Origin of the sequence: Roseateles sp. PN1, from assembly GCF_038419725.1 — a bacterium.
In the GTDB taxonomy this organism is placed as follows: domain Bacteria; phylum Pseudomonadota; class Gammaproteobacteria; order Burkholderiales; family Burkholderiaceae_C; genus Paucibacter_A.
On the sequence record NZ_JBCARA010000015.1, the window covers coordinates 1 to 107,093 of the forward strand.

General features: G+C 63.1%; 96 protein-coding genes. 29 read left to right on the forward strand and 67 right to left on the reverse strand.

Translation table 11 applies throughout. From position 1 onward, the window contains the following. On the reverse strand, positions 1–1,334 hold a 1,334-nt coding region (locus tag AABB87_RS19805), incomplete at its 3' end, for a hypothetical protein (RefSeq protein ID WP_341973013.1). A gap of 283 nt (positions 1,335–1,617) precedes the next feature. Here AABB87_RS19805 and AABB87_RS19810 point away from each other — a divergent pair. After that, positions 1,618–2,253, forward strand: coding sequence for a response regulator transcription factor (locus AABB87_RS19810; RefSeq protein WP_341973014.1), 636 nt, complete (start codon positions 1,618–1,620; stop codon positions 2,251–2,253). On the opposite strand, the gene AABB87_RS19815 is transcribed toward AABB87_RS19810, so the two are convergent. The 3 genes from AABB87_RS19815 to AABB87_RS19825 all read right to left on the reverse strand — a co-directional run bounded on the left by AABB87_RS19815 (position 2,231) and on the right by AABB87_RS19825 (position 7,190). Next, positions 2,231–4,060, reverse strand: coding sequence for an ATP-binding response regulator (locus AABB87_RS19815; protein ID WP_341973015.1), 1,830 nt, complete (start codon positions 4,058–4,060; stop codon positions 2,231–2,233). The genes AABB87_RS19810 and AABB87_RS19815 overlap by 23 nt on opposite strands. 423 nt (positions 4,061–4,483) lie before the next feature. Continuing rightward, positions 4,484–6,010 (reverse strand): IS3 family transposase, encoded by a 1,527-nt coding sequence (locus tag AABB87_RS19820; RefSeq protein ID WP_341973016.1) that lies wholly within the window; start codon positions 6,008–6,010, stop codon positions 4,484–4,486. A gap of 181 nt (positions 6,011–6,191) precedes the next feature. Continuing rightward, positions 6,192–7,190 carry a GGDEF domain-containing protein gene (locus tag AABB87_RS19825; protein WP_341973017.1) on the reverse strand — a complete coding sequence of 333 codons (999 nt, stop codon included), beginning with the start codon at positions 7,188–7,190 and terminating at the stop codon, positions 6,192–6,194. Positions 7,191–7,918: 728 nt separating this feature from the next. Here AABB87_RS19825 and AABB87_RS19830 point away from each other — a divergent pair. Further along, complete coding sequence (locus AABB87_RS19830) at positions 7,919–8,143, forward strand: hypothetical protein (protein ID WP_341973018.1); 225 nt, start codon at positions 7,919–7,921, stop codon at positions 8,141–8,143. Between the two features lie 212 nt (positions 8,144–8,355). Here AABB87_RS19830 and AABB87_RS19835 read toward each other — a convergent pair whose 3' ends face one another. Then, positions 8,356–9,885, reverse strand: a complete 1,530-nt coding sequence (locus tag AABB87_RS19835; protein ID WP_341973019.1) for a sensor histidine kinase — start codon at positions 9,883–9,885, stop codon at positions 8,356–8,358. 84 nt (positions 9,886–9,969) lie between these two features. Then, positions 9,970–10,731, reverse strand: a complete 762-nt coding sequence (locus AABB87_RS19840) for a response regulator transcription factor (protein WP_341973020.1) — start codon at positions 10,729–10,731, stop codon at positions 9,970–9,972. Positions 10,732–10,975: 244 nt separating this feature from the next. Between AABB87_RS19840 and AABB87_RS19845 the strand changes: the two genes are divergently transcribed. The 12 genes from AABB87_RS19845 (at position 10,976) to AABB87_RS19900 (ending at position 23,740) form a co-directional block, all read left to right on the forward strand. Next, positions 10,976–11,779: a spondin domain-containing protein gene (locus AABB87_RS19845; RefSeq protein WP_341973022.1), complete on the forward strand. Its 804-nt coding sequence runs from the start codon at positions 10,976–10,978 to the stop codon at positions 11,777–11,779. A gap of 805 nt (positions 11,780–12,584) precedes the next feature. Continuing rightward, the gene (locus AABB87_RS19850) at positions 12,585–14,540 is read left to right on the forward strand and encodes a type IV pili methyl-accepting chemotaxis transducer N-terminal domain-containing protein (RefSeq protein WP_341973023.1); all 1,956 of its coding nucleotides are present in this window, start codon (positions 12,585–12,587) and stop codon (positions 14,538–14,540) included. Further along, complete coding sequence (locus AABB87_RS19855; protein ID WP_341973024.1) at positions 14,537–15,208, forward strand: response regulator transcription factor; 672 nt, start codon at positions 14,537–14,539, stop codon at positions 15,206–15,208. Before AABB87_RS19850 ends, AABB87_RS19855 begins: the two co-directional genes overlap by 4 nt. A 206-nt stretch (positions 15,209–15,414) precedes the next feature. Next, the gene (locus AABB87_RS19860; protein ID WP_341973025.1) at positions 15,415–16,974 is read left to right on the forward strand and encodes a methyl-accepting chemotaxis protein; all 1,560 of its coding nucleotides are present in this window, start codon (positions 15,415–15,417) and stop codon (positions 16,972–16,974) included. A 39-nt stretch (positions 16,975–17,013) separates the two neighbouring features. Next, a complete protein-coding gene (locus AABB87_RS19865) occupies positions 17,014–17,421 on the forward strand; it encodes a bacteriohemerythrin (RefSeq protein ID WP_341973026.1) in 408 nt (135 codons plus the stop codon). Between the two features lie 110 nt (positions 17,422–17,531). After that, positions 17,532–17,828, forward strand: coding sequence for a DUF2249 domain-containing protein (locus tag AABB87_RS19870; RefSeq protein ID WP_341973027.1), 297 nt, complete (start codon positions 17,532–17,534; stop codon positions 17,826–17,828). A 24-nt stretch (positions 17,829–17,852) separates the two neighbouring features. Next, the gene (locus AABB87_RS19875; RefSeq protein ID WP_341973028.1) at positions 17,853–19,073 is read left to right on the forward strand and encodes an NnrS family protein; all 1,221 of its coding nucleotides are present in this window, start codon (positions 17,853–17,855) and stop codon (positions 19,071–19,073) included. Positions 19,074–19,176: 103 nt separating this feature from the next. Then, complete coding sequence (locus AABB87_RS19880; protein WP_341973029.1) at positions 19,177–19,674, forward strand: RrF2 family transcriptional regulator; 498 nt, start codon at positions 19,177–19,179, stop codon at positions 19,672–19,674. Beyond that, positions 19,661–21,085, forward strand: coding sequence for a cytochrome c oxidase accessory protein CcoG (gene ccoG, locus AABB87_RS19885; protein ID WP_341973030.1), 1,425 nt, complete (start codon positions 19,661–19,663; stop codon positions 21,083–21,085). Before AABB87_RS19880 ends, ccoG begins: the two co-directional genes overlap by 14 nt. A gap of 14 nt (positions 21,086–21,099) precedes the next feature. After that, on the forward strand, positions 21,100–22,293 hold the full coding sequence (locus AABB87_RS19890; protein WP_341973031.1) for an NnrS family protein: 1,194 nt from the start codon (positions 21,100–21,102) through the stop codon (positions 22,291–22,293). Beyond that, entirely contained in the window at positions 22,290–22,622 is a 333-nt protein-coding gene (locus AABB87_RS19895; RefSeq protein ID WP_341973032.1) for a metal-sulfur cluster assembly factor, read from the forward strand. Before AABB87_RS19890 ends, AABB87_RS19895 begins: the two co-directional genes overlap by 4 nt. Next, positions 22,619–23,740, forward strand: coding sequence for a hypothetical protein (locus AABB87_RS19900; protein ID WP_341973033.1), 1,122 nt, complete (start codon positions 22,619–22,621; stop codon positions 23,738–23,740). Before AABB87_RS19895 ends, AABB87_RS19900 begins: the two co-directional genes overlap by 4 nt. Here the strand turns inward: AABB87_RS19900 and AABB87_RS19905 are convergent. Then, positions 23,698–24,456 (reverse strand): Crp/Fnr family transcriptional regulator, encoded by a 759-nt coding sequence (locus tag AABB87_RS19905; protein WP_341973034.1) that lies wholly within the window; start codon positions 24,454–24,456, stop codon positions 23,698–23,700. The two genes, AABB87_RS19900 and AABB87_RS19905, sit on opposite strands and share 43 nt — an antisense overlap. Positions 24,457–24,961: 505 nt before the next feature. Between AABB87_RS19905 and AABB87_RS19910 the strand changes: the two genes are divergently transcribed. Together AABB87_RS19910 and AABB87_RS19915 are read left to right on the forward strand one after the other, a co-directional pair. After that, the gene (locus tag AABB87_RS19910) at positions 24,962–26,725 is read left to right on the forward strand and encodes a cytochrome D1 domain-containing protein (protein ID WP_341973035.1); all 1,764 of its coding nucleotides are present in this window, start codon (positions 24,962–24,964) and stop codon (positions 26,723–26,725) included. A 60-nt stretch (positions 26,726–26,785) separates the two neighbouring features. After that, positions 26,786–27,097, forward strand: coding sequence for a c-type cytochrome (locus tag AABB87_RS19915; RefSeq protein WP_341973036.1), 312 nt, complete (start codon positions 26,786–26,788; stop codon positions 27,095–27,097). 79 nt (positions 27,098–27,176) lie between these two features. Here AABB87_RS19915 and mobB read toward each other — a convergent pair whose 3' ends face one another. Further along, positions 27,177–27,698 carry a molybdopterin-guanine dinucleotide biosynthesis protein B gene (gene mobB / locus AABB87_RS19920; protein WP_445944890.1) on the reverse strand — a complete coding sequence of 174 codons (522 nt, stop codon included), beginning with the start codon at positions 27,696–27,698 and terminating at the stop codon, positions 27,177–27,179. A 71-nt stretch (positions 27,699–27,769) separates the two neighbouring features. Here mobB and napF point away from each other — a divergent pair, with 71 nt between their 5' ends. Then, entirely contained in the window at positions 27,770–28,243 is a 474-nt protein-coding gene (gene napF / locus AABB87_RS19925; protein ID WP_341973038.1) for a ferredoxin-type protein NapF, read from the forward strand. Here napF and AABB87_RS19930 read toward each other — a convergent pair. The 22 genes from AABB87_RS19930 to AABB87_RS20035 form a co-directional block, all read right to left on the reverse strand. Continuing rightward, complete coding sequence (locus AABB87_RS19930; RefSeq protein WP_445944891.1) at positions 28,226–28,852, reverse strand: NapC/NirT family cytochrome c; 627 nt, start codon at positions 28,850–28,852, stop codon at positions 28,226–28,228. The genes napF and AABB87_RS19930 overlap by 18 nt on opposite strands. A gap of 10 nt (positions 28,853–28,862) precedes the next feature. Continuing rightward, a complete protein-coding gene (locus AABB87_RS19935) occupies positions 28,863–29,330 on the reverse strand; it encodes a nitrate reductase cytochrome c-type subunit (protein ID WP_341973039.1) in 468 nt (155 codons plus the stop codon). A gap of 2 nt (positions 29,331–29,332) precedes the next feature. Beyond that, positions 29,333–30,199: a quinol dehydrogenase ferredoxin subunit NapH gene (napH, locus tag AABB87_RS19940; RefSeq protein ID WP_341973040.1), complete on the reverse strand. Its 867-nt coding sequence runs from the start codon at positions 30,197–30,199 to the stop codon at positions 29,333–29,335. Then, positions 30,196–30,993 (reverse strand): ferredoxin-type protein NapG, encoded by a 798-nt coding sequence (gene napG, locus AABB87_RS19945; RefSeq protein ID WP_341973041.1) that lies wholly within the window; start codon positions 30,991–30,993, stop codon positions 30,196–30,198. The genes napH and napG overlap by 4 nt, the downstream gene beginning before the upstream one ends. Before the next feature lie 30 nt (positions 30,994–31,023). Then, a complete protein-coding gene (napA, locus tag AABB87_RS19950; protein ID WP_341973042.1) occupies positions 31,024–33,570 on the reverse strand; it encodes a nitrate reductase catalytic subunit NapA in 2,547 nt (848 codons plus the stop codon). A gap of 104 nt (positions 33,571–33,674) precedes the next feature. After that, positions 33,675–33,986, reverse strand: a complete 312-nt coding sequence (locus AABB87_RS19955) for a chaperone NapD (RefSeq protein WP_341973043.1) — start codon at positions 33,984–33,986, stop codon at positions 33,675–33,677. Between the two features lie 13 nt (positions 33,987–33,999). Then, positions 34,000–34,797: a tetratricopeptide repeat protein gene (locus AABB87_RS19960; RefSeq protein WP_341973044.1), complete on the reverse strand. Its 798-nt coding sequence runs from the start codon at positions 34,795–34,797 to the stop codon at positions 34,000–34,002. After that, positions 34,794–35,216, reverse strand: a complete 423-nt coding sequence (locus AABB87_RS19965; RefSeq protein WP_341973045.1) for a cytochrome c-type biogenesis protein — start codon at positions 35,214–35,216, stop codon at positions 34,794–34,796. Before AABB87_RS19965 ends, AABB87_RS19960 begins: the two co-directional genes overlap by 4 nt. 32 nt (positions 35,217–35,248) lie before the next feature. Further along, complete coding sequence (locus AABB87_RS19970) at positions 35,249–35,773, reverse strand: DsbE family thiol:disulfide interchange protein (protein WP_341973046.1); 525 nt, start codon at positions 35,771–35,773, stop codon at positions 35,249–35,251. Further along, the gene (locus AABB87_RS19975) at positions 35,770–37,731 is read right to left on the reverse strand and encodes a heme lyase CcmF/NrfE family subunit (protein ID WP_341973047.1); all 1,962 of its coding nucleotides are present in this window, start codon (positions 37,729–37,731) and stop codon (positions 35,770–35,772) included. The genes AABB87_RS19970 and AABB87_RS19975 overlap by 4 nt, the downstream gene beginning before the upstream one ends. Continuing rightward, entirely contained in the window at positions 37,728–38,186 is a 459-nt protein-coding gene (gene ccmE, locus AABB87_RS19980; protein ID WP_341973121.1) for a cytochrome c maturation protein CcmE, read from the reverse strand. The genes AABB87_RS19975 and ccmE overlap by 4 nt, the downstream gene beginning before the upstream one ends. Beyond that, positions 38,186–38,350 (reverse strand): heme exporter protein CcmD, encoded by a 165-nt coding sequence (ccmD, locus tag AABB87_RS19985; protein ID WP_341973048.1) that lies wholly within the window; start codon positions 38,348–38,350, stop codon positions 38,186–38,188. Before ccmD ends, ccmE begins: the two co-directional genes overlap by 1 nt. Then, complete coding sequence (gene ccmC / locus AABB87_RS19990; protein ID WP_341973049.1) at positions 38,347–39,099, reverse strand: heme ABC transporter permease CcmC; 753 nt, start codon at positions 39,097–39,099, stop codon at positions 38,347–38,349. Before ccmC ends, ccmD begins: the two co-directional genes overlap by 4 nt. Positions 39,100–39,128: 29 nt before the next feature. Continuing rightward, positions 39,129–39,797, reverse strand: coding sequence for a heme exporter protein CcmB (ccmB, locus tag AABB87_RS19995; RefSeq protein WP_341973050.1), 669 nt, complete (start codon positions 39,795–39,797; stop codon positions 39,129–39,131). Next, a complete protein-coding gene (gene ccmA, locus AABB87_RS20000) occupies positions 39,794–40,420 on the reverse strand; it encodes a heme ABC exporter ATP-binding protein CcmA (protein WP_341973051.1) in 627 nt (208 codons plus the stop codon). The genes ccmB and ccmA overlap by 4 nt, the downstream gene beginning before the upstream one ends. 256 nt (positions 40,421–40,676) lie before the next feature. Then, the gene (locus AABB87_RS20005) at positions 40,677–42,284 is read right to left on the reverse strand and encodes a cytochrome D1 domain-containing protein (RefSeq protein WP_445944893.1); all 1,608 of its coding nucleotides are present in this window, start codon (positions 42,282–42,284) and stop codon (positions 40,677–40,679) included. A gap of 2 nt (positions 42,285–42,286) precedes the next feature. Further along, a complete protein-coding gene (gene nirJ, locus AABB87_RS20010) occupies positions 42,287–43,666 on the reverse strand; it encodes a heme d1 biosynthesis radical SAM protein NirJ (RefSeq protein WP_341973054.1) in 1,380 nt (459 codons plus the stop codon). 25 nt (positions 43,667–43,691) lie between these two features. Continuing rightward, the gene (gene ahbB / locus AABB87_RS20015) at positions 43,692–44,219 is read right to left on the reverse strand and encodes a siroheme decarboxylase subunit beta (RefSeq protein WP_445944892.1); all 528 of its coding nucleotides are present in this window, start codon (positions 44,217–44,219) and stop codon (positions 43,692–43,694) included. Next, entirely contained in the window at positions 44,212–44,790 is a 579-nt protein-coding gene (locus tag AABB87_RS20020; protein ID WP_341973056.1) for an Lrp/AsnC family transcriptional regulator, read from the reverse strand. Before AABB87_RS20020 ends, ahbB (AABB87_RS20015) begins: the two co-directional genes overlap by 8 nt. Then, the gene (gene ahbB, locus AABB87_RS20025) at positions 44,783–45,844 is read right to left on the reverse strand and encodes a siroheme decarboxylase subunit beta (RefSeq protein ID WP_341973058.1); all 1,062 of its coding nucleotides are present in this window, start codon (positions 45,842–45,844) and stop codon (positions 44,783–44,785) included. The genes AABB87_RS20020 and ahbB (AABB87_RS20025) overlap by 8 nt, the downstream gene beginning before the upstream one ends. Before the next feature lie 5 nt (positions 45,845–45,849). Next, positions 45,850–47,091 (reverse strand): cytochrome D1 domain-containing protein, encoded by a 1,242-nt coding sequence (locus tag AABB87_RS20030; RefSeq protein ID WP_445944894.1) that lies wholly within the window; start codon positions 47,089–47,091, stop codon positions 45,850–45,852. Between the two features lie 23 nt (positions 47,092–47,114). Beyond that, entirely contained in the window at positions 47,115–47,513 is a 399-nt protein-coding gene (locus tag AABB87_RS20035; RefSeq protein WP_341973060.1) for a c-type cytochrome, read from the reverse strand. Positions 47,514–47,636: 123 nt separating this feature from the next. Here AABB87_RS20035 and cobA point away from each other — a divergent pair, with 123 nt between their 5' ends. After that, complete coding sequence (cobA, locus tag AABB87_RS20040; protein ID WP_341973062.1) at positions 47,637–48,539, forward strand: uroporphyrinogen-III C-methyltransferase; 903 nt, start codon at positions 47,637–47,639, stop codon at positions 48,537–48,539. On the opposite strand, the gene AABB87_RS20045 is transcribed toward cobA, so the two are convergent. The 15 genes from AABB87_RS20045 to nosZ form a co-directional block, all read right to left on the reverse strand. Then, positions 48,524–49,237, reverse strand: coding sequence for a Crp/Fnr family transcriptional regulator (locus AABB87_RS20045; protein ID WP_058719682.1), 714 nt, complete (start codon positions 49,235–49,237; stop codon positions 48,524–48,526). The two genes, cobA and AABB87_RS20045, sit on opposite strands and share 16 nt — an antisense overlap. A gap of 169 nt (positions 49,238–49,406) precedes the next feature. After that, positions 49,407–50,105: a Crp/Fnr family transcriptional regulator gene (locus tag AABB87_RS20050; protein WP_058719683.1), complete on the reverse strand. Its 699-nt coding sequence runs from the start codon at positions 50,103–50,105 to the stop codon at positions 49,407–49,409. Positions 50,106–50,254: 149 nt separating this feature from the next. After that, on the reverse strand, positions 50,255–52,135 hold the full coding sequence (locus AABB87_RS20055) for a nitric oxide reductase activation protein NorD (RefSeq protein ID WP_341973064.1): 1,881 nt from the start codon (positions 52,133–52,135) through the stop codon (positions 50,255–50,257). Positions 52,136–52,137: 2 nt separating this feature from the next. Continuing rightward, positions 52,138–53,220 (reverse strand): 4Fe-4S binding protein, encoded by a 1,083-nt coding sequence (locus AABB87_RS20060; RefSeq protein WP_341973066.1) that lies wholly within the window; start codon positions 53,218–53,220, stop codon positions 52,138–52,140. Continuing rightward, positions 53,213–54,031, reverse strand: a complete 819-nt coding sequence (locus AABB87_RS20065; RefSeq protein ID WP_341973068.1) for a CbbQ/NirQ/NorQ/GpvN family protein — start codon at positions 54,029–54,031, stop codon at positions 53,213–53,215. The genes AABB87_RS20060 and AABB87_RS20065 overlap by 8 nt, the downstream gene beginning before the upstream one ends. Next, positions 54,031–55,455 carry a cbb3-type cytochrome c oxidase subunit I gene (locus AABB87_RS20070; protein WP_058719686.1) on the reverse strand — a complete coding sequence of 475 codons (1,425 nt, stop codon included), beginning with the start codon at positions 55,453–55,455 and terminating at the stop codon, positions 54,031–54,033. The genes AABB87_RS20065 and AABB87_RS20070 overlap by 1 nt, the downstream gene beginning before the upstream one ends. Positions 55,456–55,467: 12 nt before the next feature. Next, positions 55,468–55,893, reverse strand: a complete 426-nt coding sequence (locus AABB87_RS20075; protein ID WP_058719687.1) for a c-type cytochrome — start codon at positions 55,891–55,893, stop codon at positions 55,468–55,470. A 35-nt stretch (positions 55,894–55,928) separates the two neighbouring features. Further along, positions 55,929–56,063, reverse strand: coding sequence for a hypothetical protein (locus tag AABB87_RS20080; protein ID WP_341973071.1), 135 nt, complete (start codon positions 56,061–56,063; stop codon positions 55,929–55,931). Further along, positions 56,060–56,698, reverse strand: coding sequence for a nitrous oxide reductase accessory protein NosL (locus AABB87_RS20085; RefSeq protein ID WP_341973072.1), 639 nt, complete (start codon positions 56,696–56,698; stop codon positions 56,060–56,062). The genes AABB87_RS20080 and AABB87_RS20085 overlap by 4 nt, the downstream gene beginning before the upstream one ends. 12 nt (positions 56,699–56,710) lie before the next feature. After that, positions 56,711–57,256: a nitrous oxide reductase accessory protein NosL gene (locus tag AABB87_RS20090; RefSeq protein WP_341973074.1), complete on the reverse strand. Its 546-nt coding sequence runs from the start codon at positions 57,254–57,256 to the stop codon at positions 56,711–56,713. Beyond that, positions 57,253–58,065 (reverse strand): ABC transporter permease, encoded by an 813-nt coding sequence (locus AABB87_RS20095; protein ID WP_058719689.1) that lies wholly within the window; start codon positions 58,063–58,065, stop codon positions 57,253–57,255. The genes AABB87_RS20090 and AABB87_RS20095 overlap by 4 nt, the downstream gene beginning before the upstream one ends. 2 nt (positions 58,066–58,067) lie before the next feature. Next, positions 58,068–59,084: an ABC transporter ATP-binding protein gene (locus AABB87_RS20100; protein WP_341973075.1), complete on the reverse strand. Its 1,017-nt coding sequence runs from the start codon at positions 59,082–59,084 to the stop codon at positions 58,068–58,070. Continuing rightward, on the reverse strand, positions 59,059–60,345 hold the full coding sequence (locus AABB87_RS20105; protein WP_341973076.1) for a nitrous oxide reductase family maturation protein NosD: 1,287 nt from the start codon (positions 60,343–60,345) through the stop codon (positions 59,059–59,061). Before AABB87_RS20105 ends, AABB87_RS20100 begins: the two co-directional genes overlap by 26 nt. Beyond that, positions 60,342–62,984, reverse strand: a complete 2,643-nt coding sequence (locus AABB87_RS20110; RefSeq protein WP_341973077.1) for a 4Fe-4S binding protein — start codon at positions 62,982–62,984, stop codon at positions 60,342–60,344. Before AABB87_RS20110 ends, AABB87_RS20105 begins: the two co-directional genes overlap by 4 nt. A 103-nt stretch (positions 62,985–63,087) precedes the next feature. Beyond that, positions 63,088–65,016, reverse strand: a complete 1,929-nt coding sequence (gene nosZ, locus AABB87_RS20115; protein WP_341973079.1) for a TAT-dependent nitrous-oxide reductase — start codon at positions 65,014–65,016, stop codon at positions 63,088–63,090. Between the two features lie 589 nt (positions 65,017–65,605). On the opposite strand from nosZ, the gene AABB87_RS20120 reads away from it, so the two are divergent. Continuing rightward, a complete protein-coding gene (locus AABB87_RS20120) occupies positions 65,606–66,028 on the forward strand; it encodes a c-type cytochrome (RefSeq protein WP_341973080.1) in 423 nt (140 codons plus the stop codon). Positions 66,029–66,046: 18 nt separating this feature from the next. Beyond that, positions 66,047–67,084, forward strand: coding sequence for an FAD:protein FMN transferase (locus AABB87_RS20125; protein ID WP_341973124.1), 1,038 nt, complete (start codon positions 66,047–66,049; stop codon positions 67,082–67,084). A gap of 724 nt (positions 67,085–67,808) precedes the next feature. Here AABB87_RS20125 and AABB87_RS20130 read toward each other — a convergent pair. From AABB87_RS20130 to AABB87_RS20155, 6 genes are all read right to left on the reverse strand, one after another. Beyond that, complete coding sequence (locus tag AABB87_RS20130; RefSeq protein WP_341973082.1) at positions 67,809–69,458, reverse strand: FadD3 family acyl-CoA ligase; 1,650 nt, start codon at positions 69,456–69,458, stop codon at positions 67,809–67,811. An 8-nt stretch (positions 69,459–69,466) separates the two neighbouring features. Then, positions 69,467–70,537: a ferredoxin--NADP reductase gene (locus tag AABB87_RS20135; protein WP_341973083.1), complete on the reverse strand. Its 1,071-nt coding sequence runs from the start codon at positions 70,535–70,537 to the stop codon at positions 69,467–69,469. A gap of 2 nt (positions 70,538–70,539) precedes the next feature. Further along, positions 70,540–71,304, reverse strand: coding sequence for an SDR family oxidoreductase (locus tag AABB87_RS20140; RefSeq protein WP_341973084.1), 765 nt, complete (start codon positions 71,302–71,304; stop codon positions 70,540–70,542). A gap of 23 nt (positions 71,305–71,327) precedes the next feature. After that, on the reverse strand, positions 71,328–73,016 hold the full coding sequence (locus AABB87_RS20145) for an FAD-binding protein (protein ID WP_341973085.1): 1,689 nt from the start codon (positions 73,014–73,016) through the stop codon (positions 71,328–71,330). 4 nt (positions 73,017–73,020) lie between these two features. Next, positions 73,021–74,742 (reverse strand): FAD-binding protein, encoded by a 1,722-nt coding sequence (locus AABB87_RS20150; RefSeq protein WP_341973087.1) that lies wholly within the window; start codon positions 74,740–74,742, stop codon positions 73,021–73,023. Positions 74,743–74,869: 127 nt separating this feature from the next. After that, on the reverse strand, positions 74,870–76,066 hold the full coding sequence (locus tag AABB87_RS20155) for an acyl-CoA dehydrogenase family protein (protein WP_341973088.1): 1,197 nt from the start codon (positions 76,064–76,066) through the stop codon (positions 74,870–74,872). Positions 76,067–76,304: 238 nt separating this feature from the next. On the opposite strand from AABB87_RS20155, the gene AABB87_RS20160 reads away from it, so the two are divergent. The 6 genes from AABB87_RS20160 (at position 76,305) to AABB87_RS20185 (ending at position 82,582) form a co-directional block, all read left to right on the forward strand. After that, entirely contained in the window at positions 76,305–77,273 is a 969-nt protein-coding gene (locus tag AABB87_RS20160) for a flavin reductase (protein ID WP_341973089.1), read from the forward strand. Between the two features lie 149 nt (positions 77,274–77,422). Then, positions 77,423–78,280, forward strand: coding sequence for an alpha/beta fold hydrolase (locus AABB87_RS20165; protein WP_341973090.1), 858 nt, complete (start codon positions 77,423–77,425; stop codon positions 78,278–78,280). Position 78,281: 1 nt separating this feature from the next. After that, the gene (locus AABB87_RS20170; protein WP_341973091.1) at positions 78,282–79,073 is read left to right on the forward strand and encodes a fumarylacetoacetate hydrolase family protein; all 792 of its coding nucleotides are present in this window, start codon (positions 78,282–78,284) and stop codon (positions 79,071–79,073) included. A gap of 5 nt (positions 79,074–79,078) precedes the next feature. After that, positions 79,079–80,020 carry an acetaldehyde dehydrogenase (acetylating) gene (locus tag AABB87_RS20175; protein WP_341973092.1) on the forward strand — a complete coding sequence of 314 codons (942 nt, stop codon included), beginning with the start codon at positions 79,079–79,081 and terminating at the stop codon, positions 80,018–80,020. Positions 80,021–80,033: 13 nt separating this feature from the next. After that, positions 80,034–81,083: a 4-hydroxy-2-oxovalerate aldolase gene (gene dmpG, locus AABB87_RS20180; RefSeq protein ID WP_341973093.1), complete on the forward strand. Its 1,050-nt coding sequence runs from the start codon at positions 80,034–80,036 to the stop codon at positions 81,081–81,083. A gap of 53 nt (positions 81,084–81,136) precedes the next feature. Next, the gene (locus AABB87_RS20185) at positions 81,137–82,582 is read left to right on the forward strand and encodes an aldehyde dehydrogenase family protein (protein WP_341973094.1); all 1,446 of its coding nucleotides are present in this window, start codon (positions 81,137–81,139) and stop codon (positions 82,580–82,582) included. 51 nt (positions 82,583–82,633) lie between these two features. Here the strand turns inward: AABB87_RS20185 and AABB87_RS20190 are convergent, their stop codons facing one another. From AABB87_RS20190 to AABB87_RS20200, 3 genes are read right to left on the reverse strand one after another with little or no spacing between them, the layout of a single operon-like run. Continuing rightward, the gene (locus tag AABB87_RS20190; protein WP_341973095.1) at positions 82,634–83,836 is read right to left on the reverse strand and encodes an MFS transporter; all 1,203 of its coding nucleotides are present in this window, start codon (positions 83,834–83,836) and stop codon (positions 82,634–82,636) included. A gap of 13 nt (positions 83,837–83,849) precedes the next feature. Then, entirely contained in the window at positions 83,850–84,797 is a 948-nt protein-coding gene (locus AABB87_RS20195) for a bifunctional OB-fold nucleic acid binding domain-containing protein/MaoC family dehydratase (protein WP_341973096.1), read from the reverse strand. Then, on the reverse strand, positions 84,794–86,011 hold the full coding sequence (locus AABB87_RS20200) for a thiolase family protein (RefSeq protein ID WP_341973098.1): 1,218 nt from the start codon (positions 86,009–86,011) through the stop codon (positions 84,794–84,796). Before AABB87_RS20200 ends, AABB87_RS20195 begins: the two co-directional genes overlap by 4 nt. 232 nt (positions 86,012–86,243) lie before the next feature. On the opposite strand from AABB87_RS20200, the gene AABB87_RS20205 reads away from it, so the two are divergent. Continuing rightward, positions 86,244–87,248, forward strand: a complete 1,005-nt coding sequence (locus AABB87_RS20205; RefSeq protein WP_341973099.1) for a WD40/YVTN/BNR-like repeat-containing protein — start codon at positions 86,244–86,246, stop codon at positions 87,246–87,248. Then, positions 87,245–89,650, forward strand: coding sequence for an efflux RND transporter permease subunit (locus tag AABB87_RS20210; RefSeq protein ID WP_341973100.1), 2,406 nt, complete (start codon positions 87,245–87,247; stop codon positions 89,648–89,650). Before AABB87_RS20205 ends, AABB87_RS20210 begins: the two co-directional genes overlap by 4 nt. 239 nt (positions 89,651–89,889) lie before the next feature. On the opposite strand, the gene AABB87_RS20215 is transcribed toward AABB87_RS20210, so the two are convergent. Then, a complete protein-coding gene (locus tag AABB87_RS20215; RefSeq protein WP_341973101.1) occupies positions 89,890–91,626 on the reverse strand; it encodes a glycerophosphodiester phosphodiesterase family protein in 1,737 nt (578 codons plus the stop codon). A gap of 1,015 nt (positions 91,627–92,641) precedes the next feature. Between AABB87_RS20215 and AABB87_RS20220 the strand changes: the two genes are divergently transcribed. Next, entirely contained in the window at positions 92,642–93,778 is a 1,137-nt protein-coding gene (locus tag AABB87_RS20220) for an agmatine deiminase family protein (RefSeq protein ID WP_341973103.1), read from the forward strand. Between the two features lie 9 nt (positions 93,779–93,787). Here AABB87_RS20220 and AABB87_RS20225 read toward each other — a convergent pair whose 3' ends face one another. The 12 genes from AABB87_RS20225 to AABB87_RS20280 all read right to left on the reverse strand — a co-directional run. After that, positions 93,788–94,525 (reverse strand): substrate-binding periplasmic protein, encoded by a 738-nt coding sequence (locus AABB87_RS20225; protein ID WP_341973105.1) that lies wholly within the window; start codon positions 94,523–94,525, stop codon positions 93,788–93,790. A gap of 48 nt (positions 94,526–94,573) precedes the next feature. After that, positions 94,574–95,902 carry an NAD(P)/FAD-dependent oxidoreductase gene (locus AABB87_RS20230; RefSeq protein ID WP_341973106.1) on the reverse strand — a complete coding sequence of 443 codons (1,329 nt, stop codon included), beginning with the start codon at positions 95,900–95,902 and terminating at the stop codon, positions 94,574–94,576. Next, a complete protein-coding gene (locus AABB87_RS20235; protein WP_341973107.1) occupies positions 95,895–97,394 on the reverse strand; it encodes an aldehyde dehydrogenase in 1,500 nt (499 codons plus the stop codon). Before AABB87_RS20235 ends, AABB87_RS20230 begins: the two co-directional genes overlap by 8 nt. A gap of 27 nt (positions 97,395–97,421) precedes the next feature. Next, on the reverse strand, positions 97,422–98,303 hold the full coding sequence (locus AABB87_RS20240) for an ABC transporter permease (protein ID WP_341973108.1): 882 nt from the start codon (positions 98,301–98,303) through the stop codon (positions 97,422–97,424). Continuing rightward, entirely contained in the window at positions 98,300–99,247 is a 948-nt protein-coding gene (locus AABB87_RS20245; RefSeq protein WP_341973109.1) for an ABC transporter permease subunit, read from the reverse strand. The genes AABB87_RS20240 and AABB87_RS20245 overlap by 4 nt, the downstream gene beginning before the upstream one ends. Then, positions 99,244–100,374 (reverse strand): ABC transporter ATP-binding protein, encoded by a 1,131-nt coding sequence (locus tag AABB87_RS20250; RefSeq protein ID WP_341973110.1) that lies wholly within the window; start codon positions 100,372–100,374, stop codon positions 99,244–99,246. Before AABB87_RS20250 ends, AABB87_RS20245 begins: the two co-directional genes overlap by 4 nt. Positions 100,375–100,390: 16 nt before the next feature. Then, on the reverse strand, positions 100,391–101,758 hold the full coding sequence (locus AABB87_RS20255; RefSeq protein WP_341973111.1) for a glutamine synthetase family protein: 1,368 nt from the start codon (positions 101,756–101,758) through the stop codon (positions 100,391–100,393). Positions 101,759–101,812: 54 nt separating this feature from the next. Further along, entirely contained in the window at positions 101,813–102,592 is a 780-nt protein-coding gene (locus tag AABB87_RS20260) for a gamma-glutamyl-gamma-aminobutyrate hydrolase family protein (RefSeq protein WP_341973125.1), read from the reverse strand. 9 nt (positions 102,593–102,601) lie between these two features. Then, complete coding sequence (locus tag AABB87_RS20265; protein ID WP_341973112.1) at positions 102,602–103,999, reverse strand: DUF3138 family protein; 1,398 nt, start codon at positions 103,997–103,999, stop codon at positions 102,602–102,604. 131 nt (positions 104,000–104,130) lie between these two features. Continuing rightward, positions 104,131–105,252 (reverse strand): polyamine ABC transporter substrate-binding protein, encoded by a 1,122-nt coding sequence (locus AABB87_RS20270; protein WP_341973114.1) that lies wholly within the window; start codon positions 105,250–105,252, stop codon positions 104,131–104,133. Positions 105,253–105,354: 102 nt separating this feature from the next. Then, positions 105,355–106,284: an N-carbamoylputrescine amidase gene (aguB, locus tag AABB87_RS20275; protein WP_341973115.1), complete on the reverse strand. Its 930-nt coding sequence runs from the start codon at positions 106,282–106,284 to the stop codon at positions 105,355–105,357. 20 nt (positions 106,285–106,304) lie between these two features. Continuing rightward, positions 106,305–107,093: agmatine deiminase family protein (locus tag AABB87_RS20280; RefSeq protein WP_341973117.1), on the reverse strand; the 789-nt coding region annotated here is incomplete at its 5' end.

Consider the following 107,093-nt stretch of genomic DNA (forward strand, 5'->3'; position numbering starts at 1 on the left):
ACAACGCCCAGATCACCGATCACCAGTTGCCCGACATCGACAACGCCGCCGCCCAGAACATCCAGCCGACCGGCACCGACGGAGCCCACAGTGAGGGTGTTGGTAACGCTCAATAGCGCGCCGCTGCCCCCCACCGCAGCCACGAAGCTGGAGTCTCCTGCCTGCCCCATCGTCATCCAATCCGACACTTGAACCTTGGCCCCGTTGGAGACGTTCAAGAGGCCTGCATTGCCGCTGACGCGCTGGGCTTTCAAGGTGGACCCAAGTCCTGTCGCTTCCAGCACGCCAAAGCCGCCAGTACCGTTTTCTCCTATGAAAAGATTGTTGATGTCGGCAGTCGCGCCCTTGCTGACCTGCATCAGCCCGTTGCCTTTGGTGCCCAGATAGAAGCCTATGCCTACCTTGAACAGCGTGCCTGTGTCCTTCACCGTGACGCTGGAGTTCACATTGGGCACGAAGCCGGGACCCATATTGCCTGTGGCAGTGAAGGTGCCACCGCCCGAAACGATCACATCGCTGTTGTTGTACAACACGCCGACAGTGCTGAAGCTCGATTTGGTGCCGTCCACCGTCAGCTTTGCAGTTCCGGTTCTTCCCATATTCACGGTCTGGCTGGAGGCGCTGGCGCCGGAGTCGATCAGCAAGGTGCCGGTGCCGACGTCGCCCAGGCTCAGATCTGTGCCGACGGCCAAGCTGCTGTCCGAGCCGCGCACATTGATGGTGCCGCTGCTGGATGGGAAGCCGCCGCCGAGGGCGAGGGAGCCCCCGGTGCTGTAAGTGCTGGCGGAATTGATCGTCAGGCTGACGTTCGAATTGGGGTCGTCGCCGATCGAGGTGGAGTCGAGACTCTTGTAGACGACCTTGTTGGACAGAGTCAGATCACGCTGCTGGTCCATGCCACCTGTGATGGTCATGCCGGCGGTGCCGCCGTCCCAGGTCTGGTTCGCGCTGATGACGAAGCCCGCTGCGTTGCCCCAATCGAACACCTGCTTATTGCTGCTTCTGTTGACGATGCCGTTGGTGAGCCCGATGTTGTTGCCCACGCCCTGCAGCGTGTAGGCACTCGCACCGGTCTCAAAGGAAATCTGGTTGTAGACGCGGTAGCCCAGGTCATTGACGACGACCAACCAGTTCGTATTGCCAAAGTGGAGGATGTCCCCTTCCGCCGGCTGGACGTTCTGGCCCTGCCAATTGCTGTTGAAGCTCATGCGGCTAGACCCCGCAGGATCACCGGCTGCTTTGTTGCCGCCAACCCAGACCAAGTCTCTGGCTTCGGCGAGACCCGTGCTGCACAGGGCGGCGATGGCCAAGCACAGCGGCAATGGGCGCGGCAAGTCGGTGGCCCTGGTTGAATGACGAAGGTGCAATGTTGGCTTGTTCATGTCGACTCCCTGGATAGAAACTGCTTGATTGGTGGCACGCGTGCCTGTGCCAATACCTGTGCTCTTGCGCGTGGTGGAGTGGCTCGGGCGCTGCGTTGAATGGGCAGGGTCTGCCTGCTTGGCTTCAACGAGCGCAAGTTTCAAATCTCGCAACTGCTCGCACAATCGGACCTTGGACCCAAGACTTGGTCTCGGGACCTACTCAGCCCCTGCGTCGGCTGCTAGAGTGAGCCGCATGAAACTCTTGCTCGTCGATGACCACCCCCTGGTGCGTGCCGGTGTCGTCGCCGCGTTGCAAAGCCTGGGGGCGCCGGAGCTGATCCTGGAGGCCAACGACGGAATCGCCGCCATGGACTGCCTGGCCAAGAACCCTGATGTGGACGCCGTGCTGCTGGACCTGCGTATGGCCGGCATGGCCGGCATGGCCTTGCTGGAGCAGCTCAAACGCCACCATCCGCTGCTGCCCAGCTTGGTGCTGTCGTCGTCGGAGGACCCTGCCGATGTGCGCCGCGTGCTCAAAGCCGGCGCACGTGGCTATTGCCCCAAGTCCGCCAGCCCAGCCACCTTGCTGGCGGCGCTAACGCTGGTGCTGGGCGGTGAGATCTATGTGCCGCCGCTGATGGCCATGGCGCCTGACGCCGGCCCGGCCGAGCCCAGCCTGGACGGCTTGACGCCACGCCAACGCGAAGTCTTGCAAGAGCTGTGCAACAGCAAATCCAACAAGGAAATTGCGCGCGAGTTGGGCATGGAGGAGAAGACCGTCAAGGGCCATGTATCGGCCATCTTCAAAGCTCTGGGTGTGGTGCACCGCCTGCAGGCCGTGGAGGCAGCCCGAGCGGCCGGCATGGTCAGTCAGACGATGTCGTACTGATCGCGATAGGCGTGTGAATAGGCCGCAAGGCCTGGGTAACTGCCGTGCGCAACTGCACTTGCGTGAGCGGCTTTTGCAGCAAGGTCAGCCCCTGGTCCAGCGCCTCCTCTGTGCGTGCAGTACTGGTGTCACCGCTGAGCAGCACGGCCGGGATATCGCTGTTGAACAGTTCGCGGAGCCGGGCAATCGCGCCGCTGCCGGTGTCGCCGCCGCCCAGGCGGTAGTCGCACAGCAGCAAGCGCGGCACAGCGCTCACGTCCATCAGCTGCGGCATCAACTCGTCCACATTGGAGGCGCCGATGACGCCCAGGCCCCAGGCCGACAGCAGGGTGCTCATGGCCTGCCGAATCTCGGCGCTTTCATCCAGCACGATGACCAACTCCCCGCCTAGCTGGGGCTGCGCGAGCGGGCTTGGCGGTGCAGCCGACCCCTCGTCGTGCGGCGCCAGCATGAGCGTGAACAAGCTTCCCCGGCCCGGCCGAGAGCGCAAGCGCAGCCTTAAGCCCAGCAGGCCAGACAAGCGATGAACAATCGCCAGCCCCAGGCCGAGGCCTTGACCCGACTCATGCAGTTGCACGAATTCATCAAACACCTCGGCGCGGCGCGCCCGGGCAATGCCCACCCCGCTGTCTGCGACCAGAAGTTCAATGCGGCCATGCCGCTGCCGGGCCCGTAGCAGCACGCCGCCCTGCGCGGTGTAACGCAGCGCATTGGAGAGCAGATTGCGCAGCACCCGTTCCAGCAAAGCTGGGTCGCTGCGCACCGTCAGCGCCGCCTGCGACGCCTTTGACGCCGGTGAGGCCTGTGCCCCTTCAGAAGGTGGAAGATCGCAAACAAAGCGCAGTCCCTTGGCCTGCGCTTGCAGGCTGTGGTCAGCCGACATACGGGTCAGCAGCGCGCGCAAATCCACCGTCTGCCACTGCGGTTGCAGCTGCTCGGCGTCCAGCTTGGAAATGTCCAACAAGGCGTTGAACATGGCCCCCATGGCATCAACGGCACTGCTCACATGCTGCAATATCTGCGCTGACTGCGCCGGATTAGAGTTTTGCTTCAGCGCTCCGACAAACAGCGAGAGCGCATGCACGGGCTGACGCAGATCATGGCTGGCAGCGGCCAAGAAGCGGCTGCGCGATTGGCTCAGTTTGACGGCCAAGTCCTTCTCCTGCTTCAAGCTTTCGCTCAGATGAGCGAGCTGATGAGCTTGGCGCAACGAGTCCCACAGCAGGCGCCGCAGGGAAACGGCAAAGTGAATGTAGAGCGTGGCGCCGAGTAGCAGCACGGCCAAGACGGCCCACGTGTCAATCGCGCCGTGCACCAGCACGGCCAACAACAGCCCCAGCAAGACCGGCCCCACCATGGCGAAATAGGCCGGCAAATAGGCGTGCAGCGAATGCAACGCAGCCGAACTGATGCCTATCATCCAAGCCCATAGCAACATGCGCTGTGCGTCGCTGCCACCAAGCCAAAAGATATGAATCGCCAGCAGCCACAGCAAACCGTTGATCCCTGAGGTGCGCGTCACCCGGCGCAGCCAGAGCGGCGCATTGCTGATCGTCAGCGGGGTGCGCAACCAGCGCAGGCCCAGCCAGAGGTGAAAGGCCATATTGACGAACTGCAAGCCTAGCCAGCAGGCCACCCAAGCCGGCGGCGCTGCCTTGTGCAGGCTGCCCGCAACCAACAGCGCCAGTACGAAATTGCCTACGGTCAGGCTCAGATCATTGCTGCGCAAGCGCTGCGCCACGTCCATTCGGACCAGGGCCTGCAGGCGCGTCTCTTCATCGATCGATATTGAGGTGGGTGTGGGCATGGGCTCGGCGCGGATTGTGCACGCTGGGCCCAAAAACCGCGACAACTGTGATGGAGCGGGCACCAAACCCTGGGAGGGCAATGTCGGATTTGACAGACTCGCAGGCAATAGGAAGAACGCCCCTTCCCTAACGAGCCCAAGATGCCGCCGTGGAAATGTCGAGCAAGCACTTCATCTGCGATGTGCATCCGCAATGAATGTTGTGGCGGTTGAAGGACTGCAGTTGGGCCGTGCGCCGTGCGCAGGGAGTGACAGCCTTAGGGCCATCAACTGTTTAGTGAATGCCGAGTGCGAATGTTCTTGGTGGGCAAATTGCCGGCGGATTCAAATGTCCGGAGGGTGCCCGTAGCAGTCGCTAGAAGGTAACGTCGGCAAGGGAAAGAAAACGAGCACTGCGGGGATGCGGACAAAAACTTGGACTGGTTATGCGGCGATGCCAACTTGTCGACGGTGCTGCGCCGGGCTGCGAAAGCCAAGTGAACTCTTAATCCGGACCTCGTTGTACCAGCGAATGTATGCATCCAACGCAGCAATGAACTCCTCGATGCTTGTCGAGAGCCAGTTGCGAGCGAAGAACATCTCGGTCTTGAGCCGACCGAAGAAGCCCTCGCATGCCGCGTTGTCCGGCGGGCATCCCTTGCGTGACATCGAGCGGACCAGCTTGGCGTCAGAGATTCGAGCTAGCCAGCCTGTCCATCGATAGTGGCCGCCCCGATCGGAATGCACCACCGGCCTCTCGCCACTTGCTGCGACCTTCTCGATCGCAGCGTCCAGCATCGTGTTGACCAACTCCGCGTTCGGCCGAGTGCCGATCGACCAACTCACGACCATGCCGTCGAAGCAATCAATCATCGGAGATAGATATACCTTGCCGGCCGGAATTTGGAACTCCGTGATGTCGGTGAGCCACTTCTCATTCGGCGCGCCGGCATTGAAGTCTCGGTTCAGCACGTTGTCGGGCGCTGGACTGATCTCGCCCATGTAGGAGCCATACCGACGGCGTTTGCTTGTCGCGGCGATCAAGCACTCCTGCTTCATCAGGCGGCGCACGACCTTCTCCGAGATACGCACGCACTGATCGCTCAACGACGCGTGGAGCCGCCGGTAGCCGTAGCAGCCATAGTTCTGCTCGAAGATGTTGGTCATCGCCTGACGTACGTCCGCGTACTTGTCATCCACCCCCAGCCGTGCCCGATGGTAGAAGTAGGAACTGCGCGGCAGTTCCACTTCGCACAGCAGTTCGGTCACCGTGTAGGTGGACCTCAGGGCATCAACCAGCAGCGTCTTCTCCCGGTTCGTCAGGCGCTGCTGATTGATGCCCAGCTCTTTTTTTAAGAGCTCATTCGCCTTCTTCAGCACGTCCTTCTCGAGCTGCAGCCGGCGAATGTCGTGTTGCAGCGTTTCGAGCTGTTGTGCCAAGTCTGCCCGGTCTGGGCTATCAAGGGCGCGTTGCTTGAGCTTCATGGATGCGGGTGCGTCGTGGCCGAGTAATTGATTCTTCCACTTGTACAGCGAGCCCCGCGACACGCCGACCTCGTCGGCGACTGCCTGCGCGCTGGCCGGGCGCGTGCACAAGGCAATCACTGCAGACTGCTTGGCTTCCGGCGCCAGTTCCTGCATTCGACCGACGACGCGCGTTGGCTGGGGGTGAAGCTCTTGCAGCCACGCGTGTAGCAATGACCGGCAGGGATAGCCCAGAGCCTTGACGGTCACAGCGATGCACCGGCCGTGCTCAAGGTAATGCTCGACAGCGCGCAGCCTATCCCCCTGAGAAAACTTTGCAGTCCTCTTGTAGCCGGCGCGTAGGTCTTGGCTCTGTTCGTACTCGCGGTACCAGGTCTTGAGCGCGTTCTTCGTCGGATATCCCAGCTGCCGAATGGTCAAGCCGACTCGCTTGCCCAGCTTGATGTACAGCTGCACTGCTCGAAGCCGATCCTCGTATGTGTACATGAACTACCTCCAGGTAGTCCAAGAAATCGTCCGCATCCCCCTTGGCTCAGTTTTCGGTCGGCGCCAACAGTAATGTCAATCGCCAGAGAGTGAAGAAGGCCCAGCGTCCCCTTATGTGTTTGGGCGACTTCTTGGCGGCGCAATTAATAGCGGATTAGCTAAACAATTGCAGAGCCAATTCTTAGGCAGCTTGGGTCACAGCACTGCGTCGACGTTTGGCCTCGTACATGCGCTGATCGGCGAGATCGATAAGGTCACTGAGTACTTGAGTGTCATGAGGACAGACGGCTCCGCCGATGCTGCTGCGCAAATGCAACAAGGTGCCTCGAAATTCCAAATGCCCCTCCAAATGCTTCTGATAGCGTTCGATCGCTGCAGACAAACCATCAACCTCCCGGAACGGCGTCAAGATGACAGCGAATTCGTCGCCACCGAGGCGGGCCACGGTATCTGTTTCCCGTGCGGCGGTACGCATCAAATGGCCAAAGGCGACCAATGCTGCATCTCCTGCCGCATGACCATATTGATCGTTGATCTGTTTGAGTCCATCCATGTCCACTGAGAGAATCGCCACGGCAGGTGCCATACGGCCAATTTGCATAACAGCAAGCCGCAACCGGTCCATAAACAGCGACCGATTAGGCAATCCTGTGAGGTGGTCATGAGTCGCTCGATAGAACAGGTCGTCCTTGCCATAACGCGTTGCCCAAAACATGGCAGCGCCAACGACGTTGGTGAGAAGTTCCAGTGTCTGCGCATCCTCTTCGCTGAAGACGGAGGGCCGAGCCGCCCCGGCCTTGAGAACACCGACAGTTTCCCCGGCGTGAGTTAGAGGGATGACAAGCAATGAACGCACGCCCACTCTGCGGCAAGCTTCAAGATCCACGCGTAGGTCGGTCTCGCTGTCTTCGCAGATCAACGAACGACCTTCTGAAAGGCAAGTGCCAGATAGGCTGCGGCCTCGCTTGACCCGAGAACCTAACTGAGCCGACATGGCACCGGAGACGGCTCTGTACACAAGGTCATCACCCTCTACCAACTCGATAACAGCCCCTTCGGCGTCGACCAGTTCCAAAGTCCGCGAAACGACGAGTGACATCAGGCCGCCCAGGTCGAGGCCCATTTGCGCAACTTCGCTGTGAATAGAAATGATCTTTAAGAGCTTTTTCTTATCAGGCATGACAACCTCAAGCCGGGCTATTCGAGTGACTCCCGAGTGCACCAAGGCCTGCCGGTGGCCATCTTTTTTTGTGAGTTTATGCCTTTTTGTGCGGCGAAAACAGCTCGTGCTGCAGACGCCACCATCCTGCCTCTCAACGGTCTGAATGTAGCGTCAGAAATTTGAAGCGCCTCGAAAAGTTGGGTGAACTGAAAGTTGCGCTCAAGCGTACTTTGGAGGGTTTTGCTGCAGGCGGATTCACCCCTCGCTGAGCGATCAATCCATGAGCATCTCGGAGAAGGTGGCGCGCCGTATGCTGAACCAGCGGTACTTGAATGCCTCGACAGGCAAGCGTCGACGATATGGCTCGTACATGGGTGACCTCAGTCCCGAACTAAACAACTTACTGAGCCGCGACTTCAGAGCCGCGGCACTAAACGAGAAGTGGCTGTCAATCGGTAGAAAGGGCCACCAACGCAACCTTCTGAAAACCAAATGGGCGATGAGTTGCTCGTCTTGAACCAATTCAAAGCTTCGGGATACGATTTCAAGTGATCCTGCTTCGACAAGAGGCCACGAAACGCGTTGGCATGGGCTGACTAAAATCGGCAGCGTGTAACTTGCTGCACTGCGCCATACACTACTCGAAGGTCGTGGCGGTCCGCGGTGCATGCTACTTAGGTCAAGTCATTTCAAGTGGGACCGCGCCACTCCGAGGCTATTTGGACTACTTACAAAGGAGTTTGCACATGAGAACTATTGCCATGTCCATTTTCTTGGATTCGGAATTTGGCGCCGATACCGAGCTTCCTAAAGCGGGCGGCTCGCTGGAGCACCCATTGGTGTTTGACAGCGCAGCGCGTGATTTCCATGCGCTCGCGCTGCAAGGGCGAGTGGAGATACTGCAGGCACATATGATTTATGTTGGCGGAGAGCCCATGATCGACAGTCTTCGCTTCAGGCGCCTCAATTGACGTATTTTTGTTTCGAAGCGGCGCATGGTCGACGATTGAGCGCAGAGACAAGAAGGTAACAAGCAAGGGCGCCTACCCACGGCTGCTAGCTAGGCCACGCTATAACTTGAAGGCTTGAACCGCAGCATCCATTTGTTCAGCCTGAATCCGCAAAGATTCGGCCGAAGCGGCTGATTGCTCGGTGACATTCGCGGAAAAACGCAAATAGGAAGCTAGGCGGTGGCGGCAGGCAGGGCAAAACTGAATTCGGTGCCCTCACGCAAGGCCGACCTGACGTCGATTCGGCTGCCATGTAATACCAAGATGCGCTTGACGATGGCCAAGCCCAAGCCGGCTGTGGCGCTCGGCGTTGCTGCATCGGCGCTCTTGATGCCGTCGCGCTTGCTCCAGTAGCGCTCGAATATGTAGGGCAAATCCTGAGAGGCGATGCCTTGCCCGTTGTCTCTGACGCAAACGACGATCTCTTCGCCCTTGCTTTGCAAGGTCAGCTCGACGCGGCCCTGTGCCGGTGTATGGCGCAAGGCGTTCTCGACCAGGTTCTGCAGTACGCGCTCGATCAGCCGTATATCGGCCAGCACCTTCGCTTGCCGGTCGATCTCGGGGGCTAGGCACAACAGCACGCCGCGCTGCTGGGCGCTCAGTTGCTGGCTTTGCACCACATCGTTAAGCAGGTCGGCCATACAAAACGGTTCTAGCTGCGCTTGCGCCTGACCGGATTCCAGCCGCGCCAACTCAAACAGCTCGGCCACCCGCCGGCTTAAGCGTTGGCAATGTGACATGCTGGTCTGCAGATACTGCTGACGCAGCTCGGGTGAGAGCTTGTCACCACCCAGCAGCAAGGTCTCGACATAGCCCTGGATATTGGCAATCGGTGTGTGCAGATCATGGGTGATGTTGCTGAGCAATTCGCGCCTGAGTCTGTCGCCTTCTTCGAGCAAGTGGAACTGCTGCTGCACCCGCTCTTGCAGCAAGCCCGCCGCCTGCGAGACCAGATCGATTTCGTCTTGAACCGCTTGAGGGCCCAGCAAGCGCGCTCCATCAGGTTGGCGAAACGCCTCCATTTGCGCGGCCAGCCGGCGCAGGCGGCCAGTGATAGTCATCTGCAGCGCCACGATGGTCAAACCAACCAAGGCGATGGCCGTCAGCGTGAGGCCCCACGCCGGCCCGAACTGACTTTCCCCCAAGTTATGTGCGCGAATCTCGCTGGCCGCCGCTCCGCGCAACACCACATAAAGGTAGCCCTGCACGTTGCCTGCATCAGGCAGGGCGGCGATTGAAACCAAGTTGGGCTGCCCAGGCAAGCGCGGGTCATCGCCGTAGATCGGCAATTGCAATGCGCCGCCGGATGGAGACGCTAGCAGTGGGCGTACTGCGCCTAAGTCAACTTGCTGCATGACCGGCCCGGGGCCGGATGCCGGCAGGCTGTGCTGCAGCACCCGTCCTTGAAGATCCAGAAGATAGGCTTCGAGAGCTGGGTGAATTAGTCCGATATACATGGCGGTGTCGGCCAGGGCACCGCTGCGGACCAGGCCTTGCGCGTCGATCATCGGCTTTGCCTGGCGGTCCGCAATATAGCGGGCCAGCTTGAGGTTTTGCCACTGGTCATAGGCATCTTGCCGGCGCTGCGCCAGGGCATCCTGCCAGTACAACATTCCGCCGCACAGGAGCGTCAAGCCCAGCACCACCACCAGCGCCAGGCGCAGGTCTAGGCGGCGCCACCAGGGCAGTACCGAGCTACTCATGAGAAAAAAACTCCGGGCCATCCCAGGTGCTTCTCCCCCACCCCTCGGAAGGTGGACGCCGGAGGGCGGTAGCTATGGGGGCGCTCATGCTTGCACCTCAAAACGGTAACCGACGCCCCAGACGGTCTGGATATAGCCTTCGCCTAGTTTGTTACGCAGGCGGTTGATGTGGGTGTTGACAGTATGGTCATATCCATCGTGCCCATAGCCCCAGACCTGATCCAGCAGCTCGGCCCGGCTGAAGGCCCGCAGCGGCTGGCGGGCGAAATGCCAGAGCAGATCGAACTCGCGCGGTGTCAACACCAACTCGGCCTGGCCCAACCACGCTCGCCGCTGCACCCGGTGGATGTGCAAACCACCGGCCCGGACGTCAACTGGCTCCGACGATGCGGGCGTTTCGGCGGAGCCCGGCGTCATCGGTTGGCCCATGCGGCGCCACAGCGCGCGAATGCGGGCCTGTAACTCCAGCACGCTGAAAGGCTTGGTCAGGTAGTCGTCGGCACCCAACTCCAGACCCAACACCCGGTCAAGCTCCGAGTTACGGGCCGTCAACATCAGGATGGGCACGCTATTCCCCCGTTCGCGCAAGGCCCGGCAGATATCCAATCCGCCCATGCCGGGCAGGCGCAGATCCAGCACGATGGCGGCCCAGGGGCCGGCATCAATCGCGCTGTTCAAGCCGTCAAGGCCATTGCCCAGGCACAAGACTTGATCCGCCAACTCGCTCAGGTGCAGGTGCAGCAGCGCGGCAATATCGGGTTCATCCTCCACCACCAAGATGCGGCGAGGCGGGCCGGCTGGGCGCGTCGCCTCGGGCACAGGTAGAGAAGAAAGCTGCAGGGGCATTGTTTGGAATCCGGTAAAGCTCTGAACCCGTATTAGGCCGCCAAAGCCGGAGCAAGTCTTCACAAAAGAATCACAAGACACACAAGACATCGAGCGCGCCAAGAATCGCTTAGCTTTTCGTTATCAAAGCGTGATTCTTTAAGCGCTTGTGGTTCCTAGCATGGCCTGACCGATTGAGGCATGCACTGCGCCACATCCGGTCAAAAAGCTCCTCGACTACACCTCAGCTCAAGAAAGCACTGTCATGTTCAAACTCACTTTATCTCGCCAAGCCACACCCGTCTTCTTTGCACTCAGCGCGGTGGGCGCCAGTTCGCTCGCCCAAGCAGCCATGGTCGACATCAAGGTCAACGTGCAAAACTTGGCCCCAGTCAACAGCGTTAGCTTCGCGCCGCTACATGTTGGCTTCCACAGCGGCAGTTTTGATGCCTTCAATCTCGGTCAGGTGTCGACCGCAGCGATTCAATCCATCGCCGAAGGCGGCAGTGGCACCGCTTGGCAAGCGGCTTTCGCGGCGGCTGACCCGACCGCCACCCGCGGCACCGTGGGCAGCCTGTTGCAACCTGGCGAAACCCGCAGCCTCAGCTTCAGCGTGGATACGGCGCTGAACCCCTTCTTCAGTTTCGGGGCCATGGTGGTGCCGAGCAACGACTTCTTCATTGGCAATGACTCGCCCACCGAATACCGCTTGTTCAACGCGCAAGGCGGGCTGCAACTGGGCGCCATCACGATCAAGGCGCGGGAAATTTGGGACGGCGGCTCTGAGGTCTTCGACCCCACCGCTGCCGCCTTCGTCGGCAGCAACGCCCTGCGTACCGACCAGGGCGGCGTGGTCAATTTCAACTTCGCCGAGCTTGCCGGTTTCAACGGTTTGGCAACAGGTGCCGGCTATGTCTTCAACAGCCAGCTGGGTTTCGAAAGCGAGGTCTATCGCATCAGCTTTGAGAGCATCACCGCCGTACCCGAACCACAAAGCTATGCCTTGATGGCCGCCGGCCTGTTGGCACTCGGCGGGCTAGTGCGTCGACGCGGAGCCGCGCGGGGCTAAAGGGTTGGCAGGGCTGGTCGGTTGCTGCGCGCCAGCTAGTATTACTCGAGCCGGCGCATCAGCATCAACCTGCTGGCCAGCGCCAAGAAGACCCGCATGGGCGGCAAAGCATTTTGGGACGAAGCCGAAGCTGTGGTTGTGCCCAATGTCGGTTTTGTGGAGACCAAGCTTGCGACTGCTGTGCCTGCTTTGCCTTGTCTATCTGTAGGCTTAGGGCCTGCATAGGAAGACTGCAATGGGCACAGAGCAGCCGGACGTCAAGGTCATTCGCGTCCAGCCTTTATCAAGCAGCTGATGGCCCAGAATGAAATGAGGGCCTGAAGAGATTGGCCGTTGCGAGTCGGCTCAAACGCAGGGTTGTGCCGTGCAAGCGTGGTCCCAAGCTGAGAATTCAAGACTCGCGGCGAGCTACACATATGAAGTTCAGAACAGAGTTCTGAAGACCGCAAAGCCGATCGCTGTCACCCAGAACACAAGCTCGACAATCGATAGCTTCCAAATCGCCCGCAATGACAAGAAGCGATTCACTACCCCTGGTCCGCGAACCCGTCAGTTTGCTGCACTGAAAGCGGACCATGGCCAATGACCGCCTACCGACGAGGTCCAGGGCCAAAGATGCTCAGTCAGGACGATTTCTCTGGGCACGAAGCGATCCCTTATGCTCCCCAAGCATTTACCGAAGCAAGGATATCGTGCCGCGCTGGGTTTACGCCACGCTAGCTGACGACTGAACCGGTTGAAGTCCACTTGCGCAACCTTGACTCAGGTCAAGACCACATTCCGCGCAGCCACATATGGTGGCCGAATGTTTACGCGCGTTCGCAGCTTGGTCGGGAAACTGGCCCTTATTCAAACCAGCTTTCTGCTGGTAGCACTCGCCTCGATCGCTTTCACCTTATGGGTGTCTTGGCAGTTAGAAGGTGGTGCCGGTGCCATCAATGAGGCTGGTCGCATGCGCATGCTCAGCTACCGGATGACGCTGTCGCATACGGAGGAGCGAGCACATCAGTTGCAAGAAGACGTGCGCAACTTTGACGCGATGGTGGACGGCCTGCGTAAGGGTGATGCGCAAAGGCCTTTGTTCGTGCCGGACACTGCTGACTGCAGTGATCGCCTGGCCTTGGTTGAAAACCAATGGCCCATCTTCCGCGCCAGTCTTTTGGGCCCAACTGATGCGGGAGAACTGCGCCAACAAGCCGATGCATTTGTTGCGAAGGTGGACGAACTGGTGGGGGCGATAGAGCACACCATTGCGGCGCGCACCGCCATATTGGGCGCGCTTTGCTTCGGCCTTGTGGTGCTGGTCGTGGCAGCCTCGGTGGCTTTTGTTTCTGGGGCTTTTGTCTGGATCATTCAGCCTCTGCAGCGACTTCGCGATGGCTTACAGCAGATGGGCGCAGGCAATTTGGCGGCGCGTGTGGACGAGCAGTCGCCGGTTGAAGAGTTCACTAGCTTGGCCAAGGGCTTCAATCACATGGCTGTTGCTTTGCAGCAGGCCTATGCTGGGCTAGAAGGCAAAGTCAAAGAGAAGACAGCGCACTTGGCCCAGCAAAATGAACGCCTGGAAGCCTTGTATGACGTGGCCCAGATGTCAGGCCTCACGGATCAGACCCTTGAGACCCTGGCGCACTCATTCGCTGAAAAACTCGCTCGCATTGCACGTGCAGATGCCTGCGCGGTGCGCTTGGCGGCTGAAGATGGCGAGCGCCTGTTGCTACTCGGCCAAGCCTCTTTGCCGCAAACCATGATTGATGCGGAGCGCTGTCTCCGCAAAGGCGAATGTGCTTGTGGCGCCACGCTGCAAGCCTCGCCGCAGCCCCCCACAGGCCCCAAGGTGATTGCCATTCAGGCCTTGCCGACCCCCAAGCTGGGCCATTGCGAAGCTGCGGGCTTTCAAAGCGTGATTTCCATTCCGATGCGGGCCGGCGCTCGCTTGGTGGGTGAGGTGGAATTGTTTTTCAGCAGCGTACGCCGCCTGAGTGAATCGGAAGGCGTGTTGTTGGATGCCCTGGTCGGCCAGTTCGGGGTGCAGGTCGACAACCTCCGCTTGGTTTCGCGCGACCGCGAAATGGCGGTATCGGAGGAGCGCAATCTGCTGGCTCAGGAATTGCATGACTCCATCGCCCAGGTCTTGGCGTTTTTGAAGATCCAAGTGCAGCTGCTACGAAGTGCCATGAGCAAGAACCGACCCGAGCAAATCGAACTCACGGTGGACGAAATCGATGCCGGGGTGAAGGAGTGTTACGCCAATGTGCGGGAGCTGCTGGTGCACTTCCGCACCCGGCCCGGCCACGAAGACATTGAACATGCCCTGCGCAACACCCTGAGCAAGTTCGAGCGCCAAAGCGGGCTCAGCACCCATCTGAGCCTGCAAGGCGACGGCCTCCCCCTGCCCCCCGATGCCCAAATTCAAGTCCTGCACATCATCCAGGAAGCCTTGTCCAATGTGCGCAAGCATGCACAGGCCGATCATGTCTCGCTGCGGGTTGAGCAGCTGCCGCGCTGGACTTTTGAGGTGCAAGACAACGGCAGCGGATTCCAGCGCCTGCCGCCTGACGATAGTCATATCCATGTGGGACTACAGATCATGCGTGAGCGTGCCCAACGCATAGGTGCGCAGCTCAGCATTGACAGCCCACCCGAAGGGGGCACCCGTGTGCGCCTGCAACTGCCCATGCAAAGCGCATTCACCAGCAGCAAAGCTGAGCTGTCCTTGGATGCCTCGGCCCAGCAGAACCAACAGTCCCCTACCCTGACATGAAGCCCATTTCCGTCCTGGTCGTCGATGACCACACCCTGTTTCGCCGTGGCCTGATCGCTTTGCTCAAGCAGGAAGAAGGCGTGGTGGTACTGGGTGAAGCGGCCGACGCCAGTGAGGCCTTGAGCGCGGCCCTGACTCTGCAGCCCGATTTGATCTTGCTGGACAACCACATGCCCGGCATGCGCGGCGTGGACCTGCTGCCTGAGTTGCGTCGCAAGGTGCCCGGCGCCCGGGTGTTGATGTTGACCGTTAGCGAAGATGAACAAGACCTCAGCGAAGCACTACGCAACGGTGCCCAAGGTTATCTGCTGAAAACGGTGGACGGTGAGGATTTGGCTGCGACCCTGATACGGACCATGCGCGGTGAATCGGTGGTCAGCCCCGAGATGTCGCACAAGCTGCTCAATGCCTTCCGCAGCAGCGCCGCAGCAGTTGCGCCCGCAGCATGCACAGACCCTGACCGGGTCGAGCCCTTGCCCTTGTCGCCCCGCGAGTTAGAAATCCTGCGCGAACTCACCCGGGGCTCAAGTAACAAGGAAATCGCACGGCAACTGAGCATCGCCGAGCCCACGGTCAAGATCCATGTTCAGCACATCTTGCGCAAACTGGGGGTGAGCTCCCGAGTGCAGGCGGCAGTTTGGGGTAGTGAGCGCGGCATGGTCGCTTGAACGCGGCGAGATTTCATTTCTCGCTTGGCACGAGGTGTTCGCGCCAATCTTTGTTCTTAATGCAGTTCAAGAAACCGTATTAATGACATTGACCATCGCCTCGACCAGCGGGCAGTATCCAAAAACTCAAGCTTTCGCACGGGCGTTCACTGAGATGCCACACGAACAGCGAACGTAGTTTTTAGCCCTAGACCAGAGGGATGCTCATGAAAATCACCCACTTGCCGCTGCGCGTATTGCTCGGCGCCGGTTTCGGAGCCATGATCCTTTTGTTAGTGGTCTCGATTGGATTGGCCTCGACGCGGATGCAAGCTCTCGGCGAAGTCAGCCGGACCATGATTCAGCAAGACTGGGTCAAGGCTGAAGCCGCCAACATCGTCAACGCAACTACCCGTGCCAATGCGCGGCGAACGATGGAGCTTTTGATCGCTACCGATGCGGGACAGCGGGATCGGATCAATGTGGACATTGCTGCCAACAAGAAGAAGATTGACCAAGCCCTGTCGCAATTGAATGAGCTGGTGCAACGTCCCGACGGCAAAGCGCTCCTGGCCACCATCGTCGAGAGACGGGGCCGATTTGTGAAGGCCTTCACTCGCGTGGCCAGCTTGGTGGCCGAGGGGCGGCGCGACGAGGCGGTCAGAGTGATGAATCAAGAAACCCTGCCCGCCATCGATGACTTGCAGCAGCCCATCAATGCCTTGGCCGACCTGCAGCGCCAGATCGTCACCGACAAAGGCAATGAGATGGCGGCAAGCATCAGCTTTACCGTCAAAGTTCTGGCCATGCTTGGTCTTGTTGGTGCAGTTTTCGCGGTCGTGGTGGCCATGGTGGTGTACCGCGCCATCGCCTTGCCGATGCGCCATGCAGTCTCACTCGCTCAATCAGTGGCGGCAGGCGATCTCAGCCGTCATATCGAGCTCGGGGGGAATAACGAGACGGGGCAGCTTTTGCAAGCGCTGGCACTGATGAACGCCAGCCTGACGCGCATGGTCGGCCAGGTCCACCAAGGTAGCGAGGCGATCTCAACGGCCACCGGCGAAATCGCCGCCGGCAATCTCGACCTTTCGCAACGCACCGAGGAGCAGGCGGCTGCATTGCAGCAGACGGCGGCCTCGTTACAGGAACTCGCTGGCACGGTCAAAGAAAATTTCGAGTCTGGCCGTCATGCCAACGAACTGGCCTCATCCGCCGCCGCCGTGGCAGCCAAGGGCGGCGCTGTGGTCGGCCGGGTGGTGGACACCATGGAGGCGATTGCCGGCTCCTCACGCCGCATCGGCGACATCATCGGCGTGATTGATGGCATTGCTTTTCAAACGAACATCTTGGCACTCAACGCGGCGGTCGAGGCGGCACGTGCCGGTGAGCAGGGGCGCGGCTTTGCCGTGGTGGCCAGCGAGGTGCGCAGCCTGGCCGGGCGCTCGGCCACCGCAGCCCGTGAGATCAAGGGCTTGATCGCCGCATCGGTGGGCAATGTCAATGAAGGCTGTCGCCTGGTCGAACAGGCTGGCAGCACCATGGACGAGATTGTGGTCAGCGTGCGCCGAGTGGCCGATCTGATGAGCGAAGTGACGCAAGCCAGTGAAGAGCAGACCAGCGGCATCGCCCAGATCAACCAGGCCATGGGGCAGATGGATCAGGTGACGCAAGGCAATGCCGCGCTGGTAGAAGAAGCCGCTTCGGCCGCCGAATCGCTGGCCGCTCAGGCCCATGCGCTGGTGCGTCTGGTCAGCGTGTTCCGCTTGGATCCAAGCGCCCGCTCTTAAGCGCAGCCGCACTGCCCTCCCCCACCGAAGGAGCCAGCGATGAGCTATTTCAAATGGGCCAGCGATATGGTGATCGACGACGGCCCCATCGATCAGGATCACCTGCACCTGGTGCAGTTGGTCAACGATTTGCACAGCGCCACCAGTGAGGGGCAAGGCAAAGAAGTAGTCGGCCAAATCCTGGATCAGTTGCTGGCCTACACCGCCGAACATCTGTCCCGTGAAGAGCAGCTGATGCGGGCTGCAGGCTTCCCGAACCTGGAACGCCACCAGCAAGGCCACGCCAAATTCATCGCCCAGTTGCATGCACTCAAACAGCGCTACGACGGCGGCAGCCTGGCAGTCGCTGCCCAGTTGTCTGCCGTGCTGCGTGATTGGTTGTCTCTGCACATTCGGCGTTCGGACAAAGAGCTTTTGGCCTATCTCAAGCAAAAGTCCCAGCGCTGAATCTCAGGCGGATCTTGCGCGCCTCTCCATAAGCTTCATTTTAAATATTGCTTTTGACGGAAATTCCCGAGACAATAGTTGCATTAAAAATGCAACTTATAGGAATCGACATGAATTCCGTCTCCACCCCCACTGCCGCCGCTGCCATCATCGATGTACGCCAGATCCCGCCATCTCAGCGCCACGGCCTGATCTTTCAGCACTTTGAAAGTCTGCCCATTGGCGCGTGGTTCGACCTGCATAGCGACCATGAGCCGCTGCCGCTAAAGCAGCAATTCCAAGCCCTCTGGCCGGGCCAGTTTGATTGGGAAGTGCTGGAAGGCGGGCCGCAGCAGTGGCGCCTGCGCATTGGCCGACGCCCCGCCGGCAAGAGCTGCTGCGGATGCTGCAGCGGCGGCGCGAACTGATCCCGGCCGTGCACAGAGGTCGCCATGAGTAAGGTATTCCTGCAATTGCAAGAGCCGCCCCTGCGGCGCCGGCCAGGCGAAGGCCTGGCCCTTTGGGACTTGGGCTTTCGCCCTTTCTATTTGCTGGCGGCCACGCTCGCATTGCTGTCCGTGCCTTTGTGGGCGCTGCAATTCAGTGGCTTGCTGGGTCATGGCGGCCTGCGCGGCTCGGCCTGGCATGCTCATGAGATGGTGTTCGGCTACGCGCTGGCCATCATCATCGGCTTTCTGTTTACGGCCGGTCGCAACTGGTCGGGCCAGCCTACACCGACTGGCCGGCCGCTGATGGGCTTGGCTGCTCTTTGGGTGTTGGCCCGTGTGCTGGTGCTCTCGCCTTGGCTTTGGGCTTCGCTGCTGGTCAATGTGGCCGTGCCGTGGCTGGCGGCATGGGGGCTTTGGCGGGCTTTGCACGCCGGTGGCAACAGGCGCAACTACTTCTTTGTCGGCTTGCTGCTGGCCATCGGCCTGGCCACCGCGGCCCTGCATCTGAGTGAGTTGGGCCTCTTGGCGCAGCTGCCCCTGCCGGCGGCGCTGGCCCGCGGTTTGGGTCTGCCCTTGGCATTGGATCTGCTGCTCTTCATCATCGCGGTGATGGCCGGGCGCGTATTGCCCATGTTCTCCAACAACGGCGTGCCCGGCATGAATGCCCGGCGCGACGACCGGGTGGAGCGTGCCGCCCTGGGCAGCGTCTTGCTGCTCGCAGCTGGCGATGCTGTGGGCCTGAGTGGGCCGGCCATGCTGCTGCCCCTGCTTGCGGCCCTCGTCGCCCATGGCTGGCGCTTTGCGCTGTGGCAGCCCTGGAAGACCCTGCGCAACCCTCTGGTCTGGGTGCTGCACGCGGCCTACGCATGGCTGCTGCTGCATTTGGCCCTGCGCGCGGCGGCGGCGCTGCAATGGCTGCCGGCCTCGCTAGCCACCCATGCCCTCACAATTGGCCTGATTGGCCTGATCACCCTGGGCATGATCACCCGCACCGCACTGGGCCACACCGGCCGGCCCTTGAAGGCCGGCCCCATTGAGACCGCCGCCTACCTGGCCATGTTGGCCGCGGCCCTGCTGCGCGTCTTTCTGCCGCTGCTGATCCCGGCCGCCCTGCTGCAAGCGGTTTGGCTTTCCGCCGCACTCTGGGCCACGGCATTCGCTCTGTATTTGTGGCGTTATGGGCCCATGCTGCTGCGCCCGCGCATCGACGGCCTGCCCGGCTGAGCACTGATGTAAGCCCAAGATGCAAGTCACGCCCGCAGGCTTTGGAGCCTAGGCTGCGACGCTCCCACTTTTCCACCAATCAGACCCACCAGGAGAACACCCGATGCGCCTGACCACCATGACCGATTACGCCCTGCGCATGCTCATCTATCTGGGCCAACACCCAGAGCGACTTTGCACCACCGCAGAAATCGCGCAAGCCTATGACATCTCCGAGGCGCACCTGACCAAGATCACCCACCAGCTCGGCATGGGCGGCTGGATCAGCACAGTGCGTGGCAAGGGTGGCGGCATGCGCCTGGCCCTGGCGCCGAGCGAGATCATGTTGGGTGAGCTGGTGCGGGCCATCGAGACGGATTTCTATCTGGTCGAATGCCTTGGCACGGGCAATGCCTGCAACCTCACCGGTCGCTGCCGGCTGACAGGCATCTTCAACGAGGCCCTGGCCGCATTTCTGGAGCAGCTCGATCGCCACAGCTTGGCCGACCTCCTGAACCCGACACCGCCGGGTGCCACTGCAGGCATCCGAGAAATCAAGCTCGGCATGCCCCTTCCAGCCCCAGCCAGCCGCCGCAAGAAGGGCAACCATGACCCAGCCTGAGAGCCCGGCTTTGCCGCGGCGGGTGATTCCACTCTACGCGGCAGAAGCCAAGGTCTACCCCCGCTCGGTCACTGGCCGCTTTGCCAATTGGCGTTGGCTGATGGTGGCGCTGACCCAGCTCTTCTTCTACGGCATGCCCTGGCTGCAGTGGAACGGCCGCCAAGCCCTGCTCTTCGATCTGGAAGCCGGCCGCTTTTATGTGCTGGGCCTGCTGCTCTACCCGCAGGACTTCATCTACCTGGCGGCCTTGCTGGTTCTCAGCGCCCTGGCCCTGTTCTTCTTCACGGCCGTGGCCGGTCGCCTGTGGTGTGGCTACAGCTGCCCGCAAACGGTCTACACCGAGATGTTCCTCTGGATCGAGCGCCACACCGAAGGCGACCGGCAAGCCCGCATGCGCCTGGACCGCGAACCCTGGTCCTGGCCCAAGATCGGGCGCAAGTGCGCCAAGCATGGCGGCTGGCTCGCCCTGTCGCTGCTGACCGGATTCAGCTTTGTGGCTTATTTCATTCCGGTACGCGAACTGGCCGGCCAAGTGATGAGCCTGAGCCTGCAGGCCTGGCCGCTGTTCTGGGTGCTGTTCTATGCCGGAGCCACCTATGGCAACGCCGGATTTCTGCGCGAGCAGATGTGTAAATACATCTGCCCCTATGCCCGCTTCCAAAGCGCCCTGATCGACGCCGACTCTTTGATCATCAGCTATGACGCCCAGCGCGGCGAGCCGCGCGGCGCCCGCTCGCGCAAGCAAGAGATAACGCCCCTGGCAAGCGGCGCCGCTGACTGCATCGATTGCACCTTGTGCGTGCAGGTTTGCCCCACCGGCATTGACATCCGCAACGGCCTGCAAAACGAGTGCATAGGCTGCGCTGCCTGCATTGATGTGTGCGACCAGGTGATGGACAAGGTCGGCGCGCCGCGAGGCTTGATCCGCTACGCCACCGAGAACGGCATCACCGGTCAATGGAGCCGCAAGCAAATGCTGGCGCGCGTGCTGCGGCCGCGGGTGCTGCTTTACGGCGCGGCCTTGATGGCGCTCAGTCTGGCCTTCGTCTTCAGCGTGTATCAGCGTGAAGCGCTCTTGATCAATGTGATCAAAGACCGCCAAGTCATGGCGCGCCAAGTTGACGAGGGCGAAATCGAAAACGTCTACCGCCTGCAATTGATCAACCGCACCGAAAGGCCGCTACAACTGCACTTGCGGGCCGATGGCCTGCCGGGGCTGCAACTGCTGGCCCAGGGCGCGGAAAGCATCAGCGTGGCGCCTTCCAGCATTGGCACCCTGCCGGTGCAGTTGCGTCTGCCGCCCACCGCTGGATTGGCTTCCGGTGCACACCCCGTTCAGATTGAGGCGCAGGAGTTGGGCGGCGGCGCCAAGACTTTCACGGCCAAAGCCGTGTTCTTTGTCCCTCGCTAGCGCTGGCGCAGATCTTGGCCTCAGCGCACCGCCCCTTCTTCAGCGCCGCAGCCGCGATCTGGCTGGGTGCTGCTGTTTTTTGGGCGTGGCAATTGCTGAGCGCAGCGCCCCATGCAGGCTTGCTGCTGCCCGCGGGCCTGCTGCATGGCTGGAGCATGAGCTTGGGCTTCATGCCCCTCTTCATCGCCGGCTTTGCGCTGACCACGGTACCGCGCTGGTTGGGCCTTCCAATGCTGCCGGTCGATGCAGTCTTTTGGCTCAGCGCATGGCTTGCCGCCCTGGGCGGGGCCTTGCTGCTGGGCGGCGCGGCAATGGGCTGGCGGGGTACTGCCGCCCTGGGCGCGGCGATGCCCGCCCTGGTGCTGTGCGATGTCAGCCGGCGCCTTTGGGCTGAATGCCGCCGCCCTGACGCCAGGGATTCGGGCCATGCGCGAGGCCTCGCGGTGGGGCTGCTCGTGCTGGCCCTGTGTCAAGCCCTGGCGGCCCTCGCGCTGCTCGGCAAGCAACTCTTGCTGCTGCGCCTGGCCATTCATGCCGGGCTGAACCTCGGCGTGGCCGGCGTGTTTGCTCTGGCCTTGCAGCGGCTCACGCCCTTCTTGCATCAAGACGGGCGGCGCCAACCTCTGCTCTTAATTGCCCTGCTGAGCGGCCTGGCCTTACGCGCTGCACTGGATTTCGCCACTCTGCTGGCCTACCCGCCGCCTGCGCTTGTGGCCTGGACCAGCGCCGCAGCATTGCTGGGCCTGGGGATCTGGCTCTGGCGGGATGCCTGGGCGCCGGAGCTGGCTGCGGCACGGCGTACGCCCCTGGTCGCACAACTGCATTTGGGCTATCTCTGGCTGGGCCTGAGCTTTTTCTTGGACGCCGTGGCTTTGGCCGCCGCCGCCAGCGGCCACCCCGGCTGGCTCGGCCTGGCCCCGCAACACGCCATGAGCCTGGGCTTTATGGGCAGCACTTTGCTGGCCATGGTCAGCCGGGTCAACGCTGTGCAGCAGGGCCGCAGCGTGGCGGTGGACCGCCCGCTTTGGGCCATGCAAGCGCTTCTGCAAGCGACGACATTGATCCGCCTCGCGGCCGATCTCCACACCCATCGCGGCCTGCTGCTGGCCTTGGCTGGCGCCGGCTTTGCGCTCTTGGCGCTGAGCTGGAACTGCCGCTATCTGCCCTGGCTCTTGAGCCCAAATCAAACAATGAGAAGCAATCGATGAATGAGTCAGACATGAACGCCTTGCGTCTTCGCATCATGGCCGCCCTGGACAAGGTCTTGGACCCGGAGATTGGTGAAAGCATGGTGGCGCTTGGACTGCTGGAGTCACTGACGCTGAGCCCCGGCTTGGCGGAACTGCTGCTTATTCCCACCAGTGCCACCTGTCCGATGGCGGACCAACTCATGGATGAAGCCGGCTGCGCCATCGAAGCGGAATGCCCGCCGGATTGGCGTATCGAAGTCGATATGGACTGGGGCCTTATATGGTCGCCCGAGCGCATGAAGCCGGCCTTGCGCCAACGCCTCGGCTGGCCCGAGCCGCAGGCATGAGCACGCGCCGCAAGCCCGGGCCCAGCCGCTGGACACCTATCGTGACTCGCCTGTGCCTGGCCCTGGCGGCCTTGAACTTGCTGGGCGCGCTAGCCGGCGGCCTGGCCCGCTTCGGCTGGCAGGTCTTGCCCGCGCCATTGGCCGCTCAGGTTTTGCAAGAGCACGGCGCCTTGCTGATGGCCGGATTCTTCGCCAGCTTGATCAGCCTGGAGCGCGCCCTTGCCTTGCACCGTGGCACCTGGCTGCCCCTGCTGTCGGGTCTCGCGGGCCTCTTGGCAATGGCGGGCTTTGCGGCTGTGGCGGCCTGGGCATGGCTCTTGTCCAGCATCGGCCTGTGTGGCCTGTATCTGTGGGCGGCGCGCACACGCGCCATGTCTTTGCCCCTGGCCGTCGAAGCCAGCGGCGCCGCAGCCCTGGTGTGGGCGGCACTGGCCTATGCCTTGGGCAACCTGGAGCAAGCACGCTGGGCCTGGAGTTTGTTCTTGCTGCTGACCATTGTTGGCGAACGGCGTGAGTTGATGCGCTTGCGCCCGCTGCCCGCCTGGGCGAGCCAGCTCTTTCTTTTTGCCTGGGCGCTGCTTAGCCTAGCAGCCGTGCTTTTGATGGGACCCCGTGCGCATTGGGGTGCGCAACTGGGCTGGCTGCTCTTCGGCCTGTTGGCACTATGGCTGCTGGCTTTCGACCTGGCCCGCCTGCAGTGGCGCCAAAGTGGCTGGGCCGGCCATACAGCCCGCTGCTTGATGGTGGGCTATGGCTGGCTCTTGGCGGCCAGCGTGGCGGGGCTCAGCGGCCAAGGCGGCGTGGGCGGCGTGGCCTGGCACCTGATGTGGCTGGGCTTTGTCTTCGCCATGGTCTTCGCACATGTGCCCATCATGTTGCCCGTGCTCCTGGGCCTGCGCCCGCTCTACAGTGCTTGGGCCTTGCTGCCACTTGGCCTAATGGCTTTGAGCTTGTTGCTGCGGACTTTTGCGGTGCTCACGCAGCGGTCCGACTGGCTCGTCTGGGCCGGCGCCGGGCATGGCCTGGCCCTTGTGAGCTTTGTGCTGATCGTGGCCCTGCTGTGCAAGGCGGAAGCTCAGCGGCTGACGCTGGCTTTGCAAAAACCGCGCAGCCGTTGAACATCGGGGATCCAGACTTCGCTGTGCTGCATCTCGATCAAGCCGCTCTCCTGAAACTGCCGCAGCGTGCGTGACAAGGTCTCAGGCGTGGCACCAAGCTGTGCGGCGAGGTCGCGCTTGAGTTCGCTGATAACCAGATGGTCGGCGCTGTCTGACTGCTGCAACTGCACCAGCAACCATTCGGCCAAGCGAACCGGGAAGTCCTTGATCGTCAGCGCCTGGCGGGCTGCAATGGCCTCGCAGCTGAACCTGGACAGGCTGGCCAACAAAGTACCCAGCAGCACCGGTTCCTCACGGCTCAACCGCAGCACCTCGGTGGCCGGGAACTCATGCGCCAGCACCGCCGTGGTGGCGATGGCGGTCTCAGGGTAGAGCGAACAGCTCCAGGCACTCGACAAGTCCAGCCATTGGCCGGCGCTCAGCGAGTGGCTTTGCCACCACTTACCCTTTTCCGAGCGCTTACCCATGCTGACCTTGCCGCGCACCAGCAGCCACAGGCTGCCTTTGTTGGCAAAGCCCTCGTGCAGCACCCGACCGCGAGCACGCACGCGGTGGCTGCGGCCCAGGCCGGCCAGCTCGTTCAGGGTCTGAGGCGCATCGAGCAGCGCCGGCCACGCCTGCTCCAAGGCTTGGCGCACTTGCCTGGCTTGAAGCTGTGCCGGGCTGAGCTGCGGGCCGCTGTATGGGGTGGTTTCTGAGTGAATCAAAGCATTCATGAGGCGCTGCTTTCTGAGTGGAAACGGGCGTCAATTCCTGGGTGATGAGTCGACCATCGAAGGCCGGGCCTCGGCATTGACCTGGCATAAGAAACCGAGCTTTTTTGTCGGATAAGGCTCAGAAATGGCCTAGTTTCGGCCCGATTCACCCGGGCCCCGCGGCCGGCGGTGCCTTTCGGGAAGCACGCCAGAAGCCCTCGCGCCTTGCTTGCCGCGATTGCCTGAAATAACCGTCTTAAATAAGCGTTATGCCACCTCCGGCTGGCTGCTAATTTCGCGCAAAGACGGGCCAGACAAGCGTGGCCTATCGCGATAGCAAGCGGCGTGAATTGTGTTGCCGCAAGGCTTTGGCTTGAGTTCGGTCAAGCGTGGTGGCGATGCGTGGCTTCGTGCCTGTCCTTAAACCAGTTCAAGGACGAGGCCTGGGTGCAGCGGGACGATTACTGCAGTTCTCAACACGTGCAACCAGCGTTCAGAGTTTCATCCAGAAGAAAAGAGGTACGACATGAAGCAAGACAGAACACCCACCCAACGTGCTGCTCGCGGTCCCCTGCTCCGGCTCAGTCTGCTGGGTCAACTGGCCTTGTTGGTGGCACTGCCCTTGAGTGCAGTGGCTCAAGAAGGAAAAAAGGACGTCAGCGCGGGCGATGTGAAATATCACGCAGCTCCCTCGGCCCTGACCGATGTGCCCATGGTGCAAAGCAGCAACCCCAAGGCGCCGCCCATGACTCAGGCCGAGTTCGATGTCGCGCGCAAGATCTATTTCGAGCGCTGCGCCGGCTGCCACGGTGTCCTGCGCAAGGGCGCCACCGGCAAGCCCTTGACGCCCGACATCACCCTGGGCAAGGGCACGGACTATCTGAAGGTCTTCATCGCCTACGGCTCGCCCGCCGGCATGCCGAACTGGCAGACCTCGGGCGAGATGAGCGAACAGCAGGTGGACCTGATGGCGCGCTACATCCAGCACGACGCGCCGACGCCGCCCGAGTTCGGCATGGCCGATATGAAGGCCACGTGGAAGGTCGTGGTGCCGCCCGAGAAGCGGCCGACCAAGAAGATGAACAACTACAACATCGAGAACATCTTCTCGACCACGCTGCGCGACACCGGCGAAGTGGCCCTGATCGACGGCGACAGCAAGCAGATCATCAACATCGTCAAGACCGGCTACGCAGTGCACATCTCGCGCACTTCTGCCTCGGGCCGCTATCTGTTCGTGATCGGTCGTGACGCCAAGATCAATATGATCGATCTGTGGATGGAGAAGCCCGACAACGTGGCCGAGATCCGCATGGGTCTGGAAGCCCGTTCGGTGGAGGCCAGCAAGTACAAGGGCTATGAGGACAAGCTGGTGATCGCCGGTGCCTACTGGCCGCCCCAGTACGTGATCATGAAGGGCGACACCCTGGAGCCGCTGAAGATTGTCTCCACCCGCGGCAACACCGTGGACAAGCAGGAGTACCACCCCGAGCCGCGCGTGGCCTCCATCGTGGCCAGCCACTACCGGCCCGAGTTCATCGTCAATGTCAAGGAAACCGGCAAGACCTTGATGGTGGACTACACCGATCTGAATGCACTCAAGACCATCGAGGTCGGTACCGCTCGCTTCTTGCACGACGGCGGCTGGGACAGCAGCAAGCGCTACTTCATGATCGCCGCCAACCAGAGCAACAAGATCGCCGTGGTGGACGCCAAGGAAGACAAGCTGGTGAAGCTGGTCGAGGTCAGCAAGATCCCGCACCCGGGCCGCGGCGCCAACTTCATCCACCCCAAGTTCGGCCCGGTCTGGAGCACCGGCCACCTGGGAGACGAGGCCATCTCGCTGATCGCCACTGATCCGGTTAAGCACAAGCAGTACGCCTTCAAGGAAGTGGCGCAGATCAAGGGTCAAGGCGGCGGCGCGCTGTTCATCAAGACCCATCCAAAGTCCAAGCATCTGTACTCGGACACGCCGCTGAACCCCGACGCCGCGATCTCGCAGTCGGTGGCGGTGTTCGACATCAATGCGCTCGACAAAGGCTTCAAGGTCTTGCCCATCGCCGAGTGGGCCGGCTTGAAGGATGACGGCGCCAAACGCGTTGTTCAGCCAGAGTACAACAAGGCGGGCGACGAGGTCTGGTTCTCCGTGTGGTCCGCCAAGGACAAGGAAAGCGCCATCGTGGTGGTGGACGACAAGACTCTTAAGCTCAAGGCCGTGATCAAGGACCCGCGCCTGATCACACCGACCGGCAAGTTCAACGTTTACAACACCCAGCACGACGTCTATTGATCTCAAGCGGCCCCGCTGCCCGATGGCGGTTGGGGCCCATGACCCAAGGAGTTATGAATCATGCGAATCGCGTCCATCATCGCCATGGCAAGTGTCGCCCTCTTGAGTGCTTCGGCCGTGCAAGCCGACGAAGCCGCGCTCAACAAGGCCGGCTGCATGGCCTGCCATGCCAAGGACAAGAAGCTGGTCGGCCCGTCCTTCAAGGACATTGCCGCGAAATACAAGGGTCAGGACGCCGCAGCCGCGTTGGCGCAGAAGGTGCGCAGCGGTGGCAAGGGCGTTTTCGGCCCCATCCCCATGCCGCCCAATCCGCCCGAGAAAATCAGCGACGCCGACCTCAAGGAGGGGGTGGGATGGATCCTCAAGCAATGAGCTGACCAAGACCTCAGTCAGCCAGATGGGCGCCCATGAACAGCTATGGGCGCCCTTTTACTTCGTGGTTCCAGCCGCCTCAGGCGCCGACCTCCCGCGCCTCTTGCAAGACCAGCTCCACCAGAGGCGCCAGCTCGGCCGCGCTGAAGTGGGGCGGCGCGTCGGCGAGGTCTGGCGCATCGCCCACCATCGCCACGATGCCCGGCCACTCTGGCCAGAGCATGGGCTTGCCCACGGCCGCCCGCCAGACCTCTAGCTTGGGGAAGTCGCCGCCCTTGAAGCCCTCGACCAGGACCAGGTCGCAGTCCTGGATGCGGCTTAGGAGGTAGTCCAGATCCGGCTCGGCATCGCCGCGCAACTCGTGCATCAGGGCCCAACGCGTGCGGCCGAGCAGCAGCACCTCCTGGCAGCCGGCTTCACGCAGGCGATGGCTGTCCTTGCCCGGGCGGTCGACTTCGATGTCCTTGTGGCTGTGCTTGATCAGCGAAACACGCAGGCCGCGGGCGCGCAGGGCGGGTATCAGGCGTTCCAGCAAGGTGGTCTTCCCCATGCCGGACCGGCCGGTAATGCCAAAAACTTTCATGGGAGATGTTCGCTGCAAAGAGTCATGGGAATGTACTTGCCTTGATGTCGAATAAGGCGGCGGGCGCGGGCGCGCAGCACAATGCTCGCATGGATCCTGGTCGTCGCTTTCTTTTTCGTCCCTCCAAGGCACGCGTGGCTGTTCAGAGGCCACCCGGTGCCGTGGCCGAGACAGCCTTTCTTGCCAGCTGTACGCGCTGCGACGCCTGCATCAAGGCCTGCCCGGCCGGCGTTGTCCGGCGAGGGGACGGAGGTTTTCCTGAAATGGACTTCAGTGGTGCCGGCTGTGACGCTTGCGGGGCCTGCGTACCGGCCTGCACGGCGTCAGCACTGCGCCTGCCGCTGCTGTTTCGCGACTGGCTGGCCCAGATCGGAGCCCAATGCCTGGCCCAGAAAGGCGTGGAATGCCGGGTCTGCGGCGAGGCCTGTGACGCCGCTGCGATTCGCTTCAGGCCACGCCTGGGTGGCGTGGCCCAGCCCGAGATCAGCCCGAGCGCCTGCACCGCTTGCGGCACCTGCGTCGGGGTCTGCCCCTCGGGCGCGGTTTCAATGCGTCGAGCCTGAAGCAGCGCTGGCCGGTGGCAGGGTGATTTCACCGGCCTTGTGAGCGCCAATCGGCTGGGCAATCGGCGGCAGGGTGTGCGCGATGCCCTTGTGGCAGTCGATGCAGGTCTGGCCGGCTGAGAAGGCCACTTGGTGTCGGGTCGCGGCACGGCTGTTCTGCTCCGCATAGTCCATATAGCTGAAGTTGTGACAGTTGCGGCACTCCTGCGAGTCATTGGCCTTCATGCGATCCCATTCATGCTGGGCCAAGATGGGCCGCTTGGCATTGAATTTCTCGGGCGTGTCGATCGAGCCCAGCACCTTATGCAGCACTTCATTGGAGGCCTGGATCTTGCGCCACATCTTCGGCCCCCATTCCTTGGGCACATGGCAGTCCGGGCAGGTGGCGCGCACGCCGGTGCGGTTCTGGTAATGGATGGTGTTGCGGTACTCCACATAGACGTTCTTCTCCATTTCATGACAGGAGATGCAGAAGGCCTCGCGGTTGGTCCACTCCATGGCGGTGTTGAAGCCACCCCAGAAAATGATGCCGCCGGCGAAGGCGAGCGCCAACAGCCAGAACAGCTTGGTGTGGGCGAAAGCCCAGGCACGTCGGATCAGGTTCTTCACAGCGGGCTCCTCACTTCATGCCCTTGGCACGCTCATAGGTGTTGGTCACCAAAGGCTTGGCATCGCTCTGCGGCACATGGCATTGGGTGCAGAAGTAGCGGCGTGGGCTGACGGAGTCGAGCTCAATGCCGTCGCGTGTCTTGAAGTGGGTGACGCTGATCTTGGTGGCACCACTCTCCTTGGTCTTCTGCCAGGCGTGGCAGTCCATGCATTTGTTGAAGTTCTTGGTGATCTGATAGCCGCTGATGGTGTGCGGGATCAGCGGTGGCATCTGGACGAAGTCACGCTCACCGACGGGATGGTCACGCTCCTGGCGGTTGTTAGCCGGCGGGTTGTCCTGGTTCAGTGGCGTCCCTTGGCGCAGCCCTTCCAGTTTCACGGGCGAGGCCTTATCGGCAGCCAACGCCGGCCCGGCGGCGAATACGGAAAACGCCAGCAGCAGTGTCAGAGCGGGGCGGAGCAAGTGGGGGATCTTCATGGTCAGTCCCTTCGGGTGTCAAAACGGTGAGTGAATCGGAAAACGGAGCTGTCGCAAACATCGATGCAGCGGCCGCAGGCCGTGCAGTCGGGCGCCAGGATCAAGGGGCCGGCGTCCTGCTTGGCCTTAAGTGGGGCGACGATGATCTGCGGCTCGGGGCAGACGGCGTAACAATCGCCGCAGTCATTGCAGCGGCTGCTGTGAGCGGCTGAGACGCGCAGCAGTGGTGTGGTGCCAATCAAGGCGTAGGCCGCGCCCATGGGGCAGACATGGCCACACCAGCCGCGCGGCGCCACCAGCAGGTCGAACAGGAAGACGGCAGCCAGAGCGCCCCAGGCCAGACTGCCGCCGAAGATCAGGGCACGCTGGGTCAGCGTCACCGGGTTTACCTGCTCCCAGGCGGGTATGCCCAGTGCTGCTGAGGCCAGCAGCACGCAGGCTAGCAAGGCGTGGCGTACCTGGCGGTTCGGGGCACGGCCGCTGCTGATCTTCAGCCGCCGGCGCAGCCAGGCAGCCGCATCGGTCACCACGTTGACCGGGCAGACCCAGGCGCAATAGGCCCGGCCCGCAAGCACGGCGTAAAAAGCCAGGACGATGGCTGCACCGATCAGGGCGCTGGCGGCAGGCCAAAGCCCATGCCGCAGGCCCGCGAGCAAGCTCTGGGCCAGCACGAAAGGGTCGCTCAGCGGCAGCATATCGAAGGTGAGGCTGGAGGCCAGATTGCCCTTGACCCACCACAGGCCGAACAGCGGGCCGAGCAGGAAGAGGCCGATCACGCCCAGCTGGCTGCTGCGGCGCAGGATCAGCCAGCGCTGGGCGGCCCAGGGGCTGCGTGCGGGCTGCGAGGGGACTTGAGTCGGCCCGCTCATCGCTGCGGCTCCGATGAGGCTGGGGCATAGGGCTGGGCACCGCTGCGCAGCGCGCCGATGTCGCTGCCGCCTTCGGGCAGTCGCTGCTCGGGCTGGGCGAAGCGGGGCTTGCCCTGGCGGTTCTCGTCTTCCCAGCCCTTGCGGTAATGCGGGCCCAGCTCGCCCTGGGCCAAGTCGCGCGGCAGCACCTTGATGGCAGGCTGCTCCAACACGCAGGCGCGCTCGCACTTGCCGCAGCCGGTGCAGGCCTCGGCGTGAACCGTGGGCAGCAGCATGGCGTGGCGGTCGCTGCGTGGGTTGCTTTGTTTCTCCAGCGAAATGGCGCTGTCGATCAGTGGGCAGACTCGGTAGCAGACATCGCAGCGCAGGCCGAGGAAGTTCAGGCAGCTCTCATGGTCGATCAGTACGGCCAGGCCCATGCGGGCTTCGGCGATGTCCTGCAGGCCGGGGTCGAGTGCACCGGTCGGGCAGGCCTTGACGCACGGGATGTCTTCGCACATCTCGCAAGGGATCTCGCGCGCTTCGAAGAAAGGCGTGCCGATCGCCACCTCCGCGGCCAGGCCGGCGCCCCATTCGCTGAGCTTGAGATTGTGCGGCGGGCAGGCGCGCACGCACAGGCCGCAGCGCACGCAGGCAGCCAGGAAGTCGGGCTCGGCCAGTGCGCCGGGCGGCCGCAGGGCCTGGACCGGGCGCGCCTGTGTCGGGCGCGAAAATACGGCCGCCGCCCCGGCCAAAAGGGCGGCGCTGGCGGTGGTGCTGGCGCCTTGCAGCAGCGCACGGCGGCTCAGGTTCATGTGTTCACCCCGGCTCGACTCAGCTCGGATTCAGGCCTTGACGACCTTGACCGCGCACTTCTTGAAGTCGGTTTCCTTGGAAATCGGGCAGGTGGCATCCAGGGTCAGCTTATTGACCAAGCGGCCCTCGTCGAAGAAGGGCACAAAGACCAGGCCGCGCGGCACCTTGTTGCGGCCCTTGGTCTCGACGGCGCAAGTGATCTCGCCGCGGCGCGAGGCCACCTTGACCTTCATGCCGCGCTGCAGGCCGCGGTCCTTGGCATCGTCGGGGTGGATGTAGAGCAGGGCCTCGGGCACGGCACGGTGCAACTCGGGCACGCGCCGCGTCATGCTGCCGGTGTGCCAGTGTTCGAGCACCCGGCCGGTGCACAGCCAGAGGTCGAACTCCTTGTCCGGGCTCTCAGCCGGCGGCTGGTAAGGCAAGGCGAAGATCACGGCCTTGCCATCCTTGTGGCCGTAGAACTTTACGCCCTCGCCCTTCTTGACATAGGGGTCGTAGCCCTCGCGGAAGCGCCACAGCGTTTCCTTGCCGTCGACCACGGGCCAGCGCAGGCCGCGAACCTCGTGATAGGTGTCGAAGGGGGCCAGGTCATGACCGTGGCCGCGGCCGAACTCGGCGTACTCCTCGAACAGACCCTTCTGCAGGTAGAAGCCCAGCTCCTTGGACTCGCTGTTCATGTAGTCGGGGATGTACTTGCCATTGATGCGACCGACATCGGCGAGCGGGAACTTGTTGACCTTGCCGTTCTTGAAGAGCACGTCGAACATCGTCTTGCCCTTGTACTCGGGCTTCTTGGCCAGCAGCTCGGCCGGCCAGACCTCTTCCATCTTGAAGCGCTTGCTGAACTCGATGAACTGCCAGAGGTCGCTCTTGGCCTCGCCCGGTGCGCTGACCTGCTGGCGCCAGACCTGGGTGCGGCGCTCGGCGTTGCCGAAAGCGCCTTCCTTCTCGACCCACATAGCGGCGGGCAGGATCAGGTCGGCCGCCATGGCGCTGACGGTGGGATAGGGGTCGCTGACCACCACGAAAGCCTTGGGGTTGCGCCAGCCAGGCAGGATCTCACCGTTGATGTTCGGCCCGGCCTGCATATTGTTGTTGGTCGTGACCCAGTAGCACTTGAGCTTGCCGTCCTTGAGCGCGCGGCTCTGCGCCACCGCGTGCAGGCCCACCTTGTCAGGGATGGTGCCGTCGGGCAGCTGCCAGATTTCCTCTGTGTGCTTGCGGTGCTCGGGGTTGGTGACCACCATGTCCGCCGGCAGGCGGTGGGCAAAGGTGCCGACCTCGCGCGCCGTGCCGCAGGCGCTGGGCTGGCCGGTCAGGCTGAAGGGGCTGTTGCCGGGCTGGCTGATCTTGCCGGTCAGCAAGTGGATGTTGTAGACCATATTGTTGGCCCAGGTGCCACGGGTGTGCTGGTTGAAGCCCATGGTCCAGAAGGACACCACCTTGACCTTGGGGTCGGCATAGAGCTTGGCCAGGTCTTCCAGTTGCTTGACCGGCACGCCCGACAGCGCGCTGACTTTTTCGGCCGTGTAGTCGGCGACGAACTTGCCGAACTCCTCGAAGCTGATCGGTGTGGCGTCATTCGGGTTGCCCTTGGGCTTGCCGTCGGCGCCGGGGTAGCCATTGCTCTTGGCATCTTTTTCCAGCGCATGGGCCGGGCGCAGGCCGTAGCCGATGTCATCGGCGCCCTTCTTGAAGTTGACGTGGTTCTTGATGAACTCTTTGTTGACCTTGTTGTTCTTTATCAGGTAGTGGGCGATGTAGTTCAGGATCGCCAGATCGGTCTGCGGCTTGAAGATGATGGGCTGGTCGGCCAGATCGAAGCTGCGGTGCTCATAGGTCGAGAGCACGGCCACCTTGGTGTCCGGGTGGCTGAGGCGGCGGTCGGTGATGCGGCTCCACAAGATGGGGTGCATCTCGGCCATATTGCTGCCCCAGAGCACAAAGGCATCGGCCTGCTCGATGTCGTCGTAGCAGCCCATGGGCTCGTCGATGCCGAAGGTGCGCATGAAGCCGGTGACCGCGCTGGCCATGCAGTGCCGGGCATTAGGGTCCAGGTTGTTGGAGCGAAAGCCCGCCTTCCAGAGCTTGGCGGCGGCATAGCCTTCCCAGATCGTCCACTGGCCCGAGCCGAACATGGCGATGCCGTTCGGGCCGTCGGTCTTCAGCGCCTCTTTCCACTTGCTGGCCATCAGGTCCAGGGCTTCGTCCCAGCTGACCGGCGTGAACTCACCTTCCTTGTCGTAGACGCCGTTCTTCTTGCGCAGCAGCGGCGTGGTCAGGCGGTCCTTGCCGTACATGATCTTGGACAGGAAGTAGCCCTTGATGCAGTTCAGGCCGCGGTTCACCGGGCTTTCGATATCGCCCTGGGTGGCCACAACCTTGTCGTCCTGCACGCCCACGACGACGGAGCAGCCGGTGCCGCAGAAGCGGCAGGGTGCTTTGTCCCAGCGTACGGCGCTGTTGCTGGTCGGTGCCTTGGCGGCCGCGCCGTGGACGGTGATGGGGATGCCGGCGGCAGCGGCGGCGGCAGCAGCGGCCTGCAGTTTCAGGATGTCGCGACGATCGACTTGCATGAGGTGCTCCCGTGGCCGCCCGCCGTCTTGGCTGGCGCCCGTGAAATGAAGATGTAGATGAAAAGCATGGTCCTGGAATTGGCGCGTTTGCGCCTTGAACTGCTTCAAGTTTTTGCGCTGTCCAGCTCGCTGAGACGGGTCCGCCAGCCCTGTGCCGGCTCCTCGTGGCCGGCCGGCGCGGGGGCATCCGGGCCGCTGTACTCGAACACCAGGGAGGTGCCCAGCACATCGGGCCAGAGCGCGATGGCACCGAGCTGGGCCGCGGCGGAGATCTGCTCACAGTCCTCCATCACCAGGACCAATCGGCCGTCACCGGGGTTGTGCGTCAGTTCCACGCCTGGCAGGGTCGCGAGCCGAGCGCTCACATCGGATACATGCTCGGGCCGCATGCGCAGCACCACGCCGAGAACACTCATGGGGAACTCCTGTTCATGGCCGGGGCGCCGAAGCTGAACCGGCCGGGGTTGATTGGGGTGCAGCCGGGGCGCGAGGCCCCTGCGCGCGGGCGGCGACCAGGCCTTGCACCGCCAGCTCGCGCAAGGGGTGCTCGGCTGGGGCCAGGTCTTGCAGGCGCTGCCAATGGCGGATGGCGCCGGCCGCATCGCCCTGGCGCAGGGCGCGCGTGCCGGACAGGGCCAGGGCCTTCAAGTGATCGGGTGCGATCTGCAGCGCGCGTTGCAGCAAGGCCGCCGGTTCGCCGTCCAGCGAGCCCTGCTGGCCGCCGGCCAAGACATCGGCCAGATCGGCCATCAGGTCGGCATCGTCGGGCCGCAGGGCCAAGGCGCGGCGGTAGGCGGCGATCGAGGGTTCGCTGCGGCCCAGCACCAGGTAGGAACGGCCCAGCATGGCCCAGCCGGCGGCGTCCTCGGGCTGCTGCTGCAGGCGCCGAGCCAGGCCCGCGACCATGGCCTCGGTGCGGTCCGGCGGTGCCTCGGGCGAGATGGCCTCGGGTTGACCCTTCCAGGCATAGCCGCCCGCGCCGACGAGCAGCACCAAGCTCACGCAAGCAGCGATCAGGCGATGGGAAGGACGCGGCAGCGGCGCGGGTGGCGGCGCCAGCACCTGGTCGGCGATCTCCTGGCGCAGCCGGTCCAGCCGGGCTTGCAGCGCGGCCTGGCCTGCAGATTCACCGGCCGTGGCGCTGCCGCTCAGCTGGGCTTGCAGGGTCAGGCCTTGGTGGCGCAGCGCTTGCAGTTCCTGCTGCTGTTCTTGCGTGGGCCAGCTCATCGGATGTCTCCCTCCTCTTCGGGCGCCGCCTCAAAGGCCTCATCGGGCTGGCGTGCCAAGCGGCGCAGGTTCAGCACCAGGCCGGCCAGGGCGGCGGCCATCAGCAGGGCCGGGCCGGCCCAGAGCAACCAGGTGTTGGCTTGCAGCGGCGGCTTGTAGAGCACGAAGTCGCCGTAGCGCTCGGTCATGTAGTGGATGATTTCTTCGTCCTTTCGGCCAGCCTGCAGCTGCTCGCGCAGCCGGGCCTTCAAGTCCATGGCCAGCGGCGCATGGGAGTCGGCGATGGTCTGGTTCTGGCAGACCAGGCAGCGCAGCTGCTGGGCCAGGGCCTGGGCGCGGCGGTCCAGCTCGGCAGAGATGGGATTGGCAGAGGCGGGCTCGGCCTGGGCGCAAGACATGGCGCCGAGGCTCAGCAGCATGAGGCAAGCAAGCAGACACGCAGGCAGGCGTCTCATAGGCGGTCCAGCAAGGGTTCCAGGGTGTCGCGCAGCAGCTCGGCCGTCAGCGGGCCGACATGCTTGTAGCGAATCAGACCCTGGCGGTCGATCACAAAGGTCTCGGGCACGCCGTAGACGCCCAGGTCGATGCCGACCTGGCCGCGCGTGTCCGAGCCGATGGCGCGGTAGGGGTTGCCCAGTTCTTTCAGCCAGCGGGTGGCCTGGGCGGGCTCGTCCTTGTAGTTCAGGCCCAGCAGCTGCAACTCCGGCCGGCGCCGCGCCAGGTCCAGCAGCAGCGGGTGTTCCTCGCGGCAGGGGCCGCACCAGGAGGCCCAGACATTGAGCACGCTGATTTTGCCCGTCATGTCGGCCTGGCGCAGCGGCGCGCCGCCCTCCAGCAAGGGCGGCAGCACAAAGGCCGGCACCGGCTTGCCGATCAGCGGCGAGGGGATCTCGCGCGGCTTCAGCTGCAGGCCACGCGCCAGGAACAGGGCCAGCACGGCAAAGCCCAGCAAGGGGATCAGCGCTTTGAGCTTCATGGGCGTGCGCTCGCTCGTTGGCCCTTGCTGCGGTAGCGCCGGTCGCTGGCGGCCAGCAGGCCGCCCAAGCCCATCAGCAGGCAGCCGCCCCAGATCCAGTTGACGTAAGGCTTGATGGTGATGTGGACGATCCAGGCATCGGCCTGCTCATTGATCGGCTCGCTCAGCGAGACGTAAAGATCGCGCAGCAGGCCACTGGCGATGCCGGCTTCGGTCATGGGCATCTCCTGGCTGCGGTAAAGCCGCTTCTCGGGGTACAGGGTGGCCACAGTCCGGCCTTCGCGTGTGACTTCCACCGTGCCGCGCATGGCGCGGTAGTTGGGGCCGTCCACGGCCCGCAGCTCAGTCAGGCGGAAGCTGTGCTCGCCCAGGCGGGCGCTCTCGCCGCGCTGCAGCGGCAGGTCCTGGCTCAGGGCCAGGCTGCCGACCAGGGTGACGCCGATGATGAAGACGCCGACGCCGGCATGAGCCAGCAGCATGGCGGCCGCCGAGCGCGGCAAGGCGCGCGCGCGCGCCCACCAGCCCTGGCCCGGCGTTGGCCACAGGCGTTCACCGAGCTCCAGCGCCACCGACACCAGCACCCACCAGGCCAGCAGCAGGCCGCCCCAGGCGGCCAGGCTCAGCTGCGCGGTGGCCCAGCCATGGGCGCCGGCGGCCAGCGGGCTCAGCAGCAGCGGCCAACGCAGGCGGCGCAGCAGCTCGGCGCTGTCCATGCCCTTCCAGCGTAGCAGCGGCCCCAGGCCCATCAGCAGAATCACCGGTGCCATCAGCGGCACGAACACGGCCTCGAAATAGGGCGGGCCGACCGAGATCTTCTGTCCGCTCACGGCGTCCAGCGCCATCGGGTAGAGCGTGCCCAAGAGCACCGCGCCGCAGGCGGCCAGCAGCATCACATTGTTGGCCAGCAGCGTGGTTTCGCGGCTGCGCCAGTGGAAGCGCGCCCCCAGGCCGACCGCGCTGGCGCGCGCCGCATACAGGCTCAGCGAGCCGCCCACCACCAGCACCAGAAAGATCAGGATGGCCAGGCCGCGCTGCGGGTCGGTGGCGAAGGCATGGACCGAGCTGAGCACGCCCGAGCGGACCAGAAAGGTGCCCAGCAGGGACAGCGAGAAGGTGACGATGGCCAGCAGCACCGTCCAGGCCTTGAAGACGCCGCGCTTTTCGCTGACGGCCAGCGAGTGCAGCAAGGCTGTGCCGGCCAGCCAGGGCATGAAGCTGGCGTTCTCGACCGGGTCCCAGAACCACCAGCCGCCCCAACCGAGCTCGTAGTAAGCCCACCAGCTGCCCAGGGCAATGCCCAGGGTCAGAAAGGCCCAGGCGGCGCTGGTCCAGGGCCGGGCGAAGCGCGCCCAGGCGGCGTTGAGCTCGCCGCCGGCCAAGGCCGCGATGGCGAAGGCAAAGGCCACGGCGAAGCCGACATAACCCATATACAGCATGGGTGGGTGCAGCACCATGCCGGGGTCCTGCAGCAGCGGGTTCAGGTCGCGGCCCTCGGGCAGGCCGGGCACCAGCCGGGCAAAAGGATTGGAGGTGACGAGCAGAAAGACCAGAAAGCCGGCCGCCAGCGCCCCCAGCACGCCCAGCACCCGTGCGCGCAGCGACGCCGGCAGCTGCCGGCCGGCGGCCGCGACGGCCAGGGTCCAGGCCACCAGCAGCCCCACCCACAGCAACATCGAGCCCTCATGCCCGCCCCAGACCGCGGCGATGCGGTAGGCCAGGGGCAGCTCGCGGTTGGAATGCTGGGCCACATAGGCGACCGAGAAGTCGCTGGCCACAAAAGCCTGGGTCAAGGCCAGATAGCCCAGGCCCACCAGGGCGGCCAAGGCCAGGGTCAAGGGCCGGTCCAGCGCCATCCAGTCGGCGCGTTGACGCTGCGCGCCCAGCACCGGCAGGCCGGCCAGCAGCAGGGCCACGCCCAGGGCCAGCCAGAGGGCGAGATGTCCGAGTTCGGGGATCACGGCGTGCTGCCTTTCAGGGTCTGGGCGGCCCGCTCGCGGGCCTGCTGGCTGCGCTGCAGCGCGTCGGCGGCCTCGGGCGGCATGTAGTTCTCGTCATGCTTAGCTAGCACCTCGCGGGCCAGGAACTGCCGGCCCTGCAACTGGCCTTGCGCGACCACGCCCTTGCCCTCTTTGAACAAGTCAGGCAGGGCACCGTTGAAACTGACGGGCACCTGCTCGCTGCCGTCGCTGATCACGAACTGCACCTGCACGCCTTCGCGCCGGACGCTGCCCGGCTGCACCAGGCCGCCGATGCGGAAGCTGCGGCCTTGCGGCGCCTCATGCGCAGCCACCTGGCTGGGCGTGTAGAAGAAGACCAGATTGCTGCGGAAGGCATTCATCACCAGGGCCGCGATGGCGCCCAGGGCCAGCAGGCCGGCAGCGATCAGCAGCAGGCGGCGGTGGCGAGTTTTCATCATTCGCCGTCCTCCTCGGACAGCTGCAGCAAGGCTTGGCTGTGGCGGCGCCGGGCCAGGCCCACCTCGGCCAGCATCCAGAGCAGGGCCGAGCCGTAGCTGCCCCAGACAAAAAAGCCGTAGCCGTCCATATGGAAGAAATCAGCCGCGCTGTGCCAGTTCATGTGGCTTGTCCTTTCTTGCTCAGGGCCTGCACCCAGGCGCTGCCATGTTCGCGCTCCAGGATCAGGCCGCGGGCGCGGGTGAAGATGACAGCGAAGGCATAGGCCCAGCAGGCCAGGCTCATCACGGCCAGGGCCTGCAACATGGTCTCGGCCATGCGCGGCGCGGCCGTCAGGCTGATGCTGGCGCCCTGGTGCAAGGTGTTCCACCAGCGCACGCTGAAATAGATGACAGGCACATTGACCACACCGACCAGGGCCAGCAGGGCACCGGCCGGGTCGGCCCGCTGCGGGTCCTCGATGGCGTGCACCAAGGCCAGATAGCCGAGGTAGAGAAACAGCAGGATCAGCTCCGAGGTCAGGCGCGCGTCCCAGACCCACCAGCTGCCCCAGCTCGGCTGGCCCCAAAGCGCACCGCTGAGCAGGGCGATCACGGTGAAGCCGGCGCCGGTCGGTGCGATCGCCCGCGCCAGCAGCGAGGCCATGCGCGCCTTGAAGGCCCAGCCGATGGCGGCCCAGAAAGCCAAGGCCAGATAGAGCAGCATGGACAGCCAGGCCGCCGGCACATGGATGAAGAGGATGCGATAGGCCTGGCCCTGGGTGGCGTCGGTCGGCGCTTTGAAGAAGGCCAGGTACAGGCCCAGGGCCGCCAGCCCTGCGGCCAGCAGCCACAGGCCCGGCAACAGGCGGCCGGCCAGCGCGTAGAAACGCGAGGGCGCGGCATAGGTGTAGAAGCGGTGCGTGCGTGTCATGGGGTGTTGGGGCGAGGTCAGCAAGTCCATCAGATCAGGGCAATGCGCAGGGCCGCGGCGGTGGCCGCCGGCAGGGCCAGCAGGGCGCCGATCAGCAGGGCGGCCAGCAGGGACAGATGGCCGTCAACAGGCAGGCCGGCCTCCAGCGCGCCGACGGCGCCGCTGCCGAAGATCAGAACAGGCACCGCCAGCGGCAGCACGATCAGCAGATTGAGCAAGGCGCCATTGCGCAGGCCCAGGGTCAGGGCGGCGGCCAGATTGCCCAGCAGGCTCAAGCTCGGCGTGCCCAGCAGCAGGCTCAGCATCAAGAGACCGAGGCTGTCGCTGTGCATGCCGTACATCAGGCCCAGCAGCGGCGTGGCCAAGAGCAGGGGCAGGCCATGGCTCATCCAGTGAGCCATGGCCTTGACGGCAGCCAGGCGCCAGGCCGAGTGCGGTGGCAGCAGCAATTGGTCCAGGCTGCCGTCCAGGGCATCGGCGGCATACAGGCTGTGCAGGGACAAGAGACTGGCCAGCAAGGCCAAGACCCACAACACGCCCGGCGCCATTCGACGCAGCTGCTCGGGTTCGGGCCCCAAACCGAGCGGAAACAGGCAGGCCGCCAGCAGCAAAAAGGCCACCGGCAGGCCGGCATCGAGCGGCCGGCGCGCCGCCAAACGCAGCTCGCGCTGCAGCAGCAGTTGCGCTCCGCCGCTCATGGCCGCGCTCCATCCAGCTGCAGCTGGCGCGCGCCGGCGAGTGGCGCCAGCGGCTGATGGCTGGTGAACAGGGTCGCGCCGCCGGCCTCGCCATGCCGCTGAATTAGCTGGCAAAGCAGAGCCACGCCCTGGTCGTCGAGCGCGTCAAAGGGTTCGTCCAGCAGCCAGCAGCAGCCCGGTTGAGCCAGGGCCAGTGGCGCCAGCGAGGCACGACGGCGCTGACCCTGACTCAGGCTGCGCGCCGGCCGCCGGCGCAGCGGCAGCAGCTCGAAATAGCGCAGCGCCGCCAGCACTGCCGCCTCGTCATCGGCCAGGCCTTGCCAACGGGCGGCAAAGCGCAGGCCTTCAATCACGCTCAGTTCGTCCTTCAGGCCATTGCTATGGCCCAGATAGCGCAGTGGCGCGTGGCGCTGAAGCCGGCCTCCGTCGGCGGGGCGCAGTCCTGCCAGAGTTCGCAGCAACGTGGTCTTGCCGCAGCCGTTGGCGCCTCGCAACCAGACGCAGTCGCCCGCCCGCAACGCCAGGTTCAGTCCGGCGAACAGCGGCCCGCTGCCACGCTCGCAGCGCAGTTCGGTGGCTTCCAGCAGCGCAGCTGCGTGGGGAGCACTAACAGGGTCGTTCAAAGCTTGGGATCATTGGAAAGCGGGCGGCCAGTGTGCGGGAAGAAGCATTTTTTTCCCTTGATGTGTATTAAGTTCAGAACCCGAAATGATCTGGGGCGATGGACGTCGAGAGACACGAGATCGGGAATGCGCCACTGAGCCACAGGGGAAACACAAAGAGGCACAAGTTGCATACCTCTGTGTCGATGCTTTTGTCCGGCCACCTTGGGACTCGGCACTGTTCCTTCGCGATCATGAGGTGAGCGCGATACGGCGCTCAATGCGAAGTCCCCTCCTCCCGACTGATCTTGTTCCAGACGTTGTATTTGCCGACCGGCTTGCTCATGGGGATGCGCTTCACTTCCTTGAAGGTGGCGGCGTCGTAGACGATCAAGGCGCCGTTTAGTTCCCAGAGGCTGGCCAGGGCGAAGCGGCCGTCTTTGGTGAACTCGATATGGGCCAAGGTTTTGCCGGGCTCGCGCACCTGGGCCACGACCTCAAGGCTTTGCTTGTCGATGATGGTCAAGGTGTCCTTCGCCTCCTTGCCGCCCATCATGGAGTCGGCCCAGGCATAGCGGCTCTTGGCATGGCTGCGCATGAAGAAGCCCGGGCCGGGCGTGGTGATCTCGCGCACCAGATCCCAGCTCTTGAGGTCGATCACGCTGATGCGCCCGTCTTTGAGGTTAGGGCTGGCCATCAGGCGGCGGCCCTTCCAGTCAAAGCTGATGCCGGAGCCGAGGTGGGGCATGCCGGCAATGGGCAGGCTGCTGACCTTGCGCCGGGCGTTCAGGTTGACCACCTGGCCCAGGGTGGATTTGCTGGCGCCGCCTGCTGCGTCAGCGCCCGGCCGGGCGGAGCCCAAGACATGGTTGTAGCTGTCGTCGAAGAAGAAGTCGTCCAGCGGCTCATCCAGTGGCGTGCGGCGCGCATTCAGGTAGCCGGGGCGGGCGATGGCCTCGCCCATGCGGTAGTCATGCACTAGGCCGTCATGGATCACCTCGACCTTGGGGTCGTAAGAGATCTCCCACAACTCGGCAATGTCCTTGAGCGCCACCACAAAGCTCTTACGCGGGGCGGCGTCGTAGACGGCGGAAACTCGTGAAACCTGCTTGCCGTCCATGCTCTTGGCCTCAAACTGCTTGACCAAGTTCAGGTCGGCATCGAACAGCACCACTTCTTGCGGCAGGTAGTTGGCCGCCATGACCCAGCGGCCATCGCTGCTGACGGCCACATTGCGCATATTCAGGCCGGCCCGCACTTCGGCCACTTGTTTGAGGTTCCAGAGGTCGTACTTGCTGATCCAGCCATCGCGAGAACCGAAGTAGACATAGCGGCCATCGGGCGTGAACTTAGGTCCACCGTGTAGGGCGTAGCGGCTGGGGAAGCGATGGATGGTCTCGAAACGGTCGCCATCCAGTAGGCTGATGTGGTGGTCACCGCCCTCCACCACCACGAAGAGGTTCATCGGGTCAGCTTTCCATTGCGGGCGGGCCGGCCATTGGCGGCTGTCCGCATCAAAGCTGCGCGAGCGGCGGATGTCGTCCGCAGCCCATTGCGGCGCAGGCAGCTGCGGCTGGTAGATATAGGCGGCCAAGGCCTGAATCTCGGCCTCGCTGAGCTGGGCGCCAAAGGCCGGCATCTGCGTGGCCGGGCGTCCCTCACGAATCAGCTTGATGGCCTCTGAGCGGCGCAGGCGCTCCAGGCTTTCCGGCAGCAGGGCCGGGCCCATCACGCCGAGGCGTTGCTCGCCGTGGCAGCTGGCGCATTGCTGCTGGTACAAGGCGCCGGCCTCCACAGTTTGCGCACGGGCAAAGTCCCAGGCCAGACCGAACAGGCCCAGCACCAAGGCGAGTTTGACGAGGGTCTTCAACTGTTCTGTGTTCATCATCATGCCCCCTCGCTGCTGTTGATGACTTCAACAGGCTGAATGTGGATGGGCTTGGCACTGCTGTTCCTGCTGCCGCTGCTGCGCTTTGCGCTGAAAGGCTTCACACTGCCATCACGCGGCCCCGATTGGCCGCTGAGCGCTTGCAGGCGCGCGCTGGCTTCGGCAGACAGGCCGATCTCGGCATCGTCCAGATAGCAGCCCGGGTCCTCGGCCCAGAGGTCGCCACTGGTTTGCTGGGCTCGCACCCGGGTGTTGCCCCCGCAGATGGCGAAGTGCTGGCATTCGGCGCAGCGGCCTTTGACCGGACGCGGCTTGGTCTTCAGGCCGTCCATCAGCGGGTCGCTGCGGTCTTGCCAGATGGCCGAGAAGGGGCGTTGGCGCACATTGCCCAGGCTGTAATGCCACCACATGGTGTCGGGATGCACCTCGCCCAGGTTGTCGATATTGGCTACACCCACGCCAGAGGCATTGCCGCCCCAGGCCACCAGGCGCTGGCGCAAGTCATCCGCCCATTGCGGCCAGCGTGCGCTGACCCAGGCCAGCAGATAGACGGCGTCGGCATCGTTATTGCCGGTGACGTACTCGCGCGGCTGCGGCGCGGCGGTGCTGACATCTTCCAGCGCATCGCGCCAGGCGTTTTCGAATAGCAGGTCCAGCGCGGCGCGCGTGGCTTTGAAGTGGGCATCCCGGCCGCGGTGGATATTGCCGCGCCCGGCGTAGTTGAGATGGGAAAAGTAAAACTTGTCGACCTGCTCCTCGCGCATCAGCTCCAGCAGGGCCGGAAAGTCTTGCTGATTCAAGTCGGTGAAGGTGTAGCGCAAGCCCGTTCTAACGCCCCGCGCACGCAGCAGGCGCAGCGCGCCCAGTGAAGCATCGAAGGCACCGTCTAGCCGGCGGAAGCGGTCATGTGTTTCGCGCAGGCCGTCGATGCTGATGCCCACGTAGTCGAAGTTCTGCTGCGCGATGCGCGCGGCCATGGCGGCATCGATCAAGGTGCCGTTGGTGGAGAGCGCGGTGTAGAAGCCCATGGCCTGGGCGCGCGAGGCGATCTCGAACAGGTCTGGCCGCAGCAAGGGCTCGCCGCCCGAGAGGATCAGCACCGGCACGCCGGCAAGTTTGAGGTCATCCATGACGGTGCAGACCTCGGCAAAGCTCAGCTCGCCGGGATAGTCATGGTCGGCAGACAAGGCGTAGCAATGCTTGCAGGTCAAATTGCAGCGCCGGGTCAAGTTCCAGATCATCACCGGGCCTCGGGCCTTGGCTGGATCCGCGGAAGCGGCGCGGTCGGCCTGCGCCTTGGCGCGCCCTTGCGGGCTGGGATAGTGGCCGTCTTGCTCGGCCCGCGCGACTTCGCGCAGGTATTGGCTGATACGCAACATGCTTTGGCCTTTCTTTTCTTTGAACTTATTCGGGCTTCAAGCGCAGGCCGGTCTTTTTGAGAATGGCGCTGCTGTAGAGGATGTCATTGGCCCGGCAAGCGCGGCCCAACAACTCGCGCAGCGCCCGGGCTTGCGCCTCGACCTCAGCGCGGCTGCGGCCATGCAGCATGGCAAACAGGTTGTAAGGCCAGTGCGGCAAGCGGCGCGGCCGGCGGTAGCAGTGGCTGACGCCCTCGAAGGCGGCGACCAGTGGGCCCAGGGTGTCGATCTGTGCATCGTCGATGTCCCACACCGTCATGCCGTTGGCCGTATAGCCCAGGCGGTAGTGATTGGGTACGGCGGCAATGCGGCGGATCAGGCCCGAGGCCTGCATCTGAGCCAATTCTTCGCACACCTGAGCCTCACTGATGCCCAGCATGGCGCCCAGCGCTTCGAAGGGGCGTTCAACCAAGGGCAGACCACTTTGCGTGGCCAGCATCAGGGCACGCTGCAGCGGGCTGAGCGCGGCTGCGGCTTGGCCTGAGGTGCTTTGCTGTGAGGCGGTATCAGTCATGGCCCTGCCCTTGCTGCTGTTCAAACCCGTCGTGATCCGACCAAGCGTGGGCGCGGGCCTCAAGGCGCAGGCCCACAAAGTACTCACGCTCTTTGGGAAAAGCCAGCACCTGCAAGCCCGTCAGGGACTCGATGTGCGCGCAGACGCCAGAGATTTCTTCCGGCGTTTCGGTGGCCAGCACAAACCACATATTCAGCGCATGGTCGCGGCGATAGTTGTGCGCGACTTCGGGAATGGCGTTGAGCTGTGCCGTCACCGCCTCGAATTGCGCCTCGGGCACTTGCATCGCCGCCAGCACAAAAAGACCACCGGCGCGTTCGATCTGAAACAGGGGGCCGATTCGGCTCAAGACGCCCTCGGACAAGAGCCGGCGCAGGCGCAGCAGAACCAAGGATTCGCTGCAGCCCAGCTCCTTGCCGATCTGCTCAAAGGGGCGCGGCTGCAGCGGTATGGACGTTTGCAGGCGGTTGATCAGCGCCGCGTCAAGGGCATCGAGTCTCGCCTCGTCTTGGCGCGGGAACTGCGGTGCTGAAGTGGTGTCGCCTCGTCTGGCGCTATGGCGCTCATGCATAGTGACCTGCCTCGGTTTGAATCGCTTTTACTGGCTGGCGAAAGTAGCTGGGCCCGCATTGTTTGAAGCGCCGCCGACTGAACAGCACGGCTTGCGGAAAAGCCTGTAAACCGGCAACTTCGCGCGCCTGACTCAGCCACTGCTGCACCTCTTCCCTAGCGCGCCCATGCACCATGCAATAGAGGTTGTAGGGCCATTGGTTCGCGCGAGAGCGGCGGTAGCACAGGGTGACGCCGGGCTGGCGTGCGAGCAGCGCGGCATGCGCATCCACCTGATCGTCGGGCACATCAAACACACACATGGCATTGGCTGCGAAGCCCAATTCGTGGTGCCGAACAATCACGCCAAAGCGCCGCAACACTCCATGATCCAACCAGGTTTGCAGGGTGCGCAAGACCCGCTGTTCGGGCCAGCCCACCGCTTCGGCCCAGGCCGCATACGGGCGGGGCAGCAAGGGCAGGCCTTGCTCAACACAAGCCGCCAGGCTGCGCTCTTCGGCTGCAACACGCCGGCCTTGGCTAGCGGGCGCCTGAGCCGTCGGCTGAGCGGCATGCAGATCGGAACCACGGGCCGCGCAATTCACGCCATGCGGGTCCTTGAGGTCGAAGCCCAGATTGATGCGATAGGCCCGCTCCATCGGCAGCCGCAGGATTTCAAGGCCGCATTGCTGTTCCAGTTCCGCCAGTTCCTGCGCCAGGCAGTCCATGTCCGGGCCGGTGATCACGAACCACAAATTGAAATAGTGTTCGCGTTCGTAGTTGTGGTTCACGCCGGGCATGGCGTTGACCCGCTGCGCCAGCGCCTCCAATTGCGCTGGCGGAACCGCCATGGCGCACAACAGGCCCGCCCCTGCCGCCCGCGCGCCCCAAATGCCGCCGATGCGCGAAAGGCTGCCTTGCTCGCACAAGCGCTGCAGGCGAGCCATCACCGCATCGCCATCACTGAGACCCAGCGCCTTGGCCAGTTCCGTAAAGGGTTCGGCGCAGATGGGAAAGCGCTGCTGCCAGCGGTTCAGCAACTCCTCATCTTGGGCGCTGGTGGGCAGGTGGGACATGGCGCTCAGAACCCGCTGCGCTGGGAGCGACTGGTGAAGAAGATGCCGCTCGGCGCCACGGCCTTGAGCGTCGCTTGGCGCGCGAAGCTGCGGGTGTCCAGCACGTTGACGGCGTTATCGTCACGGGTCGAAATCCAGACCGACTCACCGCGAGGAGTGAACTCCATATGCAGCACCGCCTTGCCGGGACTCAGAGTTTGAATGACCTGCCGGCTCTGGGTATCGATCACCTGGACCTGGTTGTAGTCGGGCACCGCGAAGTTCACCCAGACCTGGCGCCCGTCCGGCCGGGCCATCACGAAGACCGGCTGCCCGGCCACCGGGATACGGCCCAGCTCCTGCCAGCTGTCAATGTCCACCACCAGCACCTCGTGCCGGCCGATGGCCGGTAGATAGGCCTGCCGGCCGGCAATGGCCCAGCCGCGCAAGTGCGGCATCTTGAACACCGGCAAAGGCTCCTGGCCACGGCCATAGCCGGCCAAGATGCGCTCGGCCTTGGGCTCCGCGGCCCAGAGGTCGATCTTGACCAGCCCGTCTTCCCCGAAGAGGCCGGCGATGTAGTAGCGGCCATCCGGTGTGATGAGGGCGTCATAGGGCTGCCGACCAACGTTCTTGAACTTCTGCACCTGCGGCGCCTGGCCTGCGGCCACGCCGGAGAGATCGGCGATCCAGATCTCATTGGCATCGAACAAGGCGTACATGAAACGCTGGCCCGGCAGTTCAACCAGGCCCACGACGCGGGACAGCTTGCCGGGCTCGTACTCCGCCGGTATATCGGCCACCAGGCGCAGCGTCTGGCTGTCAAACACCCGGATGCCGCCCGGCTGATAGTTCTGGGCGGCCACCAGGCTGCCATCCTGAGAAATGGCTCCGCCAATCGAATTGCCGCTTTGCTGGATTCGGCCCACCAAGCTGCGGCTGGGCAAATGCACTTTGCTGAGCGCGCCATCGCGCCCAAAAACAAAGGCGTAGGCGCCGTCGCGGGAGTAGACCAGGGAGGCATGCGACAAGTCGCCCAGCCCCTTGATAGCCCCCAGCACCTCACGGCGGCTGGTGTTGACCACCTGCAAGCTGCCACTGGCGCGTTCAACCACCAGGCCAAGATCGCCGGTGCCGACAGCAAGCGGTGTTGGCGGCGGTGGCGCGGGAGGCGTGGCGACACAGGCGGCGAGCGGGACGCACAGGCTGAGCAAGGCGAACACGCGGGCGCCTGCGAACTTGATGCGACGGGCGCGATGGACAGACATGAATGAGGAAATGGAGACGAAGTTCATGGCCTGTGCTCTTGCGAAGCAAGCTCCTGTTTTGGCGCTGGGGGCAGCTGCATATAGGCCGCCAGCCAATCGGCTTCTGCCGCAGTGATCATGCTTTTCCAGGCGGGCATGGGCGTTCCCGGCCTGCCGTGGTAAATCGTGGCGGCAATAGCAGCCTGCGGCAGCTGCTGCATGGCCTCGGCGTGAATGGCAGGCCCCAGGCCACCGGTCAGACGCAGACCGTGGCAGGAGCCGCAATCATGCGCAAGCATGCGCCGCAGCTGTTGCTGGCGGGCCGGGCTGGGTTGGCTGTCAGCAAGCACCGGACTTGTTGGCGCAGGCTGCGCCGCCACGCCGGGGCTTACGAATCCGTAGAGCAACACAGTTAGCAGCAGCAGGTCATTGCGATTCAACATGCCGCCATGCTCCCCTGCGAGGCATCAACTGTCCTTGAACTGCATCAAGGACGAAGAGAAGCCACGCTCTCCACAATCAGGCCATGCACCGCAAACAAGGTGTCAGCGCCGGAGCCCCAAAAAATGAGTCCACGTATCGAGCCCCGCCACTTCTCCCGCCCCAGCAACAGCCCGACTTGGGCGCAAGTGACCTTGGTCGGCGCCGGCCCCGGCGACGCCGAACTGTTGACCCTTAAGGCCGCGCGGGCGCTGGCTGAGGCGGAGTTGGTGCTCTACGACAATTTGGTGTCGGCCGAGGTGATGGCCCTGGTCAATCCCGCCGCGGAGACGATCTTCGTCGGCAAGAAGTGCGGGCTACACGCCCTGAGCCAGGAAGGCATCATTGAACTGATGATCAAGCTAGTGCGCGGCGGACGCCGCGTGCTGCGACTCAAAGGGGGGGACCCCTATATCTTCGGCCGCGGTGGCGAAGAGGCCGAGGCCCTGGCTGCGGCAGGCATTCAGTTTGAAACCGTGCCCGGCATCAGCGCCGCACAAGCGGCCGGCGCGGCAGCAGGCATTCCACTGACGCATCGCTCACATGCCGGCACCCTGATCTATGCCACCGGTCATCTTCGCGCCGCCAAGGACACAGATGATGCGGACTCTGAAGCCCTGCCCCTGGACTGGCCCATGCTGGCCCGCCCCCATCAAACGGTGGTGATCTATATGGGGCTGAACAGCCTGCCCCTGATCAGCCGCCAACTGATTCTGCATGGCTTGCCTGCCGATACCCCGGCCGCGCTGGTTGAGAACGCCAGCCTGCCGCAGCAGCGCTGCATCCGCGGCAGCTTGGCCGAGCTGCCAGAGTTGGCCCGCAGCCACGCCCTGAAGTCCCCTACTCTGCTGATGATTGGCGAGGTGACCGCCATGCATGAGAGGCTCAGCCCTGCGATGCACCAAGCTGATGCCCAGCTGCCATCGGGGCTGAAGAAAGCGGCCGCAATGGTCACAGCCGGCTCGCCGGAGCGTCACTGCAAGGTGTAGCTGGCCAACTCGCGGGGCTGCAAGATGTGGATGTCGCGCCGCGAGATTTGAATCAAGCCTTCGTCCTCTAACTCCCGTAGCACTCGGGAGAAGTACTCTGGCGTCAGGCTCAGGCGCGAGGCGATCGTGGCCTTGCTGACCGGCAGCGACACGGTATGGGGCCGGGCCGGTGCGCAGCTCTCGTCTGATTGCCCCTTCAGTAAGAAGCCCACCACTCTTTGCAGACCACTGTGCAGGCAATAGCTTTCCACGTCATGCAGCAAATTCTGGATGCGCTGTGAGGCCTGGGCCAATAAGCGCAGCGAGAAATTGGGGTCCCGGCCAATCTGCGCGACCAAGGCGGCCTTCGGAATGCGCAGCAAGAGCGAATCACTGAGTGACAGCGCGCTGAAGCCGTGGCGCTGGTCATTGAAGATGGCGGACTCCCCCAGGCTTTGGCCCGGGCCGATCAGCTCCAGCACCTTTTCGCTGCCATTGGCGGCCAGGGCGAAGACTTTGATGCGGCCGGTGATGACGATGTGCAGGCTGTCACAGATGTCCCCGGCGCTGAACAGATTGCGGCAGCGGGGAACACGCACCAAGCTGCAGCCATGATCGACGATGCGGGCAAGGTCATCATCATTGATCCCGCGGAAAAGTGGCTGCACGGCGATGTAACGCGTTATCTCAAGCGGTACGTGATTCGAAGGGCTGCTCATGGGTTTGACCTCGTTGCGGGGCGAAAGGAAGAAGGCGCTGCGAGCGCGATTCTGTTCGGCTGCAAATCGGTCAACTTGACGTGCGTCAAGTCATTGTGGGCAGTAGTTCTTCAGAACTATCCACCCTAGTTCTAGCGAACGATGGGCAATGGTTTCGAAGCTACCGCCATCAAACCCCGGTGTAGTTCGCTAGGGCTGAGGCATCGCGGATGCGGATGTCGCGGCGGTCCACCTCGATCAGCCCGGCGGCCTCAAGCTCATGCAGCACGCGCGAAAAATACTCCGGGGTAAGGCTGAGCCGGGAGGCGATGGTCGCCTTGCTCACCGGCAGTGACACGGTGATGACTTCGCCATTCACACAGTCTTCCGCCACTTGATCCCGCAGCAAATAGCCGATCACGCGCTGCACACCGCTATGCAGGGCATAGGCCTGCACGTCATGCACGAGGCCATGCAAGCGGCGCGAAATACCCGCCAGCATGCGCAAGGCAAAGCGGCTGTCTTGCTCGATTTCAGTCAGCACGGCCTGCTTGGACACGGACAAAAGCAGGCTGTCAGTCAAGGCTTGAGCATTGATGATGTAGGGCTTGCCGGTGAACATCAGCGCCTCGGCAAAGCTGTGGCCGGGGCCCACCAACTCGATCACCTTCTCCTGCCCGGACGGCGAGATGGCGAAGAGCTTGACCTGCCCGGTCACCGTCACATGAAACTCTTCGCAGGGCTGTCCGACCCGAAAAATGGTGTCGCCCCGCGCCAGGCGGCGCAAGCTGCAGCCCGTTGCCAGGCGGGCCAGTTCGGCTGCACTCAAATCCGTGAATAGGGGCAGCACCGAGAGGTAGCGGGGTAAATCAAATGCGCGCATATCCATGGCGGGTCTCCCTAGTGATGGCGGCGTGTGCAGAGACTGCATTGTCGAGAGCGCCCAAAATCCCGGCCTTGATATTGCTTAAGTCTGCGGCGAGGAGCCAAGCAAAGTGACAGCCACGCAGTGGCGCCGCCGCTTTGCCTTTTGCTCGCTCAGCGGGTCAGTTGCCCGTAGATGCCCGCCAGCCGTATGGGCAGCTCGCTCGGGCGCACCACGCGGGCCCAACCTTGGCGCCCGAAGATGTGCGGCAGATAGTCAGGAGCCTCGGCGTCGATGCTCAGGCAAAAGGGCTGCAAACCGGCGCGGCGGGCTTCCAGCACGGCTTCGCGGGTGTCCTCGACGCCCCAGCGGCCCTCGTACACATCCAGGTCATTGGGCTTGCCATCGGTCAACAGCAAAAGCAGGCGCTGCCGCTCCGGCCTTTGCTGCAGGCGCTTGGTGGCCAGGCGAATGGCCGCGCCCATACGGGTGTAGTAGCCCGGCTTGATGGCGGCAAGCCTAGCTGTCACCGGGCCCGACCAGTTCTCCTCAAAGCTCTTCAAATGCTGAATGCGGATCTGGCTGCGCCGCACCGAGCTGAAGCCCAGCATCGAGAACGGGTCACCGCAGGCTTGCAAGGCCTCTCCGAAAACGAACAAGGCATCCCGAATCACCTCGATCACCCGCGCATCGTTATTCGCATAGGCATCGGTAGACAGGGACAGATCGGCCAGCAGCAGCGTGGCCAGGCTGCGCTCGCCCCGCTGCCGGCGGGCGTAGACCTGCGGGTCAGGCCCGCCGCCAGACTGAACGGAGGCCAGATGGCGCACCCAGGCGTCGAGATCCAAGGCTTCACCTTCGCTGCAGCCGCGTTGCCATTTGGGGGCTGCGCGCAAGAGCTCCAGGCGCCGCCTGACCTGGCGCGCGGTTCGGCGCAGCGCGGGGCTGGGGCGCAAGGGGCTGGCACCGGGTCGCGTCACCAGGGTTTGAACCTGGCAATGGCCGGGCAAGAGGCGCTGGCGCTTCCAGTCCCATTCAGGCAGCAATTCGCCTTCGCCCAGCGGCAGGTCGTCCGCGCTGGCGCTTGGCAGGTCCAGATCGAACTTGACCCGCGCGGCGCCGGCGACACCGTCGCGCGACAGGGTGAGTTGCTCCATGTCGTCGGCGGCCGCTTGTGCTTGCTCGTCGTCGGGCTCATCATCCTGACCTCGATCCAAGGGAATGTGCTCGCTCCAGCTTTGCAGCGACTCGGTTTTGGAAGGCAGCAAGAGCGGCGCGCGCTCGCTCGCGGGCTTGGCTTGCCGGGTGCGCCGGCGCTTTTTGGTCAGCGCAAGCTCGGCATCGTCGGGTTGAGGTGGCGCGCCATTGCCAGCTCTAGGCTGACGGATTTCTTGTTTGCCCCCCGCGCCTGCCGCAAGCTCGGGTGGCAAGGCCTGCAGCCACAGCCATACGGGCGCGAGACGGGGTGCCTGGGCATGCCATTCGAACTCGTCCAGCGAGGTCGCCTCAGCCGGGTCTTCATCCGCCAGCAGAAAGGCTTGCAGCCGCTGTTCGGCGGCCTGATCCGGCGCGGGCAATTTCAGCGCGTCGGCACGGCGTTGCGCCAGATGGGCTGACCTCAAACGCTCCCACCGTGGTCGCAAACCCGGGCAGCGCTGCAAGGCCAGGCGCGTGGCGACGAGATTGTCTGCCGCCCACCGGCCGCTGGGCACGAAGGCAGCGGCCAGAGCAGCCAGCCAAAGATAGAGGTCGCGGTTGAGTGCGCTGTCGGCAAACAAGGCAATGCGTGGCGGCAAGGCCAGGGTCTCTTCGTCCAAGCGGGGCAATGCGGCGCGCACGCCACTGCCCGCCAGACGTTGCAGCCAGGTGCGCGGGCCGCCAATGCGCATATCAGCGGCCGGCACGATGCGCGTGCCAGGCGCACCGCCCGCAGCGCGGTAGAGCAAAGCCACCGCGCCACTGACCTCCGTGAGGGCAATGGCGGCTGAAGCAAAACTGCGATCCGCAGCGCCGTTAATGAAGCGATGCCAGCGTTCGCCTACCCACTCTTCCATGACTAGCTTTCTTGCTGAATTTGATTCGAAGAATGGGCGTCAATGCCATGATCGGCCGCGCCTTCAGGAGGCGGGCGGTCCCCGCCTGTGCGCAGCTTGTGTTGCTGCTGTTGCTGGTGCTGTCGCAAGGTTTCACGCAGCGCATCGGCGCCCACCTTCCACTCCAGCTGCGGCTGCACGAGCTGGGGCTGATGATCTTTGGATTCGGCACACTGGTCCAGACAACGGCCGCACTGCACGCAGGAAAACATCTGCCGCTTGATCTGACGTGGCCGCAGGCGCATGGGGCAGACGCGGTCGCAGGCGCTGCCTTCGGGCGCCCGGGCAGTGCTGCACTGGCGGCAATCGCTGGCCCGTTCGCGCTTGTACGAAACCACCAAGGCACGCGGATTGGCCATCCAGGCCAGGCTTTGAAACAGACCCACGGCGCAGCCGAAGCGGCAAAACAGATGGCGGGCAAACAGCAACTCCAGCGTGAACACGAGGCTGCCGATCACGATGAAGCGGGTCTGGTTTGGCGTCAGGCTGCCACTCAGCAGCCCGGCCCAGATCTGCCCCGGTGGCAGCAGATAGGTCAGCAAGGTGATGGCCCAAAGAAAGCCGAAGAGCGCGCAGCTGATGGCGAACACCGGCCACCAGCGCCGCTGCGTCTGCTCGCCGACCCGCAGGCTGGCTTGCTCGTCCCAGAGGCTGAACTTGCCACACGCCTTGTGCAGCAATGCGTTGAGCCCCTCAACCAGCGAGAAGTGCGGGCAGAGCCAGCCGCAGTAAAGCCGCCCCCAGCGCCAGGCCACGCCAAGAAACAGCAGCACCACCAGCAGCGCGGGCAAGATGCCACGAACAATCAAGTTGAGTGCAGCGGTATTGGCCGAAACTTGGCCATGCGCCAGCCCGTCTATCCCTAAGCTCCAGCGCATGCCCAGCACCCAGAGCTGTGTCTCGTTCAAATCGAAACGCAGCAGATCAAGCCCGGGCGCCAGCAAGAACAAAGCGAAGAAGGCCAACTGGGTGGTGCGGCGCCGCCGCTGCAGACGCCGGCTGTGTTCGGAGGCCGCAGCGCTAGCCTCAGTCAATGTTTCAGCCATCGCCGATCACCGCACGCAGCACCTCGTGCAGGGCGGCGCCGGTGTCGGCATCATCGGTCAGTGCATCAACGATGGCCGCTCGGCAGCTGACCAGCAAAGGCAGACCGGCCACATGCAGGCGCGCCGCCATCACCAGCAAACGGGTGCTGGCGGTTTCCTCCAGATCCTGCTCGGTCAAGCGGCGCAAGGCTTGAGCCAAACGCACCAGCTGCGCCGCCACTGCCGGCGTGCAAGCACTCTCGGTGGCGACGATGCTTTGCTCCACCGCCGGCACCGGATAGTCCAGGCCCAGGGCCACAAAGCGCTGCCTGGTGCTGGGCTTTAAGCCTTTGAGCAGGTTTTGGTAGCCGGGGTTGTAGCTGATTACCAGCATGAAGCCAGGTGCTGCGGCCAGCATTTCGCCGGTGCGTTCAATCGGCAGCACACGCCGGTCGTCGGCCAGTGGGTGCAGCACCACGGTGGTGTCCTTGCGGGCCTCCACCACTTCATCCAGATAGCAGATGGCGCCCTCGCGCACGGCGCGGGTGAGCGGCCCGTCGAGCCAGCGCGTGTCGCCGCCCTGGATCAGATGCCGCCCCACGAGGTCGGCGGCGCTGAGATCGTCATGGCAGCTGACCGTGATCAGCGGCCGGCCCAGGCGCGCCGCCATATGCTCAACCAAACGGGTCTTGCCGCAGCCGGTGGGGCCCTTGATCAACAAGGGCAGCCGGCTGGCGTGGGCATGCTCGAACAGGCGGCATTCCTCGCCCTGCTCGGCATAGAACGGCGGCTCGCCCAAGGCATCCAGCTGCCGTGCACTGTGCATTTCCATCAGACCGCCTGGCTTAAGGCAGCTGCCGGCATCTCTTCCTCAGCCGTACCAGCGCCGACGAAGAAGCTGCTCAGATAGGTCAGCAAGCCGATCAGGAAGCCAACGCCGCCCGACATGCGCAGCCAATAGAAGAAGCGCAGCTGGTCTTGGGTGGCCATGAAGCCCATGGCACCTTCGCTGGGCATGCGCTGCAGCCAAACTTGCAGAATGCCCGCGCCCGTCAGGGCCAGCACCATCACGCCCATACCGATGGTCATGATCCAGAAGCTCCACATCTCCACGCTTTGGGCGCGGCGCGAGTTGGCTTCACGGCCACGCAGCAAGGGCATGGCATAACTGATCATCGCAATGACCACCAGCACATAGGCGCCATAGAAAGCCAGGTGGCCGTGGGCCGCAGTGAGCTGGCTGCCGTGGGTGTAGTAGTTGACCGGGCTCAGGGTATGGATAAAGCCCCACAGGCCAGCGCCCAGGAAGCCCATCACGGCGCAGCCCACGGCCCACAGCAAGGCGGCTTGATTCGGATGTTCACGACGGCGGCGCTGCACCATATTGAAGGCGAACAAGGTCATCATGAAGAAGGGAATGGGCTCCAACGCACTGAAGATGCTGCCCACCCACAGCCAGTAGCCCGGCAGGCCGATGAAGAAGAAGTGGTGGCCGGTGCCCAGGATGCCGGTGACCAAGGCCATGGTGATGATCAGGTACAGCCATTTGTCGATGACCTCACGGTCCACGCCGGTGGTCTTGATCAAGACGAAGGCTAGCAATGCGCCCAGGATCAACTCCCAAGTCCCTTCCACCCAGAGGTGAACGACGAACCACCAGTACATCTTGTCGCGCACCAGATTGTCCGGATTGACGAAGCTGAACAAGAACATCAGGGCCAGGCCCCACAAGCCCATCAGCAGCACCAGGGTGATAGCGGTCTTGCGGCCCTTCAGCACCGTCATGCTGATATTGAACAAGAAAGCCAGCGCCACCACCACAATGCCGAGCTTGGTAGGCAAGGGTTGCTCCAGAAACTCGCGCCCCATAGTGGCCAGCAAGTTGTTGCCCGTCATTTCAGCCAGTGAGGCGTAAGGCACCAGCAGATAGCCAAGGATGGTGAGCGCACCGGCGGCCAGGAAGATCCAGAACAGGATCTTGGCCAAAAGTGGGCTGAAGAGTTCGGTCTCTGCCTCCTCTGGAACCAGAAAGTAGGCACTCCCCATGAATCCCATCAAGAGCCACACAATCAGCAGATTGGTGTGCACCATGCGGGCAATATTGAAAGGAATGGCCGGGAACATCAGGTCCCCGATCAGGTATTGCAGTCCCAGCGCGAGGCCAAAGATGATCTGGCCAACAAACAGCGCCAAGGCGCCGATGAAGTAAAGCTTGGCAACCGCCTGCGACTGGTATTTGAGGGTGATGGGTTTCATAGTGTCTTCTCCTCAGCCTTCCACATTCGGTGGCCACTTCTCAGTGTTGACGCCATTGGTCCATTTGAGGAACTCGACCATGTCGTCGAGCTGCTGATCGTTCAGATGGAAATTGGGCATCTGGCGGCGCCCCGGCACGCCGGTGGGCTGGGCCTTGATCCAGGCCTTGATGAACTCGGGGCCGCGCCGCGTGTAGACATTGCCCAACTCGGGCGCGAAATAGGCACCCTCCCCCAGCAAGGTGTGGCAGCCGATGCAGTTATTGGCTTCCCAAATATGCTTGCCGCGCACCACGGCCGGCGTGATCGCCGCCGCGTTGGAACGCTGGGGGATGCGTTGTTCGGTGTCGAAAATCAGCGCGGCGAATAGCAGCACGAAGAAGACCGTGCCGCCATAAAAGATATTGCGCGCCATCTGGCTGGTGAAGCCTCGGCTCATGGTGATCCTCGATATTGAGTGGAGATGCAGCAAGACTAGGGATATGTGGGCGCCAGTTCCTTGAACAGGAATAAGGAAATCCGCTCCACTTGCTGCAGCACCACAGTTACCGGCCTGAGATTGCCCGCCACCGATTGCCCACCACCGATTGCCGGCAGCGTCAGGCTCAATGGTCGAGATGTGTGCCTGAGTCCAGCCGCCTCAGCAACTCAGGGCTGATCTCACTCGCGCGCAACAAGCGCCCACCTCGCTCGCGCGTGAAGCGCTGTGCTGCAGCCGCATCGGCAAAGGCCGGCAAGTTGCCGGCGCGCATCGGCCCGGTGGCCGTCGAGCCCTGCACATAGACGGCTGCGGTCGCCGCCAGCCAAGCGCCGCTGCTCGCATCGCTCACATAGCTTGCGGCGATCTGAGAGGCATCACGCCCGCGTGTGTAGCGCGCCACGTTTTGCAAGTAGATGAATAGCGACAGCGGTGAGTCGAAGAACTGCGCGTCGCCGTTGTCGAAGATCACTTGAGCCGCCCAGCGTGCTGACTCGCGCGAGCGTGCCGGGTACATGCCGCAAACGGGGCAGCGCGCGTCAGCCGGCACCGGGCGCGGCGCCAGCAAGGCAAGGCCGGAGGCTGGGTCATAAGGCGTGGGTGGCGCCACGACGCAAACCTCTGCCCTCGGATCCAGCTTGGGGCTTGCCCCACTGCCTGGCAGCAATTGCAAGCTGCCGGCCAAGGCGATGCCCAAGAACACCGCCCAGAGCAATCGACTCAGGCGACCGAGGGGACCGTGCAAGGGGACGGAAACGGGCAACATGACCGCCGCTCCCTACATCTTGCTGTCGTGCAAGGCGCCGCCACTCAGGTCGACCATATCGCGCGTGATCTCGGCAAAGCGCAGTGGCTTACCGCCCCACTTGGCGGCGAAGGCCTTGGCATCGGCCTCCTTGGCGAAGGAAGCGATGGTGGGGCCCATCGAGCCCTGGCGGGTGCTGCCCAGCACATAGATCGCGCTCTTGGCATCGATCCAGAAGCCACGCGGCTGATCCCAGTCGGCGCTGCCCATGTCCTGCACATAGACGGCCTTGATGGCCCTGACCTGCTCTGGCGCCAGCAAGGTGTTGAGAAGCTCGACGGTGTCACAGAAGAAGCTCGGCGCAGCTTGCCCGGCGTAATGGATCTGCGCCTTAGGACCGGGGTAGTCGGCCAGCAGCATACCGTCCAGTTCACAGGCACTGCTGGCATCGATCTCAGCCGCAGCCACGGCCTGGGCTTCGTCCGAACGGCCGCAGGCGCCGAGGCCCAGCGCAACGACCGCGCACAGCACGGCAGTACGCAGCGCCGATGTTGATGATTTGAAATTGCGCCTATTCATTTGAACCTCCAGCGAGCCAGTAGCAAGGGCACGACGATCCAGCCGCCCATCACCAGACCCATCAGCCATGGCTTGGCCAGGGCCGGCGGCACGATGCTGGTCAGGCCATAGAGGGTGCGCATATCGTCGAGCGAAAAGATGTTGAGGATGCGGAACACATCGGCCGGGTTGAGCAGCAGCAGATAGGCCAAGGCCTCGCCGCCGAACTCGCCACTGCTGGCCACCAGGGCGCCGAGCAGTAGCAGGTCAAACACCAGCACAAAGAAGAACCACAAGGCGATGGCCAGGCCCGAGGCGCGGGTGCGCTCGCGGCTGAGCACCGACAAGAGCACCGCCAGGCTCAGAAAGGCCAAGCCCAAGAGCGTGCTGCTGAACATAAAGCCCAGGTAATGGAACAGACCGGGCCAGCCAAACTGTTGATACAGCAGCGCCGCCACCAGGGCGAAGCCGCCCAGCGTGGATAGCGTCAAGGCGGCCGCCAGGCCCAGGTATTTGCCCAGCAGCAACTCCAGCTTGGTGATCGGCAGGGCCAAGAGCAGATCCAGCGAGCCGCGTTCGCGTTCCCCAACGATGGCGTCAAAGCCCAGCAGCAGGGCGATCAAGGGGATCAGATAGATCACCAGGCTGACCAGGCTGGCGATGATGAACTCGATCGAGCGCGGGCCGACTTGGCCACTGCTGGCGCCGCCGAAATAGGTGATCACCAGCGAGAAGGCGGTGAACACCAACGCCACCGCCAGCACCCAGCGGTTGCGCATGCGGTCGCGGAATTCCTTGCCTGCGAGGGTGAAGATTTGACTCAGTTCCATGTTCAACGGCCTCCCGCCACAGCAACACCCACCGCAGCTTCATTCGACGACTGGCCAACGCCGAAGAACACATCCTCCAGCGAACTCTCATGGAGGCTCAAGTCGAGCAGGCGTGAGCCCAAGGTGCCGACCACGCCCAGCACGGCCATCTTGGACTCGCGTGGGCAGGTCAGGCTGAGCCCCTGCGGCGTGCTGCAGCAGGCCAGGCCCTCACTGCCATCAACCCATAAGCGCCCAAGCTCCTGGCGCACCAGCACCGCATCGACCTCGCTCAAGCCCAGTTCGATGCGCAGCGGCGCGCGCTGCTGTTCGCGCAGCTCTTGCACGGTGCCCAGCGCCTGGATGCGGCCGGCCGCCATGATGGCCAGTCGGTCAACGCGCTCCTGCAATTCGGCCAGGATGTGCGAGGTGATCAGGACCGTCACACCCTTGGCTTTCAAGTCTTGCAGCACGCTGTAGAAGTCGCGAATCGCCTGCGGATCCAGGCCATTGGTCGGCTCGTCCAGAAACAGCACGCGCGGTTCGCCCAGCAGCGCTTGTGCAAAGCCGAGCCTTTGCCGCATGCCCTTGGAGTACTCACGCAAGGGCCGCGTGCCGGCATGCGCCAGGCCCACCCGCTCGAGCGTTGGCGCGCATTGCTGCAGATCGGCGCCCTTCAGCTTGGCGAAGAAGCGCAGCGTCTCGAGGCCGCTGAGGTTGTCATACAGCACCACGTTCTCGGGCAGATAGCCCAGGCGACGGCGGGTGGCGCGAAAGCCGCTGCCGCACACCGAACCCCCGTCGATCAGGATCTCACCGCCGCTCAGCGGCGTGAGCCCCAACATCATCTTGAACAAGGTGCTCTTGCCGGCGCCGTTGTGGCCGATCAGACCGAAGATTTCGCCGGCTTCAACCCGCAGGTCAACGCCGTCCACCGCGTGGATAGCGCCGAAATGCTTGCTGACGCCGCGCACCTCGATGGCTGGCGCTGCGCTGCCCGCGGAGGGGCTGACCTTATTGGCCGGGATAGTGCTTGTCACGCCATTCACTCCATTGCTTGTTGCCGGGCTGCATGCGCGGGGCCGGGTCGACCACGCTGGGCACACGCAGCACCGGAAATTGTTGGCCGACCAGACGCAGCGCCTGCACGGCAGGGCTGGCCAGCAGCAGCTTGACGCTCGGATGGCGCCAGCTCAGGCGATCCACCATGTCGTTCGCCTCATAGGGCACATCACCGACGCCATCGCCATTGCGGTCCCAGCCGAGGTAATTGCTCCAATGGTTACCAAAGGACTTTTTATCCTTGCCGCGCCAGACCTCATCGCGTGCGCCGACGTAACGCACCTGCTCCCGGTTGGCGATGAAGTCATTGCCTTCCACCACATTGCGGGTCGAACCGGCGGACAGGTGCACGCCGACCTGGTTGTCGACCACCAAATTGCCCTTCAGCGTCGCGTACTCGACGTCGTAGATGAAGAAGCCGCGAGCGTTGCCGGCAATGATGTTGTTCTCGATCACCGAATCCTGCAGCGTTCGCAGCATGATGCCGTGGTCGCTATTGCCCCAGGTCCGGTTGCCGCGAACCACTTGGTTGCGCACCTCCATCAGGGCCAGGCCGCCACGGTTGTAATAGCTCTCGTTGTCCTCCCACAGGTTGTAGTAGGAGTTCATATAGTGGCTGCCGTAGCGGCTGTGGTGCAGCTTATTGCTCTTGAAGATGGCGTTGTGGCTCACGTCCACATAGAGCGCATCGCGGACGAAGCCGATGTTGTTGCCGATGATGCGGGCGCCATCGGTGTTGTAGAGCTGGATGCCGTTGCCGCGCTGTGAGCTGTTCAGCTCGCGCTTGCCGGTGATGAGGTTGTGTTCCACCCGCACCCCATTGGCCTTCTCAATCCACAGGCCAAACAGGTTGTAGGCCAGATCGCAGTGCTGCACCAGCGCCCGGTGCGCTCCGGGGCGGATGTAGATGCCGGCGTTCTGATCCTTCAGGCTGCTGCCGGAGTCGCGCACGATCAGGCCTTCGATAGTCACGCCGGCGGCGGTGACGCGCACGGTATCGCCCGTGAAGGCGCCGCTCAGCGTCGGTCGATGGATGCCGCGCAGCGTCAGCGGCTTGTCGATCAGGAAGTTGCCCACATAGAGGCCGCGTTCGATCTCCAGCACATCGCCGGGCGCGGCGGCAGCAATCGCCTCTTGCAGCGACTGGCCGGGCTTGACCCGCAGCGTGGCGGCTTGCGCGCAGCCCATATGCGCGAGCAGAGCCAGCAGTACCAAGAACAGAAGGGAGATAGCTCTCATGCCAGCATCAGGCCGCTTGCCTTCAGCGCCAGGAACAAAGCCGCGCCGATCAGCAGATTCTTGAAACCGACATAGCTGAGCATGTCCATCACCGAGGCGCGGCGGTAGTGGCCCTGCCACCAGGGGCCGTCTTTGACGTAGCGCTTGCCCGCCAGACGGATCAAGACCTCGTAGACGCTCCAGCCAAACCACCAAGCAATGATCGCACTTTGGGATAAGCGCCCGCTGCCGGCCAGCACCCAGGCCAGCGTGGCGGCCAGGGCCAGCGAGAAGCCGGCGATCTGCAGTGCCTTCTGGCTCTTCCAACTGTCCTTGTGCCAAGGCCAGAGGTGGTCGAACAACTCCGCCCAGATCCACTTCAAGCCCTGTGCATCGGCCTTGTGCGCCGGCGCTACCGGGTCGGTGGGCATGCGCGGGTCCGGCCCCAGGGCCACCTTCTCGCTCATGGCATTCGGCTGAATGGGCTGGATGGGAATGAAATAGCCATCGCGGCCAATCGGGGTGATCAGCAGGCCGTCGCGCTCGCGGCGCTTGCGCTCCTTGGCCAGGGGTGGGCAACCCTTGGTGTCGGTGTACAGAATCATGCAGTCCAGGCAGTGCAGGCATTCGCGGTGGTCGATGCGGCCGGCCGCATCAATCGCCAGCGAGCCGCAACCGACTGCGCATGCCTTGCAGCTATTGCAGTCCTGCTTGCGCTTCAGACCGAACCAGCGGAAGGTGCTGGGCATGGCCAGGGCCGCGCCGAGCGGGCAGATGTATTTGCAGTACGGCCGCTCGATGAACAGCGAGAGTCCCAGCAGCGTGGCGACGAAGAGACCATAAGGCCAGGCCCGGTTCGTGATGCCGACCAGAAAGGTGGTCTTGAACGGTTCAACCTCGGCCAGTTTTTCGGCCAGGCCCATCGAGAACATCGAGATCACCAGCAGGCCGAAGAAGATCGCGTACTTGAGCCACTTCAGCCGGTGGTGCCAAGCGTGCGGCAGATGGCCCTGGAAGCGCTTCAGCCCGATCTTCTCGCCGACCTTGTAGATCGCCTCGGACAGTGAGCCAAACGGGCACATCCAGCCGCAGAAGAGGCCGCGACCGAACAAGAAGACGGTGACGATGATGAAAATCCAGAACACGAAGATGAAGGGGTCGGACAGGAACAGCGACCAAGTCCACTGGAACAGCAGCGAATGGAACCAGGTCAGCACCTGGGTGATCGAGGGCTGCGCCATCGCGCCAAAGCCGACAAAGACGATGCTCAAGCCCCAAGCCGTGTACTTGAAGGCGTTGACCGGCCACTTGTTCTTGTGGGTGGAAAGACGCGTCAGCTTTTCGCGCAAGGCATAGACCACGGTCACGCCGAGCAGCAGGGCGATGAACAAGCCGATCTCGACCGCGCGTGTCTTCCAGACGCGTACCCAGGGGGCGTCGGCCTCCACTACAACCGGGCGGCCCCCCTCCAGCAACTCGGCCGCCAGCCAATATTTGCTGTCGAAGTTGGCAAAGCTGCGCGCGCCGGTGGCCCGGTCTACCCGGTTGCCCAGGAGGGCCAATTGCCAGGGATAGGCGGCAGAGAAGGCTTTGGAGCGAATGATGAAGATGGCTGATTCGTTGAATTCCGGCGCGCCAGCGGCTTCCAGGCCGTAGAGGTTCAGATAATCCAGATCACGGAAGGTGAAAGAATCGGCGCCTTGTTTGACCTGCACTCGGTCGTAAATGCCTCCGCGCACAAAGCCCGAGCCCTTGAAGGATTCGATGCCGGCCGTGCGGATGATGAAGAAGGCATGTTCACTCTCCTTCATGCGCGAACGCAGATTGGCCCAGTTGCTGGCACCCATCAGGCTGGCGCCGATGGCGGGGTGGTTCAAGTCGCCAAACCAGAGTTCGACAAAAGGCTCGGGGCCGCGCGGCAGTCCGACCTGCTCGGGGCTGACCCGCAGGCGCTGCACGGCGCCGAGCTTGACCAGCTGCGCCCAGTCGAAGCGCCGCTCGGTCTGGGCGTAACGGGCCGGATCACGCACCGTCGGCGCCAAGATGCCAACCTGCTTGGCCACCGCCTGGCCCGAGGCCATCAAGACCTGGTTCTGGGCGATCACCGTAACTGTGGCGCCGGAGATCGCGTCAACGCCGAGCACGTTTTCGTCCGGACGGGTTTGGCCGACCTCGATCTTGTCGGCCACCGACTTGCCGAGATATTGATCATTGAATTTCAGCAGCGCCGATTCCGGGATGCCCAGCAGCAGAATCGGCTCCGAATGCTTCAGCACCTTGATGCCGACGAAGTGGCCCGTCAGGTCCATGCCGATCAGAGTGACCACCGGCTTGCCGGAATAGGCCGGGGTGTCGGTGATGTCGGTGGACAGCATCACATAACCGAGCAACTTGTCGGCCTCGCCCAGCGCCTTCACATAGGGCGGCGAGCCGAGCCGCTCGGAGAAGCTCTTGGCACCAGGGAAGACATCCTGACACGGCAACAAGGCGCACATATCCTTGGCCGTGGCCAACTCGGCCGGCAGCGCGGCCTCATAGGCTCCCGTTCCTGTTGGAGCGGCTTGTGCGGCTTGCGCCCCCAGGGTCAGCCCCAGAAAAAATGCGGCCAAATGGAGGAAGCTCCTCCAGTTGGCCGCCAATCCTTGGCGATGCGTTTTCATCTACTCTTCCTGTCGGCTGGACGAGCGCCGCATGGCGCTCGTCCTCAATGTGGCGGCGGGGCTCGAGTCCGCTCGCCACCGGGGGCTGTTGCTAGGCCCTCTTTTAGGCTTCTACGATCATGCGGGTGCGCATTTCAAGGTGCAGCGCATGACAGAAGTGGGTGCAATAGCACCAGAACACCCCCGGCTTGTCGGCGATGAAGCTGACCGAGGCAGTTTCCAGCGGATTGACGATGAAGTTGACGTTGTACTTCGGGATCGCAAATCCGTGTGTCAAGTCTTCGATCTTGTCCAGGTTGGTCAAGATCAGTGTGACTTCGTCACCCTTCTTCAGCTTGAACTCGCGCAAGCTAAAGGCCGGTGCCTGGGAAGTCAACTTTACGGTGACCTTCTTGCCATTGCGGAATACGCCGGTTTCCTTCGGGTCCTTGATGGCTAGTGGGAACTCATCCAATGCATAGACTTGTTTAGGCTTGAGCAGGTCACGCTTGAAGATGATGAAGTCATGCGGTTCGCCGCGCACCGGGTGGTCGGCCAACAGGACCATCTTATCGCCGGAGATGTCGATCAACTGCTCGTTCTCGGGATGCAAGGGGCCTACGGGCAGGAAACGGTCCTTGGAGAACTTGCAGCCGACGGCCAGATACTTACCGTCCGCGGCTCGGGTCTCCGACTGGCTGGCGTTCAAGTGACCGGGTTGGTACTGTACATCGATGCGGTCAACCACATATTTGGCACTCTTGTCACCGGCATGGAACTTGATGGCGGCCTCGACATTCCACTTCACCACCTGGCTGTCCAAGAACAACGTGGTGTATGCGTTGCCACGGCCATCGAATGCGGTATGCAGAGGCCCCAAGCCCAATTCAACTTCTGCGACCACAGCCTTGTCAGGCGAGTCCAGCTTGCCGTCAAAATAGTCCAGCACCTTCGCGAGTTCAATCACGGTGCCTGTGGGCGAAAGCTTGCCCGCGCAAATGAAGTACTTGGCATCCGGGCTGGCATTCACGCCGTGCGGATTCTTGGGCACTGAAACATAGGCGGTCAATGCTGTCTTGGGGTCTTTGTTCGCCTCGTGGGTACCGTCGACGACAGGCACCTTGGAGTCACCATAGGTCTTGAACTTACCGGCTTTGACCGCTTCTTCGATGCGGGCAATATTGAAGAACAGGCAGGCGTCGCGCTCGGCGGACATCATGTCCTCGTACTTCGCGCCCATTTCGGTGTTGTATTGATTGGTGGCTGCCAACTTGCCGTCGTAGGAGGTTGCGGTCAGATCGCAATTGCCGTCAATCAGCACCTGCCAGCGCACTTCCATGCTCTCGGCGTCCACGCAGGTAAACAAGGACCGGTACTTGCTGCTGTCCTCAATTCCGGCATTGGGCAAGGGAACCGAGAACTCGGCGCCGCAGAACACACGCGTCGTGTAGTTAATCTTGGGGTCTACCGGGTCAGCCTTGTCCGGGAAAATGCCGTGGAAGCCCTGGACATTGGGCAGCTCGGTGATTTTGTCGCAGACAAAGTAGTCAAGGCGGATGCGGGCAATACGGCTGTTGATCTTGTCGTTGATCCAGGCGTAGCGGCCATCGTAGTTACCGTCTTTGTAGGACGCGTGCGTGTGGTGAGTGTCGGCGACTGTGTACTTGAGGCTGCCGTCGGCTTTCGTGCCCATGATTTTTTTGGACTCATTCGTGATGCCCCAGCCGACCAGCGCGTCAGGCACGAAGCACGGAATGCGGGTGATTTCACGACCGGAGGGCAGGCCCAGCACGCGCATGTCGCCGGTGTGGCCGCCACTCCAGAGGCCGTAGTAGGTGTCGAGTTCGCCGGGCTTCAGGTGCGTGGAAGAGCCGGCCCCACTGTGAGCCGGCGCCGCTCCGGAGGCAGCCGGACTTGCCGCGTTGCTGGCCGCCTTGTCGGTGCATGCGATGGCACCGATGCTCAGGCCCGCCAGCGCGGCGCTGTTCATGAAGCGGCGACGTGCCAACACGCCTCCGCTATTGCTTTCATTTTTTTTGTCTTGCTCGCTCATGATGTTCCTCTTCAGGCTGGGATGGACGTAGGTGGACCGCGCGCCGGGGGCGGCACGGTCGTGAACTGATGGGGGCTCGCATCGCTGCCCGAATGAGGCAATCGGCTGGCTTGGGGAGGGGAATGGGGAGATGCCACCACGCTGCAAGGCAATGGCCCACCCAGAAGGCAGTTGGGGCACTCAAGGGTTACGGACGCATGCAGAGCTAAGCCCGATTTTGCATCCGCATCGCCGCTTACTATCACCAGCTTGGCTTGTCCGCTGGCGGAGCAAACCCAATCAAGCTGGCCCGCATGCATCAAAGGCGCCGCACTGGCGATGCCCAATGCTGCAAGCAGCCAAGCCAAGACCCACGCTCGCAGGCAGCGATTGAATGGATAGTTAGGCATGGGTCGCAGAGGGGACGATGGTCATGGAGAAGTTGCTGGATTCTTTCCACTCGGCGTGCGCCCCGCCTTGAACCAAGTTAAGGAATTCAAATAAGCCCTGGAAGGGCGCAAATAAACGGATGTGCCCCTATCAAGGCTGGCCTAGGCTTCCTAGAATCTCATCGAGAACTCCTATTCGAAAGCTGATTGACATGAAATCCATGCGCCTCATTTGCAAGTCATTCGCCGTCGGTTTTTCTGCGACCGCCCTGCTCTACTTGGCGGGCTGCGGCCAAAAGGAGAGCGACTCAGTTGCCAGCACCTCCACGCCGTCAGCAGCCACCACAACGGTCGCAGCAGCGCCTTCCCCCGCCACTACCCCGCCCGAGAATGCGCTGGGCAAGTCGGTGTATGGCAAAACATGCGCCATGTGTCACGCTGCTGGCGTGGCCGGCGCCCCCAAGCCTGGTGACAAGGCCGACTGGGGCCCTCGCATCGCCCAGGGCAACGAGACTTTGTACAAGCACGCCATCGATGGCTTCACCGGCGCCAAAGGCATGATGCCCCCACGAGGTGGTGGCAGCACCTTGAGTGACGATGAGGTGAAGGCAGCTGTTGACCACATGGTGTCGCTGTCGAAGTGAGGGCGTAGCGTGAGCACAATGCCCTTGAAAACGGCCGGTCTGAAACGGCGCCAGTTGATGTCGCTTGTTCCCCTGCTGGGTCTGGCTGGCTTGGGCGTTGCTCAATCGAACGCTTTGCCTTCATTGCAGCAGCGGCGTGACTCACGCGCCCTACTCGGCACTCAGGTCGACATTGCCGTCGAAGGTCCAGATGCCGCCCGCCTGGTCTTTGCAGTGGAGAGTGCTTACCAAGAAATGGCGCGTCTCAGCGCCATGATGAGTCGCTACGACCCAGCCAGTGCACTCAGCGCCGTCAATCGCGCAGCGGGCCTGCGAGCTGTCGCGGTACCGCCCGAGTTGATGGCCGCGCTTCAGCAAGGGCAGCGCCTTCATCGTGAGTCGAACGGACTCTTCGACATGACTGTTGGCAGCCTCAAGAGCTGGCAGTTTGAAGTTGGCAATTTGGGCCAGGTCCCGGAATCACAGCAACTGGCGAATGAACTGAGCCGGGTCGGGGCCAATGGACTTCGGATCGACCCGTTAGCTGGCACTGCCGCCCTGCTTCACAAGGGCGCCGCCCTCGATTTGGGCGGCGTCGCCAAGCTCCCCATTCTCGCGGCCGGCTTACGTCGGCTTCAAGAGAACGGCATCGAAAACGCCTTGATCAACGGCGGCGGCGATGTGCTGTACAGCGGCAGTTGGCAGGGCCGACCGTGGCGAGTTGGGCTACGTGACCCACGACGTTCAGATCGACTATTGGGTGTCCTGCCATTGAGTGGTCAAGGCGTGTTGGCGGCCAGTGGCGACTACGAACGGTTCTTCCTGCATAAGGGCGAGCGCCATCACCACATTTTGGATCCCCGCAGTGGCCAGTCTAGCCAAGGGCCGATCAGCGTTCACTTGCTCGCCCGGGATGTCGAGTCAGTCAACGGACGGGGCGCGATCATCATGCTTGGCGGCACGTCGATGGCACGCCAGACGGTTGCGCAGCACGCGGAGCTTGAGTTGCTGGTCGTCAACCGAGACAGGTCAGAATGGCAAACACCCGGCATGCAGCGTGCGCTGAAGCGCGCTTGAGAGAGTCGTTTTGACGTCGCACCCCGCCACGCTTTCCTAGCGAGACACGAGCGCCACGCTCAGGCCCGGTCTATACGTCTTGCGAACGAAAGCTGCCATTCGACAGCCGACCAGCATCGCCTAGATCTCAGCCCGATGAACCTCGACAAAAAACTGGGCTTGATTTGCCCAGAAGGGCCAATTCCGGGCATTTTTCGCCCGGCACGGCCCTTCCAAATGGGCGAAATATGCCCATTGACTGGGCAGACCACGCATCGTTGGGCATGATTTGCCCGGTCAGGCCCTACCTTTGGGCGCTTTCTGCCCAGCAGGACCTATAGAAATGGGCGGAATGTGCCCTTTTCGTCGATTGTGAAGAGAAATTGTCAGGCATTTGCCGCCTCGCCGTGCGGCTTCGGGCAGTACGTTCATCTAACAGTGCTGTTGGCCCGCAAGGCGGGTTAGAGGCGATTCTGCCGACAAAAAAAGTGGGCGCGTCGCTCGTAAAAAAGGCGCTTCAAAAAGACTGTTACAAAATAGTTCCCAGACTGAGGAAAGCTACAACCCCGATGAACACTGAGCAAAACCCCGATTACAATTACTGAAACCGCACTGAAAGAATTTTGTAAGCGCAGTTGCGGGCCCTCGATCCTGGTGAATTCGGCCACCTCTTCCGACCATCCACAGCGTCCGTTATGGTTCCACGGGTTGGGCTGCTGACGGTTTATGGAGCTCGGATCCGCTGTCAGGCTATGAAGTGCGGTGATGAAACGACAGCCTCAGCCTGCAAACGCGCCACGGCATCTGCAGCCAGTTCGCGCTTGAGCACTTTGTTCGTCCCGTTCAACGGGAAAGCCTCGAACAACAAGAGGAAGCGCGGGACCTTGTAGTTGGCCATGCGTCGGCGTGACCACTGGTTCAATTCCTCTGCGCTCAGGGTGGCGCCGGGCCGCGGGATCACGCAGGCGCAGCCCACTTCACCCATGCGTTCGTCAGGCACACCCACCACTGCAACCTGCGCGATGGCCGGGTGCTCCGAAAGGAAGCGTTCAATCTCGGCGGGGTAGCAGTTGAAGCCACCGACGATGAACATGTCTTTGAGTCTGTCGGTGATACGCAAATAGCCCTGCGCATCCAACACGCCAACATCGCCGGTGTGCAACCAGCCTTCAGCATCGAGTGTCTCGGCCGTGGCCTTGGGGTCTTCGAAATAGCCCTGCATCACATGGTAGCCACGCAGTTGCACCTCGCCCGGCTCGCCGGGCGGGACAGGCAAACCGGCTTCGTCGACACAGCGTACTTCGGTTCCAGGTAGGGCACGGCCGCAGGTGCCCGACACTGTTTCCACGCTGTCCTCGGGGCTGCAGACGGTGGCGCAGCCGCCGCATTCAGTGAGGCCATAGGCAGTCGTGACCTTGTCGATCCCCAGCTCTTCCCGCATGCGCTGAATCAAGACCGGCGGCACGGTGGCCGCCCCCGTCACCGCGCCGCGCAGTGAACTGAGGTCGAAGCGTTTGAGTTCGGGGTGGGCCAGCATGGTGAGGAACAGCGTCGGCGGGCCGGGCAGAAAATTGATGCGGTCACGCTCGATACGCGCCAGCACCTTGTCGCCATCAAACACCTGCTCCGGATAGACCGTCGCGCCCTGAATGAAGGCGGCCACCCAGCCGGCCTTGTAGCCGAAGGTATGGAAAAACGGGTTCACGATCAGATAGCGATCGCCCTCGCCCAGGCCCACCACTTCCGACCAGGCCTTGAAGGCGCGGATCGTCGGGCCATGTGCTGCCATCACACCTTTAGGGCGGCCGGTGGTGCCAGAGGTAAACATCAGGTCGGCCGTGCTTTGGGCGCTCAGCTGGGCCTCTCGGGCCAGTACGGCGGCGGCGTCCGTCATCGCGGCGCGCGCCAAGAAGTCATTCCAGGGCAGATCATCCTGCGGATGGGCCTGCGGCTGGAAGCCATCGCGCAGCACGACGATGGTCTTCAGCGTTGCGGGCCGCACATCGGCCAGCAGCGCTGGGTAATACTGCCCCAGAAAGTTGCCGACGCAAAACAGCAGCTTGGCCCCGCTTCGCGACAAGATGTCCGCCGCCTCATCGCCCTTCATGCGCGTGTTCAGCGGCACCAGCACGGCGCCAGCGGCATGGCTGCCACAGGCGGCCAGAATCCACTCATGCAGATTGGGCGCCCAGACGGCGACTCTGTCCCCCGGCCCAATGCCCGAGGTGATCAAGGCGCGCGCTACCTGCTCGCTGCGCCGCAGCAGCTCTTCATAGCTGATCGAAATCGATTCATCGACGATGGCAGGGCGCTGGGGAAAGCGCGCGGCGGCCTGTCGGATCAAGGCCGGCAAGGTGGCCGGCAGGGAGGCAGGGCTGGTCAGGGAAGCAGTCATTGATCAATTCACTCCGGAAACTTCACGCGCAGCCGCTCACTGGTGGGCACGGCTTGGCAGGACAGGACCCAGCCTTTGGCCTGATCCTTCTTGTCCAAGGATTCATTCAGGCGCATATGCACACTGCCCTCAATCACCTGGCACATGCAGGACGCGCACATACCGGCCTGGCAGGCATAAGGCGGGTTCAAGCCGGCTGCCAATGCGGCATCAAGAATCGTCTCGCTGCCCTGACAGATCAGCTCATGGTCGACCCCGTCCAGACGCAAACCCAGCCGGGCCTGCGGCACGGCATCTGGCAGCAGTTCGGCCTGAGCCGCAGCGGCATTGGCAGCGACGACCTGCTCATCGGGCAAGGATGCAAACCGCTCGACATGCACCAAGTCCGAGGGCATCTCGATCGCCTGCAGCGCCGCCACGGCGGCATCCATGAAGGGGGCGGGGCCGCAGATAAAGGCTTGGCGGCCGTTGGTGCAGGAGGCTTTGGCTAACTCGGCCAGCTGCGCCACCGAGGGCACGCCTTGCACCGAGTCCAACCAATGAATCACCTGCAAGCGGGTCGGATGCGCGGCCGCCAGCGCCTTGAGCTCATCGCGAAAGATCACGGAGCGCTCATCGCGATTGGCGTAGAGCAAGGTGATGCGGCCCTGCCCTTGCGTCAGCGCCGAGCGCAGGATGGAGAACACCGGCGTGATGCCCGAGCCGCCGGCCAAGAGCAAAAAGTCAGTGTCCAGCGAGCGGGGTGTGAAAACGCCTGCGGGCGCCATCACCTCGATGCGGTCGCCGGCCTTGACCTTGTCGCAGATGTAGTTGGAGCCACAGCCACCCTGCACTCGCTTGATGCTCACCCGCGGCGCGGCATCCAACCCTGGCGCGCTGGACATGGAATAGCAGCGCAGCAACTGGCGCCCATCAACCGGCAGGCGCAGGGTCAAAAACTGACCCGGCGCATAGCGAAATTGGGTGGCCAACTCAGCCGGCACCTCGAAGACCAGCGACTTGGCATCATGCGTCTCGTCAATCACGGCGCTGACGCGCAGGGCGTGGTAGCGCGAGCCCCCCGCTTTGGCTTCTGCCATGCTCACAGCCCGAAACCCAGGATGGCGTTGTCGGCGTGTAGCTCTGAGCCGCTCATGACGCTGGAATCATCCGAGGCCAAAAACAGAATCAGCTGGGCGATGCGCTCGGGCAGATAGGCTCGCCCGCCGCGATTCTTCTTCGCGTCGTGCAACACCATCTCCGCCGTCACGCCCTTGGGCAAAGAGGCCTGCATCATCGGCGTGTAGATGCCGTCCGGGTGGATGGAATTGACGCGGATGGGGTAGCCCAGCTTGCGGCAATTCAATGCGGCGGCACGGGTCAAAGCGGCCACTGCAGCCTTGCTGGCGCTGTAGCCGGCATAGGGCTCCACCGGCAGCCAGGACGAGACCGAGGCCATATTGATGATGGAGCCGCCACCTTCCTTCATGGCCGCGATGCCTTGCTGGCAGCCGATGAAAACCGAGTCGGCGTTGACCTGCATCAGCCTGCGAAAGTCTGCGAGGCGACCGCGCTCCATATCGCCCGGAATCAGAATGCCAGCGTTATTGACCAGCACCTGCAAAGGGCCGAAATGCGCTTGCACTGCGGCGATCACGGTGGACCAGTCCTCCTCGCTGCTGACATCCTGGCGCAGGAATAGCGCGCGCTCGCCCAACTCTGCCGCGAGGGCTGCTCCGGCTTCGGCATTGATGTCGCTGAAGGCCACCTTGGCGCCCTCAGCCAGCAGCAGCCTGACGGCCTCTTGGCCAACTCCGCTCGCCCCGCCGGTGACCAGGGCCACCTTGTCTTGCACACGTCCGCTCATCCTGCTCACCCTCTGGCAACGATTCATTCAAGGCTGGCGGCGCGCCCAGCACGCCGCCCGGAAAACACACAATCAGCCAGCGACAGACCGCTGACGTAACGCGAGGAGGCCAGGCCAATGGCGCTGCGCCCAGCGGCGAACAGCCCAGGAATATCGCGTCCGCTCGCATCGCGCACATGGCCGTCCGCCTCATTGACCTGCAGGCCGCCCAAGCTCAACGTGGCCAGCGGAAACATCTTTTGCGTGATCGAGATATCGATGGCGAAGAAAGGGCCTTTGCGGAACTCATGCCGCATATCGACCGACTTGCCCAGCGGGTCCTCGCACTCACCACGCGCCGCCGCGTTCGCCCGTTCGACCTGTTCGCGCAAGGTGGAGGCATCGACCTCGATGCGCTGCGCCAATTCCTCCAGCGTGCGCCCCTTGCGCGCGACCTTGAACATCAAGGCCAGGGCCGGCAAGGCCTGGAAGGCCCAGAGCTTGCCGAACAGGCATTGGCGGACGGCCTGCCAGCGCAGGCTGCTGTCCAGGATCAGCCAGGCGCGGCCATTCTGATGCTCGACCATCTCATAGCCCAGCTTGGCGCCATAGACCTGCTCGTTGCAGAAGCGCTCACCCCGGGTGTTGACGACCAAGCCCTTGGGCCAGACTGAAGGCGGCGTGATGAAACGCCAGGCAGAGATATTGTTGAGATCCTGAGTGCTCGCGCCGACACTCTGACCCAGGCGCAGGCCTGAGCCGTCACAGCCGGCGCCACCGATGGCCCAACCCTTTTTGTAGTTCGGGGCATGCTGCATCAGCAGCTGCGGGTTGTAGACATAGCCGCCGGTGGACAGCACCACCGCACGGCGCGCCCGCAGCAGGCGCGGCTGGGCCAGTTCCTGCTCGATACGCGCCTGCTCGCGCCGCCCGGCTTCGGCGCGCCCGGGTTGGAACAAGCGCCAACTTGCAATCAGCGCGTCCAGTTGTTGGTGGCGACGCGTCTTCTCATGCCCCGCCGGCAATTGCCACACCTCGACGCCAACAATGCGGCCACTGGCCTGCTCACGCACCAGGCGGCGCACGGTGGTTTGGGTCAGAGGGCGAACACCGCAGCGCAGGGTCGAGGCCTGCAAGGCCGCATACAAGGTGGCGCCGGACTGACCCTTCGCGACAACGCGATGCCCGCGCGGCGCCGGCTTGCCGAAGGGCCCTTGGTAGGCCGGCACCACTTCATTGCCCGAGTAGTAGAGGTAGTAGCCGTCGGTGGGATACGAGGTTTTGTAGCTTGGCATGCGGGCATCGAAACGCGCACCCTGCGCCTCCAGCCACAGCAGATTGGCCACACTTTGCTCACTGAAGCGGCGCACGGTCTCCTCGGACACCACGCCATTGACCTCGTGTTTCAAGTAGTCCGCCATGGCCTGCGGCGTATCGGTGAAGCCCGCTTGCTGCTGGTAGGCGGTGCCGCCACCCGCATAGACCACACCACCCGAGAGTGTGCTGGCCCCACCGCCGCTGAAGCGGTCGATGACGATCACATCGGCGCCACTGGCGCGCGCTTCGATGGCGGCACTCGCCCCGGCCGCCCCCCAGCCTACGACCAGCACATCGGCGGAATCGCTCCATGCCAAGTCATCCACATGGGCAATATCCCTGGGCGCCTCGATGGGCGTGACAGTGCTGATGCGCACCTTCTTCTTCCCGCCGTCTTGCTGCTGCGTCTGCGCCATCGCCTCAGGCCCCCAGGAGATCGAGGCGTTGAAGCGCGATGGGTTTGCCCACCATGTGAGCGACGGCCCGGTAGGCGAAGGTCATGGCCGGCCCCAAGGTCGAGCCCGCACCGGGATAGGCCGGGCCCATCACGGAAGCGCTGTTATTGCCCACGCAATACAGGCCCTCGATGACCTGGCCCTGCTCGTCCAACACCCGGCCTTCACGGTCGGTCAGCAAGCCGCCCTTGGTGCCGATGTCGCCAGGAAGCAGCTTCATGGCGTAGAACGGCCCCTTGGCAATCGGGCCCAGATTCGGGTTCTTGCGGCGTGGGTCGCCGTAATAGCGATCAAAGGCATTGCTGCCGCGCCGGAAGTCCAGGTCCACTCCAGTCTGGGCGAACTCGGTCATCCGGGCCGCGCTGCGTTTGAGGCCGGCCGGGTCCACACCGATCTGGGCCGCCAACTCATCCAGCGTCTCGCCCTTCCAATACACCGTGCCCAACCAGCTCTTGCGCAGCTTGCTGTCGGGCACGGCCTTGCCCGGCATCATGGGACCGATGGGCTGCTGCTGGCGGAAGTCGGCATCAAAGATGATCCATGCCGGCACCGCACCACCCGTGGCCGCGTGGTTGGAAAACATGGCCTGTTGGAACTCGGGGTAAGGGCCAGATTCATTCAAGAAGCGCTCACCGCGGGCATTGACCACCATGCAGCCGGGCAAGGAACGCTCCACAAACAAGGCGCGGAACTTCTCTTCCTTGGGCACTTCCAGCGTCGGCGCCCCCCAGGTATGACCCATCAGATGCAAGGCACCGCCCACCGCCGCACCGGCGCGGATCGCGTCACCCGTATTCGCTTTGGGCGGCGTAGCCGGCCAGGCGGCGTCGGTCGGCTTGGGCAGGTATTGCTCGCGCATCTGCTGATTGCGCTCAAAGCCGCCCGCGCCCAACAAGACCGCGCGCCGAGCACGCACCGTCACGGTCTGGCCGTCGCGCAGCACGGTGACGCCACTGACGCGGCCTTGCTCAACAATCAAATCCTGCAGCGGGCTGTTCAGCCACAACTCAACCTTGCGCTTGCGCAGGGCCGCAAACAATCCACCCATCAAGGCCTGACCCCCGGTGAGCCGGCGGTCGCGCCGCGTCTTGCGGCGCCAAGGGTAGTCAAGAAAGTAGCGCAGCATCATGCCGGCCAAGGTGAAGTTGGACTTGAATTCGCGCGCCAACATCGAATGGGCCTCGAAGGCATTGATGTGCATGCGGCCCAGAATCAACTGGCCAGGGCTGGTCGGGCGCAGCTGGGCTAGGCCGCCCAGGCCTAGCTGAGCGGCGTTGTAGTCCACCGGATCCATGGTGCGTCCGCCCGGCAAGGCACCGTCCATCTCCGGGTAATAATCGCTGTACTTGGGCACGCAACGGTAAGGGATGCCGATGGTCTGCAGGTATTGCGCCATCACGCGCGCCGTCTCTACATAGGCCAGCACCCGGTCATCGCTGGCCAGTCCTTTGGCGCAGGCCTTCACGTACTTGAATGCCGCGTCAATGCTGTCGCGCAAGCCAGCCTTAGGCATGTCGTAGTTGTCGGGAATCCAGATGCCGCCGCCCGAGATGGCCGAGGTGCCGCCGACCAAGTCGGTTTTCTCGATCACCAAGGTCTTCAGACCCTCATCGGCCGCACGCACCGCCGCCAGCAAGGCACCAGCACCGGTCCCCACGACCACCAGATCGAACTCTTGTTCTTGCATGCGTCTTGTCTCCTCAAATCAGCGTCTTGGCGACTTCTTGTCGGCCGCCTCTTCACCCAGGGTTTATCCAGCCTTTGCCCAGCCAGTCACCGGCACGCCCGCATTGAACGGGCTGTGCCGCAAAGCCTCAGATATACGGGTCGGCGTTGGGCAGGCCCAGCATCACGCCACCGTGGGCACGCACATAGGCGTCGGTATTGTTGGCGATGTGGGTACGGCCCTGATGGATGTCGCGGAACACGCGCTCGATGGCATTGGTCTTGTAGGTCCCCGATGCGGCGCAAGCACGCATCAGCTCATCAATCGCCCGCCCCGTGACTTTGGGCACCGAGGAGGCCTGAGCCCGTTGCAGCAAACGCTCCTCCACCGGCATCTTGTCGCCCGTCTTGGCGCAATGGACGATGCGGGCATAGTTGCGGAACAACACCAGCTTGAGCTGGTCAGCCGCCATCATGGCCTCGGTCACAGCGGTTTGTGCATTAGGGTCTTCGGCCATCTTGTTGCCATGCTTGCCAATGTGCGAGGCCGAACGCTGACGGAAGTCCGCCACCGCCCCTTCCAACGCGCCGATGCAGGCGCTGGAGACCGCACGCTGAAAAACCTGGGTGAAGGGAATGCGGTAGAGCCAGCCGGGGTTGGTTTCGCGGCCGGGGCAGCCTGCATCGCTGTGATCGTTCGTGCGCTGCGTGCGGTGCTCGGGCACGAAGACGTCTTTGACGATGATGTCGTGGCTACCGGTGCCACGCAGGCCCAGCACATCCCAGTTTTCCTCGACCGTGTAGTCAGACTTGGGCAGCAAAAAGGTGGCGTGCTCCAGCGTTCCCGAGCCGTCCTTCTTAGGCAAGAGGCCCCCCAGGAAGATCCAGTCGCAATGCTCGACCCCGGTGGAGAAGCCCCAACGGCCGCTAAAGCGATAGCCGCCTTCAACCCGCTCAGCCTTGCCGGTGGGCATATAGGTGGACGCGATGCGGATGCTGCTGTCCTTGGCCCAGACATCTTGCTGCGCCGCCTCGGGGAACAAGGCCAACTGCCAGGGGTGCACACCGACGACGCCATACATCCAGGCGGTGGACATACAGCCCTCAGCCAGGGCCATCTGGACGGTGTAGAACACACGCGGGTCCAACTCGTAGCCGCCCCAACGCTTGGGTTGCAGCACGCGGAACAGGCCAGCCTCGGCCATTTCGGAAATCGTCTGCGTGGACACCCGGCCCTCACGGTCCGCGGCAAAAGCGCGCTCCGCCAGCTTGGGCGCCAGGGCCCTGGCGCGCTCAATCAAGGCGATGGCCTCGGGTGTCAGGTAGTCCTCGTTCAATGCAGTCATGCTGAGTCTCCGCTTGCCTCAGCGTCGGCTGGGCGTTGGTAATAGGCGTCAAGGTCATTTACCTTGCGTGCCACGCCATGGTTCCATTCGCGGGCCGGGCATTCATCGTCCGATCAGACTAACGCGGCCCCAGCACGGCGGCGTCTATTCCTCCAGACCGGCCGCCCTAGTCCTAGTGAGGGATACCCGGCGCGCCTATCGCAGGCATGCTGACGCCGCATCGCACAGGAGAGCCGGCATGGCGCAACACCCCACTCAAATCGACCCCAAGGACTTCCGGCGCGCCTTGGGCATGTTTGCCACCGGCGTCACCATCGTCACCACACAGGCTGCTGACGGCACACCGGTTGGCATCACGGCCAATAGCTTCAACTCGGTCTCGCTGCAGCCCCCCATGGTGCTGTGGAGCCTGGCCAAGAACGCCCGCAGCCTGCCCGCATTTAGCGAGGCCGAGTACTGGAATGTGCATATTCTTTCCAACGAGCAAGAGCCCTTGTCCAATCGCTTCGCGCGAGCCGGCGAAGACAAGTTCGCGGGCTTGACCCTGGATCAGGCCGACAACGGCATGCCGCTCTTGCCAGGCTGCAGCGCGCGCTTCCAGTGCCGCACCGCGTTTCGCTACGAAGGCGGCGACCACATCATCTTCGTCGGCGAAGTGCTGGCCTATGACAGCAGCGGGCTGCCGCCCTTGCTCTATGTGACGGGCAACTATGCGCTGGCCGCACGCAAGGCGGCGCCCGTTTCTACCGACCCGGCGGCCGACACCTCGCAAGCGCTGTACTCAGAGAATTTGATGGGGTATTTGCTGGGCCGCGCGCACTACCAATTCATGGGTGGCTTTCGCAACCGGCTCAAGGAGCGGGCCTTGAGCGACGCGGACTTCTTTGTGCTGTCCACGCTGTCCGTACAAGCGCCACTCTCGGCCAGCGCCCTGGCCGAGCATGTCAGCTACACCGGCATCGACATCGGTCCTTTGGCACTGGGCTCGCTATGCGAGCGCGCCTTGCTCGACCAGACCGAGGCCGGGCTTTACCAACTCAGCACCAGCGGCCGTGACCTCGTCTTGCATGTCTTGGCGGCGGCCAAAGCGGTCGAGGCCGACCTAGTTGGGCGCATGGGTGAAGCGGAGGCGGCATTGCTGCGCAATTTGCTCAAGCAGGCCATAGGCGCCACCGACCCCGGCCTGCCCAAGCTGTGGTCGGCCTGAAACCGACGCAAGGCTGTGGCTAGTCCCTCCAGACGATGCCGCCGCGTCGCGCCGCGGAAATCATTCTTTGTTGCCGCCCACGCCAGGCGGCAACGGCCGCTCACGCGGACCCCAAGCGCGGAACAGCCGAAACGAACATGAATCCAGCCATGCCACTCACATTCAACAGCCCCCCTATTCCCGAAGGCCATTACCTCGACATTGGCGAGATCGCCGGTGCCGCGCAGCGTGTTCACTATCACGACAGCGGCGAGGGCGAGGGCGAGGTGGTGATCTTTCTGCACGGCGCCGGCGGTGGAGCCAGCGGCTACAGCAACTTCAAGGGCAACTTCCCCGTGTTTGCCGAGGCCGGCTACCGCTGCATCGTGCCGGACCTGCTGGGTTATGGCCTGTCCAGCAAGACCGCCACGCCGACCGAGTACCACCTCGACTTTTTCATCGCCGGCGTCAAAGCCCTGGTCGATCAGCTGGGCCTCAAGCAAGTCACCCTGCTGGGCAATTCTCTCGGCGGCGCGGTCGCATTGGGTTATGCGCTCAAGCACCCCGAGGATGTGAAGCGCCTGATCCTGATGGCGCCGGGTGGCGTTGAAGAGTTCGACACCTATATGGCCATGCCCGGCATCGCCAATATGTTCGCCGTCTACCAATCCGGCAAGACCGGCGCCGAAGCCATGCGCTCGGTGATGGAGCGCCAACTCTGGGATTCGAGCCTGCTCACCGACGAGATCATCAACGAACGTGCCCCGATTGCACTGACCCAGACGCCGGCTTCACGCCAGCGCCTCTACGTGCCCAATATGACCACCGAGCTGGCCCAGCTGCAATGCCCGGTGTTCGGCTTCTGGGGTGTCAATGACCAGTTCAACCCGGTCAGCGGCGCCATGAAGCTGATGGACAACTGCCCGCAGGCGCGGATCGTGCTGGTGAACCGCTGCGGGCATTGGGTGCAGGTGGAGCACCGCGAGATGTTCAACCGCGCCTGCATCGACTTTCTGAGGAATGGCTGAAATGGAAGCTGCATTGATCCACGCACTAGGGGAAGAGCTGTTTGCCGCCCTGCGCCACGGCAAAACCTTGGCACCGCTGACCGAGCGCCATCCGGACATCCAGATCGAAGACGCTTACCGCATCTCGCTGCGTCTGCTGAGCTGCCGCGAGGCACAGGGGGAGCGCCTGATCGGAAAGAAGATCGGCGTTACCTCCAAGCCGGTGCAAGACATGCTGGGCGTGTTCCAGCCCGACTTTGGTTTCCTGACCGATGCCATGCAGGTGGCCGACGGCAGCACCGTTTCTCTTGCCGGGGCCGGCCTGATCCAACCCCGCGCTGAGGGCGAGATTGCCTTCATGCTCAAGTCCGATCTGCAAGGGCCGGGCGTGACTCGCGAGGATGTGCTGGCAGCCACCGCCTGGGTGGCGCCATGTTTTGAGATCGTCGACTCGCGCATCCACGACTGGAAGATCAAGATCCAGGACACGGTCGCCGACAACGCGTCTTGCGGCGTCTTCGTCATCGGCAGCCAGCACAGCGATCCGCGAGCGCTGGATCTGGCCGCTGCCGCCATGCAGATGTGGCGCAACGACGTGCCCGCCGGATCAGGCCTGGGCTCGGCCGTGCAGGGCCACCCTGCTGAGGCTGTGGCCTGGTTGGCCAACACCTTGGGCGCCTTCGGCATCCCCTTCAAGGCCGGCGAGATCATTCTCTCGGGCTCGCTTGCACCGCTGGTGCCTGCTGCCGCCGGCGACCGCTTCACCATGCAAATCGAGGGCCTGGGCGGCTGTTCGATTGCCTTTAGCGAGTAAAGCTCATGACACACAAGAAAATCAAATGCGCCCTCATCGGGCCGGGCAATATCGGCACCGACCTGCTGATGAAGTTGCAACGCTCTGAATGGCTGGAGCCGGTGTGGATGGTGGGCATTGACCCCGAATCCGACGGCCTCAAGCGCGCCCGCGAGTTCGGGCTCAAGACCACCGCCGAGGGCGTCGATGGCCTGCTGCCGCATGTCAAGGCCGACGGTGTGCAGATCGCCTTCGACGCCACCAGCGCCTATGTGCATGCCGAGAACAGTCGCAAGCTCAACCAGCTTGGCGTGCTGATGATTGACCTGACCCCCGCCGCCATCGGCCCCTTCTGCGTGCCGGCGGTCAATCTGGCCGCGCAGGCGGGCCAGCCCTCGTCGGGCAGTGCACTGCTCAAGGAAATGAATGTGAACATGGTCACCTGCGGCGGCCAGGCCACCATCCCAATGGTGGCGGCGGTGTCGCGCGTGCAAGCGGTGGGCTACGGCGAGATTGTGGCCACCGTCTCCAGCCGCTCGGTGGGCCCGGGTACGCGCAAGAACATCGACGAATTCACTCGTACCACCGCTGGCGCCGTCGAGAAGATCGGCGGCGCGGCCAAGGGCAAGGCCATCATCGTGATCAACCCGGCAGAGCCGCCCCTGATCATGCGCGACACCATTCACTGCCTCACGGTCGATGAGCCGCGCCAGGCCGAAATCGAAGCCTCGGTGCAGGCCATGATCAAAGAGGTGCAAACCTATGTGCCGGGCTACAAACTGGTCAACGGCCCCGTCTTCGACGGCAAGCGCGTCTCCATCTATATGGAGGTGGAAGGCCTGGGCGACTACCTGCCCAAGTACGCCGGCAACCTCGACATCATGACCGCCGCTGCGGCGCGCACCGCCGAACTGTTTGCCCAGGAGATCCTGGCAGGCAAGCTGACATTGAGCCCAACCGCGGCCTGAAGGAGCAGACACGATGACAAGCAAGAAGAGCGCACTCGACGGCCGCAAGATCACCGTTCACGACATGACGCTGCGCGACGGCATGCACCCCAAGCGCCACCAGATGACGCTGGACCAGATGCGGTCGGTGGCCTGCGGACTGGATGCAGCGGGCGTGCCGCTGATCGAAGTCACGCACGGCGACGGCCTGGGCGGCAGCTCCGTGAACTACGGCTTTCCTGCACACACCGATGAGGAATACCTCAGCACCGTGATCCCGCTGATGAAGCAGGCCAAGGTCTCGGCCCTGCTGCTGCCGGGCATCGGCACTGTCGACCATTTGCAGATGGCGCATGAACTGGGTGTGCACACGATTCGAGTGGCCACCCATTGCACCGAGGCGGACGTGTCCGAGCAGCACATTGCCTACGCCCGCAAGCTGGACATGGACACTGTGGGCTTTCTGATGATGGCCCATATGAACAGCCCCGAAGGTCTGGTCAAGCAAGCCAAGCTGATGGAAAGCTACGGCGCCAACTGCCTCTACATCACCGATTCGGCCGGCTATATGCTTCCTGAAGACGTCAAAGCTCGGCTCGGCGCGGTCCGCGAGGCCCTCAAGCCCGAGACCGAACTGGGCTTTCACGGCCACCACAATATGGCCATGGGCGTGGCCAACTCGATTGCAGCGATTGAGGTCGGAGCCAACCGCATCGACGCCGCCGCTGCAGGCCTGGGCGCAGGTGCGGGCAACACACCGATGGAAGTGCTGGTTGCCGTGTGCGACCGCATGGGCATTCAGACCGGCGTGGACGTTTGGAAGATTCAGGACGTGGCGGAGGATCTGGTCGTGCCACTGATGGACTTCCCGATCCGCATCGACCGCGACGCCCTGACGTTGGGCTATGCCGGCGTGTATGGCAGCTTCTTGCTCTTCGCCAAACGGGCCGAGGCCAAGTACGGCGTGCCGGCGCGCGAGCTGCTGCTGGAACTGGGTCGCCGCGGCATGGTGGGCGGCCAGGAAGACATGATCGAAGACACTGCCATCACCATGGCACGCGAGCGCCGCCTGCGCACGGCCTGAGTTCAGACGGTGACCGGTGCCTCGGTCAACACATTCATCAAGGATCACGCGATATGCACGCACGCGCTCTTCCGCCCTGCCCTGACGAGGCCAGCATCACCGCCCATCTGCAGGCCCAGAAGGCGGCGTTCTGCGCCGAAGGGCCGGTCAGCGCCGCCTTGCGACGTGATCGTTTGCAGCGCTGCGTGGCACTGCTGAGCAAACACAGCGACCGAATCTGCGAGCTCATCAGCGCAGACTTCGGCGGACGCCACCCCGTCAGCACCTTGATGATGGATGTGCAGGCGCCCATCGCGCAACTGAAGTACGCCAGCCGGCATGTGACAGGTTGGATGCGGCCGCAGCGCCGCGCCGGCCTGTTTCCCTTCAATCTCTTTGGCGCGCGCTCGGAATTGCGCTATCAGCCCAAGGGGGTTGTAGGCATCGCCGGCACCTGGAACGGCCCGCTCTTCATGCTTTTCGCGCCCCTGGCCAGCGTGTTTGCGGCAGGCAATCGCGCCATGCTCAAGCCATCGGATCTCTCGCCGCTCACCTCGGAATGGCTGGCCGAGGCCGTGGCCGAATACTTCGACCCGCTGGAGCTGAGCGTTGTGACGGGCGGCATCGCGCAAGCCCAGGCCTTCACACGCCAAGCCTTCGATCATCTGGTCTTCACCGGCAGCACCGACGTGGCACGCCAGATCATGCGCGACGCCGCTGCCAACCTGGTGCCACTCACGCTGGAGCTCGGCGGAAAATCACCAGCCATCGTCAGCCGCAGCGCCGACATTGCCCAAGTCGCCGACAAGATCGCCATGGCACGAGCCCAGAACGGTGGCCAGATCTGCGTCATGCCCGATACCGTCTACTTGCCGCGGGAAAGCATTGACACTTTCACCGCCGCCCTGCGCAAGCGCTGGGCCCAGATGTTTCCGCAGATCAGCGGCAATACTGACCTCACCAGCGTGGCCAGCCAGCGCCATCTGGAACGCATTGAAGCTTTGGTCGAAGAGGCTCGCGCCGCTGGCGCCACTGTCGAAAGCCTAGGTACAGCCGGCTCAGCCGCGCAGGACCGGCGCCGGCCACTGCGCCTTGTCATCAACGCACCAGTGGATTGCGCGATATCGCGCCTGGAAATCTTTGGTCCGGCCATGGCCATACAAGCCTATGACGACGTCCGCGAATGCGTCGCTCGAGTCAACGCCGGCGCACGTCCTTTGGCGCTGTACTACTTTGGCCGTGACAAAGCCGAGCAGGAATACGTGCTCGGCCACACCTTGTCGGGCGGCGCCTGTGTCAACGACGCGATGCTGCAGGTGGGTCTCAGCGATGTGCCTTTTGGTGGCATCGGCGCCTCCGGCATGGGGGTTTACAACGGCCCCGAAGGCTTTGCGGAATTCAGCCATCTTCGCGGCGTCTACCACGCCGGCTGGTGGGACCCACGCCACAGCCTGGGCTTGAATCCGCCGTTCAACAACAAGCTGTTGACGATGCTGCGCAAGAGCGTGCAGCGCGCCTGATCGCTACGAACCCGCTTCAAGCACCGGCCCAAGGCCGGTCAACTCGGCAGGCTAAAGCCCACTTCCTTCGTCTGCCAGGGACGTTGGCAACAAGGTTGCCAGCAAAGGAATCACGCTAGACGCTAAAGCCAGCATCAGCAGCGGCCCGAAGCCACTGCCCGGCTGGGCCAGTAGCTGACCGGCCAGGCCCGGCCCAACCATGGAACTCAAGGCAAAGGCCGCCGGCACCAGCAGTACGGCCCGTCCGCTGGCGTCACTGCGCGCAATCGCCGCGGTCTGGAATACGCAGCCGCAGGTGAAAGCAAACTCCCAGACCCAGGCGCCCAAGGCAAACGGCACAAAGCTGCTCGCTGAACCAAGCAGCAGCAGGCCAATGCCCACCCCGCCCAGCACCAGGGAAAACGCCGCCCGTCGGCCCAGGCGGTCACCAAACGCCGCCACGCTGAAGGCGGCCACACCGCCCAGCAACTTCAGCACCGCAAACACCAGGCCGGTCTCTGTGGGCGCGAGCTTCAAGCCAGCGCCAATGCGTTCCAGAAAGGCCCACAGGCCGATATTGCCGACCAAGAAAAAGAAGAAAACCGAGACACCCAGCCAGGCTGCAGCCGGCAGGCGCAAGCCGCTACGCAAGACCTGACCCTGCGCGTCATCGAACACGGGTGCCGGACGCATTGGCACCCACCATGCGGACATTCCAAGCAAGAGCACCACAGCCGCCACGGCCAAGGCGCCGCCGGCATAGCCAAAATGCGCCAGCACCAGAGGCGGCAAAGCAAACAAGACGGCGGCGGTCACTGACAGCTCCACACCTTGGCGCACACCGAAGGCGCGCACCTTGTTGGGAAGATCTGAAAGGATGCGCATGCCCAAGCAGGTCATGGTGGAGGCGAAGAAGCCTATGGCCGCCCAGGCCACATACATCGCCGGCAAGCTCCACACCCAGGCGCTGGCCGCAAAAGCCGAGGCCGTGCCGAGCGCGCTGACGGCCGTCAGCACGCGCCAGTCGAGCCGATTCATCCAGAACGGCGCCCCCAGCGTGCCCAAGAGATAGCCAGCAAAACAAATCGACCCCAACAAGCCGACCGTTTGTGCTGTGAGGCCAAAGCTGTCAGCCAGACTGCCCAACATGACCGGCAAGGAGTTGAAAGGCAGGCCACCAATGGTGGACGCCAAGCTGGCCGCGAGCATGAAGCCCAACAAGTGCCGATCCGCCATGGCTGGGCGCGTTGTGGAGAGGGATTGGGTGGCATCCATGCTCAGCCCGGCCTCACATATAGAGCATCACAAGGTCGTTGATGACCGAGGGACGATCCTGACCGACGACGTGGACATTGATCTCCAGCGTCATCTGCACGCCGCTCTTGAGCTGCTCGACCTTGGTCACGCGGCTGCGCGCGTGGATGCGGCAGCCCGAGGGCACGATGGCGGGGAAGCGCAGCCGGTCAGAGCCGTAGTTGACGATGTTGTTGAAGTCCACCACCTCGTAGTCCAGCGGCAGCTTGAGCCGGCTCACCAGCACCTGCACCAGCGCGCCATGGGCGATGGTGGTGCCGAAGGGACTGTCGCGTTTGGCCTTCTCGGGATCGGTGTGGATCCAGTAGTCGTCGCCGCTGAGCGCCGCGAACTGGTTGATGACGTCCTGGCTCACCTCAAAGGTGTTGGACCAGCCGGTGAATTCCTCGGAAATCAGCGACTTCATCGCCACGATGTCCTTGCAGCTGATCTTGCGCTTTGGCAATTCCTGCGTGGCCGGTGCCGGGGCTTGCTCTGTTGGCTCGTCCGCGCTGATCACGCCCGGATGGGCCGAATCGACGGGCGTGTAGCGCAGCAGCGTGACCTCGCCCGGCCGGTCGTCAAACACCGGGCGCAGGCGCTGACCGATCTGCACCGCCGCCGGATCGACACCGACCAAGGTGGTGTTGATGTGCGGGCCTTCGTCCAGTTCCACCACGGCCAGCATTTGCGGCATCTCGTCGCTGAACTCAGGCAAGGTCGGCACCCGCGAGACGGTGAAGGCGTACAACCGGCCTTCCCCACTGACCTTGCGCCAGGCCACATGGCGCGAGCCGCAGACCGGGCAATGCTGACGCGGGAAGAAGAACCAATGGCCCTGATCACATTGCTGAATTTGCACCTCGTGAGATTTCAAGGCATCCCAATAGGCTTGGGAGATCGGCGTTGGATGCGGCAGAGGCTTGTTCCAGGCAGCCATCATTCAGCTCCCTTCAGCACCAAAGCGCCCTGCTCGCTCATCACCCCGCCGGTGCCAGAGACATAGGCCAGATCGTGACGTGAGAGCTGGCGCGCGCCGGCGCGGCCCTGGATTTGATGCATGGCCTCAATCACCTGCGTCATGCCGCCGGCACTGCCGGTCTGGCCAAAGCTGAGTTGGCCGCCATGGGTATTCATTGGGAAATTGCCCTTGAAGGTGAAATCGTTCTCGCGCAGGAAGCGCAGCCCATCGCCCTTGGCACAGAAGCCTGCGTCCTCCAGCGTCAGCATGACGGTGATGGTGTAGCAGTCGTAGACCTGGGCCATATGCATATCGCTCGGCCGGTAGCCGGACATCTCGAAGGCTTTGCGGGACGCCGGGCCAATTGGCGTGGCCAGCATGTCAGCGGCATAAGTGGGCGATTTGCTGTGCACATGCTCGCCGCAGCCGACGATGTGCACCGGGCGGTGCTTGCAGCCACGGGCCTTGTCGGAACGTGTCAATACCAGCGCGCCGCCGCCGGCCACGGGCATCACGATCTCCAGCATGCGCAGCGGCTCGGCCACCATGCGTGAGTTCAGCACATCATCCACGGTGATGGGCTGGCCAAAAAACATCGCATCCGGGTTGTGGCAGGCATTGAAGCGCTGGTCCACGCAGATGCGCGCCAACGCAGCCGCGTCGTAGCCATGCGTTGCCGCATAGCGCTGGGCGATCATGGCGTAGCCGGTGTTCTGCGCCATATGCCCATAGGGCAGGTCCATCTCCGCTTCGGGCGCACCGTAGCGCGTGCTGTGACCACCAAAACGGCTGGCGCGCATCACTTCGGCCACATGGTCATCATGCGCCGAGGCCGGCGCCATACGCGCTGGGATGACGCAGACGACGGTATCGCACAAACCCATCTCAATGGCCGCCGCGGCGCGCCAGGCCATGGCCACCGAGCTTGCGCCCCCTAAGTCAACCACCTCGGCAAAGTTCAGTCGCACGCCCAGGTACTCACCCGCCATCGCCGGCACGAACATGCCGGCCTCGTGGAACTGCGCACTCGGCACGATCAGGCCATCGACATCGGCCAGCGAGAGCCCGGCATCCGCCAAGGCCAGGGTGGCCAGATCCGCCACCTGCTCCAGATGGAACATGCGTGGCGCACTTTGATACTTTTCTGGTTTGTACTGCGCCGCACCGACCAGTGCCGCCTTGCCTTGGAGTCCCATAAGCGCCCTTGGGGCCCCCTTGGGCCCTTGTAGTGTTGTATGACTTGATTGTCACCAGCAGAAGCCTCGGGCCATCGTCCGAGCAGACTAGCTAGGGCATTGGGAGTTCGCCCCCTTCATGCGCTGACCGCCGATTCGTCCTTTCGGACGATGCAGCGATCTGTAGACCGCAAAGAATCGCGCCCACATAGAAGGCCGCGGTTCGTTCGGCTGATGCATAAGGAGACTTGACGTGAGAACCCCCATCGGTGTGGCCCTGTCTGCACTCGTGGCCTTGGCCGCAATGCAGGCCTTTGCCTCGCGAGAGACGGCGCCATTGGCCGCCACCAAGCCCATCGTGCAGCGCATGCAGATCAATTCCCTGGCCCAAAGCAAAACGGCCATGCTGGCCGGTGGCGAGCTGGGTCAGCTGAGCTATTCCCGCGACGCCGGCAAGACCTGGACCCCCGCGGCCATTGACCAAAATCGCCAGGCCTCGATCAATCAGATCAGCTTCTCCGCTGACGGCTTGACCGGCATGGCGGTCGGCCATGAGGGCTGGATTCTGCGCAGTACCGATGGCGGCTTGGCCTGGAAGGAAGTGAACTTCCAGCAGCGCAATGGTGAACCCCTGATGAGCATCGCGCGCATGCCTTCCGGGGAGTGGATCGCCGTAGGCGCCTTTGGGCGCGCCATCAAGTCCAATGCCGATGGATCGAATTGGCAGGCGCTGGAGCTGCCGCCTTCTGTGGAGGACAAGCACCTCAATCGCATCACCGGCAGCGCAGATGGCCGACAGTGGATGATCGTGGGGGAACGCGGCCTGGTGCTAATTTCGAATGACAGCGGCGCAAGTTGGCGCGATTTGCCGCCCTTCTACAACGGCTCTTTTTACAACGTCGCCAGCTTGGTCAATGGCGGCTGGCTGGTCTACGGCATGCGCGGCAATGCCTTCCGCAGCAGCGACGGCGGCAACAGTTGGACCAAGGCACAGATCCCGGCCCCAATCTCCTTCTTTGCCCACAGCCAAGACGCACAAGGCCACATCACGCTGGCCGGCCAAGGTGGCATGTTGGCCCTGAGCACCGACGAGGGGCAGAGCTTCACGCTGCGGCGCGCCGGCATGCGCGCCACCCTCACCGACCTGCTCATCCAAGGCAAGGATCAAACCTGGATCGCCAGCAGCACCGGCCTGCACCCACTTCCCCCCGCCCCGGCTGCTGCCGTGAAAGTCGCTAACGCCGGAGCCTCGCAATGAGCGCCACTCGCCACCCTAAGAACCACCGCCCCGCGCTACTGGACCCGCTGATTGACGCCATGGCGCGCGCGCTGCTGCAGTGGCGCAAGCCCATCGGCATCGTCACCCTGCTCATCACCTTGCTGCTGGGTGCTTCGGCGCTGCGCACTCACTTGGATGCCGGCTTCAACAAGCTGATCCCACAGCAGCATCCCTATATGGCCGCCTTCCTCAAGCATGGCGCCAACTTCTCCGGCGCCAACCGCATCCTGGTCAGCGTGCACTGGAAGGGCGAAGGCGACATCTACAACGCGCAGTTTCTGAAAACTCTGCGCGGCGTCACCGACGAAGTCTTCTTCACCCCTGGCGTCAACCGCGGCCAGGTGTTCTCGCTGTTCACCGCGAACGTGCGCTATATGGAGATCACGGAGGAAGGTTTCACCGGCGAAGTGGTGATCCCGTCCCGGTTCACGGCGGACGCGGAAGGCCTGGCGCGGGTGCGCTCCAACGTCGCCAAATCGGGTCAGATCGGCCAGTTGGTGGCCAATGACCTGAAGTCAGCGATGGTGCGCGCCGACCTGCTCGACATCGACCCGCAGACCGGCGCCAAGCTGGACTACGCCCAGGTGGCCAAACGCCTGGAGGAGATCCGGTCCAAATTCGCCGACGCGCACATCGACATCCAGATCGTCGGCTTCGCCAAGGTCATGGGCGATGTGATGGACGGCTTGTTCACGGTGGTGAGCTTTTTTGCCGTGGCCTTCAGCATCACCGCCCTATTGCTGTGGCTGTACTCACGCTCGCTCAAACTTACCGTGCTGGCTCTGGTGGTGGCGCTCTTGCCGGTGGTGTGGCTGCTGGGTGTGCTGCCCGTGATCGGCTACGGCATCGACCCGATGTCCATCCTGGTGCCTTTTCTGATCTTCTCGATCGGCGTGTCTCATGCGGTGCAGATGACCAATGCCTGGAAGCAGGACGTGATGGCCGGCATGGGCTCCGAGGATGCAGCTGCCAACGCCTTCCGCAAGCTGGCGGTGCCCGGCATCGTGGCGCTGCTGACGAATGCGCTGGGCTTCATGGTCATCATGTTGATCGATATTCCCATCGTTCACGAGTTGGGCGTCACCGCCTGCTTGGGCGTGCTGCTGATGATCATCACCAACAAGATCATGCTGCCGGTGATCCTGTCGCATCTGAAGCTTGAGGGCGTCGCGCTGGCGCACAAAGACGGTGTCACGCCGCTGCACAAGCACTGGTGGGCGGTATCGGCCTTTGCCACCCCTCGGCCCGCCATCGTGGCATTGCTGGTCTCGGTCGCCTTCCTGGCCGCGGGCACCTACTACTCGCGCTTCCTCCAGACCGGCGACATTGGCTCCGGCGCTGCCGAGTTGCGCGCCGACTCTCGCTACAACCGCGACAACGCCGAGATCATCAAGAACTATTCGATCGGCATGGACGTGCTGTCGGTGTATGTTGAGACCGAGAACCTCCAGGAAGCCTGCCTGAACTGGCCGGTGATGAACGCCGTCGAGCGTTTCGATCTGGCCATGCGCGGCGTGGATGGTGTGCGCTCCATCAACACCGTGGCGGGCCTGGCCAAACTGGCGGCCAGCGGCAATAACGAGGGCAATCCCCGCTGGGCTGCACTGCAGCGCACCGAGGCCGCATTGCGCACCGGCGCCAAAGCCGCCAACCCTGAGCTTGGACTGAACTCCGAAGGCTGCAAGACCATCAATCTGCTGCTCTTCCTGAAGGATCATGAGGGCGCCACGCTCAAGCATGTGGTGCGCGAGGTGCAGAAATTCATCGACGCCGAGAACACGCCTAACCTCAAGTTCCGACTTGGCGGCGGAAACGCTGGCGTAGCGGCCGCCACCAACGAGGCGGTTGAACAAGCTGAGGTGACGATGCTGCTGGCCATCTTCGGCGCGATCACCTTGCTGTGCTGGGTGACCTTCAGAAGCTGGCGCGCCGTGCTGTGCATCGTGGTGCCGCTGGCCCTGGTGTCTATCCTGTGCAATGCCTTGATGGCGCTTTTGGGCATTGGCCTCAAGGTGGCCACCCTGCCGGTGATTGCCTTGGGTGTTGGCGTAGGCGTGGACTACGGCATCTATTTGTTCGAACGCCTGCAGCATGAAATCGAACATGAAGGTGCCTCGTTGCGCGAAGCCTTCTATCAGGCGATGCGACAGCGCGGCACGGCAGCCGTGTTCACCGCAGTGACGATGTCCATCGGCGTAGGCAGCTGGGCCTTCTCAGCCCTCAAGTTCCAGGCGGATATGGGCGTGCTGCTGGCGTTCATGTTCCTCGTCAATATGCTGGGTGCCATCTTCATGTTGCCGGCCATGGCCTATTGGCTGGGCGTAGGCAAGCCCTCTGCCGCCGATGAGCGCAAGCCAGTCAGCATGATCTTCAAGCACTGAAGCCGCGCAGGCTCGGCCACCGAGCCGGGCACGTGGCTCAGCAGACGGCTCAGCAGATGGCCCAGCAGGTAGCCACAAGTGCCGGCTGCGGCCATCTCCCTGGCCTAAACGACTTTCTGCTGCGACACCGTACCCAAGCGTCCGCTGCTATGTCGGGCGGGCTAGGCGGCCCGCAGAGAGAACTTCGGTCAGCAGATGGAAGCTTAGGCACGGAATTTCTGTCGCTGAGTGGCTTTAGCTCAATGGCGGCATTGCTGGCGGCGGCGCAGGTGCAGGCCCAGCAGGCCGCCCATCATCAGCACCACGGTGGTCGGCTCGGGCACCGAGCTCACCAAGGCCAGGGCAGTGCCCGGGTCATCGGTGATGATGCCCGAGAGCTGGCCGTCCACTACCTTCCCATTGATCATGCGCTGCGACTTCAGATTGATCAGGTCGGCCATGGTCTCGGCCTCGTTCACTGTCCAGGCGAAGACCCGCAGGCCGCGGCTGTTGGCCAGGGAGAGCAGATCGCCCCAGAAGGGCTCGCCGCCATTGAGCAAATCGGTGAAGGACAAGGCCACGCCATCAATGCCTCGCGCGACCAGACCATCCAGGAAGGCGCCACGTGCATCCAGGCCTTGAGCCGCGCGGAAGCCGCCCACGAAGCCAAGGTGAAAGACCTCGGCTTCACCCAGGTGTTGCACCAGGTCAGCGGCGGCGGTGTCATTCCAGGCAAAGGCCACGGCTTGCTTGGCGTCGAAGCCGGTCTCGGCCATGGCCTGAGCCATGGCGGCCCCGGCGTTGTTGACCTTCACATCCAGCACGACTTTGCTCTTGCCTTCCACGGCAACTTGAAGGGTTTCGGCCAGGGTGGGGATTCTTTCATTCTTGTACTTGTCACCGAACACGTCCGGCAAGGCATTGGACATGCCCTTGAGCTCGGCAGCCGTCAGGTCAGCGACCTTCTTGTTGACGCCGCTCACCCGTGTCGTTGTGTCGTCGTGCGAGATCACGGCCACGCCGTCCTTGCTCAGGCGGATGTCGGTTTCAAAGCGATGCGCACCCAGGGCGATAGCCTGACGGTCTGAGGCCAAGGAATTCTCGGGCGCGAACATGGAGTTGCCGCGGTGTGCGATCACCTCGAAGCCCTTGGCCATGCTGGTGATGTTGGGCGCGGTTTGCTCGAAGGTCTTGCCGCTGCCCAGGAAGTAATGTTGCCGCATCTCGGCTTCGCTGAGAGCCTTGTCATAGACGGCCACTTGGTCCACAACGCCGATGTTCAAAAAGCTGTTGGGTGTGCCCTTGTTCCAGTCAGCGCCAATGGCGGCCAGCTGACCCACCGGCAGAGCCGAGTTGAGTTTGACGGCGGTATGGCGATCACGCAGCACGCCGTTCACATAGATCTTGGCCGAGGGGCCGGCGGGGTCGTTGGGGTCGAGTTGGCCAACCACGTGCATCCACTCGCCTTGACGCTTGTCGATCAGCGTGGCGCTGGCACCGGGGCGCTCAGCGTAGCCATTGGCCGTGGCCACTTTGAAGCGCAATTCGCCATTCGCCTTGTCCAGGTACATGACGTAGTTGTCCTGGCTGCTGTCATAGATGCTGCCGTAGGCGCCGCTGGTGCTGAGCATGGAGGCGTCAAGCTTGACCCAGGCTTCCACACTGACCGCCTTCTTTCCGGTCATCGCAGGCATCAGTGGCACTTGCAGATAGCTACCCTTGCCAGCCGCAGCGCCACCGAACAGGCCGGTTTGCAGGCCGGCGCTGCCCAGGGGAGTGGCGTTATAGCCGTTGCCACTGAAGTCAGCGCCGCTCAAACTGCCGGCCAGAGCGTCCAGCGTCCAGTAAGCCATGGGCTTGGCCGCGAGCACGGCGCTCTTGTAGCTATCGGCCTGGGTGCTGGCCATGGTTTGAGTGGCGGCAATGCAGCATAGCCCGGCGGCCAGGGCGCGCAGGGTTTGATGACGCAGGACAGGAGTGCTTCTGAGTTTAGACATGGGGTTTTGCTTGAGTGAGACACACGCGGCGCGGCCGCTGACTACAGACCCCAAAGCATGCGTTGCGTGTGTGACGAGACCGAGATGGCCATGGTCCTTTCGGCCTGGGTCGATCGACTTTTGGCCGCCGCAGCGGCAGCATGGCGCGCAGCGCTGGCTCGCCGGCATCCGGTCGCGCACGGCAGTGGTCGCGAAAGACATCTGACGGCGGACAGTGTGAATTCGACGTTGCTTCCGGAAACCGACCAAAGCTGCTGACTCTTGACCTGCCGAATTGCAGCTTCGTGTTGCACCCGACAAGTGCCCGAATGAACCAAGTCAGCCATAACCGACGTAAATAGGCGTGAGGCCGCTTAGTGCCCATAGCAGACATCCCAAGTACCGACGTCAAAGTCAACGATGCAGCGAATGCAGTCGCTCAAGGCTGAGAGCTGAATTCACGGTGTCGGGCACACAGCGGTCACTGACCTGGGCCCGCGCTTGCTAAGCCCGCTCAGTTCATCATGCTAATCGCTATGCCCTGCAGAAACTGCAGGGCAGGCGTGGCCAGCACTATGCGCGGCACCCCCTTGAGAAGGCCGTAGACCAGCGCAGCCCTTTCGCGTCCGCAGGCTGCGCCGCCTTCAAGCCCTATTGCAACAAGGTGCTGCGCAGCCCCCAGTTCGGGGCCCTGGTTTCGAGAGGCCGAGACACGACAGTGGTTCAGCTGATCGGCGGCCGCAAGGCGGCTTGCTCTGATTCAGTGGCAGCTCGGCATGGCCGACTCACCGCAGCCTGTACCCAAGCCAACAGCTAGCCTTGCACGGCTCCAGCCGCCCCAAGTTGGAACTACTGAACCACACGCTGATGCGTTGGACTCGACCGCGAATCACGAGGCATTGAACGTCTTGTTGCAGGCATGAGCCGAACCGATCAGTGGGTTCAAAACATGTCAGTAGTCATGCGGGCTCACATGGTTTGGAATGCCGGGGCTGACGAAACACGCTCGCAGTACCTCGAAAAAACAGGACCTGATATGACCCCAAACAGCTACGCCCCCAAACTCTGCGCCTCGCGGCGCCAGGTCTTGCAAATGGGTGCCGCCGGCCTCGGCGCCGGCCTGTTGCCCACCTTGCCACAGAGCGCGAATGCCGCCGCCGCTTTCAGTGTGCCCGATGAGGCTCGCCCACAAACTCGCGTCTGGATGGGCTGGCCCGCCAGCAGCGGCATCTGGGGCAGCAGCCTGCTGAGAAAAGTGCAAGACGACATCGCCCGATTGGCTCGCACCATTGCCAAGTACGAACCGGTGACTTTGCTCGCCAGCGGCACAGTCAACGCCACCAATGCCCGCACGCGCATCGGACCCACAAACTATCCGGTCACCATCCTCAGTAACATTCCGGTGGATGACTGCTGGCTGCGAGACACCGGCCCTGTTTTCCGAATCAACGGCGCTGGCGGATTGGATTGCATAGGCCTTAACTTCAACGGCTGGGGGAGTAAACAGGCCTGGAGCCGCGACGGCTATGTGGCCGAACGCATCGCTGCGCAACTGGGCCTGCGCATTACTCACGCGGACATCGTGGGCGAAGGTGGCGGCGTGATCTACGACGGCGACGGCACCTTGATCGCTAACGAGAGCTGCTGGGTCAATTCCAACCGCAACCCCAAGCTATCGCGTGCTGACATCGAGGCCGAATTGCTCTATCTCTATGGCGCCAGCAAGATGATCTGGTGCCAGGGCATCAAGGGTCAAGACATCACTGATGATCACATCGATGCAACGGCCCAGTTCGTGGCGCCGGGCAGCCTGGTGATCCACAACCCGCCCGAGGGCGACACGAGCATTTGGGCCCAAGATGCGCGCAAAGTACGCAGCCTGCTCAGTGCGGCCACCGATGCGCGCGGCCGCCGCTTCAACATCACGCTGCTGAATCAGCCCACCAAGGGTCGCCTCAAAGGCCCCGACGCCCTGCTGACCTATATCAACTATCTAGTCGTTAACCAGGCGGTGATCACTGTCAATTTCGGCGACACCATCACCGATTCGGACACCTTCGCCAAGCTCTCCGCGCTCTACCCGGGCCGCACGGTGGAGATGATCAAGATGGACAGCCTGTATACCGGCGGCGGCGGCATCCACTGCGTGACGCAGCAGCAACCGGTGGTGTGAACCCTGCAATCAACGGCGAATTGCAGGCGGATATGCCTGCTCCTGCACAAGCGGATGGCGCTGGAAGAGTGCCAACAGCTCACCGCTGTTCTGCAGACGTAGAAACTCCGAGTCAAAGCGGGCCCGCAGCAAATCACCTGATGGGCTGGCGCGAAAGGCGAAGAACATAGGCTTGCGCAGCACGGCGGGCCTAATCTCCACGTCTTGCGCATCCGTTACGTAACGCAAAGCCTCGGTGATTCGAGGGCCGTAATCCAGCACCGCATCAACCCTGCCGCGAACTAACATCCTGAGCATCGAACCTATGTCATGGATTTCTCGATATTCCATGGGCACATCGGTGTAGCGCTGGTAGCCATACCCTATCTGCGCCACCACGTACTTGTTGCGAAGAGTTTCGATGCCCAGCCAGAGCGGGAAGCGCTGACGCAAGACCGCGGCACTGACGAGGTCCATATCGGTGACCTGCTTGGACAAGCGACCGCCAGGACCGGGGTCATTTGTGCCCGGAACGACCACGCCCTCACCCGACGTCAGCATGGTCAGAGCGCGCGCAAACGGAACGATGGTTACGTGCAGCTCGAATTGCGGTGGCGGAAACACCGCCCGCGCCAACTCCACATAGAGCCCGCGCCCCTGGCCGTCGACATAGCCAGGGTAGTCCGGGAATGCCAAGGTCACCGACTCGGCAGCTGCAGCAGTTCCACACCAAGCCAATGCGGCCAATAAGCGAAGGAATTTGATCATGGCTGCTCCCAAGATTGAGTCTCAGGAGTTCAACTTTAGCCCAGGCCTTCAAACCCCCAGCTTGTCGCGCAGCGTGTAGTACCAAGCGCCCAAAGCAGTGAAAGGCACGCGCATTAGGCGACCGCCAGGGAAGGGATAGTGCGGCAAGCCTGCGAACACGTCGAAACGCTCGGTCTGCCCGCGGATTGCCTCGCCCAGCACCCTGCCGATCAGGTGGGTGTAGGTCACACCGTGGCCAGAACAGCCCTGCGAGAAATAGATATTGCGATCCAGGCGCCCCACTTCGGGCAGGCGCGAGAGCGTTAACAGGAAGTTGCCGGTCCAGGCATAGTCCAGCCGCACCCCCTCCAACTGCGGGAAGGTCTTCAGCAACTTGGGGCGAATGATGGCCTCCACATGCGCCGGATCCCGCGCACCGTAAATCACGCCGCCGCCGTAAAGCAAACGCTTATCGGCCGAGAATCGGAAGTAGTCCAGCAAGTAGTTGCAGTCCTCAACGCAGTAGTCCGAGGGAATCAGATCGCGCCAGCGTTCTCCCAGCGGTTCGGTTGCCACCACCTGGGTGCCGCAAGGCATGGAGCGCGCCGCCAGTCGGGGCTCCAATCCGCCGATATAGGCGTTGCAGGCGAGCACGACGGTGTTGGCCAAGACCTCGCCCTCGGAGGTTCGCACACGCGCCGTGGCACCGCGCTCAATCTTCAGTACCGCAGAATTCTCATGGATCACACCACCCATTCCCTCGAACGCCGCGGCCTCGCCTTGCGCCAGTTTGAGGGGATGAATATGACCGCCGCTTGAATCCAGCAAGGCTGCGCAATAACGGTCAACCTTGACGGCCTGCTGCAAGCCCACGCCATCCAGCATGCTCAGACCTTGGTGGCCATGGCGCTCCCACAGCGCCTTCTGCGCTTCCAGGTGACGGGCTTGCTTGGCTGTCAGCGCCGCGAACAAGCCACCATCCTTCAAGTCGCAGGGAATTTGATAGCGGCTGACGAAATCTCGGATCACCCGTCCACCTTCGAAGGCCATCTGCCCGAGTGCCTGCGCCGTAGCCGCGCCATGGCGGGCTTCGATGACATCTAGGTCACGAGAATAGCTGTTGACGATCTGGCCGCCATTGCGACCGGAGGCACCCCAGCCGACCTTGGCCGCCTCCAGCACCACCACCTTGAGGCCAGCCTCGGCCAGGTGCAGCGCAGTAGACAGTCCGGTGTAGCCGGCGCCGATGATGCAAACATCGGCGCGCACCGTGCCTCGCAAAGCGGGCCGACTTGGCTGCGGGAGGCCAGAAGCGGCGTAGTAGGACGGCGCATGCCGGCTGGCGTCATGCGCCGGCGCATCCGTTTGAGCGAGAGTGGAGCGAGCAAGTTCAGGCATCGATCTGGATCCAGGTGGTTTTCAACTCGGTGTATTTGTCCAAGGCGTGCAGGGATTTGTCGCGGCCGTTGCCGGACTGTTTGACACCGCCAAAAGGCACGGTGATATCGTCTTCATCGTACTGATTCACATGCACCGTACCAGCGCGCAAGGCGCGCGCCACCCGGTGAGCGCGGTTGATGTTGTGGCTCCAGACGGCGGCTTGCAGGCCGTAGGGGCTGTCATTGGCGATCGCAATCGCCTCAGCCTCGGTCTTGAAACGAAGCACGCTGATGACGGGGCCGAAGATCTCCTCGCGAGCAATGCGCATCCGGTTGTCGACCTGATCGAAGACGGTGGCCTGCATATAGCTGCCGCCACTTTCAGCATGACAGCGTTGGCCACCCAGACGCAGACGTGCGCCTTCTTGCAGGCCTGCACCCACATAGGATTCGACGCTCTTGAGTTGCGCTTCGTCCACCAAGGCCCCCATGGGCGCGCCCCAGTCAAGGCCGTTCTCGGCGCGAAACCCTCGCGCCGCCTCCACCAACTGTTCGGTGAAGGCATCGGCCACGCTGTCCTGCACCAGCACGCGCGAAGGGGCATTGCAGCTTTCGCCTTGATTGAAGAACAGGCTGGCCGCAGCGGCCCGCGCAGCCGCAGCCGGGTCGGCATGGTCATCGAAGACCAGAAAGGCCGATTTACCGCCCAGCTCGTTGTAGACGCGCTTGAGGTTGGAGCGGCCCGCGTACTCGAGCATGCAGCGGCCGACCCGAGTGGAGCCGGTGAAGCCAATCGCATCCACCTCCGGGTGTAGGGCCAGCGCCTCGCCGGCTTCATGGCCATAGCCGGGCAGCACATTCAATACCCCAGCCGGCAAGCCGGCCTGCAGCGCCAACTCAGCTAGGCGCAAAGCGCTGAAAGGCGACTTTTCGCTTGGTTTCAACACCACCGAGTTGCCGGCGGCCAGCGCCGGCCCCAACTTCCAGCATGCCATGATGAGGGGGTAGTTCCAGGGCACAACGCAGCCGATCACGCCCATGGCTTCACGCGTGATCAGGGCCAGCGCATCGACCCCGGTGGGCGCCACTTCGCCATAGACCTTGTCGATGGCCTCGCCATACCAGGCCAGGCAGCGCGCACTCGCCGGCACATCGACCTGCAGGGCATTGCGCAGCGGCTTGCCCATGTCCAGGCACTCCAGCAAGGCCAATTCCTCGCGGGCCTCCAGGACCAGAGCCGCAAAACGCTGCAAGACGACTTTGCGCTGGGCCGGCGCCTGGCGGGCCCAACGCGCATCGTCAAAGGCCTGGCGTGCGCTGCGCACGGCCAGTTCCACTTCGGCGCTGCCGCAGCGTGCGACCTGTCCCAGCAAGCGGCCGTCCAAAGGTGAATGTTTGGCAAAGCTGGCGCCTAGCGCCTGACGCTCACCGGCGATGAAGGCACGGCCATCAGGCCGCAAGCGACACGCGCGGGCGTGCCAGTCGGTCTCTGCATAGATGGAGGAAGTCATGGCGGGTTTCTTGGATCAGGGTCAGGGTTAGGACTTGTTCGGCGACTCTTTCCAGGCTGCACACAGCTCCCGCGTGCGCCGGCGCTCGGCACGCACCGCCCATAGGCTGGCGGCAGTGATGCTGGCCACAACGACCAGGATGATTAGCGTCGCCATCGCGTTCACGCTCGGGTCCACGCCTAGGCGAGCGCGCGAGAAGATCACCAGCGGTAGCGTGGTGGAACCCGGGCCGGACAAAAAGGCCGACACCACCACATCGTCTAGCGAGAGACTGAAGGTCAGCAGCCAGGCTGAGCCAAGGGCTTGCAGAATCATCGGCAGGGTGACCAAGACAAACACTTGCTGCGGGCGCGCACCCAAATCCAGTGCGGCCTCTTCCAAGGCGGGCGGCAACTCGCGCAGCCGGGCCTGGATCACCACGGTGGCATAGGCCATGCCCAGGAGGCTGTGGCCAATCAGCAAGGTGCCAAGGCCACGCGAAGGGAAGCCCAAAGCCCCTTGCATGCCCACCAGCAGCAAGAGCAAGGCTAGGCCGACGATCACTTCCGGCATCACCAAGGGCGCACTGACCATGCCGGCGAACAAAGCCCGGCCGCGAAAGCGCGGGTATTTCACCAAGGCATAAGACGCCGGCAAAGCCAGAAGCACACTGCCGGTGGCCGCCAGCAAGGCCAACTTGAGCGACAGACCAAGTGCTGCCAGCATCTCGCCGTCGCCGAACAGCTTGCTGTACCAGCGCAGCGTGAAGCCTCGCCACAGCCTCGGCACTGCCGAGTCGTTGAATGAGAACAGCACCAGGGCGACGATCGGCAGGTAGAGGAACAAGTAGCCAGCACCCAACCAGCAGCGCGCCAACTGGCCTGACAGGCCCTGCATCAAGGCATGTGGTGTCAACAAGGGTTTCTTCATGCTCGAGCCTCCCGATCCTGTACCCGGTTGAGCCAGCTCAAGGGCAGCACGATCAGCAAAAGCAGAACCACCGCCACCGCGCAGGCCATGGGCCAGTCGTTGTTATTGAAGAATTCCTCCCAAAGCACCTTGCCTATCATCAGAGTGCGTGGCCCACCGAGCAGTTCCGGAATCACGTACTCACCGATGCAAGGGATGAAGACCAGCATGCTTCCGGCCGCAATGGCGCCTCGCGACAGCGGTACCGTGATGCGCCAGAAGGCCTGCCAGGGCGTCGCGCCGAGGTCATGCGCTGCCTCCAGCAAGCGCAGGTCCATCTTGGCCAGACCGGCATAGAGCGGCAGGATCATGAAGGGCAGATAGCTGTAAAGCAGCCCCAGCATCAGCGAAAACGGCGTGTGCATGTACTTGCCCGGCGCCTCGATCAAGCCCAGCCACAGCAGCACATGGTCCAGGCCGACACTATCCATCAGCGCGGCCAACCAGCCGCCCTCCCCCAGCAGCAGCTTCCAAGCATAGACCCGCAGCAGAAATGAGGTCCAGAACGGAGCCATCACCAGCATCAGCAGCACGCCCTGCCGCGCGGGCTTGGCGCGCGCCATGAAGTAGGCAAAAGGGTAGCCCAAGAGCAGGCAACCGAGGGTCGTGAAAGCCGCCATGCGCAGGCTGGCCAGATAGGCATTGAAATAGAGCCCATCGCCCAGGAGATTGCTGAAATTGCTGCTGCGCAGGGTCAGCTGCCACGCGCCGTCGATCTGGCGCAGCAGGCTGTCGGGTCGCACCAGGCCCATCTGCGAGAGGCTGAAGTTCAGCACCACCGCGAACGGCGCCAGAAAGAACAACAAGAGCCAGGCATAGGGCAAGCCGATGACCCAGTGGCGGCCGCGCAAACCGTTCAGCCATGCGGGGCGCCATGCATTTGAGCTAAGCAACAACGCGCTCATTGGTTCAGCACCACTTGGGCATCGTCGGACCAACTGGCCCAGACGGTCTGGCCGGTGTGGAAGGGGTCTTCGGCATGGCGGCTGGCATTGGTCTGGCTGACCTTCAAGCGCGCGCCGCTGCGCAGGCGCAGGCTGTAGACCGTGTAGCTGCCGAAGTAGGCCTGCGAGTCCAACACCCCTTGCAGGCGGTTGTATTCGGACTCGGGTGCGCGGTGCGACAGTGCGATCTTCTCCGGCCGCAAGGCCACACTGACCGCCATGCCCAAGGTGCCGGTGATGCCGTGGCCAACATGGTGACAACAGTCCTGGCATTGCACATGCACATGGTCCGAAGCGTCGGCCACCACATGGCCGTCCATCAGGTTCACATTGCCGATGAAATCGGCCACATAGCGGCTGGCTGGGGTTTCGTAGATGTCTTGCGGCGCCCCCACCTGCAGCACCCTGCCCTGGCCCATGACGGCGATGCGGGTCGCCATAGTCATGGCCTCTTCCTGGTCATGTGTGACCATCACACAGGTCACACCGACCTCGCGGATGATGGCCAGCAGCTCCAACTGGGTCTGCTCGCGCAGCTTCTTGTCCAAGGCACCCAGTGGTTCGTCCAAAAGCAACAGCTGCGGCCGTTTGGCCAGGCTGCGCGCCAGCGCCACCCGCTGCTGCTGGCCGCCTGACAGCTGGTGTGGCCGGCGTCTGGCGAAGGCCTGCAATTGCACCAGCTTGAGCATGGCGTCGACACGCTCGGCCACCTGGGCCTTGGGCAGGCCATCGCGGCGCAGACCGAAGGCGATGTTGTCCCACACGTTCAAATGGGGGAACAAGGCGTAGGACTGAAACATCATATTGATGGGCCGGGCATAGGGCGGCAAGCCACTCAGGTCTTGTCCATTCAAGACGATGCGGCCGGCACTGGGGTTCTCAAAGCCGGCCAACATGCGCAGCAAGGTTGTCTTGCCACAGCCCGAGGCGCCCAGCAGGGCGAAGATCTCGCCGCGCGCGATGTTCAGGTTGACCTGGTCCACGGCCTTGACGCCACCAAAGTCTTTGTCCACCGCCTCAATGCGCAGATAGGCTCCGGGTCGGCGCGCCATCGCAGGCTCAAGCTGCTGGAATTGACTGGGTTTCATCAACAGGCCTCCGCGCTCAGACATGCAGCAACAAGTGCTCTCGTTCCCAGGGCGAGATCACCTTCATGAACTCGGCGACCTCGACTTCCTTGACCTCGGTATAGACGGTCACGAACTCGGGGCCCAAGACCTCGGCCAGATCCTTGTCCTCGCGCAGCAGCGCCAGAGCCTCGCCCAAGCTGCGCGGCAGCTGGTAGTCACCCAGATAGGCATCGCCGGTGCATTCGCGGCTGGGCTCGATGCGATTCTTGATACCCAGATAGCCGCAGGCCAACGTGGCGGCCAGAGCCACATAGGGGTTGGCGTCCGCGCCGATGACGCGGTTCTCAACTCGGCGCGCGACCGGAGGCGCTAGCGGCGAGCGTATGCCGACGGTGCGGTTGTCGGTGCCCCATTGGATATTGATCGGTGCAGCGGTGGAGCGCACCAGGCGACGGTAGCTGTTCACATAGGGGGCGAACAAGGCCATGGCGGCCGGAATGTACTTCTGCAAGCCGCCGATGTACCAGAAGAACTCCTTGCTCGGGCTGCCGTCCTCATTGCTGAAAAGGTTGCGCCCGGTGGCCTTGTTGATCACGCTCTGATGCACATGCATGGCACTGCCGGGCTCGCCGGCAATCGGCTTGGCCATGAAGGTGGCATACATATCGTGACGCAAGGCGGCTTCACGCACGGTGCGCTTGAAAAGAAAGACCTCATCGGCCAAGCCCAGTGGATGAGCGTGGAAGAAATTGATCTCCATCTGGCCCGCGCCGATCTCGTGGATCAGCGTGTCGACGTTCAACTCCATTTGCTCGCAGTAGGCGTAGACATCCTCGAACAGCGGATCGAACTCGTTGACGGCATCGATGGAATAGGCCTGGCGCGAGGTCTCGGCGCGGCCCGATCGGCCGACCGGGGGTTTCAGCGGGATGTCCGGATCGGTGTTGCGCTCGACCAAATAGAACTCCAGCTCGGGCGCCACCACTGGGTCCCAGCCCTCACGCTCATACAAATCGCAGACGCGGCGCAGCACCGAGCGCGGCGCAAAGGGCACTAACTTGCCCTCGCGATCAAAGCAGTCATGGATGATCTGCGCCGTCGGGTCGGTGGCCCAGGGCACGATGCGGGCCGTGCTCGGATCGGGGCGCAGATGCATATCGTGGTCGGTAGGGCTGATGACCTCGTTGTAGGGTCCGCTTTCGGGACACTCGCCGGTCACGCCCATGGCCACCACCACCTCGGGCAAGCGCATGCCACGATCCTCAGTGAACTTCTCGCGCGGCAGGATCTTGCCGCGCGCCACGCCGGTCAAGTCCGGAACCAGGCACTCCACCTCGGTGACGCGTTTGTCCTTGAACCATTGCTCGAGCTCGCTAAAGCTCTGGTTGTCTCTTTCCACCATAAGTCACCTATTTCTTCTCGTTATTCACTCGCCCCGGTATGAGGCGATGTCTCGTTAGCACCAGGCCGGGACGGTGCTGGCCTTGTATTCCTCACAGGCGTGGGCAAAGGCCTTGAACAGTGCTCGCGATACCGGCAAGCGGTCTGCCTGCCACTCCGGATGCCACTGCACACACAGATTGAAACCAGGGGCATCGGGCTTGCTGAAGGCTTCAATCAAGCCATCTGGGGCGGTCGCTTCCACCCGCAAGCCTGGCGCCAGCGTCTTCACGCCCTGCCCGTGAACCGAGTTGACGCGAACGTCATCGCAGGCCAAGAGCGAGCGCAGCAGACCGCCAGGCGTTAGACGCACCGGGTGGGCCTCGGCAAACATGGCTGCAGCGCCGTCCTCATCAGAGCCACGGTGCTCGCCCAGACCGGGCTGCTCATGCACCGCCTGATGCAGCGATCCGCCCAGTGCGACGTTGACTTCCTGCATGCCGCGGCAAATTGCCAGCAGCGGCAAACCACGCCTCAAAATTTGCGGAATCAAAGGCAGGGTTGCCGCGTCACGCCTGGCGTCCAAGGGCAGCGTGGGGTCACGCAGAGGCTCACCGAAGTGACGCGGGTTGACATTGGAGGGCGAACCCGTCAACAGCACTCCAGCAGCCACTTCGAGCAACTCCTCCCACTCCGCCTGGCTGGCACCCGGCACCACCAGAGGCGTGCAACCGGCGTTGCGCAGCGCTTCCAGATAAGGCTCGCGCAAGACCTGGTAGCGGTGCGCACCGATCTCACGACTGCAACTGGGCAAAAGCACCAGTGGCTTGCGCCGATTTCGTATGGGCAGGTCCATCTTGCTCAATCAGAAGCTCATGACCACCGAGGTGGCGAGCATTTGGTTATTACGCTGAAACTGTTCGCTTCCCTTGTGCAGGAACACAGGCAAGTCAGCCCGGTCCACCCGATACTCGACTTTGAATTGGGTGCTCGTATTGAATTGATAGCGCCCACCCAGGGCCAAGGCGCTTCGATTGGCGCCGCGCTGGGCATCGCCCAGCAAGTCGGGTCCCAGGCCGTTGCGCGAGTCGGCAAAGCTGTAGCCCAGGGCGCCGCCACCGTTCTTGCTGTTGTTCAGGTAGTCCAGGCGCGCGACCAATTCGAGCTGGGGCGTCAGCTTGTAGGCGGCCATGGTGGAGATGCCCCACCACTGGCTGTCTTGCAATTCGCCACTGAGCGCATTGGCGCTGATGGCAGCTTGGCGTTGCATGCCGACGCCGATCTGCCCACCCAGCGTCCAATCCCCGCGACTGAAGAAGCCATCGATCTCGAAGGCGTGCACCAGCGTGTCGTCGCTGGCATAGGGCTGACCACTGACCGGATTGCCGGCCGGATCAGTGCTGCGCCAATTGGCCAGCTTGCCGTGAACGCCGGCAAAGCCCCAGCCATTGAACTCGCGTTTGTAGTCATAGAAGTCCACCCGGTAGGCCAAGGCAGGCATCTTCTGACCACTGTTCTTGCGTGAGCTGTTCACATTGGCCAGTAGGACCTTGATGGACCAGGGGCTGCGCTGCAAGTCCAGGCCCGCGCCGGTGTAAACCGCCGGCAGGGTGAAGTCGAACAAGAGGTTGTGCGAGACCAGGCGGTTCTGATTCGCTTGCATGACTTCATAGCCCGACCAGTCAGGAATCTGGCCCGCGATGAAACGCGTCTGCAGATTGCCCAAGGGAATCGACACACTGGCCTCGTGCACGATGGATTGGCCATCGATGGCAATGCCGCCGCCTCCTCGGTTCGGGGCCAACGTCAGGCGGAACTTGGACCCGCCTTCGAACTCCTTTTGGAAGTCCAGTATGGCCATGCCGAAGGCGCCGTTGTCATAGGCGTACTCGCCGTTCTGGGCCGAGTTTAGGAACTGAAATCCGGCGCGATTTTGCCCCTGGCTGTAGACATAGCTCGGGTCGATCAGGCCGCTGATCTTCAGCCCTTTAAAACCCATCGTCTCCTGCGCCTCTTCCAGCGCTTCGCCGCGCACCGTGGTGCGATTGAGTTGGCGCTGCTGCTCGGGCGTGAGGCCTTGGGGCTCAGCCGCTTGCTTGCTCTCCAACTCCTGCAGCTTGATCTGCATGGCGTTCATGGCGGCCTGCATTTGCCTCATCTGGTCGGACAACTCAGCGGCCGTCTGCGCCCGCACTGGCGCACCGTGCAGCAGGGTCAACAATGCCAACAAGGGCAGCAGTGCAAAGGGAATGTCTTTCTTCATGGCAATGCCTCTTTCGGTAAAGGGTTCGGGCAAGGCTCCGCCTGGGCAGGCCGCGTGCAACACGACCCGCTCCAGAGCGGTAGGGGATTGGGGGAAGAGCCGGGCTTAGCGGCCAGGCTTAACGGCCAGTCTTAGAGGCCGGACTTGAAGCTGGTGTAAGCGCGCGACATCATGCGGCGCAGTTCGTTGTTGACGCCACCCTGCACACCCATGCGGGCGATCTCGGCATCGGTCGGGAAAACCGAGGGGTTGCTGGAGATTTCGGGGCGTACATACTTGCGCGCTTCCTTGTTGGGGTTCGCGTAGAAGAGCTTGTTGCTGAGCGAGGCGTGCACCTCGGGGCGCAGGATGTAGTTGATGAATTTGTGCGCATTGGCGGCATGCGGCGCATCTGCCGGAATCACCATGGTGTCGAAGAACAAGATGCCGCCGCTCTTGGGCATTGGCGCCTCGATGCGCTGACCACTCTTGGACTCGATTGCGCGCTGGCGGGCGCCGTTAATGTCACCCGACCAACCCATCGCCACACAGACGGAGCCCGACACCAAATCATTCAGATAGCCCGAGGAGCTGAACAAGGTGATGTGGGGGCGCACCGCATGCAAGAGTTCGGTGGCTGCCGCGTAGTCGCTAGGCCGGGTGGTGTTGAGTGGCTTTCCAAGATAGTGAAAGACAGCCGGCAGCACCTCGGAGGCCGAGTCCAGATAGGACACGCCGCAATTCTTCAGGCGCGATACATACTCGGGCTTGAACAGCAAATCCCAGCTGTTCTCGGGCATGGGCAGGTCCTTCAGCGCGGCCTTCACCTTGTCGACGTTATAGCCCACCGTGGTGTAGCCCCACAGCCAGGTCACCATGTACTGGTTGCCGGGATCCAGCTTGGCGACCTGGGCCTGCAGCACTGGATCCAGGTTCTTCAGATTCGGAAGGTTGCTCTTGTCCAGGGGCTGCAGCAGACCGCCATCTGCCTGCATCTTGGCCCAGCCGGTCGAGGACATCACGATGTCGTAACCGGTACGCCCTGCCACCAACTTGGTGTGCAGGATCTCGCTGCTGTCAAAGGTGTCGTAGCGCACCTTGATGCCGGTTTCCTTCTCGAAGTTGGCAATCGTGTCATCGGCGATATAGGACGACCAGTTATAGAAGTTCAGTACCTTCTCTTCAGCCTGGGCCGAAGCGCCAAGATGCGCGGTCGCCAGGCCCAGTCCCAGCAGGGCTGCGCGCCACAGCGAGCGATGGATGGTTCGTTTCATGATGCGTGTTTCCTCGATGGTTTTCTTTGGCTTCACTTGAACAATGCACCGATCCCGACTGCCCTCGGCGCTGGAACTTCGACAACAAATCGAAAATGAGGGTCAGCCTGCCGGTCTTAGGTCGGGGCGAACATGCTGCCCATCGCTGCTGAGCAAGGTGCGATACATATCGGGCCGGCGGTCACGGAAGAATCCGAAGCTCTGCCGGTCCTGCCGAATAACCTCCAGATCAAAGCTTTGCAGCAGGACGGTCTCATCGGTCCGATTTGCCTCGGCCAGCTTGGCGCCGGTGTGATCGGCAATAAAGCTGCTGCCATAGAACGTGCCCGTCAATGCCTGCTGCCTGTCATTGCCATTGCCCAGGCCGGTTTCACTGCCGATGCGGTTGGCGGCGACCACTGGCACCATATTCGCCGCAGCGTGGCCTTGCATGGTGCGCTGCCAATGGCCAGCGGTGTCCATCTCGGCACTATGCGGTTCGGAACCAATGATGGTGGGGAAGCACAGCACTTCCGCCCCCATCAAGGCCATGCTGCGCGCCGTCTCGGGATACCACTGGTCCCAGCAGATGGCAACGCCGATGCGGCCGAAACGGGTGTCCCAGACCTTGAAGCCGGTGTCGCCTGGGGTGAAGTAGAACTTCTCTGTGTAGCCCGGGCCATCAGGGATATGGGTCTTGCGGTAGACGCCAAGCACCTTGCCGTCGGCATCGGCCATGGCCACGCTGTTGTAGGCCGCATTACCGGCGCGCTCGAAGAAGCCGATCGGCAAAACGATGCCCAACTCACCTGCCAACTTGGCGAAATGCGCGATGCTGGCATTGCCTTCGAAGGGTTCGGCCAGGTCCAGATGGCGCCAGTTTTGATCCAGACAGAAGTACGGCATCATGAACAATTCAGGGCACAGCACCAGATTGGCTCCCCGCGCGGCGGCTTGCCGAATCAGGCGCTCGGCGCGATCCATATTGCGCTGAAAGTCCCAGTCGCCCGAAGCCATTTGGACGGCCGCGACGGTGATTTTTCTTGTTGTCATCTTGCGAGTCTCCGTGTGGCTCAGGCGGGGAAGCGGCATACCGCGAGGCGGTTGCCCAACATCGGTTGCTGCTGGGTGGAGCAATGAGTAGCGCCACCGCCCAAAGAGATGGCGCCAATAGGTAGTAGCTCCACCTTCCGATCCGGAAAGGCCTTGGCAAAAACCTGGCGCGCCAACTCGTCTTGCGGCACGTTGAAGGCGGTAGAGATCACCGCGCCATTGACCAAGATGTAGTTGGAGTAGATGTCGCAGAAGCGCTCGCTGCCGTAGTTGTGCGCACCTCGCGGCACCGGCAGATCGAGAATCTCAAAGCGCCGACCCCGCGCGTCGGTGGCCAGTTCAAGCGCGCGGCGGTTCTCCTGCATGGCGCGGTAGTAGTCGCCCTGATCAGGGTCGGCCGCATTGAAGAGGATGCGTGCCGGCGCAATGAAGGAGGCGATGCCGTCCACATGGCCGTCGGTTTCCACCTCGGCTGGGTTGCCCGGCAGCCATATGATTGTCTCCACGCCCAGCATGCGCCGCAACTCGGCCTCGATTTCGGCCCGCGTCATGCCTGGATTTCGATTCGGATGCAGCAGACAACTCTCAGTCGTCAGCAAGGTGCCTTGACCGTCCACGTAGAAGGACCCGCCTTCAAGCACCATCTCCGACTGAATCAGCGGCACCTGGGCAAGCGCCGAAATATCGGCGGCCGAACGCTGACAACCCTCATAAGGACGGTACTTTTCGCCCCAGGCATTGAAGCGAAAGCCGACCGCCTTTTGCGTGACTTGGTTTTCGTCGACCAGAAAGATCGGTCCGCAGTCGCG

Excerpts from the sequence above, each read along its gene's own strand:
- AABB87_RS20060 (WP_341973066.1), bottom strand. The coding sequence starts at position 53,220 with ATGGCTGAAACATTGACTGAGGCTAGCGCTGCGGCCTCCGAACACAGC.
- AABB87_RS20035 (WP_341973060.1), bottom strand. The coding sequence starts at position 47,513 with ATGTTGAATCGCAATGACCTGCTGCTGCTAACTGTGTTGCTCTACGGA.
- AABB87_RS19905 (WP_341973034.1), bottom strand. The coding sequence starts at position 24,456 with ATGAATGCTTTGATTCACTCAGAAACCACCCCATACAGCGGCCCGCAG.
- AABB87_RS19865 (WP_341973026.1), top strand. The coding sequence starts at position 17,014 with ATGAGCTATTTCAAATGGGCCAGCGATATGGTGATCGACGACGGCCCC.
- AABB87_RS20120 (WP_341973080.1), top strand. The coding sequence starts at position 65,606 with ATGCGCCTCATTTGCAAGTCATTCGCCGTCGGTTTTTCTGCGACCGCC.
- AABB87_RS19810 (WP_341973014.1), top strand. The coding sequence starts at position 1,618 with ATGAAACTCTTGCTCGTCGATGACCACCCCCTGGTGCGTGCCGGTGTC.
- AABB87_RS19860 (WP_341973025.1), top strand. The coding sequence starts at position 15,415 with ATGAAAATCACCCACTTGCCGCTGCGCGTATTGCTCGGCGCCGGTTTC.
- AABB87_RS19845 (WP_341973022.1), top strand. The coding sequence starts at position 10,976 with ATGTTCAAACTCACTTTATCTCGCCAAGCCACACCCGTCTTCTTTGCA.
- AABB87_RS20265 (WP_341973112.1), bottom strand. The coding sequence starts at position 103,999 with ATGAAGAAAGACATTCCCTTTGCACTGCTGCCCTTGTTGGCATTGTTG.
- AABB87_RS20005 (WP_445944893.1), bottom strand. The coding sequence starts at position 42,284 with ATGAACACAGAACAGTTGAAGACCCTCGTCAAACTCGCCTTGGTGCTG.
- AABB87_RS20105 (WP_341973076.1), bottom strand. The coding sequence starts at position 60,345 with ATGAGAGCTATCTCCCTTCTGTTCTTGGTACTGCTGGCTCTGCTCGCG.
- dmpG (WP_341973093.1), top strand. The coding sequence starts at position 80,034 with ATGACAAGCAAGAAGAGCGCACTCGACGGCCGCAAGATCACCGTTCAC.
- AABB87_RS19915 (WP_341973036.1), top strand. The coding sequence starts at position 26,786 with ATGCGAATCGCGTCCATCATCGCCATGGCAAGTGTCGCCCTCTTGAGT.
- AABB87_RS20260 (WP_341973125.1), bottom strand. The coding sequence starts at position 102,592 with ATGGACCTGCCCATACGAAATCGGCGCAAGCCACTGGTGCTTTTGCCC.
- AABB87_RS19855 (WP_341973024.1), top strand. The coding sequence starts at position 14,537 with ATGAAGCCCATTTCCGTCCTGGTCGTCGATGACCACACCCTGTTTCGC.
- ccoG (WP_341973030.1), top strand. The coding sequence starts at position 19,661 with ATGACCCAGCCTGAGAGCCCGGCTTTGCCGCGGCGGGTGATTCCACTC.
- ccmD (WP_341973048.1), bottom strand. The coding sequence starts at position 38,350 with ATGAACTGGCACAGCGCGGCTGATTTCTTCCATATGGACGGCTACGGC.
- AABB87_RS19970 (WP_341973046.1), bottom strand. The coding sequence starts at position 35,773 with ATGAAGCTCAAAGCGCTGATCCCCTTGCTGGGCTTTGCCGTGCTGGCC.
- AABB87_RS20070 (WP_058719686.1), bottom strand. The coding sequence starts at position 55,455 with ATGAAACCCATCACCCTCAAATACCAGTCGCAGGCGGTTGCCAAGCTT.
- AABB87_RS19830 (WP_341973018.1), top strand. The coding sequence starts at position 7,919 with ATGAGAACTATTGCCATGTCCATTTTCTTGGATTCGGAATTTGGCGCC.
- AABB87_RS20190 (WP_341973095.1), bottom strand. The coding sequence starts at position 83,836 with ATGGATGCCACCCAATCCCTCTCCACAACGCGCCCAGCCATGGCGGAT.
- ccmC (WP_341973049.1), bottom strand. The coding sequence starts at position 39,099 with ATGACACGCACGCACCGCTTCTACACCTATGCCGCGCCCTCGCGTTTC.
- AABB87_RS20110 (WP_341973077.1), bottom strand. The coding sequence starts at position 62,984 with ATGAAAACGCATCGCCAAGGATTGGCGGCCAACTGGAGGAGCTTCCTC.
- AABB87_RS20160 (WP_341973089.1), top strand. The coding sequence starts at position 76,305 with ATGGCGCAACACCCCACTCAAATCGACCCCAAGGACTTCCGGCGCGCC.
- AABB87_RS19850 (WP_341973023.1), top strand. The coding sequence starts at position 12,585 with ATGTTTACGCGCGTTCGCAGCTTGGTCGGGAAACTGGCCCTTATTCAA.
- AABB87_RS19935 (WP_341973039.1), bottom strand. The coding sequence starts at position 29,330 with ATGAAGATCCCCCACTTGCTCCGCCCCGCTCTGACACTGCTGCTGGCG.
- nirJ (WP_341973054.1), bottom strand. The coding sequence starts at position 43,666 with ATGTTGCGTATCAGCCAATACCTGCGCGAAGTCGCGCGGGCCGAGCAA.
- AABB87_RS20170 (WP_341973091.1), top strand. The coding sequence starts at position 78,282 with ATGGAAGCTGCATTGATCCACGCACTAGGGGAAGAGCTGTTTGCCGCC.
- AABB87_RS20185 (WP_341973094.1), top strand. The coding sequence starts at position 81,137 with ATGCACGCACGCGCTCTTCCGCCCTGCCCTGACGAGGCCAGCATCACC.
- AABB87_RS20020 (WP_341973056.1), bottom strand. The coding sequence starts at position 44,790 with ATGCATGAGCGCCATAGCGCCAGACGAGGCGACACCACTTCAGCACCG.
- AABB87_RS20155 (WP_341973088.1), bottom strand. The coding sequence starts at position 76,066 with ATGACTGCATTGAACGAGGACTACCTGACACCCGAGGCCATCGCCTTG.
- AABB87_RS19960 (WP_341973044.1), bottom strand. The coding sequence starts at position 34,797 with ATGAGCTGGCCCACGCAAGAACAGCAGCAGGAACTGCAAGCGCTGCGC.
- AABB87_RS20255 (WP_341973111.1), bottom strand. The coding sequence starts at position 101,758 with ATGGTGGAAAGAGACAACCAGAGCTTTAGCGAGCTCGAGCAATGGTTC.
- AABB87_RS20235 (WP_341973107.1), bottom strand. The coding sequence starts at position 97,394 with ATGACTTCCTCCATCTATGCAGAGACCGACTGGCACGCCCGCGCGTGT.
- AABB87_RS20030 (WP_445944894.1), bottom strand. The coding sequence starts at position 47,091 with ATGTCTGTCCATCGCGCCCGTCGCATCAAGTTCGCAGGCGCCCGCGTG.
- AABB87_RS20145 (WP_341973085.1), bottom strand. The coding sequence starts at position 73,016 with ATGGCGCAGACGCAGCAGCAAGACGGCGGGAAGAAGAAGGTGCGCATC.
- AABB87_RS19815 (WP_341973015.1), bottom strand. The coding sequence starts at position 4,060 with ATGCCCACACCCACCTCAATATCGATCGATGAAGAGACGCGCCTGCAG.
- napG (WP_341973041.1), bottom strand. The coding sequence starts at position 30,993 with ATGAACCTGAGCCGCCGTGCGCTGCTGCAAGGCGCCAGCACCACCGCC.
- AABB87_RS20240 (WP_341973108.1), bottom strand. The coding sequence starts at position 98,303 with ATGAAGAAACCCTTGTTGACACCACATGCCTTGATGCAGGGCCTGTCA.
- AABB87_RS20270 (WP_341973114.1), bottom strand. The coding sequence starts at position 105,252 with ATGAAACGAACCATCCATCGCTCGCTGTGGCGCGCAGCCCTGCTGGGA.
- AABB87_RS20095 (WP_058719689.1), bottom strand. The coding sequence starts at position 58,065 with ATGGAACTGAGTCAAATCTTCACCCTCGCAGGCAAGGAATTCCGCGAC.
- AABB87_RS20065 (WP_341973068.1), bottom strand. The coding sequence starts at position 54,031 with ATGGAAATGCACAGTGCACGGCAGCTGGATGCCTTGGGCGAGCCGCCG.
- AABB87_RS19955 (WP_341973043.1), bottom strand. The coding sequence starts at position 33,986 with ATGAGTGTTCTCGGCGTGGTGCTGCGCATGCGGCCCGAGCATGTATCC.
- AABB87_RS20130 (WP_341973082.1), bottom strand. The coding sequence starts at position 69,458 with ATGACTGCTTCCCTGACCAGCCCTGCCTCCCTGCCGGCCACCTTGCCG.
- napA (WP_341973042.1), bottom strand. The coding sequence starts at position 33,570 with ATGCAAGTCGATCGTCGCGACATCCTGAAACTGCAGGCCGCTGCTGCC.
- ahbB (WP_445944892.1), bottom strand. The coding sequence starts at position 44,219 with ATGACTGATACCGCCTCACAGCAAAGCACCTCAGGCCAAGCCGCAGCC.
- AABB87_RS19870 (WP_341973027.1), top strand. The coding sequence starts at position 17,532 with ATGAATTCCGTCTCCACCCCCACTGCCGCCGCTGCCATCATCGATGTA.
- AABB87_RS20165 (WP_341973090.1), top strand. The coding sequence starts at position 77,423 with ATGCCACTCACATTCAACAGCCCCCCTATTCCCGAAGGCCATTACCTC.
- AABB87_RS20150 (WP_341973087.1), bottom strand. The coding sequence starts at position 74,742 with ATGCAAGAACAAGAGTTCGATCTGGTGGTCGTGGGGACCGGTGCTGGT.
- napH (WP_341973040.1), bottom strand. The coding sequence starts at position 30,199 with ATGAGCGGGCCGACTCAAGTCCCCTCGCAGCCCGCACGCAGCCCCTGG.
- AABB87_RS20175 (WP_341973092.1), top strand. The coding sequence starts at position 79,079 with ATGACACACAAGAAAATCAAATGCGCCCTCATCGGGCCGGGCAATATC.
- AABB87_RS19900 (WP_341973033.1), top strand. The coding sequence starts at position 22,619 with ATGAGCACGCGCCGCAAGCCCGGGCCCAGCCGCTGGACACCTATCGTG.
- AABB87_RS19840 (WP_341973020.1), bottom strand. The coding sequence starts at position 10,731 with ATGCCCCTGCAGCTTTCTTCTCTACCTGTGCCCGAGGCGACGCGCCCA.
- AABB87_RS19910 (WP_341973035.1), top strand. The coding sequence starts at position 24,962 with ATGAAGCAAGACAGAACACCCACCCAACGTGCTGCTCGCGGTCCCCTG.
- AABB87_RS20230 (WP_341973106.1), bottom strand. The coding sequence starts at position 95,902 with ATGCCTGAACTTGCTCGCTCCACTCTCGCTCAAACGGATGCGCCGGCG.
- AABB87_RS20055 (WP_341973064.1), bottom strand. The coding sequence starts at position 52,135 with ATGGAAGAGTGGGTAGGCGAACGCTGGCATCGCTTCATTAACGGCGCT.
- AABB87_RS19880 (WP_341973029.1), top strand. The coding sequence starts at position 19,177 with ATGCGCCTGACCACCATGACCGATTACGCCCTGCGCATGCTCATCTAT.
- AABB87_RS20075 (WP_058719687.1), bottom strand. The coding sequence starts at position 55,893 with ATGAGCCGAGGCTTCACCAGCCAGATGGCGCGCAATATCTTTTATGGC.
- AABB87_RS19875 (WP_341973028.1), top strand. The coding sequence starts at position 17,853 with ATGAGTAAGGTATTCCTGCAATTGCAAGAGCCGCCCCTGCGGCGCCGG.
- AABB87_RS20045 (WP_058719682.1), bottom strand. The coding sequence starts at position 49,237 with ATGAGCAGCCCTTCGAATCACGTACCGCTTGAGATAACGCGTTACATC.
- AABB87_RS20245 (WP_341973109.1), bottom strand. The coding sequence starts at position 99,247 with ATGAGCGCGTTGTTGCTTAGCTCAAATGCATGGCGCCCCGCATGGCTG.
- AABB87_RS19965 (WP_341973045.1), bottom strand. The coding sequence starts at position 35,216 with ATGCTGCTGAGCCTCGGCGCCATGTCTTGCGCCCAGGCCGAGCCCGCC.
- cobA (WP_341973062.1), top strand. The coding sequence starts at position 47,637 with ATGAGTCCACGTATCGAGCCCCGCCACTTCTCCCGCCCCAGCAACAGC.
- AABB87_RS20195 (WP_341973096.1), bottom strand. The coding sequence starts at position 84,797 with ATGATGGCTGCCTGGAACAAGCCTCTGCCGCATCCAACGCCGATCTCC.
- napF (WP_341973038.1), top strand. The coding sequence starts at position 27,770 with ATGGATCCTGGTCGTCGCTTTCTTTTTCGTCCCTCCAAGGCACGCGTG.
- AABB87_RS19835 (WP_341973019.1), bottom strand. The coding sequence starts at position 9,885 with ATGAGTAGCTCGGTACTGCCCTGGTGGCGCCGCCTAGACCTGCGCCTG.
- AABB87_RS20125 (WP_341973124.1), top strand. The coding sequence starts at position 66,047 with ATGCCCTTGAAAACGGCCGGTCTGAAACGGCGCCAGTTGATGTCGCTT.
- AABB87_RS20220 (WP_341973103.1), top strand. The coding sequence starts at position 92,642 with ATGACCCCAAACAGCTACGCCCCCAAACTCTGCGCCTCGCGGCGCCAG.
- ccmB (WP_341973050.1), bottom strand. The coding sequence starts at position 39,797 with ATGAGCGGCGGAGCGCAACTGCTGCTGCAGCGCGAGCTGCGTTTGGCG.
- AABB87_RS20050 (WP_058719683.1), bottom strand. The coding sequence starts at position 50,105 with ATGGATATGCGCGCATTTGATTTACCCCGCTACCTCTCGGTGCTGCCC.
- AABB87_RS19895 (WP_341973032.1), top strand. The coding sequence starts at position 22,290 with ATGAATGAGTCAGACATGAACGCCTTGCGTCTTCGCATCATGGCCGCC.
- ccmE (WP_341973121.1), bottom strand. The coding sequence starts at position 38,186 with ATGAAAACTCGCCACCGCCGCCTGCTGCTGATCGCTGCCGGCCTGCTG.
- AABB87_RS20200 (WP_341973098.1), bottom strand. The coding sequence starts at position 86,011 with ATGGGACTCCAAGGCAAGGCGGCACTGGTCGGTGCGGCGCAGTACAAA.
- AABB87_RS20140 (WP_341973084.1), bottom strand. The coding sequence starts at position 71,304 with ATGAGCGGACGTGTGCAAGACAAGGTGGCCCTGGTCACCGGCGGGGCG.
- AABB87_RS20215 (WP_341973101.1), bottom strand. The coding sequence starts at position 91,626 with ATGTCTAAACTCAGAAGCACTCCTGTCCTGCGTCATCAAACCCTGCGC.
- AABB87_RS20225 (WP_341973105.1), bottom strand. The coding sequence starts at position 94,525 with ATGATCAAATTCCTTCGCTTATTGGCCGCATTGGCTTGGTGTGGAACT.
- nosZ (WP_341973079.1), bottom strand. The coding sequence starts at position 65,016 with ATGAGCGAGCAAGACAAAAAAAATGAAAGCAATAGCGGAGGCGTGTTG.
- ahbB (WP_341973058.1), bottom strand. The coding sequence starts at position 45,844 with ATGTCCCACCTGCCCACCAGCGCCCAAGATGAGGAGTTGCTGAACCGC.
- AABB87_RS20250 (WP_341973110.1), bottom strand. The coding sequence starts at position 100,374 with ATGAAACCCAGTCAATTCCAGCAGCTTGAGCCTGCGATGGCGCGCCGA.
- AABB87_RS20210 (WP_341973100.1), top strand. The coding sequence starts at position 87,245 with ATGAGCGCCACTCGCCACCCTAAGAACCACCGCCCCGCGCTACTGGAC.
- AABB87_RS20085 (WP_341973072.1), bottom strand. The coding sequence starts at position 56,698 with ATGTTGCCCGTTTCCGTCCCCTTGCACGGTCCCCTCGGTCGCCTGAGT.
- AABB87_RS20135 (WP_341973083.1), bottom strand. The coding sequence starts at position 70,537 with ATGGCAGAAGCCAAAGCGGGGGGCTCGCGCTACCACGCCCTGCGCGTC.
- aguB (WP_341973115.1), bottom strand. The coding sequence starts at position 106,284 with ATGACAACAAGAAAAATCACCGTCGCGGCCGTCCAAATGGCTTCGGGC.
- AABB87_RS20090 (WP_341973074.1), bottom strand. The coding sequence starts at position 57,256 with ATGAATAGGCGCAATTTCAAATCATCAACATCGGCGCTGCGTACTGCC.
- AABB87_RS19820 (WP_341973016.1), bottom strand. The coding sequence starts at position 6,010 with ATGTACACATACGAGGATCGGCTTCGAGCAGTGCAGCTGTACATCAAG.
- AABB87_RS19825 (WP_341973017.1), bottom strand. The coding sequence starts at position 7,190 with ATGCCTGATAAGAAAAAGCTCTTAAAGATCATTTCTATTCACAGCGAA.